The sequence below is a fragment of the Winslowiella toletana genome (assembly GCF_032164335.1).
Taxonomy (GTDB): Bacteria; Pseudomonadota; Gammaproteobacteria; order Enterobacterales; family Enterobacteriaceae; genus Erwinia; species Erwinia toletana_A.
On the sequence record NZ_CP134152.1, the window covers coordinates 3626064 to 3741406 of the forward strand.

At 53.0% G+C, this 115343-nt stretch carries 70 protein-coding genes, 1 other RNA gene and 2 pseudogenes (2 of these 73 cut by a window edge); 29 read left to right on the plus strand and 44 right to left on the minus strand.

The genetic code is table 11. From position 1 onward, the window contains the following. Positions 1–473, minus strand: partial view of an RNA polymerase sigma factor RpoE gene (gene rpoE, locus RIN69_RS16905; protein ID WP_052901323.1) — the 5' portion only. Its footprint begins 103 nt before the window's first position; 473 of the gene's 576 nt are visible here — the first part of the coding sequence; its start codon is at positions 471–473; the stop codon falls past the left edge of the window. Positions 474–940: 467 nt separating this feature from the next. On the opposite strand from rpoE, the gene nadB reads away from it, so the two are divergent. Next, on the plus strand, positions 941–2551 hold the full coding sequence (gene nadB, locus RIN69_RS16910) for an L-aspartate oxidase (protein ID WP_313853228.1): 1611 nt from the start codon (positions 941–943) through the stop codon (positions 2549–2551). Here nadB and trmN read toward each other — a convergent pair. Next, positions 2544–3281: a tRNA(1)(Val) (adenine(37)-N(6))-methyltransferase TrmN gene (gene trmN / locus RIN69_RS16915; RefSeq protein ID WP_313853230.1), complete on the minus strand. Its 738-nt coding sequence runs from the start codon at positions 3279–3281 to the stop codon at positions 2544–2546. The two genes, nadB and trmN, sit on opposite strands and share 8 nt — an antisense overlap. 132 nt (positions 3282–3413) lie before the next feature. Between trmN and srmB the strand changes: the two genes are divergently transcribed. After that, positions 3414–4739: an ATP-dependent RNA helicase SrmB gene (gene srmB, locus RIN69_RS16920; protein WP_313853231.1), complete on the plus strand. Its 1326-nt coding sequence runs from the start codon at positions 3414–3416 to the stop codon at positions 4737–4739. Between the two features lie 244 nt (positions 4740–4983). On the opposite strand, the gene grcA is transcribed toward srmB, so the two are convergent. Next, the gene (grcA, locus tag RIN69_RS16925; RefSeq protein ID WP_313853233.1) at positions 4984–5367 is read right to left on the minus strand and encodes an autonomous glycyl radical cofactor GrcA; all 384 of its coding nucleotides are present in this window, start codon (positions 5365–5367) and stop codon (positions 4984–4986) included. Positions 5368–5671: 304 nt separating this feature from the next. On the opposite strand from grcA, the gene ung reads away from it, so the two are divergent. Continuing rightward, on the plus strand, positions 5672–6352 hold the full coding sequence (ung, locus tag RIN69_RS16930) for a uracil-DNA glycosylase (RefSeq protein WP_313853234.1): 681 nt from the start codon (positions 5672–5674) through the stop codon (positions 6350–6352). Positions 6353–6420: 68 nt separating this feature from the next. Here ung and grpE read toward each other — a convergent pair whose 3' ends face one another. Continuing rightward, the gene (grpE, locus tag RIN69_RS16935) at positions 6421–6999 is read right to left on the minus strand and encodes a nucleotide exchange factor GrpE (protein ID WP_313853235.1); all 579 of its coding nucleotides are present in this window, start codon (positions 6997–6999) and stop codon (positions 6421–6423) included. A 124-nt stretch (positions 7000–7123) separates the two neighbouring features. Here grpE and nadK point away from each other — a divergent pair, with 124 nt between their 5' ends. From nadK to bamE, 3 genes are all read left to right on the plus strand, one after another. Further along, positions 7124–8002, plus strand: a complete 879-nt coding sequence (gene nadK, locus RIN69_RS16940; protein ID WP_313853236.1) for an NAD(+) kinase — start codon at positions 7124–7126, stop codon at positions 8000–8002. Between the two features lie 87 nt (positions 8003–8089). Continuing rightward, entirely contained in the window at positions 8090–9751 is a 1662-nt protein-coding gene (recN, locus tag RIN69_RS16945) for a DNA repair protein RecN (RefSeq protein WP_313853237.1), read from the plus strand. A gap of 177 nt (positions 9752–9928) precedes the next feature. Further along, entirely contained in the window at positions 9929–10276 is a 348-nt protein-coding gene (gene bamE, locus RIN69_RS16950) for an outer membrane protein assembly factor BamE (RefSeq protein WP_313853238.1), read from the plus strand. 29 nt (positions 10277–10305) lie between these two features. Here the strand turns inward: bamE and RIN69_RS16955 are convergent, their stop codons facing one another. Both RIN69_RS16955 and RIN69_RS16960 read right to left on the minus strand, forming a co-directional pair. Next, positions 10306–10605: an RnfH family protein gene (locus RIN69_RS16955; protein ID WP_313853239.1), complete on the minus strand. Its 300-nt coding sequence runs from the start codon at positions 10603–10605 to the stop codon at positions 10306–10308. Beyond that, entirely contained in the window at positions 10598–11032 is a 435-nt protein-coding gene (locus tag RIN69_RS16960) for a type II toxin-antitoxin system RatA family toxin (RefSeq protein WP_313853240.1), read from the minus strand. Before RIN69_RS16960 ends, RIN69_RS16955 begins: the two co-directional genes overlap by 8 nt. 159 nt (positions 11033–11191) lie before the next feature. On the opposite strand from RIN69_RS16960, the gene smpB reads away from it, so the two are divergent. The 5 genes from smpB to RIN69_RS16985 all read left to right on the plus strand — a co-directional run bounded on the left by smpB (position 11192) and on the right by RIN69_RS16985 (position 14661). Further along, the gene (gene smpB, locus RIN69_RS16965; RefSeq protein ID WP_313853241.1) at positions 11192–11674 is read left to right on the plus strand and encodes an SsrA-binding protein SmpB; all 483 of its coding nucleotides are present in this window, start codon (positions 11192–11194) and stop codon (positions 11672–11674) included. 49 nt (positions 11675–11723) lie between these two features. Beyond that, positions 11724–12087, plus strand: a transfer-messenger RNA (tmRNA) gene (gene ssrA / locus RIN69_RS16970). Between the two features lie 204 nt (positions 12088–12291). Continuing rightward, positions 12292–13533, plus strand: a complete 1242-nt coding sequence (locus RIN69_RS16975; protein ID WP_313853242.1) for an integrase — start codon at positions 12292–12294, stop codon at positions 13531–13533. Between the two features lie 237 nt (positions 13534–13770). Next, on the plus strand, positions 13771–14331 hold the full coding sequence (locus tag RIN69_RS16980; protein ID WP_313853243.1) for a hypothetical protein: 561 nt from the start codon (positions 13771–13773) through the stop codon (positions 14329–14331). Between the two features lie 90 nt (positions 14332–14421). Beyond that, positions 14422–14661, plus strand: a complete 240-nt coding sequence (locus RIN69_RS16985; RefSeq protein ID WP_313853244.1) for a hypothetical protein — start codon at positions 14422–14424, stop codon at positions 14659–14661. Between the two features lie 239 nt (positions 14662–14900). Here the strand turns inward: RIN69_RS16985 and RIN69_RS16990 are convergent, their stop codons facing one another. The 4 genes from RIN69_RS16990 to RIN69_RS17005 are packed head-to-tail and all read right to left on the minus strand — an operon-like array spanning position 14901 to position 20327. Beyond that, positions 14901–18752, minus strand: a complete 3852-nt coding sequence (locus RIN69_RS16990) for a P-loop NTPase family protein (RefSeq protein WP_313853246.1) — start codon at positions 18750–18752, stop codon at positions 14901–14903. A gap of 41 nt (positions 18753–18793) precedes the next feature. Then, positions 18794–19765, minus strand: coding sequence for a reverse transcriptase family protein (locus RIN69_RS16995; RefSeq protein WP_313853247.1), 972 nt, complete (start codon positions 19763–19765; stop codon positions 18794–18796). Continuing rightward, positions 19746–20036, minus strand: coding sequence for a helix-turn-helix domain-containing protein (locus tag RIN69_RS17000; RefSeq protein WP_004104673.1), 291 nt, complete (start codon positions 20034–20036; stop codon positions 19746–19748). Before RIN69_RS17000 ends, RIN69_RS16995 begins: the two co-directional genes overlap by 20 nt. A 51-nt stretch (positions 20037–20087) precedes the next feature. Then, entirely contained in the window at positions 20088–20327 is a 240-nt protein-coding gene (locus RIN69_RS17005; RefSeq protein ID WP_126766396.1) for a hypothetical protein, read from the minus strand. Positions 20328–20944: 617 nt separating this feature from the next. On the opposite strand from RIN69_RS17005, the gene RIN69_RS17010 reads away from it, so the two are divergent. Further along, positions 20945–23281: a KAP family P-loop NTPase fold protein gene (locus RIN69_RS17010; RefSeq protein WP_313853248.1), complete on the plus strand. Its 2337-nt coding sequence runs from the start codon at positions 20945–20947 to the stop codon at positions 23279–23281. A gap of 113 nt (positions 23282–23394) precedes the next feature. Here RIN69_RS17010 and RIN69_RS17015 read toward each other — a convergent pair. Beyond that, positions 23395–24273, minus strand: a pseudogene (locus RIN69_RS17015) (IS66 family transposase); the annotation flags it as partial. 219 nt (positions 24274–24492) lie between these two features. On the opposite strand from RIN69_RS17015, the gene RIN69_RS17020 reads away from it, so the two are divergent. Both RIN69_RS17020 and RIN69_RS17025 read left to right on the plus strand, forming a co-directional pair. Further along, entirely contained in the window at positions 24493–24669 is a 177-nt protein-coding gene (locus tag RIN69_RS17020; RefSeq protein ID WP_313853250.1) for a helix-turn-helix domain-containing protein, read from the plus strand. A 138-nt stretch (positions 24670–24807) separates the two neighbouring features. After that, the gene (locus RIN69_RS17025; protein ID WP_313853251.1) at positions 24808–30063 is read left to right on the plus strand and encodes a hypothetical protein; all 5256 of its coding nucleotides are present in this window, start codon (positions 24808–24810) and stop codon (positions 30061–30063) included. Positions 30064–30763: 700 nt separating this feature from the next. Here the strand turns inward: RIN69_RS17025 and RIN69_RS17030 are convergent. The 3 genes from RIN69_RS17030 to RIN69_RS17040 all read right to left on the minus strand — a co-directional run bounded on the left by RIN69_RS17030 (position 30764) and on the right by RIN69_RS17040 (position 34323). Continuing rightward, positions 30764–31348 (minus strand): Slp family lipoprotein, encoded by a 585-nt coding sequence (locus tag RIN69_RS17030; RefSeq protein ID WP_313853252.1) that lies wholly within the window; start codon positions 31346–31348, stop codon positions 30764–30766. A 279-nt stretch (positions 31349–31627) separates the two neighbouring features. Continuing rightward, the gene (locus RIN69_RS17035) at positions 31628–33160 is read right to left on the minus strand and encodes a DHA2 family efflux MFS transporter permease subunit (protein ID WP_313853254.1); all 1533 of its coding nucleotides are present in this window, start codon (positions 33158–33160) and stop codon (positions 31628–31630) included. Then, positions 33160–34323, minus strand: a complete 1164-nt coding sequence (locus RIN69_RS17040) for an EmrA/EmrK family multidrug efflux transporter periplasmic adaptor subunit (RefSeq protein WP_313853256.1) — start codon at positions 34321–34323, stop codon at positions 33160–33162. The genes RIN69_RS17035 and RIN69_RS17040 overlap by 1 nt, the downstream gene beginning before the upstream one ends. A 426-nt stretch (positions 34324–34749) precedes the next feature. On the opposite strand from RIN69_RS17040, the gene evgA reads away from it, so the two are divergent. Continuing rightward, positions 34750–35364 carry an acid-sensing system DNA-binding response regulator EvgA gene (evgA, locus tag RIN69_RS17045; protein ID WP_313853258.1) on the plus strand — a complete coding sequence of 205 codons (615 nt, stop codon included), beginning with the start codon at positions 34750–34752 and terminating at the stop codon, positions 35362–35364. A 4-nt stretch (positions 35365–35368) separates the two neighbouring features. Then, complete coding sequence (locus RIN69_RS17050; protein ID WP_313853260.1) at positions 35369–38962, plus strand: response regulator; 3594 nt, start codon at positions 35369–35371, stop codon at positions 38960–38962. A gap of 39 nt (positions 38963–39001) precedes the next feature. Here the strand turns inward: RIN69_RS17050 and yfdE are convergent, their stop codons facing one another. The 5 genes from yfdE to RIN69_RS17075 form a co-directional block, all read right to left on the minus strand. Then, positions 39002–40144 carry a CoA:oxalate CoA-transferase gene (gene yfdE / locus RIN69_RS17055; protein WP_313853263.1) on the minus strand — a complete coding sequence of 381 codons (1143 nt, stop codon included), beginning with the start codon at positions 40142–40144 and terminating at the stop codon, positions 39002–39004. A 78-nt stretch (positions 40145–40222) separates the two neighbouring features. Beyond that, entirely contained in the window at positions 40223–41167 is a 945-nt protein-coding gene (yfdV, locus tag RIN69_RS17060) for a transporter YfdV (RefSeq protein ID WP_313853265.1), read from the minus strand. Positions 41168–41234: 67 nt separating this feature from the next. Beyond that, on the minus strand, positions 41235–42929 hold the full coding sequence (gene oxc, locus RIN69_RS17065) for an oxalyl-CoA decarboxylase (protein WP_313853267.1): 1695 nt from the start codon (positions 42927–42929) through the stop codon (positions 41235–41237). A 53-nt stretch (positions 42930–42982) separates the two neighbouring features. Further along, complete coding sequence (frc, locus tag RIN69_RS17070; protein ID WP_313853269.1) at positions 42983–44233, minus strand: formyl-CoA transferase; 1251 nt, start codon at positions 44231–44233, stop codon at positions 42983–42985. A gap of 124 nt (positions 44234–44357) precedes the next feature. Beyond that, positions 44358–44984 carry a YfdX family protein gene (locus RIN69_RS17075; RefSeq protein ID WP_313853270.1) on the minus strand — a complete coding sequence of 209 codons (627 nt, stop codon included), beginning with the start codon at positions 44982–44984 and terminating at the stop codon, positions 44358–44360. 242 nt (positions 44985–45226) lie between these two features. Here RIN69_RS17075 and RIN69_RS17080 point away from each other — a divergent pair, with 242 nt between their 5' ends. The 6 genes from RIN69_RS17080 to RIN69_RS17105 all read left to right on the plus strand — a co-directional run bounded on the left by RIN69_RS17080 (position 45227) and on the right by RIN69_RS17105 (position 49931). Next, entirely contained in the window at positions 45227–45823 is a 597-nt protein-coding gene (locus RIN69_RS17080) for a DUF308 domain-containing protein (RefSeq protein ID WP_313853271.1), read from the plus strand. 48 nt (positions 45824–45871) lie between these two features. Then, positions 45872–46174, plus strand: a complete 303-nt coding sequence (hdeB, locus tag RIN69_RS17085) for an acid-activated periplasmic chaperone HdeB (RefSeq protein WP_313853272.1) — start codon at positions 45872–45874, stop codon at positions 46172–46174. A gap of 172 nt (positions 46175–46346) precedes the next feature. Beyond that, entirely contained in the window at positions 46347–46763 is a 417-nt protein-coding gene (locus RIN69_RS17090) for a hypothetical protein (protein ID WP_313853273.1), read from the plus strand. 329 nt (positions 46764–47092) lie between these two features. Continuing rightward, complete coding sequence (locus RIN69_RS17095) at positions 47093–48412, plus strand: sensor histidine kinase (protein WP_313853275.1); 1320 nt, start codon at positions 47093–47095, stop codon at positions 48410–48412. Continuing rightward, positions 48412–49029 carry a response regulator transcription factor gene (locus RIN69_RS17100; RefSeq protein WP_313853278.1) on the plus strand — a complete coding sequence of 206 codons (618 nt, stop codon included), beginning with the start codon at positions 48412–48414 and terminating at the stop codon, positions 49027–49029. Before RIN69_RS17095 ends, RIN69_RS17100 begins: the two co-directional genes overlap by 1 nt. A 218-nt stretch (positions 49030–49247) precedes the next feature. Continuing rightward, entirely contained in the window at positions 49248–49931 is a 684-nt protein-coding gene (locus tag RIN69_RS17105; protein WP_313853280.1) for an outer membrane protein, read from the plus strand. Between the two features lie 269 nt (positions 49932–50200). On the opposite strand, the gene RIN69_RS17110 is transcribed toward RIN69_RS17105, so the two are convergent. From RIN69_RS17110 to RIN69_RS17195, 18 genes are all read right to left on the minus strand, one after another. Continuing rightward, positions 50201–50554: a DUF6277 family protein gene (locus tag RIN69_RS17110; RefSeq protein WP_313853283.1), complete on the minus strand. Its 354-nt coding sequence runs from the start codon at positions 50552–50554 to the stop codon at positions 50201–50203. Positions 50555–50575: 21 nt separating this feature from the next. Continuing rightward, positions 50576–54070 carry a type VI secretion system membrane subunit TssM gene (gene tssM, locus RIN69_RS17115; RefSeq protein ID WP_313853285.1) on the minus strand — a complete coding sequence of 1165 codons (3495 nt, stop codon included), beginning with the start codon at positions 54068–54070 and terminating at the stop codon, positions 50576–50578. 8 nt (positions 54071–54078) lie between these two features. Continuing rightward, positions 54079–55599 carry a type IVB secretion system protein IcmH/DotU gene (icmH, locus tag RIN69_RS17120; RefSeq protein ID WP_313853287.1) on the minus strand — a complete coding sequence of 507 codons (1521 nt, stop codon included), beginning with the start codon at positions 55597–55599 and terminating at the stop codon, positions 54079–54081. Further along, complete coding sequence (gene tssK / locus RIN69_RS17125) at positions 55596–56951, minus strand: type VI secretion system baseplate subunit TssK (protein WP_313853288.1); 1356 nt, start codon at positions 56949–56951, stop codon at positions 55596–55598. The genes icmH and tssK overlap by 4 nt, the downstream gene beginning before the upstream one ends. A 4-nt stretch (positions 56952–56955) precedes the next feature. Continuing rightward, positions 56956–57465, minus strand: coding sequence for a type VI secretion lipoprotein TssJ (locus RIN69_RS17130; RefSeq protein WP_313853289.1), 510 nt, complete (start codon positions 57463–57465; stop codon positions 56956–56958). Beyond that, positions 57458–57823 (minus strand): PAAR-like domain-containing protein, encoded by a 366-nt coding sequence (locus tag RIN69_RS17135; RefSeq protein WP_313853291.1) that lies wholly within the window; start codon positions 57821–57823, stop codon positions 57458–57460. Before RIN69_RS17135 ends, RIN69_RS17130 begins: the two co-directional genes overlap by 8 nt. Before the next feature lie 5 nt (positions 57824–57828). Beyond that, positions 57829–58446, minus strand: coding sequence for a DUF3540 domain-containing protein (locus tag RIN69_RS17140; RefSeq protein WP_313853293.1), 618 nt, complete (start codon positions 58444–58446; stop codon positions 57829–57831). Then, positions 58439–59542, minus strand: coding sequence for a pentapeptide repeat-containing protein (locus RIN69_RS17145; protein WP_313853296.1), 1104 nt, complete (start codon positions 59540–59542; stop codon positions 58439–58441). Before RIN69_RS17145 ends, RIN69_RS17140 begins: the two co-directional genes overlap by 8 nt. A gap of 24 nt (positions 59543–59566) precedes the next feature. Continuing rightward, the gene (locus RIN69_RS17150) at positions 59567–61786 is read right to left on the minus strand and encodes a DUF2169 family type VI secretion system accessory protein (RefSeq protein ID WP_313853298.1); all 2220 of its coding nucleotides are present in this window, start codon (positions 61784–61786) and stop codon (positions 59567–59569) included. A 12-nt stretch (positions 61787–61798) separates the two neighbouring features. Continuing rightward, positions 61799–64147 carry a type VI secretion system tip protein VgrG gene (gene vgrG / locus RIN69_RS17155; RefSeq protein WP_313853300.1) on the minus strand — a complete coding sequence of 783 codons (2349 nt, stop codon included), beginning with the start codon at positions 64145–64147 and terminating at the stop codon, positions 61799–61801. Between the two features lie 37 nt (positions 64148–64184). Further along, entirely contained in the window at positions 64185–66773 is a 2589-nt protein-coding gene (gene tssH / locus RIN69_RS17160) for a type VI secretion system ATPase TssH (RefSeq protein WP_313853302.1), read from the minus strand. Positions 66774–66791: 18 nt separating this feature from the next. Beyond that, positions 66792–67775, minus strand: a complete 984-nt coding sequence (tssG, locus tag RIN69_RS17165) for a type VI secretion system baseplate subunit TssG (RefSeq protein WP_313853305.1) — start codon at positions 67773–67775, stop codon at positions 66792–66794. Next, positions 67768–69612, minus strand: coding sequence for a type VI secretion system baseplate subunit TssF (gene tssF, locus RIN69_RS17170; RefSeq protein ID WP_313853307.1), 1845 nt, complete (start codon positions 69610–69612; stop codon positions 67768–67770). Before tssF ends, tssG begins: the two co-directional genes overlap by 8 nt. A 33-nt stretch (positions 69613–69645) precedes the next feature. After that, entirely contained in the window at positions 69646–70089 is a 444-nt protein-coding gene (locus tag RIN69_RS17175; protein ID WP_313853310.1) for a type VI secretion system baseplate subunit TssE, read from the minus strand. 71 nt (positions 70090–70160) lie between these two features. Beyond that, positions 70161–70679, minus strand: coding sequence for an Hcp family type VI secretion system effector (locus tag RIN69_RS17180; protein ID WP_313853312.1), 519 nt, complete (start codon positions 70677–70679; stop codon positions 70161–70163). A gap of 177 nt (positions 70680–70856) precedes the next feature. After that, a complete protein-coding gene (gene tssC, locus RIN69_RS17185) occupies positions 70857–72365 on the minus strand; it encodes a type VI secretion system contractile sheath large subunit (protein WP_313853314.1) in 1509 nt (502 codons plus the stop codon). 8 nt (positions 72366–72373) lie between these two features. Next, a complete protein-coding gene (gene tssB, locus RIN69_RS17190) occupies positions 72374–72928 on the minus strand; it encodes a type VI secretion system contractile sheath small subunit (protein ID WP_313853316.1) in 555 nt (184 codons plus the stop codon). A 9-nt stretch (positions 72929–72937) separates the two neighbouring features. Continuing rightward, a complete protein-coding gene (locus RIN69_RS17195; RefSeq protein ID WP_313853318.1) occupies positions 72938–73933 on the minus strand; it encodes a type VI secretion system protein TssA in 996 nt (331 codons plus the stop codon). Positions 73934–74113: 180 nt separating this feature from the next. Here RIN69_RS17195 and RIN69_RS17200 point away from each other — a divergent pair, with 180 nt between their 5' ends. Then, complete coding sequence (locus tag RIN69_RS17200) at positions 74114–74857, plus strand: DNA -binding domain-containing protein (protein ID WP_390902397.1); 744 nt, start codon at positions 74114–74116, stop codon at positions 74855–74857. A 345-nt stretch (positions 74858–75202) separates the two neighbouring features. Here the strand turns inward: RIN69_RS17200 and gadC are convergent, their stop codons facing one another. Beyond that, positions 75203–76741 (minus strand): glutamate:gamma-aminobutyrate antiporter, encoded by a 1539-nt coding sequence (gene gadC / locus RIN69_RS17205; RefSeq protein WP_313853320.1) that lies wholly within the window; start codon positions 76739–76741, stop codon positions 75203–75205. A 98-nt stretch (positions 76742–76839) separates the two neighbouring features. Next, positions 76840–78240 (minus strand): glutamate decarboxylase, encoded by a 1401-nt coding sequence (locus RIN69_RS17210; protein WP_313853322.1) that lies wholly within the window; start codon positions 78238–78240, stop codon positions 76840–76842. 675 nt (positions 78241–78915) lie between these two features. Between RIN69_RS17210 and RIN69_RS17215 the strand changes: the two genes are divergently transcribed. The 5 genes from RIN69_RS17215 to RIN69_RS17235 all read left to right on the plus strand — a co-directional run bounded on the left by RIN69_RS17215 (position 78916) and on the right by RIN69_RS17235 (position 85157). Beyond that, positions 78916–80382: a metal-dependent hydrolase family protein gene (locus tag RIN69_RS17215; RefSeq protein ID WP_313853324.1), complete on the plus strand. Its 1467-nt coding sequence runs from the start codon at positions 78916–78918 to the stop codon at positions 80380–80382. Between the two features lie 117 nt (positions 80383–80499). Continuing rightward, positions 80500–80745: a hypothetical protein gene (locus RIN69_RS17220; protein WP_313853326.1), complete on the plus strand. Its 246-nt coding sequence runs from the start codon at positions 80500–80502 to the stop codon at positions 80743–80745. A gap of 5 nt (positions 80746–80750) precedes the next feature. Further along, positions 80751–81800, plus strand: a complete 1050-nt coding sequence (mdtN, locus tag RIN69_RS17225; RefSeq protein ID WP_313853327.1) for a multidrug transporter subunit MdtN — start codon at positions 80751–80753, stop codon at positions 81798–81800. Then, positions 81784–83673, plus strand: a complete 1890-nt coding sequence (locus tag RIN69_RS17230) for an FUSC family protein (protein ID WP_390902398.1) — start codon at positions 81784–81786, stop codon at positions 83671–83673. Before mdtN ends, RIN69_RS17230 begins: the two co-directional genes overlap by 17 nt. 29 nt (positions 83674–83702) lie before the next feature. Further along, complete coding sequence (locus tag RIN69_RS17235; RefSeq protein WP_390902550.1) at positions 83703–85157, plus strand: TolC family protein; 1455 nt, start codon at positions 83703–83705, stop codon at positions 85155–85157. Between the two features lie 8 nt (positions 85158–85165). Here RIN69_RS17235 and RIN69_RS17240 read toward each other — a convergent pair whose 3' ends face one another. Then, positions 85166–86617, minus strand: a complete 1452-nt coding sequence (locus RIN69_RS17240) for an EAL domain-containing protein (protein ID WP_313853329.1) — start codon at positions 86615–86617, stop codon at positions 85166–85168. 580 nt (positions 86618–87197) lie between these two features. On the opposite strand from RIN69_RS17240, the gene RIN69_RS17245 reads away from it, so the two are divergent. Further along, on the plus strand, positions 87198–88049 hold the full coding sequence (locus RIN69_RS17245) for a MarR family transcriptional regulator (protein ID WP_313853330.1): 852 nt from the start codon (positions 87198–87200) through the stop codon (positions 88047–88049). Positions 88050–88143: 94 nt separating this feature from the next. Here RIN69_RS17245 and RIN69_RS17250 read toward each other — a convergent pair whose 3' ends face one another. From RIN69_RS17250 to RIN69_RS17270, 4 genes and pseudogenes are all read right to left on the minus strand, one after another. After that, the gene (locus tag RIN69_RS17250; RefSeq protein ID WP_313853332.1) at positions 88144–89319 is read right to left on the minus strand and encodes an HlyD family type I secretion periplasmic adaptor subunit; all 1176 of its coding nucleotides are present in this window, start codon (positions 89317–89319) and stop codon (positions 88144–88146) included. Further along, the gene (locus RIN69_RS17255; protein ID WP_313853334.1) at positions 89316–91520 is read right to left on the minus strand and encodes a type I secretion system permease/ATPase; all 2205 of its coding nucleotides are present in this window, start codon (positions 91518–91520) and stop codon (positions 89316–89318) included. The genes RIN69_RS17250 and RIN69_RS17255 overlap by 4 nt, the downstream gene beginning before the upstream one ends. A gap of 175 nt (positions 91521–91695) precedes the next feature. Further along, a pseudogene (locus RIN69_RS23055) lies at positions 91696–114695 on the minus strand (Ig-like domain-containing protein). Positions 114696–114817: 122 nt separating this feature from the next. Beyond that, on the minus strand, positions 114818–115343 hold the 3' end of the coding sequence (locus RIN69_RS17270) for a TolC family outer membrane protein (protein ID WP_313853340.1). The gene runs 701 nt beyond the window's last position; only the last 526 of its 1227 coding nucleotides appear in the window; its start codon lies off the right edge, out of view; the stop codon is at positions 114818–114820.

Here is a 115343-nt window from a genome sequence, read left to right on the forward strand (position 1 = left end):
TCTTCATAGCTCAGGCCATCCAACTCACGTAGCGTTATCGCCATACGCAGGTCTTCAGGGAGTGACTCAATGGTACGAAAAACTATCTGTTTCAATTCTTCAGACAACATTAAGTTCTCAGGGTTCGAAATTTCTTTCAACGCACCTGCACTTTCGAAGTTTTCAGCATCGATGGCATCCACGTCACTGGATGGCGGACGACGCCCCTGAGCAACCAAATAGTTCTTCGCTGTATTCACCGCGATGCGGTACAGCCAGGTATAAAATGCGCTATCGCCACGGAATGACTCCAGTGCGCGATACGCTTTGATGAATGATTCTTGCACCACATCAGGCACATCGCCCGATGGAACGTAGCGCGAAACCAGGCTTGCCACTTTATGCTGGTAACGAACAACCAGTAAATTGAATGACTTCTGATCTCCATTCTGCACTCGCTCGACGAGAACCTGATCCGTTAACTGCTCGCTCATCCGAGGTAATGTCTCCCCAAATTTGTCTCCACGCGTAACTGAAATACCAGCAATGACTCAACTTTCTGAGCAAGCACTCGCTTAGAGTAACCATTCTGTCGTAAGTTCATTTACACCATCATATTAGTCGTACCGCCGGGTTTTTTAACACTTCGGATGGTTATTTTGCTTTCTCATGAAGTGTATGCCACCACCATTCCTTTCACATCTCAACCTGATATGAATCCCGACGGACGCCCGCAGAGTAACGCATGAAGCCGCGCTTTTCATCTCTAAAAGCCGTTTATTCGCTAAAGTTCGCAATAATAAACAGAGCACGGCTAAAGCTGAGGTAAAAGCGACGAATCACAAACCTCAGAATAGCAAGCTCATCAGCAGCACGCGTCGAAAGCTCAGAAAAAAGACTTTTTTCCTGCTGAAATTGAGTGTTATGCTCAGCAAACAACCTGTTTAGTAAATTAAACACCATGACCCATTCGACCGACTACAGCTGTGACGTATTGATTATAGGCAGCGGCGCCGCCGGGCTGTCACTGGCATTACGGCTGGCCGCGAAGCATCAGGTTACCGTGCTGAGTAAAGGGCCGGTGAACGAAGGCTCAACGCTGTATGCGCAGGGCGGCATTGCCGCCGTGTTCGACGAAGCCGACAGCATTGAATCGCATATCGAAGATACGCTGATTGCCGGCGATGGCCTGTGCGACCGCGAGGCGGTGTCGTTTATCGCCACTAATGCGCGCCACTGCGTACAGTGGCTGATAGACAATGGCGTCGCCTTCGATACCGAAACCCGCGCCAATGGCGAGCAGCACTATCATCTGACGCGTGAAGGCGGCCACAGTCATCGCCGCATTCTGCACAGCGCCGACGCCACCGGCAGAGCGGTCGAAACCACGCTGGTCAGCCAGGCACTCAGTCACCCGAATATTCATATTATCGAACGCAGCAATGCGGTCGATCTGATCGTCTCAGATAAAATCGGCATCGCCGGTCCGCGCCGGGTCGTCGGTGCTTATATCTGGAACCGTAATCGCGAAAAAGTGGAAACCCTGCGCGCCGGTTCAGTGGTGCTGGCGACCGGCGGTGCCGCCAAGGTGTATCAGTACACGACCAACCCGGACGTCGCCTCCGGAGACGGAATCGCCATGGCCTGGCGTGCCGGCTGTCGGGTCGCCAATCTTGAGTTTAATCAGTTCCACCCTACCTGCCTGTTCCATCCGCAGGCACGCAACTTTTTGCTGACCGAAGCGCTGCGTGGCGAAGGCGCCTGGCTAAAACGCCCGGACGGTACGCGTTTTATGCCGGATTTTGATCCCCGTGGGGAACTGGCGCCGCGTGATATCGTCGCGCGTGCCATCGATCATGAAATGAAACGCCTCGGCGCTGACTGTATGTATCTTGACATCAGCCACCAGCCGGCCGATTTTGTCCGCGCCCACTTCCCGACCATCTATGAAAAACTGCTGACGCTGGGCTTTGACCTGACCAGCCAGCCGATTCCCATCGTCCCTGCCGCCCACTATACCTGTGGCGGCGTAATGGTCGACCAACATGGCCGCACCGATGTCGACGGGCTGTATGCCATTGGTGAAGTGAGTTACACCGGCCTGCATGGCGCAAATCGCATGGCATCCAACTCGCTGCTGGAGTGTCTGGTGTACGGCTGGTCAGCGGCAGAAGATATCATGCAACGCCTGCCGCAAATCGCAACGGTAAACGAATTACCGGCATGGGATGAAAGTCGGGTGGATGATTCTGACGAACGGGTAGTGATTCAGCATAACTGGCATGAGCTACGGCTGTTTATGTGGGACTATGTGGGCATTGTCCGCACCAGCAAACGGCTGGAGCGAGCGCTGCGCCGCATTACCACCCTGCAACAGGAAATCGACGAGTATTACGCCAATTTCCGCATTTCCAACAATCTGCTGGAACTGCGTAATCTGGTACAGGTGGCAGAGCTGATGGTGCGCTGCGCAATGGCGCGTAAAGAGAGCCGGGGCCTGCATTTCACCCTCGACTACCCCAACCAGCTGGCGCAAGCGCTACCGACCATATTACAACCTGAGGCTATCTGAACAGGTAAAAATCCCGGGTCAGACTGCAATGCGCTTCTGAATAGCGCTGGTCTGGCCCACGAATCACCATGCTGTCGTAAAATTGTTCACCCGACTTCGGCGACAATGCCAGCATGACCCGATTCGGCGGCCGGGTTTCATTATCCGCGATATCGGTGCGATAGCGTAAAAACCAGCCGCGCTCGCAGGCCATCTCTACAAAGCGGTTGCCGACATCCGCTGGCAGCACCACGCAAAAAAAGCCGTCCTCGTCGATTAACGACTCGGCGCAACTTAATAAAGTCGGGTGATCTAGCGTATCGGTATAGCGCGCGGCGGCCCGCTCGGGTGACGCACAGGCCGATCCTGCCGCAAAATAAGGCGGATTGCTGACGATCAGGGAATAGCGCCACTGACACTGACTGGCCCACTGGCTGATATCCTGCTGATAAATGGACAGCCGCGTGGCCCACGGCGAAGCCGCGCAGTTTTCCTGCGCCTGCGATGCTGCTTCCGCATCCAGCTCGACGCCATCCACCATCACGCTTTGTCCGGTGCGCTGCGCCAGCATCAGCGCAATCAGGCCACTGCCGCAGCCAATATCCAGTACCCGCTTCACACCGGCTACCGGTGCCCAGGCTCCCAGTAAAACGCCGTCAGTGCCGACTTTCATTGCACAACGATCGTGAGCGACAAAAAATTGTTTAAAAGTAAAACCGTTGGCGCGCAAAGTAGCCTTTTGTTGAGACATAACACTGACCTGAAGTGGAAACGGCGCTAGCATAGGACAATATAAGGCTTGAGAAAAGTCATCAACTGAACACAAACAGATGAAGATCGTGTTCAATCTGTCTATAATCAGCGCCCCAAACTGAGGTAGAACATGACTGTAACCACTTTTTCCGAACTCGAACTTGATGAAAGCCTGCTGGGTGCCCTGCAGGAAAAAGGCTTCACTCGCCCAACCGCGATCCAGGCAGCAGCAATTCCGCCCGCGCTGGAGGGCCGTGATGTTTTAGGTTCGGCGCCAACCGGCACCGGAAAAACGGCTGCCTTCTTGCTACCGGCATTGCAGCATCTGCTCGACTTTCCGCGTAAAAAATCCGGCCCGCCGCGTATTCTGGTGCTGACGCCAACGCGCGAACTGGCGATGCAGGTTGCCGAACAGGCACGTGAACTGGCGAAAAATACCCATCTGGATATTGCTACCATCACGGGCGGCGTGGCGTTTATGAACCACGCGGAAGTGTTCAGCGAAAACCAGGATGTGGTGGTCGCCACCACCGGACGCCTGCTGCAATACATTAAAGAAGAGAATTTTGATTGTCGCGCGGTTGAAACGCTGATCCTCGATGAAGCTGACCGCATGCTGGACATGGGCTTCGCGCAGGATATCGAAACCATCGCGGCCGAGACCCGCTGGCGCAAACAGACCATGCTGTTTTCAGCCACGCTGGAAAGCGAAGCGGTCACGGAGTTCGCCAAACGTATTCTGAATGAGCCGGTAGAAGTAGAAGCCGATCCGGCGCGGCGCGAACGCAAAAAAATCCTGCAATGGTACTATCGCGCTGACGACATTAAACATAAAACCGCGCTGCTGATTCATCTGCTGAAGCAACCGGAAGTGACGCGCTCTATTGTCTTCGTGCGTAAACGCGACCGCGTGCATGAACTGTGCGGCTGGCTGCGTGAAGCAGGTATCAATACCAGCTATCTTGAAGGCGAGATGGTTCAGGCGAAGCGCAACGAAGCCTTTAAGCGTCTGAGCGAAGGCCGGGTGAACGTGCTGGTTGCCACCGACATCGCCGCGCGCGGGATTGATATTGATAACATCAGTCACGTATTTAACTTTGATATGCCGCGCACTGCCGATACCTATCTGCACCGTATTGGCCGTACCGGCCGCGCCGGTAAGAAAGGCACGGCGCTGTCGCTGGTTGAAGCCCACGATCACCTGTTGCTGGGCAAAATTGCCCGCTATATCGATGAGCCGCTGAAATCTCGTACCATTGATGAGCTGCGCCCGACCACGCGTGTGCCAAGTGAGAAGCTGAAAGGCAAGCCATCGAAAAAAGTATTAGAGAAGCGTAAAGAGAAAAAAGCCAGCGAAGAGACGAAACCGCGCGTTAAGAATCGTCACCGTGATACTAAAAATATCGGAAAGCGCCGCAAACCAAGCAGCGAAGTCAAAACTGATAATGCCGAATAATCGCACCGCTTAACAAATAAACCGCCTTATAAGGCGGTTTTTCTTTATCGATACGTACTGAATTAAGGGTTTTGCAAGCCTGTAGAGGCCCCGGCAGGGATAAATCTAATTCACAGGATGATACGCAGGATATACTTACTTATATCATAATGATTTATAACATATAAACCTGCCAGCAGACTGATGACAGTTTGTACTACACAATAAAAAAGGAGCCAGAAGGCTCCTTTTTCTGTTGTTACTGTTACAAGCTTTCGGTAAAAGTACGCGCAATCACGTCACGCTGCTGCTCAGGGGTCAGCGAGTTAAAACGCACCGCATAGCCAGAAACACGAATGGTCAGCTGCGGATAGTTTTCCGGATGCTTAACCGCGTCTTCCAGCGTCTCACGGCGCAGCACGTTAACGTTCAGATGTTGCCCACCTTCCACGCGTACTTCCGGCTTAACTTCCAGCGGAACTTCGCGATACTCAATCTGGCCAAGATCGCTCAGCGAAACCAGTTGATCTTCGCTGTAGCCTGCTTTTGCGCACACGCAGCGCGCCTCTGCTTTTTCATCATCCAGCAACCAGAAAGAGTTCAGCAGTGCACTATCGTTAGCTTTAGTGATTTGAATTCCAGTAATCATGTCGTGCCTCCCAGGCGTTTCAGCGCTGGCATCGCGGCCAGCGACGGTTTGATTAAATTGACATTACTAAGGTTTATATCAACTGCGCCGCCATGCAGCCTTGATATAAATCAATCTATAGGCCGAACTTCAGCGGCTGTTTTAGTCAACTTTATGATTTACATCACTATTCAGCCCATAGCGATTTATGATTATTTTTGTAAATTTCAACTAATTTTTAAATTTTTGCCTGCTGTCGATAAACGTTAAACTACGCCATCAAACTGGAGTCAGCCTGTTCAAACAGGCCCTAAGGGAGAATGTTATGGTCAACGCATTAACCTGGCACGATGTGCTGGCAGAAGAAAAGCAAAAGCCCTATTTCATCGAAACGCTTAGCGCAGTAGCCAACGAGCGGGCGGCGGGCAAAACCATCTATCCACCGCAAAAAAATGTGTTTAATGCGTTTCGCCTGACGGAACTGGGCGCAATTAAAGTGGTCATTCTGGGCCAGGATCCCTATCACGGGCCGAACCAGGCGCACGGTTTAGCCTTCTCAGTACTGCCTGGCGTGGCGGTTCCGCCCTCGCTGGTCAATATGTACAAAGAGCTGGTGACTGATATCGAAGGTTTTGAGCGCCCCACTCACGGCTTTCTGGAAAGCTGGGCAACACAAGGTGTGATGTTGCTGAACACCGTGCTGACCGTTGAAGGTGGCAAGGCGCACTCCCATGCACGCTTTGGCTGGGAAACCTTCACGGATAACGTAATTGCGGCCATTAATCAGCATCGTGAAGGCGTGGTGTTTTTGCTGTGGGGTTCACACGCGCAGAAAAAAGGCAGCATTATCGATCGTCAGCGCCATCACGTGTTGCAGGCTCCTCACCCTTCGCCACTGTCGGCACATCGCGGTTTTCTGGGGTGCGGCCACTTCTCAAAAACTAATGCTTATCTTAGCCAGCGGGGTGAAACCCCAATCGACTGGACGCCTTATCTGCCGGCATAAAAAAAAGCACCGATATCGGTGCTTTTTCGTTAAATCATCATGGCCGACAGCATCAGCCACTAAAGCATTCAGGATTTGGCTTTCGCGACGGCAACCATCGCCGGACGTAACAGACGGCCATTAAGCGTGTAACCACGCTGCATCACCATCAGTACGTGATTAGGTGCCACATCTTCAGACTCCATCATTGACATCGCCTGGTGAACTTCCGGGTTGAACGGCACATTGATATCGCCAACCACTTCAACGCCGTATTTACGCACCGCATCAAGCAGTGACTTCAGCGTCAGTTCGATACCTTCGATCATCGCAGCCAGCTCAGGGTTGGCTTTATCCGCCAGCTCCAGCGCACGCTCAAGACTATCGATTACCGGCAGTAATTCGTTAGCAAATTTTTCCAGTGCAAATTTGTGCGCTTTCTCGACGTCCAGCTCGGTGCGACGACGAATATTCTCAATTTCTGCCTGCGCACGCAGCTGTGCTTCACGCACGCCGCCCTGAGAAATCGCCAGTTCAGCTTCAAGCTGAGCGATACGCTCATCACGCGGGTCCACCTCGTTTGCTGTATCCGCCTGATTTTTCATTTGTTCCATCTCAATCTCATCTGAGACTTGCTCGTTTGGTGTGTTCTGTTCTTTACTACTCATGAATTTCTCCGCGTTTTGCACATTCATCTCGCTGGTTCGCTTATTATGGGGATCAGAATCGCGGTTTCAAGGGAAGCCAGTCACATTGTCGGGGCAGAATATCCCCCAGAGGAATACCAGCATAATGAACAATCATTTCAACTGCATTGGAATTGTCGGCCATCCACGCCATCCAACCGCTCTGACGACGCATGAAATGCTCTATCGCTGGCTAACGGCAAAAGGCTATGAAGTGATAATCGAGCAGCAGATTGCCCGTGAACTGGCGCTGGAAAATGTGGAAACCGGCACGCTGGCGGAAATTGGCCAACGCGCCGATCTGGCGGTGGTGGTTGGCGGTGACGGTAATATGCTGGGCGCCGCACGGGTACTGGCGCGTTACGACATCAAAGTGATCGGCATTAACCGGGGTAACTTAGGATTTCTGACCGATCTCGATCCGGATAACGCCCAACAGCAGCTCGCCGATGTACTGGAAGGCCAGTATATCGTTGAAAGCCGCTTTCTGCTGGAAGCACAGGTATGCAGAAAAGATAATGCTCCGCGCATTGGTACTGCCATCAATGAAGTGGTGCTGCATCCGGGTAAAGTAGCGCATATGATTGAATTTGAAGTTTATATTGATGAAAACTTTGCCTTCTCTCAGCGCTCAGACGGCCTGATTATCTCAACGCCAACCGGCTCAACCGCGTATTCGCTGTCGGCAGGCGGGCCGATTCTGACCCCGTCACTGGATGCTATCGCGCTGGTGCCGATGTTTCCGCATACGCTGTCGGCCCGGCCGCTGGTGATTAACAGCAGCAGCACTATTCGCCTGCGTTTTTCCCATATGCGCAACGACCTGGAAATTAGCTGTGATAGCCAGATTGCACTGCCCATTCAGGAAGGTGACGATGTGCTGATCCGCCGCAGCGATTATCGGCTCAACTTGATTCATCCTAAAAACTACAATTATTTCAATACCCTTAGCTCAAAGCTTGGCTGGTCGAAAAAATTGTTTTAAAAATCGTCCCCAGCCACTTTACTGTATATAAAACCAGTTTATACTGTATGAAAACCCATATCTGTGTTTGTATACAGGAAAATAATTATGCTGGCACAACTGACCATCAGTAACTTTGCTATCGTTCGTGAGCTGGAGATTGATTTTCAACGTGGCATGACGGCGATCACCGGCGAGACCGGCGCGGGTAAATCGATTGCTATCGATGCCCTCGGCCTCTGCCTCGGCGGTCGTGCTGAAGCAGATATGGTGCGCCAGCAAGCGGCGCGAGCAGATATCTGTGCGCGCTTCTCACTGAAAGACACGCCATCGGCGCAGCGCTGGCTGGAAGAAAACCAGCTGGATGAAGGCAGTGAATGCTTGCTGCGCCGGGTAATCAGCAGTGATGGTCGCTCGCGTGGCTTTATCAATGGCACCTCTGTGCCGCTCTCTCAGCTGCGTGATCTTGGTCAGTTGCTGATTCAGATTCACGGTCAGCACGCTCATCAGCTGCTGTTAAAACCCGATTATCAGAAACATCTGCTGGATGCTTACGCCGATGAAAGCCTGCTGACGCAAGCCATGGCGGCACGTTATCGCCTCTGGCATCAGAGCTGCCGCGAGCTTGCACGTCATCAGCAACTGGCACAGGAACGCGAAGCACGTCGCGAACTGCTGCAATATCAGCTGAAAGAGCTGAATGAGTTTGCGCCAGTAGCCGGTGAGTATGAAAATATCGACGAAGAGTATAAGCGCTTAGCCAACAGCGGGCAGCTGTTGTCCATCAGCCAGCAAACCCTTCAGTTACTCGCCGACGGCGATGACAGCAATCTGCAAAGTCAGCTGTATAACGCCCGTCAGATGATGGGTGAATTAATCAGCATGGATGACAAACTGAGCGGCGTATTTACTATGCTGGAAGAGGCCGCGATTCAGATCAGTGAAGCCAGCGATGAACTGCGCCATTACTGTGACCGTCTGGATCTCGATCCTAACCGGCTGTATGAACTGGAACAGCGCTTATCACGTCAGATTAACCTGGCGCGTAAACACCATGTGACGCCTGAGGAGCTGCCGGTCTTCCATCAGCAGTTGCTGGCAGAACAGCAGCAGTTATCGCAGCAGGAGAGCGATCAGGAAGAACTCTCCGGCGCAGTAGCCTTACATCACCAGGCGGCACTGGAAACCGCGCAGCAGCTGCATCAGCGCCGCGCACATTATGCCAGCGAACTCAGCCAGCTGATTACTGAAAGTATGCATGCCCTGTCTATGCCGCACGGTAAACTGGCGATCGATGTTCAGTTTAACGCCGAACAACTGACCGCCGATGGCGCCGATCGCATCGATTTTCGCGTCAGCACCAACCCCGGGCAGCCATTGCAGCCTCTGGCGAAAGTGGCGTCTGGCGGTGAACTTTCCCGTATTGCGCTGGCGATTCAGGTAATTACCGCGCAAAAAATGGATACGCCGGCATTGATTTTTGATGAGGTGGATGTCGGAATCAGTGGACCTACCGCTGCGGTTGTGGGCAAGATGCTGCGTCAGCTTGGCGAATCGACTCAGGTAATGTGTGTGACGCATTTGCCGCAGGTAGCCGGTTGCGGCCACCATCACTTCTTTGTCAGTAAAGAAACGGATGGCGCAGTGACAGAAACGCATATGCAGGCGCTGGATAAGCGTGCCCGCCTGCAAGAACTGGCGCGTTTACTGGGTGGAAGCGAGGTTACACGCAACACCCTGGCGAACGCTAAAGAGCTTTTAGCGGCATGACCCAGCACTTTTTTTTATTCCTGTGGTCATAAGCTTGCTCTGTAAAGGTTTCAAACTGCGGTAAGGTTTATTATCATCGGCATCTTATCGATGTGCGAAACCAGAGCTTAAAAAGGCTTAGTGACCCGGGTGAAGTCGCCTCATGCAAGGCGTCGAGCCCCAATAAGGAATCAATTAATGCGCTGTAAAACGCTGACTGCTGCTGCAGTGGTACTTCTGATGATGACCGCTGGCTGTTCCACTCTGGAGCGAGTGGTTTACCGTCCAGACATCAACCAGGGCAATTACCTGGTTGCTAATGATGTATCAAAAATTCATACCGGCATGACGCAACAGCAAGTTGCTTACACGCTGGGTACCCCGATGATGCGCGATCCGTTTGGCAGCAATACCTGGTATTACGTGTTTCGTGAACAGCCGGGCCATGAGCCGGTGAAGCAGCAAACCCTGACGCTGACTTTTGACAGCAACGGTACGCTGGCCAACATTGATAACAAACCTAAGCTGACCACTCCCGAAAACTGATTGTCAGCGGCGAGTAAAAAAAAAGGCGCTCAACCGGCGCCTTTATTTTTTGCTGCTCGTTCCGCTCGCTGGCGCCGTAGCTCTTTCGGATCGGCGATCAATGGACGATAAATCTCAATGCGATCGCCATCCTGTACCTCATCGCCCAGCTTAACGGGCCGGCTAAAAATGCCGACTTTGTTTTCGCTAAGATCAATATCGCGACGCAGCTCAAGGACGCCTGAAGCCTGAATTGCCTGCTCCACCGTGCTACCTTCAGCCAGTTTTACCGCAAGCTGATACTGTTTTTCGGGCAATGCGTACACTACCTCAACCGCGATATCAGGCACGATAAACCTCTTTCGCCCGCAGGGTAAAGGCTTGCACCATACTGCTGGCCAGCTCTTTAAACACACGACCAAAAGCCAGCTCAACCAGCATATTGGTGAATTCAAACTCGAGGTTGAGTTCAACCTTGCAGGCATCTTCGCTGAGTGAGGTGAAGCGCCAGCCACCGGTTAACTTGCGAAATGGCCCATCAACCAGCTGCATATTAATGCTCTGATTATCCGTCAGCGTATTGCGGGTAACAAAGGTCTTACTGATGCCGGCTTTAGAGACATCAACCGCTGCCGTCATCTGATGATCACCGGACTCCAGCACGCGGCTGCCGGTGCAGCCCGGAAGAAACTCGGGATACGCATCGACATCATTCACTAACTGGTACATCTGCTCAGCGCTATAGGGCACAAGTGCTGAACGGCTAATCTGGGCCATAACGATTCCTGTTAATCTCAAAACATGTAAATAATATCATTCCCGGCCATCAAACAAAAATTCTCTACCGCCAATGGCGTGCTAAAATAGCGTATTTCCTCGACTGGTTTTGGTCAGGGGATGCCATTATTCACTGCTTGATGTAGACTAAGCCGCACTATGACAAAGAAAAAAGCAAATAAACCCGGTTCCGCTACCATTGCCATGAACAAACGTGCCCGCCATGAATATTCCATTGAGGAAGAGTTCGAGGCAGGACTTTCGTTACAAGGATGGGAAGTCAAATCACTCCGCGCCGGCAAGGCCAACATCAGCGACAGCTATATTCTGCTGCGCGATGGAGAGGCTTATCTGTTTGGCTCAACATTCCAGGCCCTGAGCGTGGCATCTTCGCACGTGGTCTGTGACCCAACCCGCAGCCGTAAGCTGCTGCTGAAACAGCGCGAGCTGGATTCGCTGTATGGCCGCGTAAATCGCGAAGGCTATACTGTGGTTGCGCTGTCTATGTACTGGAAAAATGCCTGGGCCAAGCTAAAAATCGGCGTGGCTAAAGGTAAAAAAGAGCACGACAAGCGCGATGACATCAAAGATCGCGAATGGAAGTTAGACAAAGCACGTATTATGAAACACGCAAATCGCTAACCCTCTGGTGTAACGACTGCTTTTTCTGATATACTGCTTCACAGTACTTGGGGCTGATTCTGGATTCGACGGGATTTGCGAAGCCCAAGGAGCATGCCGAGGGGCGGTTTGCCTCGTTAAAAGCCGCAAAAAAATAGTCGCAAACGACGAAAACTACGCACTAGCAGCTTAATAACCTGCTCAGAGCCCTCTCTCCCTAGCCTCCGCTCTTAGGACGGGGATCAAGAGAGGTCAAATCCAAAAGAGATCGCGTGAATATCCTGCCTGGGGTTGAAGCGTTAAATCTAATCAGGCTAGTTTGTTAGTGGCGTGTCCATCCGCAGCTGACAGGCGAATGTAAAGATTGGACTAAGCATGTAGTGCCGACGGTGTAGTAATTTCGGACGCGGGTTCAACTCCCGCCAGCTCCACCAAAATTCTCCATCGGTGATTACCAGAGTCATCCGATGAAGTCCTAAGAGCCCGCACGGCGCAAGCCCTGCGGGCTTTTTTGTGCCTTGAATTTGTCCCGCGAAGTCTGATGCCAACTAATTAAATCCGAACCTTTTAGGCACCTTGTTAGGCACCTCATAAAGCTTTATTGTTTTTGAGGTGCCTAAAACTATGGAAACCCGGCAATGGCAAGACAAACCAAACCTCTATCCGTTAAAGAAATCGAATCTGCTAAACCCAAGGAAGCGGACTACGTTCTCTATGATGGCGATGGCCTTGAGCTACTGATCAAATCTAGCGGGAGTAAAATCTGGCAGTTTCGCTACATTCGCCCTGTCACCAAGAAACGTGCGAAGAAGAGCATAGGCCCCTACCCGTCAGTTACGCTTGTCGATGCCAGAAACTATCGCGCAGAGTCTCGTTCTCTTCTGGCGAAAGAAATCGACCCTCAGGAACATCAACAAGAACAACTTCGCAGTTCGCTGGAAGCTAAAACCAATACTTTCCAGCTCGTGGCTGAACGTTGGTGGAATGTGAAGAAAGCCAGCGTGACAGAGGACTATGCCGACGATATCTGGCGCTCTCTTGAGAGAGATGTTTTTCCCGCGATTGGCGACATTAGCGTTACAGATATTAAAGCTCACACACTGGTTCAGGCCGTCCAACCGGTTCAGGCCAGAGGAGCACTGGAAACCGTTCGTCGCCTGTGCCAGCGCATTAATGAGGTCATGATCTATGCCCAAAACACAGGGCTGATTGATGCTGTTCCCAGCGTTAATATCGGTAAAGCCTTCGAGAAGCCTCAGAAAAAGAACATGCCCAGCATTCGACCGGATCAGCTACCTCAACTGATGCAGACAATGCGAACAGCCAGCATCAACCTTTCCACACGCTGCCTGTTCATGTGGCAACTTCTTACAATCACCCGCCCCGCCGAAGCGGCTGAAGCTCGCTGGGAAGAGGTAGACCTGGAAGCACGAGAATGGAAGATTCCTGCCGCACGCATGAAAATGAACCGCGATCATACTGTTCCATTGTCAGATGAAGCAATTGCGATATTGGAGATGATGAAGCCGTTGAGTGAAAATCGAGAATTTATCTTTCCCAGCCGTATCAAGCCAAACCAGCCGATGAACAGCCAAACAGTTAATGCCGCACTCAAGCGCGCCGGTTTAGGAGGCGTACTCGTATCTCACGGCTTGCGTTCTATCGCAAGTACAGCTCTCAATGAGCAAGGGTTTCCGCCTGATGTTATTGAGGCCGCACTTGCTCATGTGGACAAAAATGAGGTACGTCGCGCTTACAACCGCAGTGATTACCTTGAGCAACGTCGTCCTATGATGCAGTGGTGGGCTGATTTTGTTAGTAAGGCCGACAACGGGAGCATTGTTGAAACCGGGAAAACGGGGTTAAAACTTGTGGTCTGAGTTTCTAGCTGGACAAGTGTTTTACCGGCAAAGGTACATTGGCTCAAACCTGACTTGGAGTAATCGTAGATAGATCGCAATCGAATCTGACAGTCTGGTTTGTGCCAGAAGCGGGCGTAGCTGACATCGGAATGACTAATCTGTGGGGGCTGGTCAGCGCAATATGGCAACTACGGTGTTGTCGTGGCATCAGCTTGTAAAGTAGCATGAGTTCTTCTGTCACACTTTGGATGCTCAATGACATTAAAAGCGACCTATCTTGAACAGCCTACGCCCGGTGATGAAACGGAAAGTGTTTCGATCATCGACGTCAATCCTTTTGGCCCTAATGGAGAAATGGATCGGCGACTGCTAATCAGTAAGGATGCTGAGCCCATTCTGATTTTACAGTTGTATGTACGTGCAAATGAGGATGGCTGGCTGATTTCCAGCGCCTTTTCTGAATTTCTCCTGAATGAATCCCACGTGGCAATCATTTGTGGTGATCACTTTTATGTTTTTGACATGGTCACTCGCTCGTTCAGAAACTATCCACTAGATGATAACGTTGGCCATATTTATTCAGTTCCTGACATCCATTCTGACAGGCTACATGATCAGGTTTTGGTCACCACTTACTGCCACGTTTTTTTGATTGATATTTCAGCTGGCATTCTCTGGAAATCGAGTCAGTGCGCTATTGATGGCGTGCTCATTACGTCAATAGATAATGATACGGTGCTTGGTCGGGGAGAGTGGGATCCTCCAGGAGGCTGGGAATCTTTTAAGCTCGATTTCAAAACGGGTATCCCGATTTGATGAAGGGGTTACCCTCACAGTAACTGCTAGAAGCGGATTTTGCTAACATCGCAATATCTAAATTTATGGGAAGCAGTTCATGGAAGCAAAATGATGAAGCATGAGCTATGGACAAACGAAGGTGGTTTAGATTTGTTTTGTCTTGCCGGTCCACGGGGAGACTCTGCTCGTAAAATGCTGGATCCAGACTACAGATTAGTGTGGACATGTGACACAGATTCCCATCTTGAAGCAATGAACAAATATTACGCGTTTCGTAATTGGGGAGAATATCAAACTGATTTTCCTGAACAGGACAGTAAGACCTACAAAGAAATGGGATGGGAGTAAAAGCACAACACCCATAACATAGTCGCTCAGTATTCTAATATTTCCGCGATGTCCGCTCTTCGCTCATAGCAGACCTCGCGACACTGCAGGTAGTCCGCTGTATGCCAGGAGCGGAACCAAATGTGCCAGAGACTATCTAAAAGTTGATGGTTCTTTTTGTAGGGATACTTACACGTTTATCACGTGCAGATTCCATTACTTTCTCCTTATCGCAGAACGTTTGTATAGGCTTCTAGCCTTTATTCAAACCGCTGTTCCCTTTCACTATCTTCCCTTTGTTCCCGTTCTTTTTGGCGTTCGACCCACTGACTCATTTTTTCACAAACTGTTTTGGCAGCCTCGGCGATATCTGGACGCTCGTGTTTACTCAGCGCACCGATGACGCTTAATCTAGCTTGCATTATGTTCGCCAGGCTACCAGTCCAGGAGGATGGAGTGATTCGCTCAGCAAAAGACTCCAGCACAGCTAATGGCTCAGGAGAGGCCTCTAACAGTTCTATAGCAGCTTCGTGTAGGGTTAGTACATTCTGTTCATCATTCTTTGACCAGAGAGTCACACCAGCCGCAATGGCAGCCCAAACACTGGGATCATTTCTGGCACGGCACCATTCAATCAAGACGCTAGTACTTACATCAGCAAGAGGATAACGGCGTAAACTGCCACGACGAATAAAGAACTGTCTTCCCTGCTGCTGTTCCTCGGTGCATTCAAAAATGCAATTGAGAAATGATTCAGGCATTAACGCAACAGTTGTTGCTATAGTCTTCTCGAATCCCAAAAAATATCCATAGTGTTCATCAATGACATTGAAAATTGCGTCCAACCACTCAATTTTTTTTGCCTCATTACCATCGAAGCGCAATGCGGCATCGATAACTCGCTCCATGTAAAAATCAATTGTCCCTCTTTGGCCTCTGTCGCTGTTTTTAATCCTCTGGATTGCAGCAGCAAGACCAATCAACCGAAAGTCTGCGCCAAGCGTATTTGCCGATTTGTCTTTACCATGCAGTCTCATGGAGAGCGCATGCAAAATGACATTATCTCCGCTTGCTTTACTCAGGAGTTGCTCAGCAAGCTCGAGAAGACGAATTCTCGGCAAATTGGCATATTGTTCTCGCCATAGAATAGGCTCATACATGAAAGGGCTAATTTCTGGATCATCCAAATGCTTTATGCAGCGATCCAAATCAGTTACCGTAAATGTCCTCCAAGGATGCAAGCCAACCAATACCTGTCGAAGTTCAGGATGTTGCGCACATAGGTCGAGAAAATTCTGAGCTAATGATGGATCGACAGAGTCAACTTCTTCGATGAACCCCCCAATAACTCCAAAGTCTTTGTTAGCATCTGGCTGTTTTTCAATTTGTTCAACAAGTCGCTGCCAGCCAATACGTAGATCATGTGCCCCTTGAGCAAGTCCTCGACCAAAGGCAGCACGATAAGGCATTCCACCGATGGAGAACAGATCTGTTCCTAACTCCTCAAGCACATGATTTGATAGGGCAAAGTCCTGTCCCAATTGAAGTGCTTTAGCTTCAAGTCGTTTTCCGGCTGCGGTATATTTATCGGAGTCCTCATGATCAAAATCCGCATCAAGTGCCCAATAATCATGATTTGTACTCAACACGTATGTCTTTATTGTTGGAATTAACGCAATGGGCTCCAACTCCTTCTCTAAGGCAGCAAGATTATCCGGCAACGGCTCAACATCATCTCCATCGCCATGCTTGGTATAGTCAAAATAGACCGTTGAACGAACGGCTTTCCAACCTTCCCCCCAAGGACTTAAAGCATTTAATGTACGGGCAGCATCGACGAGTTTGTCTCGCATTGCTTCTTGAAACCAAATTCCCCTGAATTTGTCAGCTAAGATTGTTCTTGCAGGCCTTTCAAGCTCAGGATCTCCGGATGCCGCTAATTGGATAATGACGTCAATAAAGGCGCTGCGCCATTCGACAAGTTCATCATAGTTGGGTTCGTATCCATAGTCTCTTGGTCGAGCTCCAAACTCACTAATCCCAACCCCTGACCACGGTGGGCCATACAGGGCGGTTGACAGCATCTTGAAGCCCAAAGATCTACGCGTAAGAATACTTGATGCAATGCATTCGTTCATTAAAGCAATACGCTGGCTTAGGGAGGCATGAGTACCAGACAGATACGCCTGGAAAAACCTTGGGACCATGTTTCGAGCAGAATCCAGGTCATTATTATCGGCTTCGTCCTCTGCCATTTGAATAAGAAGCTTGGCGCATCGCTCAAAAGCGTTCGGTTCGTATGCCATCAATTGTAAAAGACGCAGAATACTACGTCGCTGCAGATTGTAGCCCAGTTCCATACCTTTAAAATCAGATGATGAGAGTACGACCTCAATTCTGTTTAGCAATGCTTCAGGTGCAACCGGCCCTATATACCCAAGTATTCGTGACGAAATATCATTTAACTCGGCTATTCTTCCTAGCATCCCTTCAGGCTGAAGCCAGGCTTCTACAATTTCTTTCGCAACAGGATGGTCATGCAACAACCCTAGGCGATGGGAAAAAGACATTAATAAACGCTCACAATCCGGAGCTTCAAAAGTCGCCCTAAGTTGATCAACGGGAATACTGTCGAGTGCGGATGCTGCCAATCTATTAGCAATGGCATGAGGTAAGATAGCTCTCCAGTGAGATCTTTTCTGAACGATATGACGTTCCATCAGCTTCGTAACGGCTTTAAATAACTGGGTTCTGGAATACCCAAAGAGCGCCCCTAATATCTCCAGTTCATCGGTAGCAGCATCTGGACTAGATACCGAGAATGAATACACCAGTGACAATATTTCAGCTTGCTCCCGTAAATTACCATCAGGGTGATTACGCTGTTCAAACAAGCGATTAAACAACTGTGCATCAGAAAGTAGAGCCAAACTCTCGCCTTCCTCCCCTCTCTCAGCTATAGCCAAAGCAACTCTTGCATTCCCATCTGCAAACTCAGCAATACGACGGGCATTATTCTTACCAATAGAAGGGAAGCGACGGATGAGAAGTTGCTCTGCCACCTCTGGACCATCTGTCTCAATATGGATGACCTCAGTTGTCTGTGGTTTGTCATCCCTTATGTCGTACTCGATTGTGATGAGGCTTACTTCTTTTCCTGCGGCTGATACCTTGCTGGCAAGCGAAGCATGGAGTTCTGATGGACAATTATCAAGGATCATAATTGCTCGTCGGTCCTCAGCAATCAGCTTATCAAGCATTGCTTTAGCCGACGGTACTGGCTCAGAGCCAGTATCAGCATAAATAGCAACGGTCCGGTCAAGCGCATCTGTTCCAACAGTTTCATCAAAGAGCGCCTGAACGATCCGAGTCTTCCCGACACCAGACAATCCTGTAATGCGAACTGCCTTATTCGTCGAACGAATAAGGGCACGCATTGGGCTAATTGCTTCATCAATTTTAAGTTTTTGCCCCTTTCCCGACGGTAAAGTAATGGTTACGCCTGGGGCTGAGATTAAAGTGTCTGTAACGCCTTGGGGTGGATTGCTCCAGGCTCCGTAGGGTTGCCAACCGGAATACCCTTGTCCAAGCTTCCCTTTTACCCACAGCATGACTGATGAATGTTGGCGCAGCCATTGAATGAGTTTGGAACGGTCGTAAAAATCGAGATGAAGATTGCTTTTGTTAGGATCATCTTTTACTGCATCCCTCATCGCTTTGAGACGATCCGCCTTTCCTGAGGGCGAGCAATCATCACCCAGACTGACAATGATGTAGCTGCCTTGTTTTCTGGCTTGTTCAGATATGATGGGTGAAAGCGTTTGGCCGATGCCCATTTCCTTCTCAATTGTAGCCTTTGGCATTTTATGTTTCTTTGCCTGAAATATCGTATTAGGCCTTACAAGAAAGCTTGGTTTCAGTTGATCAACTGGAACCTGAACATGGATATCAATCCCTCCGTCAGGTGCTGTAATTGAGCCAGACCAATTTACACATGCAGGGCTATGACCATGTATTGCCACTTCAGCTTCTGCTAGCCGAGCTATCAGCTCTTCTAGCTGAGTATCGGAGAGCCGAAGTAATTCATCCTTTTCAATGTCAAAAATTGCCACGCCTTCACCTTGGTTAAAAATTTTTTTCTCTGGTTCTTACACTATGTATACATATTCGTGCGCCCCGCACTCTTAAGAGCAAGCAAGCGCTGTTTAAGTTTTTTTGCTTTGCCAGGATGGAATCTGGCCAATAAATGAACCAGTCCCAATGTTTGTGCATAAAGGCCCTTATCGAACTCGATAATTTCGCCCCTAAGAATGGCTTGCTCCAAATGATGGACTGCCGATCGTATCTGACTTTGCTTAGCGGAAGAGAGACCAGGTTTTGAATTGACCGAAAGCCTGGTAACTTCCATCCGTTGCCCAGATGTTCTGATTTCGTGTTTAGCTCGTTTAGGCTGGTAACCGTGCCTGGAAAGCATGCCATAAATCGAGGCTATCACATTCGTTTTAGCCGGTTTATCAAGAAAGTTTACTGACGAGACGGCGATATCATCAACGTAGCGGGAATAAATTACTCCTCTTGCCCGAAAACTGGCTTGCAGTGCCGGTTCATCTTTCCAAAACGCTAGGTTAGCCAGAAATGAACTAGTGATGGCCCCCTGAGGTAGCTCCCCTTGTCGGGTCGTCAGCTTGGTCAAACATTCAGCTACTTCATTATCGAAGCCAAAGAAATGTTGCCATATGTTATGCACTATTGTGACTGAAGTTGACGGGAAAAAACGCGTAATATCTTCATTAATAACAATCGTAGAACCAGCGTGTAAAGTTGCATTAGTTTTATAATCACAACCTTTCAGACTACCTGTCAAATATGCTGGATAAACAACGTAATCAAGAATATTGCGCCTGATATTGCGTTGTAATTTTTTTAGAGGTGCATATGCATCCCAAGTCTGACGCGTACTTCCGTCAGGCTTAGTGATAGTGCTGGCGAGTCGGTACATATTGTCCGCACGATTGGCTAGATTAAGTAGTTCGATAGGAGAGATGTTCAGCGCTTTTGATAGCGCTGTCATACTGCTGATGCGTCGTTTGCTATAGAAGGGTGAGTCAGACAGAGTGTGAATCATTAAGCAGCTCCAACGCAGTACGCGCAAGTTCTCCTTGGAGTCCCTTATCAATACCGTTAAGATCACCGGCCTCTGCTGCAATAAAGAAAATAATGCTGACAGGAATGTTGAGAGCAGAAGCAATGCTGTTAAGGGTTGAAAGCGTCGGATCTCGCTTATTGTTTTCGAGCATGGAAAGATAAGAAACAGAACATTCTGCCTTCCGAGCTAAATCCGTCTGTGATATTCCCCTTCTGGTTCGGCATAACTTGATAGCCTGTCCGATATTCATAATTAACTCCGCAAATAAATATTGGGCCTGCTGCGTCTTGGCTCTGTTGCATTATTTCATCCAATCATCAATGTTTGTGATCAGACGAACCACAACGTCAATAATACGCAGTGCCCGGAAGACGATATCGTCAAACCGGAACCCGCTTCTTACCGGGCTGTCACGATGTCTGCGTAACTGACGCAATACATCTTCCAGCTCTGCCAGAGCGCCAGCATCGAGTTGGCTGCAGTGAGCATCGCGCAGCTTTTCAAGCGTTGCGATGGTGTTCTTTAAAGTATCGTGATTCATGTTGCTCTCCTTTGAATCGGCAAAACGCCGAAGCCCCGTAACAAGGCGATGGCCGAAAGGAGCCAACCCGATGCGCAAGCCCAACACCAGTCTTCGCGACGATGAAGCCCCGTTAATTCCGATAGTGCAGTTGCCTAGTAGCCGCGTATCGCGACTGGCTACAAATCACTATCATGACGAACGTGCTTCAGACTGACCGATGACGCTAGTCTGCCCGTCAAATCTCCAACACCGGATGAAGGAGCGGCCTGGTAAACAGGCAATTACGCTAGACCTTCGCTGTTACGATGAGAACAATCATTTTAAAGAACACAGCTCAGGCGGAACGCCTGACCTGTGATAAGTAAAGCATTATTTTCGATTTTTGGCAATGAAATTTCACTGACAGTGAAATTTCATTGCCTATTCAGTACACCTTTTATCTGCGGCTTCATGATGAGTAGGCAGAACCGCTATACTGGCTTGCGTTTGCAGCGGGTCCCCTTCAGTTTGCTTACGTAATAAGTTGAACTGGTGCAGACAAGGCTCGAACGGGCATTAACTTGCTCTGTCTGTGAACCAGTGAAGCTTCTAACAATAGGACGATTGATACATGCATTTTTGGGAGATGGTGTGCGATGAGTAAGCTGTTGTTCCGTCTGGCGGCATGGCGTGCTCGCCGTCGCGCGAAGCCTAATGCTGATATGGTAAGGAACGAGCAGCCGGACGGAGGGATTGGGGCTGAAGCGCCGATTCGGACAGCATCCGAAGATCGCCTTAGAAGGTCCGGATTCGCGGCTCGTATAGCCGACGTGCTTTCGGAGCTTAGTTTGCGCGAAGGCCGAGTGTTCGCTATTCGTGGGGGATGGGGCTTCGGGAAATCATCAATGAAAAACCTTATCACCGAACGGCTCGATGCCAAGAGCAGTGGAGCGGACTGGCTCGACTTTAACCCATGGCAATGGGGAGACGGCGATGCAATCTCCCGCGCGCTATTTGGCCAGATAGCAGATCGATTGGGAGGCGAGCATTCGAAGGCTGCGCTCGATCGTGCCGAAGCACTGCGACGCTACGGAGCGATCCTTAACGGGGTCAGTAAGCCTCTTAAAGAGGCTGGGAGTTCAGGTCTTCTAATCTCGACGGTGCTAACAAATGCTTCGGTTATAGCTATCGCGTCGGCTATTGGATATGACCTTCCGACAGTTGCAAAGGTTGCGGCTGTTCTTGCCTTTCTCTCGGTCGGAGTACCTCTTCTCGGACGCGTACTATCGTATCTCGGGCGTGACCATAGCGGCGAGTCTCTCGACAAGGTACGCAAAGCGCTTGAGACTCGTCTTCGCGAACTTGACCGGCCGCTGGTTGTCTTCGTCGACGACATTGACCGGCTCGAGCCTGATCAGATCAGGGTGCTGCTTCGGCAGGTAAAGGCGAATGCTAATCTACCGAATATTGTTTTTGTGCTCCTGTTCCAGCCCAGTATCGTAGAGCGAGCGCTAGATCCGGTTGCAGACAACGACGGTCGAGCCTTCCTTGAAAAGATCGTGCAGGCTAACTTTGATTTACCAGCCGTACCGACATCTTTCGTGCATCGTATGTTCGAGGAAGAACTCTCTGAAATAGCGGGCCCATACGCGACTGAGGCCAACGGGTTCTCTCAGAGACGCTGGGGTAACGCTTGTATTGGCTGCATCCAGCCCCTCCTTCGCAACATGCGTGATGCACGTCGTCTCATTTCTTCCATTGCTGTTCACATGCCACTGCATGTGGTCGGCGACGTGTTCGAGGTGAACATTGTAGACTTCCTGCTTCTGGAAACACTCAGGGTCTTCGAACCTGACCTCCACGATGCACTGTTCCGTGAGAGAGGATTGGTTCTCCAGGAAGGACGCTTCTCCCGTGATGGCCGACGGAAGGTGGACCAAGCAGCGGCTAAGGAGCTGCTTGAGATCGTCTCAGAGGAGCGCCGCAATATCATTTGTGATGCGCTTAAAGACTTATTTCCCCCCCTCGAATGGGCGTATGGGGGGACAAACTATGCAGACGGCTTCCATCGCCGGTGGTTGACGGAGAAACGAGTATGCACTTCGCGCTACTTCCCACGTTACTTTGAACTGCAGACGTCGGTTGGAGAAATATCTGAGCGCCGTTTCGTTGATTTTCTCAATGCAACAGCGACAGAGGACGAGCTCTTTGCTGAAATCGCAGCCATCGAAGCTGACGGGCTGCTGAATTCGCTCGTTGCGAGGCTCGATGAATCCGTCGACCGATTACCAACCGAGAATGCTGCTGTTCTGCTCCCAGGAATGTTCAGAATTGCTGAAAAACTCGCAGGCACGAACAGCGGCTCTTTCGACTCGTTATATGTAGCAGCATGGCGAGCGACAAGTTGGTACTTGAAGCGAATTCCTGAGGATGTTCGAGGCGGTTTAGCTCTTGAAGCACTCCGTAAAACTGAAGCGCTATCCGTTACCTCCATCCTGATCCATCTCAGCGATCCCACCGATCGGAATGAGGGCGAGAGTGGAGCGTTCGAGCCAGCGTTAGATCTCCACACCGTAGTGGCAATGAAGACTGAATGGCTACGGTTGATAAGGATCCGCGCAGCAGACGACGCCCTGATTACTGAACCTGATCTCATATCACAGCTCTATCGCTGGAAAAACTATACAGATTCAATGGACGAACCCAGAGAGTGGGTAAGGAAAGCAATTCAAACCGACTTGGGCTTCGCAACCATGGTCACACGCCTGATGAGCCGAGGTTCGAGCCATACCTACGGTGATCGCGTCTCCACGCAGCACAACAGTTTCAACAAAGAGACAATTGACGACTTTATTGGCATTGATGTGGCGAAGGCCAAGTGTGATGCAATTAATCCCGCCCAGTTCCCTGAGCACGTAGAGGCCCTGCGAACGCTGCTTAGATATCTCGAAAAGTGGCTCGGATTGAGGACAAACGACATTTCCGATTTCTAGAAGTCAGCTGCTGCTGACATCGAAATATCAATTTGAGTATTAACCGAAACGTAAGCATCCGGTGAACTCGAGTTGCTGTGCAACGCGAGTTGTGATCGGTTTTTGAAGGGGGATTACTGCTGAGGTTTCCGGGCATAAGGCAGCAACTCATCCAGCCGGTTGTTGGGCCATGGCGGCAGTTTTTCCAGTACATCACGCAGCCATGCCCACGGCTCCAGTCCGTTCAGCCGCGCCGTTTCCAACAGGCTCATCAGTCCCGCCATCCGCTCTCCCGCACGCTGCGAACCCGCGAACAGCCATTTACGCCGGCCCTGAGCCACCGGCCGCATCACTCTTTCATACCGGTTATTGTCCACCGGCACACGCCCATCTTCCAGATACGTCTGCAGCGAAGGCCACCGCTTCAGCGCATACGTCACGGCCTTATGCAGCGCGCCGCCCGGCGCACTGCCTGCCTCCTGTTCCACAAGCCACGCTCGGAACGCCTCCAGCTGCGGTTTCGCATACCGCTCTCACCATCGTCGCTTCTGTTCCGCCGGCCGCTGCCGGATACTCTCCTCCAGCCGGTACAGGTATCCGATGCGCGTCAGCGCTTCCTTCACCGGCACCGGCGTGTCGCCTTCCGGCCTGAACAGCGCTTTGTAGCCTCCATAGTCGTCAACCATCAGAGTGCCCGACCAGCCCGCCAGCATGTCGCGGGCATGCTGCCCGTTGCGCCTGGCGCAGCAGTCGTACACCACCACCTGCGCCAGCAACCCGGGGCCGGGCTGGCCTTTTTCGATAAGTGAGGGAGGAAGCGCCGCGCTGTGCACCTTGTCACAGCCCGGGCAGCCTTACTGCGGCCGCACCGTTTTCAGCACCACGAAGTGCGCCGGCAGCTCACTGCGTACCGGCTTTTGTTTCGGGGTATCGCGCTCCGACAACAGCTCACGGAGCTGGCGGCTGATGTCCGCACGGTCGGCTGCGGTGTCTTCTTCTGCGAGCTGGCGCTGCTCACCGGAATACTCTGTATCACCAAGGTTTACCGCAAGATCCTTAACGACCATACGTTCAGCTACGGCAATAAACTCTGTTTTATTGAATCACCGCTCAAGCATTCTATCGCCAATCATAAAATCGAAATCCGAGCAGGAAAAGATAAACAGTTCAGCGCCTATTTTGCAGGCAGACAATTACAGGTATCAGAGGTAACCGAGCCTGTAAAAGCCTCAATGAAAGAGACTGATGTTCAGAAAAAACTCGATGTACTGGGCCTGGCTGACAAGCTGAGTACTGTCGCTGAAGCATCACGCCTGAGCGGTGTGTCTCGCGATACAATTTACCGCCACAGACGACTTCTTAAAGAAGGTGGGAGCCGCCCACTTAAACGGCAGGAAACGCCTATCTGAGGCGTAAAAACTGCACTGATATAAGCATTGAGAATAAGGTTGTGCACAAAACCACAAACTCCCGCCTAAAAACGACAGTTCGCCCCGCCCTGCCATGTCATATTCCCCCATAATTTTATTTTTATGACGGATTTACCCATGCTCAACCCCTCTATGACTAACCTCACCCAGCGCCTCCGGCAGGGGCTCACCCCGCCCCTCCCACAGACGCCTGCAACGCTGCCCGATGCCCGCTTACGGCTGAACAGCGCCATGAGCCAGGCGGGAGAGAGCTGGCGCGACGCCCCCGCCGTCTGCGCGGCGCTCAGGGATATGCTGACCCTGTCGGGTGACTTCCGGCAACAGTTGGAGACCGCCACCGGGTTAGCATTTTCCGCCACGCTGCCGGAGCGTCCCCAAAAAATGGAGGACCTGCTGGACCGCGCCGGCTTTATCCACGATGACGCCCTCAACAAACTCAGCGCCGCGCTCCTCGGCCTGAAGGGCGCTTCACTCTCCGCTCCCGCGCGCTCACCGGCGTTCGCCCCGGCGCCTATTCTCTCCGACGCAGTAAAGGAGGCGGCGCTCGGTATTCTGCTGGAAAGCGGGCTCAAACTGACCGGGATGTCCCGGGACCATGCCCAGGCGGTGCTGCCGCTGATTAAACTCGTCCGCAACGCGCTGGCCGTGGTGAGTGAGAAAGAGACCACCCTGGCCGACCGGCTGAAGAGCATCACGTTTAAGCTGAACACCGCACAGGCCAGCCTGAAGCAGGCCAGCCCGGACTCGGCCGCCTGCCGCTGGGTCAACGCGCTGTGTGACACCGTGGACGTGCTGAGTCAGGGCCTGTCGGTCGGTGCGCTCAAAGACTCGCTGTCAAAACTGCAGACCATCCGCGAGCTGGGGCTGTCAAATATCTGCGCGACGCTCACCCCCCTGCTCGAGCAGGCAGAGATGTTTCAGCAGTGGAAAGAGGGGAAACTGACCAACGACGCGCTGGCCGTCCGGGTGCTGGAGAGCGTGGCACCGCAGCAGGTGCCCCTGATGCTGAACGTCGCCAGGAAGCTCAACACCGCCGCCGCGGAGGGCGGCGCGCTGTCGGCATTAGGCCGTGAGCTCCCGCCCATGCCCGGGAAGGCGTCAGCAGGCGCCTCCCTGCGCTGGATGATGGAGGCTGTGCAGTCTCCTGCCCTGCGTGAAAAGCTGGAGGCAAATGACGGGCAGTGGCTGCGGACCGGCCTGAAGCTGGATGACAACGAGGCCACCTTTGTGCAGGAGGGGCTGCTCAGGCATGCCCAGGCGCTGGCCGATTTCCCGTTCAAAGGCACGCCGGCGGCCCAGCTCAGCGCGCTGGCCCGCATGCCCGGGCTGGCGGGCCTGTTCGGCATGATGAACGTCTCTCTGAATGACACGGTCCCGCTGCTCGGCCCCCTGATGAAGGATGGCCTGCACCTGTCGGACCTCGGCGGGATGGCCAACGCCTCCGGTACCTGGGAACAGGCCCGGGAGCTTGCCGGCCTGATGGACGGCAAAAAGGTCGGCTACGCGACCGGTGAGGCGCTGCTCGGCAGCAGCCTCGCGGTGCTGAAAAAGTGTGGCGGCGCACTGTATGATATCGCCCAGGCGGCCAGCCTGCCCGCCAAAAAAGCCTACGGCTTTTACAAGAGTGAACATGCCCCCGGCAGCACTACCAGCGTCAACACCTTTTACCGCAGCCTTATCCACTATATTCAGGACGATTATAAGAGCCACCCCGCGGACTACACCTTCGACACCCTGAGCACCCTCTCGGCCATCGTCTCCGGGACCCTGAAGTGCGCCAGCGGCGTCAGCGCGCTGATAGGGAAAAATACCGCCGAGCTGCTTGAGGAGTATGCCCGCACCGATCCGGCCACCTTTTCGCGGCTGGAGCATACCCTTATCCATGCGGTGCTGGATACGCGGCTGGCTGTCGAAATCCGCGACGCCCTGCAGAGCGGAGACTACGTTCAGGCCAGAAAACTGCTGGAGCCGCTGGGCCGGGCGCTGGAGAATAGCGCCGGCGATCGCCTGTTCCTGCGCAGGATGGCCTCGCTGGTGACCTTCCTCCCCGCGCTGTGCGATATCCACCAGGCGGTCAGGGACAGCAACACCCCCAAGCGCGAGCTGAGCGGCCGCCTGCAGCAGCGGCAGACCATCATGCTGAAGCATCCTGAGTTGCTGAGCACCCTCCCACCGCTGACGATGCTGCAACGGGACCTGGCCCGCCTGCAACAGCAGAGCGGTATCCGCGTGACGCCGTCAGACCAATTGCTGGCCGACGGTGAGGTGCTGCGGGCCGCCGTCGCCCGCCTCCCCGCCGGGGAGCAACGCAGTCGTCTGCAAAACGAACTGGAGACGCTGGAGCCGGGCCTGGCTGCCCTGAAGGCGCAGGGGGAGGCGTCGGGACTGCTGCCGACCCAGACGCGCCTGCATGACGCCGTGCGCCAGACGCTGGCAGAAGAGGGGGTGCCCGCACAGAACATGGCGCTGGCGCAGGTGGAAAATATGAAAAAAATGCTGAGCCAGGTGCCGGACACGCTCGCCCTGCCGTCGCTCACCTCGTTTTCCTCTCTGTCGTCCCTCCCTGCCCTGGCCATGGATGTTATCGCGCTGCTGCAGGCCAGCAAAAAACCGGGACTGGAGGCCGCGGTGGCGAAGTTGGAGACGCTGCTCACCAACGCCGCGTCAGACGCTATTCACGACGGCGTCCACTGGGTGGCCGGCAAAACCGCCCAGCTGTTCACCAAAGAGGTGGAGCTGACGGCGGAGGAGAAGGCGCAGGGCTGGTTCGTGATGGAAAGAGAGCTGTCGGTGGGGCAGTTGGCGACGGGAGCGGCGGCAGGGGCCGCGTCGGGCGCGCTGCTGTCGGCGATGTTCCTGCTGCTTTCCAGAGAGGGCGAGCCGGGCATAAAAGGGACCGCGGGTGACCGGCCGGTCACCCTGAACAGGACAGTGACGACCTCTGACGGGGAGAGCGGCGCGCAGATCGTGCGGCTGTCGCCGTCGCGTGCGGGGGTGTACGGGCCCACGACCCAGCCTGTCGCTCAGGCGGGCGGCGAGTGGAAGCGGTGGTTGGCGCTGGCGCTGCCGGTTGTGGCGGGGGCTGCGGCGGGGGCCGGGGTTGCCGCGGCGGTGAACCCGGCGATCCGCGAGAAACGGGGCGAGCATGACGTGCCACAGGGGATGAACACGGCGCTGACCGGGCCCGGACGCTTGCACAGGGTGTTGGGTGAGGACGGGGTGACGAAGGGGATTATTCTGGCGGAGGGCGCGAACCCTGCGCAGGAGGATGCCGGGTTGCAACAAAGCAACAGCCGTGTAAAACGATCGAATTTTGTTACCCATACCATGAAGGTAAGAGAAACCAAAATTCAAAAGATCGCTGCAGAAGAAAAGTTACACGAACAGGCACGCATTGCCGGGCAGGTGCGCATTGACAACATCAGAAACAGCTGGTCAGAAGCCTATCTGGAAGGGAAAGTGACAACCTGGCTGCAGGGGGTGCAGGAGGGGGCCGTGATCCGAATGGGCGCAGAGTTCGCCCCTGAACAGTTTATCCGTAAATTTATCCAGGACATTATTGATAAGCACCCTGAGGCGGCGAAGCGCGACGAGCTGACGTCGCCGGACAGTGTCATCATCATGAGAGAGGGCAAAGCACCCGGCAAGGGAAGCACGCCCGTTACGCTGATCGATCTGGCGATGGGGAAATTTAATTATTTAGCGAAATGGCCGGAGTGGAGAGGTGAAAAACAGGCATTCTACACCAGCGCTGAGACGGTGGCGTTTCGTACGGCATTACTGAATGATGCCAGCCCCTATATGAGCAGGGGTGGCTATAACCTGCCAGGAGGAGCAGGGAGGGCCCTACCTGATCGTGTCCAGAGTGCCTTTATCGACCAGCTTGACAGCATCAAATCTGACGGTACAAAAAGAGAGAAGATGGCTAAATTCTACTCGCTCTCTTTTTATAAAACCGCGAAAGCATTAGCGGTTGATCCCGGCCTGGCGGTGTTCAAACCGCAGCTTGAACAATATCTGAAGGGGGAGATAAAGCCACACCAATTAACTTTCCATGATGAGTGCTTAACTGAGGTTGTTGCACTGCGTGCAGGCAACAATGTGCTGGCATGGGACGCCGCTGGCACCATGTTACCTTTTATCGAAACAGAGCAGGGAATGGGTAAGAAGAATGTTCAGGACTGGATCCTGAAACACCTATCGGCTAATACACAATATACCTGTAGAGATCCAGATAAAAGAGCCCAGAATTTTAATTTTCGTAACATTTCAGAAGGTTGGAGTCATCTTGGGCCGCTAGAATATGGCAGTCCATTATCTCTTGAAAAAATAGAAAACATTGGCCAGGATACCGTAGCAAACCTGCTGAAGCGGGCAGAGCAGGACATCAAGAGTACGATATCCACCAGGAGTGAGTTTTTTCTTGATGGTCTGATTGATGGTCTGTTTATCGGCGCAGGGATCGTTTTGTCGTCGGTGGTTCCCGGATCTGGCATCGCGTTACTCTTAAAACAGGTCGCTCTGGCCGCAGGGCTGACGTTGAAGAAAGATCTCGTCAAACTGGCATTCGCTGATAGTAGGGAACAAGCGGAGGGTATTATCTCAACCATACCTGCGAACTTGCTGGCCAGCCTGCTTGTGGACGGCAGCATCACCCTGGGGCTCCCGCTGGCAAAAAAAATACTGGCGAAGGGAAACATCAAAGTCCCGTGGGCCAAAGAGTTAAATACCGTGAAAGACACCATGGTAGGTGTTCCCGGATATAACCTGGCGAACGACGTGGGTTCAAATATAGGTAAGTTTATCAACAAGGATAACGCTGGGAGTACGAATACCCGCACTCAACTATCCGTTCATATCTGGGGCCAGCCGGATAAAAATGGTCATAAAGGAGATCTCTATTTTTGTGAGTCAACAAAAGGCTATTTTACCTTAAAAAAAGATGGGGATTATGGCTACTTCCCGACATCAAAAACAGATAATGAATGGTGGCATTTTACAGATCATTCTGCCCTACCCTTCCATATCTGGGGCCAGCCGGATAAAAATGGTCATAAAGGAGATCTCTATTTTTGTGATACAATAAAAGGATATTTTACCTTAAAAAAAGATGGGGATTATGGCTACTTCCCGACATCAAAAACAGATAATGAATGGTGGCATTTCACAGAACATTCTGGCCCACCCTTCCATACCTGGGGACAGCCGGATAAAAATGGCAATAAAGGAGATCTCTATTATTGCGAGACAACAAAAATGTATTTTACCTTAAAAAAAGATGGGGATTATGGCTACTTCCCGACATCAAAAACAGATAATGAATGGTGGAATTTTATAGGTTATGCTACTGACAATAATATTAAAAATAGATAATTTACCAAGATCGTGAATAGGCTCTTTGTCAGAAATGAAAGACAGGCTCAATATGAGTCATTCTGATTATCTCATTAAATGGGGTGGCGGTGAATATCACACTCCAGTACCAGCTAATATCAAGAGTTATATAGAAAAAGGAGCCTAATTAATATGGTGTAATTGCCTGTTTTTGATATCTTCATTCCGATAACGGAGAGAGGTAATTGTATGGAAAATCAGGATACTTAAAGCACCGTCGCTAAGGATGCCTTTTACTGACCCCCGTGGGGTGAGCCGTCGACCGGGGCGGAGAAAATACATTGATATCTTCTCCTCCCCTGCCCCGGCCAAGGTTGATGGCAGACGATAAAACAGCAAAACTAATCAACATTGGAGCACGCTCAGGTACACCTATTAAAATGAGATTCATAGAAATTTCAGGCATCCCGTTGCTCACTAAACTCAGCTTCCGCCAGCTCTTGATAGCGACAAAAGCTTTAATCTAGTTTATTCAGCATCATCATAATCCAGACTTTCCCGTCAACAGCATCAATATCAACTGCAGATGTGGATTATGTGCATATAAGCCCTCGCGCGGGCGCATACTTCTGTGTTACCCCCCCTACATAATCAGACTAAATCCTTATCTCTTTTTTATCCATCGGATACGAAAAAGCGCCATGTTTAACCATGACGCTTTTGACAATACAAATGAGAATTACGGCTCCAGATAAGTATTCTGGGTCACGACTTCAGGAGCTCCGTAGAAATATCCCGGTGGTGGTGCAATGCCCCACTCCGGAGACCAGGCATAAACCCAGCCACTGGCAGGCATCACAGTCGTATCAAGCTGCCATACCTGATAACCCACAGCAGACATCTTCAGGAACGGGTAAGGACGCTTACCAATCAACTGATTTTCTGTTCCTTCCATTTTTCCGAGCACGGTGACAAAGCGATTACGGAAATTATCAGGATCGAGGAATTTGTCCGTGTAGACTAAAACGCGGCCCTGATATGCCTCGTGAATTTTCGGACGGGCATATTCATTGAGTGGCAATACCGCTAACTCAAGAATCGTTTTGGAGGGAAGATTAATCACATTAATTACTTTACCACCGACACGAACTTCCTGCCCCTGGTATAAACTAGGCGCCATAGCAAGTTGCTGATAGGTCGCAGGATTGACCGCCCCTTCGGCTCCGCTGATGCTTTTCGGTATTGATGAGCAACCGGATAACAGTAGCGCGGATACCACAGCCAGGCCCGCCAGCGTTCTTTGAACATCTTTTTTCTTCAACATAGTTTTCTCATGACGTAAAGTTTTAATTGGCTATGTAATCCATTAAGTTACATAGCGCCGGGAATTAAATTCGTAATAGCATTGACTCTAAAAACCATAGCGCAGCATAGGCACTATTCTATAAAATTATAAAAGTCAGAAATATAGGACCGTGGATAACAGTTTGTCATCACAGTCTTACAAACGTAATCAATACCAGATCAGGTACGCAATCCGAATATTCATACCAACAACTTACTTCACTAAAATAGAGTCATAAAAATAGTTAAGCTGCGTCGGTTATTTTTTCGCAGTAAAAGGAGGTTTAGCAAACCACACCAGAATCGTCAGCATCACAAAGGCTATTGCAGAGAGACGGAAAATTTCGTTGGCAGAAATGAGCATCCCCTGCTGCGTGATCATATTGTTTATTTCATTCAGTTCCTGAGAAAAAGAGATTCCGGAAGATTCGATACGCTGCGAGAATGCGTTATATATCGGGTTAAACGGGTTTATCGCCCCCGTCAACACGCTGTGCTGCCCTGACTCCCAGCGACTCCACAGCGTCATTGTCAGCGCGGTGCCAATCGAGCCTGATAAGGTACGGAAAAAATTGCTGATACTGGAGGCATTGGCAAATTTATTATCCGGCAAACCTGAAAGAGAAATAGTGGTCAGTGGCAGAAAAAAACACGCCACTGCGCAGCCTTGTAACAGCTGAGGAGAGATAATCCCCATAAAATCAATGCCGGTGGTGAAGGTGATCGAACGCCAGTAATAAGATATCGCATAGACGATAAAACTGAACGTCACCAGAACACGCATATCAATTTTATTACCATAGAAGCCGATTATCGGTGACAAAATCAGCGGCGCCAATCCGATTGGCGCATAGGCCAGTCCTGCCCACATGGCATCGTACCCCATGGTTTCCTGAAGCAACTGCGGCATCAGTACGATAGCGCCAGAGTAGAACAGAAAGGCGCAGGTGATGCAGACGATACCAATGGTAAAATTACGCGATTTGAACAAACTGATATCGATAATCGGATTTTCATCGGTTGATTCCCAGATAATCAGGGAAATCAGCGAAACGCCGGACACTATCGCCAGAGTAATAATCGTGGTGGAGTTAAACCAGTCCAGATCCTTACCCTTATCAAGCATCAACTGTAGCGCACCGACGCCCAGCACCAACAGCACCAGACCGACGTAATTCATTTTCACCGACTGCGTTTCTGTCTCTCGGCCTTTCAGCAAAGTTCCGCACAGTGAAACGGCAATTATGCCCATCGGGACATTGATGAAAAATATCCAACCCCAGCTAAAATTGTCGCAAATATACCCACCCAGTATCGGCCCACAAATCGGCGCAATAATCACCGTCATCGACCACATGGATAAGGCGAAGGTGCGTTTTTCCGGTGGATAATTCCTCAGCAGCAGGCTCTGCGACAGCGGAACAAGCGGCCCTGCCATCAGCCCCTGAATCACCCTGAAGAAAATGAGCATATCAAGGCTGGTTGAAAGCCCGCACGCCAGCGATGCCAGAGAAAAACAGACAACTGACAGAAGAAACAAGCGCAACTCGCCGAACCGTTGCGACAGTCGCCCGGTCAGAGGAATTGAGATCGCGTTTGCTACGCCAAACGAGGTGATGACCCATGTCCCCTGATCCGTTGAAGCTCCCAGAAAACCTGAAATCGTCGGGATCGCCACGTTGGAAATGGTGGAGTCCAGCATCTGCATAAATGTCGCCAGCGACAGTGCAAAGGTCATGCAGATCAACATTGCCCCACGTAATGGGGCTGGCAGTGATTTCACGGTTTCCATTAAAGCTGCCCATTACGTTTAATAATGTTGGCGATAATGGTATCTACCGGGGCGGTATCGATGACCAGCGCATCGCTGAGGTATGCCGGTGTGATGGCCGCCTTAGGCGAAAGCTCGTGAAGGGAGGTGCTGTTCACCTCGCCGGTCTCTATGGTGGCATTCATTGACAGGCCGATACGCAGCGGATGCTGGCGGAGTTCGCCCTCTTCCAGTACCACCTTGACGGGTACCCGCTGAACGACTTTGATCCAGTTCCCTGAGGCATTCTGTGCCGGAAGCAGTGCAAATGCATTACCGGTACCCATATTGACGCCTTTGACATAGCCGTGAAAAACGACGTTGTCGCCATACAGGTCGCTGGTCAAAGTGACCTGCTGGCCAATACGAACATTCGTCAACTGGGTTTCTTTAAAATTGGCATTGACCCACATTTCCTGGGCCGGAATCACCGCCATCAGCGCCTGAGCAGGATTAATCGTCTCCCCAACCTGCACGCTACGTTGAGCGACATAGCCGGTAACAGGGCTACGAATATCAGTACGCTGAAGCGAAAGCCATGCCTGTTTCACCTGATCGGCTGCTTGCAGCACCTGCGGCTGATGGTCAAGAGGCGTGTTCATGATCAGCGCCCTATTCGCTTTATAAACCTGGATAGCCGCATCCAGCGAAGCCTGGCTGCTTATTGCAGTGTCTTTTGCATGCTCAAGGTTTTCTCGGGTGATTACGCCCTTACCCACCAGCTCCAGCCGCCGCTGATAATCCTCCGACGCCTGCTTATACTGAATTCGCGCCGCGGTGATATTGGCCTGATACTGAGTATCCAGCACATAGAGTTTGCGCATCTCGCGCACCGTGTTGGCCAGATTGCTTTTTTTCTGATTGAAGGCAATTGTCGAGTCCGTCTTATCCAGCGTGACGACAACATCTCCCTGGTGCACGAAATCCGTATCCGTATTATTAACTGCGGTAACGCTGCCTCCGATCTGTGAGGAGATGCTGTTCATGTTACCCGTTACGTAGGCATCATCAGTGCTGACCTGATGACTGATAATTAAATCCCAGTAAACAGACGCACCAATAAACACGGGAAGTAAAATACTAAAAAAAATAATAAAATACTTCTTTCTTGATTTTTTCTTTGATGCCGTTTCAGACCGTTCCACTGTAATATCTCATGTTAATAGCATGTTTAACAATTCACGATAAAGCTTTACGAAAATGCAATAACTGCATTATCTCTATTACGTGAGTCAAACATCATATGCCCGTTGCGAATGCGAATAGGTTAAAACCTTGGCTGCGATATAACAGGGGATAATCCTGAAATGATTGAGATATTATTCCTACAGCTGTAATTTAACTCTGTCAGAATATTCTTAACACACTGAAAATACTACGAATATACAACACCTTACATTCGTTGATGTTTCATTTAATTTCCACGATTTAATATACATATCAAGAATTACTTTTCCCTGCACTGAAGCTCAGTCCCTGACATTATTCTGGCTCGTCATTTAAACACCCTCTCTGTTACGAGCTGTTTGTGCACTCCAAAGCATAAGATTTAGCTGACAAAGGAATTATAAATGAAAGCAATTATCATTGACGATCATCCACTCGCCATTACAGCTATTCGCAATCTCCTGCGTAAAAATGATATTGAGGTGTTGGCTGAATTGAGCGATGGCGCTAAAGCAGTGCAGAGCATGGAAACGCTAAAGCCGGACATTATGATTATCGATGTGGATATTCCGGTCCATAACGGTATCCAGGTGCTTGAGATGCTGCGCAAGCGCCACTACACCGGCATCGTCATTATTGTGTCAGCCAAGAATGATTACTTCTACGGCCGCTACAGCGCAGAGGCTGGGGCAAATGGTTTTGTCAGCAAAAAAGAAGGCATAAACAATATTATTGCCGCCATTGATGCCGCAAAAAATGGCTACTGCTACTTTCCGTTTTCCATGGATCGCTTCACCGGCCGTCTGACATCCGATCAGCAAAGATTGGATTCTCTCTCCCGACAGGAGATTACGGTGCTAAACTACATACTGGATGGTAATGATAACAACACCATAGCAGAGAAAATGTTTATCAGTAACAAAACGGTCAGCACTTATAAAGGTCGGTTAATGGAGAAACTTGAGTGCAAATCATTAATGAACCTGTTTACTTTCGCTCAGAACAATAAAATCTGGTAACAGAATGAATTTTCTTACTTGTTTTTTGGTCTCTGTTGTTCTTTTTTTTTCTGTACAGGCCAATGCAGCCCCTTCCTATACTGACTATGACGTCAAGTTTACCAACGGCAGCATCGAGCTTGATGATTTACGCTTAACCAGTCATGAACTTCGTTGGCTGAACAGTAAAAAGCATTTTATCGTCGCAGTCGATAGCTCCATGCACTCCGCACTCCTGCAGACCGAACCGGGTTTGCGGGCCAAGGGAATTAATGCTGATTACCTCGGGTTGCTGCAACAGAATTTGAAAGTAAAAGTGATTCTGCGGAAATATCCCCGCGCGGAGGATGCAGTCAGGGCCCTGAAGGAAGGGGAAGTGGACGTTATGCTGACAGATCTGATGAACTCGCGTCCGCAAGAACCCACCCTCAATTTGTCTCAGCCGCTGATAACCACCTTTCCTGTGTTGGTGACAACGGTTAATAACACCATGAGCCCGCTCAGCACCATCAAACCCGTCAAAATTGCACGGGTAAACGATTACCCCGCTAAGGCGATGATTGCCCGCTCCTTTCCCAATGCCGCGGTCATCGATTATCCTGACTACTACGAGGCACTGGCCTCAGTTTCCTCCGGCGATAATCAGTACTTTATTGGCAGTAATATTATTACCAGCACGCTTATCTCCCGCTACTTTGCGCATTCACTGAATGCCATCAAATATTACGACTGCCCCTGCCAGCTCAATTACTTTTTTACCCGTAAAGAAATGACCATGCTGCCGGACATTCTGAATCGATTTGTTGACAGTCTCAGCAATGAAATAAGAAGGGATGTGATCCAGAACCGGCTTAACTCCGGTAACCTGGGGTTTATCAATCAACCGCTGAAGTTGACCTCGCAGGAAAAAAAATGGATCAAGAATCATCCGGCGGTCAACGTGCTGGTCTCATCTTTTCATCCGCCATTTTCAATGACGGACGAAAATGGCGATCCGCGCGGCATGATGGGCGATCTGCTGAATATTATTGAGCTGCAAACCGGGATGAAGTTCGTTCCGGTCTTTACGCCAATTACTCCTCCGGGAGACGTACTGCGCCCGGAAGGAAAGTGGGATATTTTCCCTGGTGCGATATATTCAGAAGAGCGTGAACACCAGGTCGCCTTTTCCAACACGCTGATCATGTCTCCTTATGTGTATGTGATGCAAAAAGCCCGGATGAAAGAACATACGCTCAAGCCAGGCATGAAGGTTGGACTGCCCGCTTATTACGGGTTAGATGACACACTTAAAAAGCGCCACCCGAAGGTGCAGTGGGTGTCCGTTGCCAATGCCAGTGCGGCGTTTCATCAGATACAGGAAGGGAAGCTGGATGCGCTGGTCGCCACGCAGTCGACGGCACGCTATATGGTCGATCACTATTATCCGGACACTCAGGATTTCTTTCGCATTAAGAATGTGCCCCACGCAGCGATCACTTTTGCCTATCCCAGAGGTGAACCTGAGCTCAAGAGCATCATCGATAAAGCGCTGAACAATCTGCCGCCAAGTGAAATACTTCGCCTGACCGAAAAATGGACACAGATGCCCAACGTAACCATTGATACGTGGGATCTCTACAGCCAGCAGTTTTATATCGTTACCGCACTTGCCGTGTCACTGATATTGAGCAGCCTGCTGTGGGGGTTTTATCTGTTACGAGAAGTGCAGCGACGCAAAGCGATACAAGGCCATCTTGAAAATCAGATCTCCTTTCGCAAAGCGCTTTCAGACTCGCTGCCTACTCCAAGCTATGTCGTCAATTCTCAGGGTCAAATCGTGAGTCACAACAGCGCATTTTCACAATATTTTACTGAGGATTACTACGCAAATGCCTCGCTGCCGCTGACCAATCCTGATTCGCCATTCTCTGTCATGATGCCCGAATTCGCCCACATCCAGCTTGACGAGCACGGTAACCGGCCGATCAACACCTGCGAGCTGGAAATCAGCAATGGCCGTGAGACGCGCTACGTCCAACACTGGCTGACGTTGTGTGATATGCCCGCCAGTGACGACAGAATATTTATTTGCGGCTGGGAAGATATCACTGAAACGCGTTCGCTTATCAGCGCGCTGGAAATTGAGAAAAACAAAGCCATTAATGCCACCGTTGCCAAAAGTCAGTTTCTGGCAAATATGAGCCACGAAATCAGAACGCCGGTCAGCTCAATTATGGGATTCCTGGAACTGTTAACCAACCAACAGCAGACGGAAGAGCAAAAAGCGGAAGCGGTAAAACTGGCTTATTCGACCGGGCAATCCCTGCTCGGGCTGATCGGTGAAATTCTGGATGTCGACAAAATAGAATCCGGCAAATATCAGCTTAAGCCAGAATGGCTGGATATGGCTGAACACCTCACGGTGATTTATCGCGCCTTTCACGCGCTGGCCGCCAGAAAAAATATCCAGCTGCTGATCGACAATCCACTCAGCCATCACTGCTTAATTATGATTGACCCGCAGGCCATCAAACAGGTGCTGACCAATCTGCTGAGCAATGCGTTGAAGTTTACCGATAAAGGATGCGTCAGGCTGAATGCCAGGCTGATTGAACATCATCACGAGACGGCCAAACTGGTTATCGACGTGGTGGATTCCGGCAGTGGAATCAGCGAAGAAGAGCAAAAGCTGCTGTTCAAACCCTACAGCCAGACTCATTCAGGGCGTCAGCAAACCGGTTCTGGCCTCGGGCTGATGATCTGTAAACAGTTAGTGGGCAAAATGCAGGGGGAACTCAGCGTGAAAAGTCGTCCGGGCGTCGGATCAACCTTCAGCGTATCTATTCCGGTAGCCGTATCAACGCACCAGTGTGTCATTGCTGAAGAGCGCCACGAATCTCTAACGCTGCCCGCTAACCTGCGTATCCTGGTGGCGGACGATCACCCGACCAACCGGCTGCTGCTCAAGCGACAGTTAAGCACGCTTGGCTATGATGTCAGCGAAGCCTGCGATGGCGAAGACGCGCTTAAAAAAATCAGTCAGCATCACTTTGATTTACTGATCACCGACATCAACATGCCTCATCTCGACGGATTTGAATTAACGCAGGTATTACGCCAGGAAAAAAATCCCATAACCATCTGGGGGTTAACCGCCAATGCACAAACTCTCGAACGCGATCGCGGACTTGGCTTCGGCATGGATCTCTGTCTTTTTAAACCGCTGACGATTGATGTGCTGAAAAGACACTTAAGCCAGCTCTCTCCGGCGGCGCCGTCAGCCAGCGCCACCCAATATCTGGATATCAACTTCTTACAGGAGAATACCGATAACGATCCTGAGCTGATGCGCGAAATCGTACTGACTTTCAGCCAGGAATCACGGGATGATTTAGCGCATGCCCGACAGGCGCTGAATGAGGGAGACTGGCGCACGTTTAAAAAGCACATCCACCGTATTCACGGCTCTGCCGGCATACTTAATTTGACGCGTTTAAGGGATATCTGTTTCCAGCTGGAATCCCGGCCCTTCACCGGCAGCGACTCACCGGACCACGCTGAATTAATGCAGACGCTGGCGGAACATCTTGCTGAGCTGGATCAGGAGATCGCGCTTTTCCTCGGGCAGCCGCTGTAATACGTTTTTCGCTCCGGTTGCTTACCGGAGCGATCCCTGTTACGCAAATTCAAAGCGCAATTGTTCCCCATGCTGATCGAGGGTCGCGGCGCCGGGACGAATGTGCGGATCGGGATATCCACTGATTTTTATTGGATTCCCCGGCATTCTCACTCCACCCGCTTCAATCATCATATTCCTCGCCGCGGTCTGCGGCAGTGCTATGGCTTCATCAACGCTTAACAGCGGTGCCACCGGTACTCCCGCCTCGCCGATACGCGCCAACCAGATTTCTGAGGTCTGGGTATTCAGCACCGCTTCTATCGCCTGTTTCAAAACCGCCTGATTTTCTACCCGCAGCACATTGCTGGCAAATCGCGGGTCGACAGCCAGCTCAGGGCGCTGTAATGCCCCACATAGCGCAGCAAAGAGGTGGTCATTGCCGCAGCAGATGGTGATCGGTTTATCCGCCGTAGTAAACACGTCGAAAGGCGCCATATAAGGATGGCGGTTACCAAGGCGTTTCGGCGTCTGATGGGTGGCGATATAGCTCATCATGCCGTGTTCAAGGAAAGTGAGCGTCGAATCGAACATCGCGATATCCACATGCGCGCCGCGCCCGGTTTTTTCCCGGCCATACAGCGCACTGGCTATGCCGCAAAACAGATAAACCCCCGCGCAGAGGTCGGAAATCGACGTGCCGACGCGAACCGGCGGCCCATCAGGAAAGCCGGTCTCCATCATAATACCGCTCATGCCCTGAATAATGGTGTCGTAGGCGGGTGCATCTTTCATTGGGCCGGTGTGTCCAAAACCGGAAGAAGAGGCATAGATCAGACGAGGATTAATCGCCTGTAGCTGTTCCCATGAAAAACCGAGTTTCTCAAGCGTTCCGGGGCGAAAGTTTTCCGCCAGCACATCGGCCTGCTTCAGCATATTGGTAAAGATATGCCGATCGGATTCGTCTTTCAGATTGAGCACTACGCTCTCTTTACCCCGATTCACAAAGCTGTAATACAGGGACTGGCCATCGAGATAGGGGCCATACGTCCGGGTATCATCGCCGTGTCCTGGCGGCTCAACTTTGATAACGCGCGCGCCTAAATCACACAATATTTGTGTGCCAAACGGACCATTCAGCACATGAGTCAGATCGATAACCAGCAGCCCGTCGAACGGCCCGGCTTTTTTATCTTCATTCATTACTTTGTACTCGGAAACAGCTCCAGAATACAAGCGTATTGTATTCTGGATGACTGATTGATTTATTAATATAGGCGCTTATGAAACCAGACGGCTGATATAGATCCACATCGGCGCGGTAACGATAAAGCCAAGCACACTGACGGCCAGAGAGGCGGTGCCGGTACGGGTATAAACATTGAAACGGCTGGCGATAATAATTCCTGAGAATGCCGGAGGCAGCGCACCAATCAGCACGGTCATCTGCAGCTGTTCCGCATCGAGGTGGAATAACATTCCGACGATAAGCAGTACCAGTGGCATCAGGATCAGTTTAAGGAAGGTGTTCCAGGCAATTTCCTTACTGAATTCGAATTTATGTGCAGCCAGCGTCAAACCTGCCGCAAATACCGCCACGCCGGAGTTCGCTTTAGCGATTAAATTAAAGCTCGGGTCCCATACCGCCGGAATTTTAATACCTGCCATCACAATCAGCGTTGCCAGCACCGGTACCCATACCACTGGCTCTTTCGCCGCGGAAATCAGCGCAGCAAAGTTGCTGCTTTTCTTACCATCCTTGCCAGCAGAAGGATTGAGTAAATACAGACCGATAGGAATGGTAATCGCATTAACAATAATTGAAATGATGGCGACTACCAGTCCGGTCGAAACATTGGCTCCATAGATCGGGTCCAGCACGGCAAAGCCCAAAAAACCCACCGTTGGTGACCCTGCAATCAGCGCGCAAACCGCCGCTTCGGCATGTGTGCGTTTAAAAAACTTATAGCATGTGAACCAGGAAAAAAGGAAACAGCCAACAATCACCACCAGAGAGACAATCGTCAGACGAGCATCCGCAAAAATCATGTCACGGTTAGCACGCACAATAGAAACAAACAGTGCCGCAGGTAATGCGTAATTCAGTACAAGTTTATTAAGCGCCCGAGCCTGCTCTTCATCAAAAGCCTGACGCTTACCGCTGACATATCCCAGCAGCATAATAACGATAATCGGCAGCAAATCGCCGGTGAAGAAAGTAAACATTATGGTTTATCCATTCAGACATCCCCTCAGCGGAGAGCTGAGGGAAAACAGGTTGCAGTTTGCAGCATCAATTTTTAGCGATTTGCTTAGGATTAAGCTGGGTGATATGTCCACTTTCCGTACCGGCGGCAGGATCGATGACCACATTAATGATTGACGGCTTTCTCGCCTGAATACTGGCAACCAGGGCCTGGCGAATATCATCTTCAGTAGTGGCGTGATAGCCAATACCGCCAAAGGCATCCATCAACTTGTCATAGCGCGCGTGGTGTAACAGATCCGTCGGCGAAGGGTCGCCTTTACCGCTGAGATCCTCGCCGTCGCCGCGATAAATGCCGCCGTTGTTGAAGATAATCACCGTGACGGGCAGGTTATAGCGACAGACAGTTTCAATCTCCATGCCGCTGAAGCCAAACGCGCTATCGCCCTGAATAGTCACGACCGGCAGATCGGCGGTGGTCGCCGCGCCGATGGCATATCCCATTCCAATGCCCATGACTCCCCAGGTGCCGCAATCCAGACGACGACGAGGTTTGTACATATCGATAATATTGCGCGCGTTATCGAGGGTATTTGCCCCTTCATTAACGAGGTAAATATCATGATATTCCGTCAGTACATCGCGAATCACCCGCAGCGCATTGAAGTAGTTAAGCGGTGACGTTGTGGTGGTTAACTTCAGCTGCATTTTGTCGATATTTTTCTGCTTATGAAGTTCAAGCATATCTCGCCACATCAGCGGAGCCGTGACAGGGCGTGTTGCCAGTGCATCCAGCATTAACGTCATGCCTGAATCGATATCCCCCACTACCGGAGCAGCGATCGGGCGATTGCTGTCAATTTCCTGTGGCTCAATATCCAGCTGAATAAACTGAACATCCTCAGCCCAGCCTTTTTTGCCGTGTCCCAGCAGCCAGTTGAGGCGAGCGCCGACCAGCATGACAACATCGGCATTCTTCAGCGCAAACGAGCGCGCGGCCGCGGCAGAAAGCGGATGGGTATCTTCCAGCAGGCCTTTCGCCATCGACATTGGCAGATAAGGAATATGGGTACTTTCAATAAAGTCGCGGATCTTTTTGTCGGCCTGAGAATAAGCGGCCCCTTTGCCCAAAATGATCAACGGGCGTTCAGCTTTCGCCAGCAGCGCCATCGCGCTCTCAATCGACTCAGCGTCTGGCAACTGTTTCAATGCAGGATGTTCAACTTTAACAATGGTTTTCGCCGCTTCGGTTTCCAGCATGGTGGCAGCCAGCACATCGGCGGTTAAATCAAGATAAACACCGCCCGGACGACCTGATGCCGCTACCCGAATGGCGCGAGCCAGCGCAATACCCAGATCTTCAGGTCGGTTCACCCGATACGCCGCTTTCGCATAGGGCTTCGCTGCATTCATCTGGTCCAGCTCTTCATAATCGCCCTGTTGAAGATCTACTTTGGCGCGATCGCTGGATCCGCTGATCAGGATCATCGGAAAACCGTTCACCGTCGCATTCGCGAGTGCAGTCAGCCCGTTCATAAAACCGGGAGCGGAAACAGTCAGGCAAACGCCAGGAATTTGCGTGATAAATCCACGAATCGCTGCGGCATAGCCGGCCGATTGTTCATGACGAAAACCGATAAAGCGAATCCCTTCCGCCTGAGCATGTCGCGCCATATCGGTAACAGGAATACCTGCGACGCCATAAATACACTCAATATTATTTTGTTTCAGTGCTTCGACGATGATATGCATACCATCTGTCAGTGCTTGTTCATCCGACATAATCAGTTGCCTCAATATTAAATAAGTACGAGGAGCCAAAGGCTCCTCTGAGATCAGATCGCGTTATTCTGTTTCAGCGCTGTAATTTCTTCTTCGCTATAGTTCAGCTCTTTCAGAATCTCTACGGTATGTTCACCCAGCAGAGGGGCAGATTTAATTTCAGGGGTGAAGCCTGAAAATTTCATCGGGCAACCGACAGTCAGATATTTACCACGCAGAGGTTGTTCAACTTCAACAATGCTATCGCTCTCTCTTAGGGAAGGATCGTGGGCGATCTCTTTCATGCTCAGCACCGGCGCGCAAGGAATATCAAAGGTGGTGAGATATGCCACCGCTTCATGCTTATCCATGGTCAGGGTGTATTTTTCGATCACGGCAAAAATATCGAAAATATGAGGCTGACGCGCTTTTGCCGTGTTGTAAGCGCTGTCTTCAATCCATTCAGGCTTGCCAATGGCTTTACAGGTATTTTCCCAGTTCTGTTCCTGAATAGTGAAATAGATATAGGCATTAGGATCGGTTTCCCATCCTTTGCATTTCAGGATCCAGCCTGGCTGACCGCCGCCGCCAGCATTGCCGCCGCGCGGTACTGCGTCACCAAAGGTGCCGTTAGGGTATTGTGGATACTCTTCCAGATAACCGACTTTTTCCAGGCGCTGCTGATCGCGCAGTTTTACGCGGCACAGGTTGAGCACCGCATCCTGCATCGACATTGTCACACGCTGGCCGCGGCCGGTTTTTTCCCTGTGCAGCAGCGCCGCAAGCAGGCCAATCAGCAGATGCATCCCGGTGTTGCTGTCGCCTAACGCAGCGGCACTGACCAGCGGTGGGCCGTCCCAGAAACCGGTAGTGGATGCTGCGCCACCGGCAGCCTGGGCGACGTTTTCATAGGCCTTCACGTTCACATAAGGTGAACACTCATTAAAACCTTTAATCGAGCCGAAAATCAGTCGCGGATTAATTTCCTGAATGCGTTCCCAGGTAAAGCCCATATGATCGATGGCGCCCGGGTGAAAGTTTTCCACCAGAACATCGGCTTCACGAATGAGTTTTTCCATCACCTCTTTGCCTTCGGCCGTTTTGGTATTTAACTCAATCGAACGTTTATTGCTGTTCAGCATGGTAAAATACAATGCATCAATATCTGGAATATCGCGCAGCTGGTGACGAGTTACATCCCCAACGCCCGGACGTTCAATTTTAATTACGTCAGCACCAAACCATGCCAGCATCTGGGTGCAGGAAGGACCGGACTGAACACCGGTAAAGTCGAGAATTTTAATGCCCTGAAGTGGAGTAGACATTGCAGTACCTTTTATCAATAAATGTGACTCTACAACGCCATATGCCGTTTATGCATATGGCCTTGTGATATCAATAGGGTTATTTCAGCTGCTCGCTAATACGTTCAGCCAAATGGATGAGTGATCAATTTGCGAAAAGCGCGGTGCTGTCCATGATCACGCCGTCTTCAGCGCCTTTCAGCGCCAGGTTGGCTTCATAATATTTATGCTCGCCCATCAGCTTCTGCGCCTGCGCTACCGCATTACGCGTTTGTTTCAGTGGCATTAAGTAAACATTTTCCATCACGCCAATACCGGCCAGACGCAGCTCCTCAACGGCACCTTTTTTATCGCCTTTTTCCAGTTTGCTATTGGCACGCTTGATGGCCTCCTGTTTTTCTGGCGAAACGACATAATCTTCAGAAATACCCATCGCGGCATCAACGGCGACATAGTTGTCATCGTTTAAATTGGCTTTCTTGTCCGAGCGGAAGAATTTTGACCAGTCCAGGCTGTCATTTGCTAATAAGGTAGCAGCGTGATTCGTCAGCGCTTCTGCTTTTTGCGGGTTTCCCTGGAACAACGCCATACGGGCAAACTGGACATCTCGCAGGGCGTTCAGGCCCTGCACAGCAATTTGGTCAGCGGCTTTAACCTGCTGTGCAGTAACATGCGGGGTTGCATCAGAAGTATCTGGGGTTGCGGTTGCTGCCATTACCGGAGCCGCAGCTACCATTGCAGCAAAAGCTGTTGCGAGTGCAAAACGTTTCATAATTACTTTCCTTTAAATTAATTTGGTTTGAAGACTCAGTGAAGATGCGAGCATATTAATCGACAAGGAAATGTATTGGCATGGGAGGGCGGATATAGATTTGAACGACCAGGATGACAGCTGTAAGAATGAGATGATAACCCTCACCCGTTTATCCGATATACAGCGTTAACAGAACAGAATATCCTTTCCATCATAATTATTTCGCAACCAAATTCAACCGATACATTTAAGGTAAGATAATGCTACTCATTGATAGAAACCTCATAAGTAAGCTAAACCATCGGGTTTTGGCAAATTACAAAAGAAGCGCATTCAGCCTTGCACTGATGCTTTCTGTATGCGGCATTTTATGTTTATTCTTTCCGATCTATGCCGGGATGGTTCTGAGCTACCTGACCGGTGTTCTGCTGACCTTTTGCGGCATTTATTCGCTAGTCTGTGCTTATAATTTTAAAAAAATTGGCAAGGGCGCAACACTTTCCTTAATTATTTTCGGGGTCATCTACGCGGTTATGGGGATGGGCGTGTTCCTCAGTCCGATGCTGGGGATGAATATTCTCTCTATCTTTATCTGCTTTTTATTTATCCTTGCCGGTGTCAGCCGCTTATCTGCGGCGATTAAAAGCGCCCATATGGTTGGACGTTACTGGTGCATGTTCATCGGGATCCTTGATCTGATCATTGCGTTCCTCTGGATGAGCGCGAATCAAGACACAACCTATATTCTGGTCTCAGTATTTATTGGGCTGGAGATGATATTCAGCGCGTGTATTTACTTTACCCTGAGCAATAAAATTGAGCATCTGAAAAAAAAAACATCTGATGTTGAGCCGTAACTCTGCATCATCAACCACGAATCGCGATCTAAAACCCAGGAAAACACTATGAAAACGTTAGTAAAATCACTTATTGCCATCGCTGCACTCTCTGCTTCTGTTAATATCGCCAGCGCGGAGACGCTTAATGAAAACATTCCAGAAAATATGACCTGCAAAGAGTTTGTGGATATGAATCCAAAGGCAATGATGCCGGTCGCATTCTGGGTGATCAACAAGGATACGGATTTTAAAGGCGGGGATTATGTTGACTGGCATGAAGTGGGCACAACGTCGGTGCCGCTGCTGATAAAAATTTGCAAAGAAAACCCGGAAAGCAAACTCAAGCAATGGATCAACGACATCAAATAGTTTTTTATCAGATGCCAACCTTGAGTGCAGATGTCATAACTCATCCGGCTTCAGAATGATGTCATCGGCCTGGCGTTAGGCGATCACGCCGGGTCGATTGCTGAATCTTAAGTTAATTACATCCTCTGCGTGATTAGATTATTACGCTTGCCTGTGTGTCATCAGAAAACCAATGAAATTTTTACTCGTCTTTTCATTTTCGTGTGCAATTATTTTGGCTTACTTAGGGAGCGACACCAATAATTTTAAAAATGAGAGTCATGCCTTAATAAACACCAGAGTTCAGTCAGATAATTTAATAGAATCCTGGACTAAAAAAATTGAAAACTTTGCGTTTTTTTCAGATGGTAAGTTTAGAGAGATCATCGTTTCAGGCATCACGCGCCTTGAGAAGAAGAGTGATTTTATTCCTGACGCGCATCAAACCAAGAAATCATTGAAAGTTCTGGATTTTGAGGCAGAAGAAAATAAACACTACACGACCAAACATAATACGTTAAAAGAGGCAGCTAAAGAAATTGTTACGGTTATCAGAGCGTCACGACACAGCCATTCTGCAACGCCAGTCGCAAATGCCTCAACCCAGTGAGCATAACTGGCTTTCTCTCGCCTGATTTTACAGGAATATATTGAGGTCTTAAGGCAGGTTTTTATTTTTGTCGGAAGCGAAATTGATAACAACGGGTATCGGCAAAATGAACCGGAAAGCGCCAGTCAGACTCAGCCAGCGGTCGTCGTTTTATTTTTAATATATTGAATTTATTATTTTTATCTGATTATTAATCGCCTGTGAAGCTTTCACTGTTGCGAGATTTCTTTACCACCTGAAACGGACGCCTAAGCGTCCGCTTTTTTTTGCCTGAAACTTACTCCATACTGATGCCCTGTTTTTTCCCGGCAGGATGAAAAGGACTTTGCATGTTGAGGATAGTCAGCTGGCTACTGCTAACGCTGCTTAGCTGCGCGGCAATGGGTGCCTGGTATTTACAACAGCAGTACGAAGAAAAGTCCGCTGACTTTCGCATACTTTATCGCGAAATAACGGTGAAACTGTCTCAACATGACGCCATCATCCCGCTACTGCCCGCCAGCCAAAACGCCACCGAAGTGCAGCATATTCTGCCGCAGATCGTGGAGTGGCGGCGGCACGATACGCCTGAGCCCCGCCAGCTGATTGTTCCTGAAGGCAACGGCCGCTACTGGCTAAACCGCCCTAACCTCTCGCTGTTAATTGATTTAAACGTTCTGCTCGACACTCTCGCAGAGAAAAAGACCTTTACCTATCTCGCCATCACCCGGGATTCAACCACGCTCTACGAAAGGGGTCTTGCCAGCGTCACAAGCTGGTGGCGCTGGGATAAAATCGTCGCCAGTCCGACTCAGCCGTTTATTGTTTCGGCGGGCGACAACCCGGAGTGGGCAAAGCTGCCGTGGTGGCTGATGGTTTCTCCGGCGCTGTTCTGGGCGCTGGCGCTTTATCTGCTGGCTCAGTATCAGGCGAATAAACGTCGCCGGGATATTGCCGCTCTGCGCGCCCGCTACACCGAACTCACCCGGCTGAATACCATGGGCGAGCTGGCGGCAGGGATGATGCACGAGCTTAACCAACCCCTGACCGCCATCATGAGCTATAACCAGGCGGCGGTACGCCTGCTCAAACAGCACAAATCGGATCAGGTTGCCAGCCTGCTGGACGCGTCGGTGGCGCAAATAAAGCGCATTGATGCTCTGCTTGGTCAGTTTCGGCAGAAGCTAAGCAGTGAACGCGCCGACTATCAGCCAATTGAACTGCAGGCGCTGTGGCTTCGGGTTTGCCAACTGCTGGATAACGAATTGCAGGCGGGAAAAGTGCGCGTTAGCAGCCATTTCAGCGACGGTTTGCCGCCGCTAATGGCGCCACCGCTGTGGATTGAGCAAATCCTGCATAATATTGCCAGCAATGCGATTCAGGCGCAGGCCGGGAATGCGCCAGGTTCGAGCTGGATCCACCTTGAAATCCGCGAGGAAAAGCGCGGTATCGTGCTGAAACTAACCGACGGTGGCCCGGGGCTATCGCCAGAGGCGCTGAAGCATGTCTTTATCCCGTTTTTTACCACCCGTGCCGAAGGCGTCGGCCTGGGAATGGCGCTGACCGACACTCTGGTGCAGCGTCTTAACGGCACCATTGAGGCAAGTAATATTGCAGGGCGTGGTGCCTGCTTCAGACTTTGGTTCCCTCTGCCTGACGAGGAGAAGTAATGAAACAGCGTATCTGGCTTATTGATGATGATGCGGCAATCCGTGACTCCCTCAGCCTGCTGCTGTCAACCGTCGGCTGGCAGACCCATGCTTTTGACAGCGCCCACGCCTTTCAGCAGCAGGCCGGAAACCTTTGCGAGCTGGCAGGCTGCATGCTGCTGGATATCCGCATGCCGGGAAAAACCGGGTTAACCCTGCTGGACGAATGGATCCAACAGGGGCTTACCCTGCCGGTGATCATTATGACCGGGCATGGAAATATTGATTTGTGCCGCCGCGCGTTTAAAAACGGAGCCTGGGAGTTTCTGACCAAACCCATCGATGCCGACCTGCTGTTTGAGGTCGTCGGCGCCGCGATGGCGCAGCAGAAAATACGCCAGGAAGAGCAGCGGCGGCTGTTGCCATTACAGCAAAAACTTTCGACCCTGACCGCCCGTGAAAAAGAGATGTTCGGGCAGATCGTGCAGGGCTATTCCAGCAAGGAAATAGCCCTGCGGTGCTCGCTCTCTCCGCGAACCGTGGAGGCGCATCGCGCCAATATTTTCAGCAAGCTTGAAGTCAACTCGCTGCCCAGGCTGCTGAAAGTTTATGGTGATGTTGCCAAACAGACTAAGTAAAAACACCTGGAAAGTTAGGTGTTCGCGTTAATTCCCCTTCTGTTAAGCGTTTCATAGTATTGGCCCATGACGAACAAAGGGAGCCAGGCGATGAAGCGTATCCTTATAAACGCCCTGCCGCTGGCCGGCGGCCACCTGCGCCAGGCACGCGCGCCGGAAGCGCTGAAGAGCATTGAAAACGAATTGAATGCCGGATAACACAATAAGGAGCATTAACAATGAAATATTTATCAGGACTGATGGCGTTTCCTCTTATTCTGAGTGCTGGCCATGCACTGGCAGCAAACAGCGATGAAGGTTATTACGGCTCGGCCAAATACCTGTATAGCGAACAACGTGCCAGCGATCAGGATACCAGCAGCCGTCCGGGTGTCGGACAGTTTGTTGACGGCAAGGAAAAAGATCGCCGGAGCGGTGCCTCACTGGCGGCGGGTTATCAGTACGGCAACGGCTGGCGCACTGAAGGCGAGTATACTTTCCGCCAGAAAAGCGAATTTACCAGCGGCTCCACCGCTTTCCCGAGCAGCTACAACCACCTGAAGCTGAAAACCAAACGACTGATGATGAACGTCTATCGCGACTATGATCTCGGCTATGGCGTATCACTGTTCGGCACGGCTGGATTGGGGATTGCGAAGGTTAAAGCCGACGGCTGGCAGGGCAACACTTCACGCGAATATGCATCCAGCACCCAGAATAATCTTGCCTGGTCACTGGGTGCAGGCGTCAGCTACTCGCCGCTGGAGCGTCTGAGCATTGATGTGGGCTATCGCTATATCGACATGGGGAAAGTTGAAAGTGGCTACAATACCTTTGGCAACGTGCGCGGCCTGAAGGACGAGCAAATGAAAGCTCGCCTGGCCTCCAGCGAATTTACTGTCGGTACGCGTTATCTTTTCTGACGATGAACCCATCGCCAGCCCGGTAGTAATCAGTTAAAGCTGACCTCGGTTTTATCAGCCGCCCGCAATAACGATCTGTTTGCTTTTCGGTACGAGCACCACAGTAATCTTGTTATCCGTGGTGGGAGCGAAAAAGAGCGGAGAATATCTGACGACACTCTCCGCTCTTTTAACACCAACAGCGCCGGATGCTGTCATGCACCACTTCACTGACACTTAGCGAAATAGCATGGTGATTTATTATCAACCGGCTAATTTAAGATATTACATTAAATTTTTGGCAGCTTATCAAACATACTTTTCATCTCTTCCGGAAAACCATTGGAGAGCGTATTACGCAGGTCATTCATTGCGGTCTCAAAATCCTTCGGACGTTCTTCACTTTGCATTTTTTGATGTGCATCGACATTATCCTGCACGCCGGCTAATACCTTATTCATATCACTCATCATGGTCTGACAAGATTGATTAACGGATTGCATAATGGTGCGTGCCGCATCAGCCCCTGACATTTCCATATTTTGCATGCCCTTCACAAAGGGTTTTTGCAAATCAGATTGAGATTGCTGACCAAGCTCAGCTGCTGATTTCAATACATTTTGCATATTTTTAGGATCAAGCATCGGTATTTCCTTATTTTGCAGTTAGAGATTTTTAGGGCATGAGAACTGGGTCAATGCTTTTGACCACAGCGGGTAATCTTTCATGGTGGAACTCAGTTCAAGGTTGAAAAAACCGCTGACATTATTCATTGCCATCGTCAGTTCGCGGCTATTTGGCCCCAGTGGCACTGCGTTACTGGCGTCATACATGCGGAAAATAGCCCACGGACCATTGAAACTGACCGTTTCCACATTGCCATCGCGGGTTTTAAACGTCAGACGGATGTAGACCCCGCCCTTCGGACCCGGCCATTCAACCCGCATTGGCTGACTGGCACCATGGCTGTAAGTCAGTATCTGACCATCAACATCAAGCACGGCCTCCAGAATTGAGGGCGTCAGTGAAACGGGTCGTATAATCATCGACATCGCCATTCTGTCGCCGGCATCAAAAAAGGTGTCACGGATTCGGGCTGCGTTCTCAAACGCCCGCAACGTTTTTTCCGTTACCACGCCGTTACTGTTGGATTTCACCTTCCAGCGGCTGCCATTGATATCGACATAAGGCGCCAGATTCTGATCAAAGAAACTTTGCATCGCACCGGTACGGCCAAACATTCGACTGAAATCGCCAATGCCGATTTCTTCAGTCGACCGGCGATTAAACGGATAGCGACCGTTAACTGTGGTGTTACATAAATCGGATGCGATTGAAGCCACACCTTTACTGAGATTGGCCTTACTTTGCTGCAAGCTTTGTGACTGACCGACCTCAAGCAGATCCCGCATCACGCTGCGTATCGGCTCTGGCTGACGGGCCATATCGATTTGCAACCGATTGAAATCATTGCTTTGCGGCAGAATCTGCCCCGCTCGTAGTGAAGTTGAAAGCGTGATCAGCTGGTTATAAATTTGCTCAAAGGTTTTAGCCAGCGGATCGGAATTACTGGTCGAGGTGCTTTCCAGAGCAACACCCAGCCGTCGTAACATCTCAAAGCGATCTTCTACGGCCTTTTCCGGCGTCAAACGAAAACGTGAACGCTCACCCGATATTTCGTCAATAATGCTGCGGCGTGCATTGGTGAGCTTATTGCGTTGAGTATCAAACCAGCCAGAGGACATTCCTCCTTTGGTTGAGCTATCAATACTCAGGGTGGTTTCACGTGAGGCGAACCGCACCAGATTGGCTAAAGGAGACGAAGGATCGGAGAACTGCCGGGCTAATAATGCGGCATCATCCAGTCCGTTGATCGGGCGCACCCGAATATCCTGCAGGAAAGCATCCCAGTGGTTGGCATATTCCGTCAGATAATACTTACGGGCTTCGTCGGATAATTTTTGTGCCGCTGCGAGTAGGCTGACTTTACTGACCGATGATTTACCGTCGCTCAGCACCCACTTCTCCTCATCAATCATCGCTTCTGATGCGGCCTGAAGTTGTGAATTCACCACGTCATAGTAACTGGCACGCGTGTAAAACGCCGGGATCGCCATATCTGTCACGGTCTTCGGGCTTTTACGCCTGAGCATCAGCGTAACACTGGAACCGGCGGCATCTGCCAGGCTGATATTTTCAATCCGTGGGGGCAGCGGCGCATCTTCAATGCGATGGATCACCCGAATATGTATTGGCGTTTTCATCGCCTTAATACGCGACTCGCGAATTAATTCATTATTCAGTTTAGCGGCAGGCGCCGCTGTGGATGAGCCATTGAACAACTGACTCAGATGGTAACTGAACAGTTTTCGGTCGTCCGGGGTATAACCTTGCGGAGCAAAATTTTCCCAACGCGCCATAAACCATTGCACCAAAGCCTTCGTTGAACGATTGTCAGGCTGGCCAAGCATCAGGTAGATTTTTAACGTGTCATAGCTATCGACATCAAAAGACTGAGTATCTTTTTTGAGCTCATTAGCCACGTAATTCTCGACCGCCGGCCAGAACACTTTATTCAGATGACGATGATAAGTGTCGAACATTGCCTGATTAAGTAAGCGATGTTCGAAATAAGGGGTTAATAATGGCGGAGAGCTCTCCAGATAGTGGGTGTTGATATATCCCAACTGCTCGTAGGCGGCGACTAAATTATCATTCACCTGATTAGTCAGTGGAATATCGCGCACGATGCGCCGCGTTTCCTCAAAGCGGGCGGTGGCGTAGCCAATATAGTCATATTCCCAGAAGTAACGCCCCGCCAGTAGCAGCAGTATAATTCCGAGCGCCAGCGTCACACCAACATATTTGCCTGTCGCCAGCAGTCGGTTACGCAAAGGCATTGGCCCGCTGCCGTGTAACACTCCCCGTTCGCTAATCGCCTGGCTCAGCGCCGGAAAATACATCGGCCCCGCAGGCCGGTCTTCAACAATATTGGTTGATGACGGGTAATACATCGCCTCCCAGGAAGTGAGATTCTGGGTGCTGCCTAACCAGCATTGCCGCAGACAACCGCTATAGCCCACTGGCGTTGCCGGGAATATTTGTTCCAGTAGACCAAACAGGGGTTTTTGAATTGCCCCAAGGCTTTCGGTGAACAGTAATAATTGATGGCGCATTTCCATATTGAGCGAGTCATGCATGATTTCCAGCACATAGCGGCTGATGCCTGACAGGAAATCCCGGTAACGCTGCGCGTCAGCTGAAAAATTATTCGCCCCCTGCTCATTAAAGGACATGCTAATACCCAGTCCTTCAGCCAGCAGATCGTCACTCATCAGGCAGAGGAAAGTTTCGCCACCAGGCAATTTATCGATATTATTGAGCAACAGATATACGGCAATATCAGCCTGAAAGGTTGAGGCCACTTCCATCACCCGCAGACGCAATGTATCAGCCAGTGACTTACGTTCCGTCAGTGACGCCTGCAGTAATACATCAACATCAAGGCAAAGAATAATTCCGTCAATTCCCGGATAGTGGCGATGCTTACGGATCATCGAAAACAGTTTATGCCGGGCGTTACCCGCCTCCTCACTCTGTCCATGCAGTAAAATCCACTCGCCCGCCGTATCAATATAAACTGCACGATCGGTCAGCCACCAATTGCAGTCCTGAGTGGGACCGATATCAGTGGTCTGCGCCAGACCATACTGTTCTGACATCAGGAATTTTTCACCGCTCTCATAAATAATCGAGGTTTTACCGCAGCCCTGTGGCCCCATGACCAAAAACCACGGTTTAGCATCAATATATTGCCTTTTACGCTGTTGCCGCCAACGCTGCCAGCGGGTTTTATAATGCGATAAATAAGCCTGTTTCAGCGTTAACATCGCATCATGAAAACGGGCAGAAACACGATCAAGCTGAACCGTTTTTTTCTTGCGCCGGGGTAGCGGTGCGCGGGCATAACGAAAAATCCAACCAAAGAAGATGGCGACAAAAGGCCATAGTGCCCAGCATAACACCAGCGCAATAATAACCTGGCGAACCCAGGCACTTCCCAGCGGAAAATAAGGGCCAATGGCGATCAGCGGACCTATCCACCACACGGCATAGCACAATAACAGCGCAATAAATAAAATCAGCATTCTGCGTATCATAACAATTCCTATTGTTGAGTATCTGTTCCCTGAGATTCGGTACGAGGCGATTCCAGATATTGCTGCATAGCCTGATTGGCATCACGCTGACCAATCTTCCATAAGATATCGACACGGCGGTTACGACGGCGGCCTTCTTCCGTGGCGTTGTCTGCCAGAGGCTCACTTTCTCCGCGGCCAATTGCACTGATTTCACGCTGATGGGTTTCGTTAAGCTGCGTGGATTCCCGTAGCTTTTCAGCTACCACGGCGGCTCTGGCGGCGGAAAGCTTAAGATTATTGTTGCCAGATGTACTGCGAAACGGTTTGTTATCCGTATGCCCAATCACTTCCATATCACCCGGCCACGGAGCCAGTGCTTTGCCAAGACGCTCAATATTTTGTTTTTTGATAAACTCTTCGGAAAGAGTCGCTTCTCCGGTGCGAAACGCTCCATCGGAAGTAAAGATAAGTAGCCATCCGCGTGGATCCTTGCGCACCTCGAGCCAACCTTCATTGAGAATATTAGATAAAGGATTCGGCAAGGTTTCCATGATGTTTATTTTCCGTGGTTCAGGCAGAACCCAGGTCAAAATATTGCTGCGAATTTGCTGAGATTGCTGATGTAAATACCAGGCGGTAATTCCATAAGCACATAAACAGCATGCGAAGCCATAAATAAAGATTTTTCGCGCTTTAATATATTGGCGGCGTGCTGAACCCTGAATGGTCTGCACGATAGCTAAAGACTGGGTGAACTCCTGGCCATAAAGTTGCGTATGGAGCCGGTTGCGTAAATCCATCAGCAATACCGACCCATGTTCTAACATTTGATATTTACCTTCAAAACCCAGGCACATAATCAAATCATAGAATTCCAGCACTTCCCGGTACTCTTTCGGGGAGTTCATATAAACGCGTAAATGCTCGAAGCAGTTCTCACCCCCCCAGGCATCACGGTGAAACTCGACCAACAAACTTTGGTTGTAGGATTCTGCCGTCTGAAGCCCATTGAAAATGCCATCTATATAGGTACAAAGCAGATAAGAGAGATGACCGACATCCTCCTGCGGGCAATTCTTCTTTTGCAGGCTCTGCTGGAAGAATTGTAATTCCCGGACGATCGGCGGCCTGACTTCAGCGGCAACACGGCTCGGCCAGCGGCGAATATTCTCCACCAACAGTAATAACGGCATCGCTGCTGCAATGTAAGTATTATCCCAAAGCCCTTGCAGTAAGCCCGGGCGCTCATAGAGCCCCCGGGATGGCGTTATTCGCGGCGTATTGGTGTCATGCGTAAGCGGTAGCGGCTGATTTGTCGCGAGTGCATGCTCATTGGCCGGAGTCGCCAGAGTATCAACCACTGCCTTATCCTGCTGCTCTGCTGAGGATGCATCAGGCTGGCGGCTTCCTTTTACCATCATACCGCCCAAAGAGGCCACTGCACTTTTGGCCTGCCACATTGGATCGGTTAATGACTGTTCCGCTTGTCTGGCACCATTCCGGGCGGTGGAAATGGCTTCGAGAATCTGGCGTTCGAAATCTTTCATCCGAGTCTTCCTTGCCGCAGACCCCAAACTTCAAAATGCAGTTCAGGGAAATCTCCCACAATACTGAGTGCGATAGCCGAACCCGACATCATTTCCTTATACATAGGATCGGTATGATCCACTTCGAAATAGACACTGTTCGGGTAATAAGGGATATATCTTGGTGGTGAGGACATGGGGATCATCCTCGCTCCCGGTAACTGTAAATCGATCAGCTGGACAATTTTCTCCACCGGGCCAAGTTTGCTTTGGGTTGGGAAATACGAGCGGATAGTTTCGGCAGGCAATTTGGAGCTGACAGTAAAAATCAGTTTTTCCAGACGCAGTTGTGCATCGTTCTGGCACAGGTAAATATTGTCGCCGCGTTCAACAAACGGCAAGGCGACCGCCGGAGCTTCAATCACCAGTGACAGCGCGCGGCGTAAAGCCGCAAACAGGGCAAAATATCCCTTATGCGGTTCATGATGCGCATAGACCAAATCTTGCCTGGCCCAGGGTTTGTCTCCACCGGGGATGGTGCTCAGTTGCCCAAGCAGCCCCAGTAACAATTGAAATAACTGTTCAGGATGCACCTGTTTTTGCATCAGAATATGCGAGAGTTTAAGATTATACTCGCTGAGTGTTTGCAGTAATAACAGCTCCAGTAGCTCGGACAACCCGCCGATTGACAGCAGCACATCAGGACGATAAACCGCCTCAAGTCGTTGAACGATTAGACCCAATAACTCGGTTACCGCATTTTCCAACCAGCCGATAGCGCGAAAATCCAACATCGGCGGCAAAAAATTGTCATCCAGAATTAAGCGTCCGTCACGGGTGCGTTCTTTAATATACGCGATGGGCAGCATCGACTCTGCATCACTGATACTGCCGCGCAAATTGAGCCTGGACTGCAATTGTCCCAGCTGAAGCGTGGCAATTGACGGCGTTCCTTCTGCTGCAATGCCGTGATTACGATCTTTCACTTCCGCATCCAGAGCAATAAAACGGCTACCGTGGCGGCTTTGTGTTAAATCAATATAGGTATTGCCGGGAATATCCATCAGGATCGAGAGGCATACGATACTCCCCTGACAGTTTTCACCGGGATCAAATGGCAAGGGTAATGCTTCATTCTCGCCCATATTAAAAGGTGTGCCGTCTGGAAAAATACCGCCCGCGTAATTCAGCGCAATTTTTCCCTGATCGAGTAAGCCCTGATTAATACCTAATGTGTGGAATCCCCACGCCAGCGCACTGAGGCTTCGCGCTCGCATTTCAGTGAGATGTTCTAAATAACGTTCCTGTTGTTGAAAATGCTGAGGCTCCATGAGCATTCCTTCAACCCATGCAACACGTTGTTTTGGCAGCATATTACTAGTCCTCTAAAACTTTTGTCTCAGTTGTGGCTTTTAATGACAGGTTCTTACCCTCAACGGAAATAACCTGGCTTAAATTGTGACGAGCAGCAGACTTGAACGTTAACAGCCCTTTGCCGTTATTCATGTCCTGAAACTCAGCAGCAATTGCCCACCAGCGATCTTGTTCATAAGGAACCTCGCGGAAATATCGACGTTCCTCTGCTGGGGCAAGCATATATTCCGTTACGCTGACCACCTCGGCGCTGGTATTAATACCGCTGCACAGCGTGCCCTGATATAAACCCGGAGGCGACCATCCTTCGCTGTTCAGTTCAACGATGCATAATTTCAACGGCTGTGCTTGTCCGCTGGCACCCGGATTGATCCAGGGATCAGTAACAATCCGCAGCTCAATCCGGCGTTGCTGTGGCGGTATTTCCGGCGCTGAAGAAAACCAGCTGCAGCCATTTAGCAGTGTGCTTCCCACCAGCACCAGCCCGGGAATTAATCTGAATAAACTAGGCATTGATAAAATACTTCGTCTGACTGGGGGCAATTTGCGTCGATGACGCGTTGTTGTTGTTGGTCATACTCATGTCTCCCAGACGGGTTGCCGGGCTTCCCTGAATAAAGTACTTACCTGAACCTTGCATCGGGTCCATCTTGGCCGAATGCGTTCCGGAAGCGGCTCCGGTAAATCCCCCGCTATCAATGGTGGACGGACGAATAGTGTTGAGATTTTGTTCATTACCTCCGCAACAAAAGTAATTGCTCACATTCGGTATACCATTGGCGTTTGGCGCAATATTCGGTGCAGAGATCGGCACCATCGGGTCACAACCGGTAAAACTGTTGCCACCTGCTCGGGTATTAGCTGCTGTCATCGTGATTACCCCATATGAACCTGTCCGCCATCGATTTTAAGAACCGCGGAGGCATTTAATGATCCAATCCGGCTATTAATAATTAAGCTCTGATCGGCCTGTTGATTAATGTGGCGGGCATGAGTCGTGTCGGTATTCTCCACCTCTTTACTCGCCTGCTTCGCTCTGACAAATAGCGAGTCAGCAACCTGGTGCAGGGTTTTCGCCACCCACAACGAAGTGCGTGCCATTAATGAAAAATGTCTGGTATGGATCTCAACTTTCTCCGGGCTGTGAATTTCCAGCGCGGGGGTAATAAAGTGCAAAGGCATCTCCCCACTGTTCATTACCAGTGGCGAGTCAGGAGCCGCGCGTAATAAGATGGCAGTGATGTAAACCTGCTGCTGTTCAATAATCGCACTGACCCAATCGCCGGTTTCAGGCATTACCAGGCAGCTGGCGGCTTGAGCTACCGGCAATGTTTCATACCCATGCAGTAACACACTGCCGTTATCCGTACTGCGAACCTCAGCAGTGATTACTTGCGGCCGATCGGTTCTTCGCGCTACGGCTTTATTCGCTGAGCAGGCGGGATGGTCAGTTAAATCGCGTTGGAATTTCAGTAAAGTGGCTAATTCAGACATAACGGCTGGCTCCTGAAGGGACAGAGGGAAATTGGGCGGTGTCTTTTGGGCCTGGCTTATGCAGGCTGTACCAGTTATCAATCTGGCTCAGTAACGGATCTGGCATTTGCAAAGTCGCGTCCAGCAGCGGTATTTGTGCGCCGTGAAGTCGTGTTTTACTGAGTTGACTGGCCTGTAATGACGAAGCGTTCAGCATGCAACTGCGCATATCCGCCTGCGCCAGATTGGTTTGCGTCAGATTGCAGCGCGTCAGGTTTGCCCGTAATAAACAGGCTTTTGGCAATTGGGCCGCCTGAAGATTGCAGTCAGTCAATCTGGCGTCGGCAAACCGTGCCGCGGCCAGTTGTGCCTGACTTAAATCGCAAGCGCTGATCTGCGCTTCATCGAACAGCGCTGCCGTAAGGTTGGCTTTATTAAACCAGCACTGTGTCAGCTGGGTTTTATGAAAATTACTGTTTGCCAGCGGCTGATTACGGAAATCAACCTGTTCCAGTTGGCACTGGCTCCAGACCAAAATATCGCAGCCGGTCAGCTGATACTCACACGCTTTTAAAATACAGCTGCTCATCACCTGACGGATAAGTTCGCACTCTTTCCATACTGACTGCTGAATAACACACCCATGTATGTTGGCATCCTGCATTTTACTGTTGCTTATCGTCAGGCTGTTTATTGGCGTATCTTGTACCGTCCAGTAATGCAGCTGAATATTGTCTAATTGAACATCATCAAGCTGACAGAGCGTTAATACCCAGCGTTCAATTAAGCAGTTGCTGAAATACCCACCCTGCCACCGAAGCTCAATAAATAACGCATTGATGACTGCAACGTCCTCTATTGAAATATCATCGAACTGACAATAACGAAACGTGCTGTTTTCTGCCCTGCCACGATTCAGACGCAGGCGGGTAAAATGGCAATGCTCAAAATGAATATTGCACAGCTCGATGTCCGTCAGGGTTATATCCGTGAAAGTACATTGTATAAAGTGAACATCAGACAATATTAACGTCTGTAATTCACGCTCGGTAAATTGCTGACCCACTATCTGACGCGGTCCATCAGGAGGCAGCATCGTGCCATCGTAAGGTATCATTCCATTTTCCTTTTAAAGCGACGTCTATGCTGAAGCGTGATAACGACGCGGTATCCAGTGCGTCTTTTCCGTCAGGCAATGTTCAAAGCACGTGGTCAGATTTTGATTAATCATCGCCAAATTGGCACCAGCCAGGTTACAACGCAGGAAACTGGCGTCGCGCAGATCTGCGTTGTATAGCAAGCTCTGTTGCAGACTGGTGCTCTGCCAGTGACTGTGCGTCAGTTGGGCGTCTTTCAGGCGCACCGCGGCCATATCACAGGCGATCAGCGTCGCCTGCGATAAATTGGCTTTGTCGCAGCAGCTCTCCAGCATCGAACAATAGCTAAAGGTACTGGAGTGCAAATTAGCGCTGAGAAAACCCATTTTATTCATGCTGCAATGCTCAAAATGCGTATCAGAAAGATCGGTATTTAACCCGGTGGTTACACTGTTGAAATAACAGTGGCTAAAGCGCACAGAGGCCCACTGGCTGGTGATAATCGACGTTTTCTCGATAGTGCTCTCCGTGAAACGCGCTCGCGATACGTTACACTCATCAAATACGCACGACAGGATGTTGCTCTGGTTAAATACGGTCTGCTGACACTGCGATTCAGACAGGAAACAGCTCTGTAAGGTACTGTGTTCAAACTGCCCAAGGCCAAAATCACTGCTGTTAATCAAACAATTATCGAAAGAATTGCCGATAAAGTGGCTTTGCTGAAACCTGACGTGTTCAAAGGTGATTTTTTCCCATTTGCAATGGTTAAAATGGGCCTTCTGCCACTCCGTTTGCCTGAATAAACAGTCGGTAAAAGAGACGGTATTCCAGCATGAATCGGCAAAATCACCCTGAATAAATTGGCAATGTTCAAACGTGCAGTTATTCAGTGTGGCGTTATCGAAATGGCTGTTATTAAAGGTGCAATGCCGAAAATGTTTATTGTCCAGCCTCATGCCGGACAGAGCGCTGGCTGAAAACAAAATATTGGTAGCCGTCTCTTCGCCGCTGGCTAACCACTGGGTCGCCAGCTCATCCGAATCGGAAGATGGGATCTTCAGATTACGCAACGTATCCTGCCCTTCCGCTTCCTGCCGTTCCTGTGCCTCAATAGCTTTCTGGATATCCTGATAAAAAGATTCGACATCGATTTCAGGCATAGCTGTGGCGTTATAGCGTAATGAATCAGGATGATCGGCCAAATCCCGAATAACATTTAATGGCATACCGGTTGGCATTAACTCAGTATCTTTAAGAAATTCAAATGTTGGAGCGTCGGTCACACTGCGTTTCTTATAGATTTGCTGGTAATACTCCGGGCTACGCAACTCGTCGGCGTGATCCATGCCGACCAACAGGGTCTCAACCGGCTCATCAAAAAGATGCGTCAGTGGCAGGCTGCCGGTAAACACCATCAGGCCAATGTCATTATCCGGTAGCAGCCACAGCGTTTTACGCTGTAATGTTAATTCACTTGGCGACTGTGCGTTTTTATTCCAGATGAAAGCTCTGGCACGGACGGACGGAAATACCCCTGAGATAACCGCATCCTGTGGGCGGAATCCCGTCAGTCTGAAAGGCACATTGTCTGGCCACTCGGCTTTTTTCAGCCATTGTTCAGGGGGTGCCATCTGAAAATAACGACGATTAATATTCGGTGGCAAGCCCGGGAAAAAGGTCTCCAGATATTTAGGGTCTGTCATACCAGAGGCGACGGCATCCAGATGTGCCTTGCGTAACTGAAAACCATAAGGAACCGGAGTCGGGGCCGCCAGCGGCGAACGAACCGTCGCAGCACCATCCGCCCCGATCGCCATGACTGTCGGTTTACGATCGTCATCATAACCGCGGCCCAAAGGATTTTCTTTGCAGCCTTTCCCTCCCCAGCTCTGGGTATGATCCATCGGAATACGCAGGAAGGGTTTGATACCCAGCCCTGTTTTGCTGCCTTCCCCTTCAATACACCAGCGCCGGTTAATCGCCCCGACGTCTACTTCGGGATACAGCGATGTCACTTCTTCGCCAATACCGGCATGGCCTGCCAGTAAAAACTCGGCAAACGGCTTTGGTTCAGCACTGTCGAGCATTTGCAGCGAAAGCGGGGCTGATTTCCATGCCTGCCAGATTTGTGGTTCAGTTACCAGATGCTCAGGTTTAGACAGGTAGCATCCGGCTACCACGCTGATCCCCATATGACTTTCATAGCCTATCTGATAACAGTTTTTCAGCACCACCAGCTGCTGTGGACGAATAATGCGCATCACGACTCCTTATCAGTTTTTGCTCTGCATACCGACGGTTTTAAGGTCAACGCCGGTTTGCGAATAGCCAACGCCGGTATACGAGAGGGAAAAGCCGGTGTTGCTGATACTGCTGGCGGTGGTGCTGATGCTGCTGCCGGTGGTGCTGATACTGCTGCCGGTGGTGCTGATGCTGCTGCCGGTAGCAGAAACCGAACTGCCGGTGGTGGAGATGCTGCTCACCGTCGTGCTGAGGCTGCTGCCGGTCATGCTGACAGAACTTCCGGTGGTGCTGATGCTGCTCCCGGTCATGCTGGTACTGCTGCCGGTGGTGCTATGACTCACGCCGGTGGTGCTGGTACTGCTTCCGGTGAAGCCAACACTGCTGCCGGTAAAGGACTGGCTGTTGCCGGTAATGCTATGGCTGGATCCCGTCTGACTCATACTCTGGCCGGTGATACTGGAACTTAAGCCGGTGATACTATGACTGCTGCCGGTGATGCCATTACTGGTGCCGGTAAAGGAAGAGCTGCATCCGGTCATACTGCTGCTGACTCCGGTTGCGCTGGTGCTGGCACCGGTAAAAGAAGTACTCACGCCGGTAAAGGAGCAGCCAACGCCGGTAAATGAGGTACTCAGCAACGTGCCACTCACACTCACGCCGGTCGCACTGACGGACATGCCGGTTAGAGACAGGCTGGCCCCGGTACTGGAGATCCCCAGTCCTTTGGCAGAAACATCCATGCCGGTGACCGAAAAACTGACGTCTTTATAAGAGACATGGTTACTGATCCACTCGGTAGCGGTGCGTTCTACCGTGGCATAACTATCCTGCCCTACCGCCGTGGAACTGTTGCGTTCAATGGTGTTTTGCAGGTCACGCTCAGCGTGCAGCATGATGCGTTCATTACCACGATTGTCATCAAAAGTGAGCTGACTGGCATGCTGTGGCTGGCCAAAGCGCAGGGATCGGGAGACAAATCCCGAATAGTTAATATTCTCCGGTAAGCGATAAGGCGGTGGATTTTCACCGTTATAAACGATCCCGGTCACCATCGGGCGATCCAGATCGCCATCGACGTAGCTGATCAATACCTCCTGGCCGACGCGCGGCATCGCCAGCACGCCCCAGCCTTTCCCGGCCCATGCCTGCACTACGCGGATCCAGCAGGAACTGTCATCTTCGGTGGTTTTATAGCGATCCCAGTGAAAGTGCACGCGAATACGGCCAAACTTGTCGGTATGCACTTCTGACTCTTTTGCTCCCACCACCGTCGCGCTTTGCAAACCTGAAACCTGTGGATGCGGCGTCACACATTGCGGACGGAAAATAATGTCATCGTTTAAGGCTTTAAACCGACAAACAATATTCCGCCCCTGGCTGTCGCTGTCCGGCCCGTCCTGGACAAAACTGTAGTCACAGCCGATCAGCTTAAATCCACGATTACGATTACTGTCAGGATGCTGTACCAAAGAGAAAGAGCGACCCGCTGACAATCCTGTGGCATTACTTTCACCCGACAACATTTGCCCATGGCTCTGAATAGCCTCAAGGCGTAAACGGGCAATATCTTCACCATGTTGCGTGTCGGTGTATCCCGCAGCATAGTCGTACCATTCCAGCGGCACGTCTTGCAGATACTGGCGGCTTTCTTCTATATGCGTTTGCAATGTATTGCGCGGATTACGGAAATCAAAATCGCGCAGTACCACCTCACTGGAGTGGATACGCTGTGAGCGCTGAATGCGCTGAACGCCCTCACGAATCGCCCGCATCTCTTCACTATCCGGCAGGAAAGTAAGTTCGGCATACGGCGCTTCCAGTGCCGGAAACTGCTGCTGGTCAGTAATAACTAAAGTGTGTTTATCGTCGTGATGTTCGAAGTAGTACCAGACTCCCTCATCCTCCATCAGACGATTAACAAACGCGAAGTCTGTCTCTTCAAACTGTACGCAATACTCACGCGAGGGATAGCTGCTGACAATATCGAACCGGTAGTCAGCAAAGTTATAGCGCGAGAATACCTGCTCAATAATATCGATAATGCTCAGATTCTGGAAAATCCGGCAGTTACGGTTTTGCTGTAAAAACCACAGCCAGGTACTCAGTTCAAGGCGATAAATAAATTGATTTTGTCGCTGTCCTTCATCATTTCCCGCCACCACATAGGTAAAAAAGGTTCGGTAACCGGCAGAATCCGGTAATTCAATTTTTACCTTGATGACTTCCCCTAATAAACCGATCAGATTAATATCCGCATCCGCAGCCTGAAACTCCAGTTTATAAGCCGGGTTATCCGAGAGCCGTTCTTCCGTAGTGAAACTAAGAGGAAAGGCATTCAGACCTGATAACACTTCATTCTCTATCTCAATTAATGGCATAACGACTCCGTTTAAAATTAATCTGCGCTGATATCAGTTATGCGAATTCAATACCCAGTTCGGTTTCTTCAACGATCAGGCGTATCTCTTTCAACGGTTCAGCCTCGTGACGACGCTGCAAAACTTCATTGCCAACAACGGGAAGAATTGTCTGGCGCAACAGCTCTTCAACCGCTCGGCCATGATTGGGATGACTACTGACTCTGCTGGCGATCCATCCAGGAATATCGCCTTCGATAATCAAACCGGCGCCGATTTCATCCGCTAAACGCTGCTGCAAACGTGAAAGATGATAAGAGGCTATTTGCGCCAGCGCGGCTTGATCCAATGGGATATAGGGAATGATATGAACTCTGGCTAACAGCGCGGGAGCAAAGCGGCGCAGCAAGGCGTCGTATACCAGAGGTTTCAGCGCCGCAGGTTTAATATCGCTTTCAGCCAGGTAAGCCTGTTCGATCTCTTCGGCGCCCTGATTGCAGGTCAGCAGAATAAAACATTGGCGGAAACTGACTAAACGCCCTTCGGCATCCTCCATCCAGCCTTTATCGAACACCTGATAAAAAGCGTCCTGAATATCGGGATGCGCTTTATCAAACTCATCCAGCAGAATAACCGAATAGGGTTTGCGCCTTACCGCTTCGGTTAATTTCCCACCTTTGCCATAACCGACATAGCCCGGAGGCGCGCCTTTCAGCGTCGATAACGTGTGTGCTTCCTGAAACTCGCTCATATTAAAGGTAATAAGGTTATGAGCACCGCCGTAGAGTGTTTCGACCAGTACATTGGCGGTTTCCGTTTTTCCGGTTCCGGTGGAGCCGGCCAACAGAAAGATTCCCAGCGGACGGTCCTGCGACTGAATGCCTGCCCGGGCGATGCGTATCGCCTGAGAGATCTCTTTGATGCCGTGCTGTTGCCCAAAGATACGCTCACCAAGCCGCTGTTCGAGATTCAATACATTCTCAATATCGTCCTGCAACATCTTGCCGGAAGGGATACCGGTCCAGTCGGAAAGCACCGCCGCAATGCTCTGCTCATCGACCCATGGGTATACCAACGGCGTGCCTTCCTGTAGCGCCAGCAGCTCAGACCAGCGCGCATGTCCGGCCAGCGTATCGTGACTTTTGGCATCGGGAATCACCTCATTAACCAGCTGTTTTTCCTGATAATCACGAATTTTCAGCGCCGTCAGTTCGCTTTCTGACCTCTCAATCTGCGTCACGACTTCAGCCAGTCGCAGTTCGACGTTCGCCCCGAGCTGTTGCTCGCGAATCAAATAGTGATGCTCAGTTTTCAGTACATCCAGCTGGGCTGATAATTGCTCGATCGCTTGTGGCTCGGCGTGCTGGCTAAGCGCGACGCGTGCGCAAGCGGTATCCAGCAGGCTGATGGCTTTATCGGGCAGCTGTCGGGAAGGCAAATTGCGCAGTGACAAACGGACGGCAGCAGCAATGGCACCGTCACGGATAGTGACGTTATGGTGCTGAGCAAAGTGTGGCGCAATCGCCCGCAGCATATCGATGGCGACAGACTCGTTCGGCTCACCTATCAATACCCGCTGGAAGCGGCGAGTCAGAGCGGCATCCGGTTCAATAAACTGCTTATATTCTGACCAGGTGGTGGCAGCGATCATCCGCAGCGCCCCTCTGGCGAGCATTGGTTTAAGCAGGTTCACCGCATCCCCGGTGCCTGCTTGTCCACCGGCACCGACCAGCGTATGAGCCTCATCACAAAACAGGATAATCGGCGTATCGGACTGGCTGATGCCGTCAATCAGCGATTTAAGCCGCGATTCAAACTCACCACGCATACTGGCACCCGCCTGCATCCGCCCCAGATCCAGAGAGAGCAGACGCGCCCCTTTTAACAACGGAGGCACATCGCCGCTGGCTAATTTGCGCGCCAGCGCCTCAACCACTGCGGTTTTACCAACGCCCGCTTCCCCGACCAGAATCGGGTTGTTCTGACGGCGACGCAGCAAAATATCGACAACCTGCCGCAGTTCAGCATCGCGACCAATCACCGGATCGATATCACCAGCCTGCGCTTGTTGGGTAAGATCGTTACACCACTTATTTAGCGCAGCCTGAGCTTCGCTTGACGAACTACCCGGAGTTTCCGTCGCCAGCGCATCGCCTTTCGGCACATCTTCTGCATACTCAACAGAGTTACGCAGCAGATCCTCATACTCTTCTGCGACCTGAGGAATCGGCAGCTTTTTAAACTCACCACACAGGCGATACAACCAACGCTGATGCTGCGTGTCTTGCAGTAACGCCAGCAAAATGTGCGAGGTACGAATAGGAGAAGGTGAGCCCATTAACTGGCTCATCACCAGCCCGCCTTCAACCGCGGCTTCAAGCCTGGATGACAAATCTTGTACCGAGACTTTAGTCACCGGCATATGCTGAATAATATGATCAAGCTGAGCTGAGATAATTTCCTGATTCAGGTCGTAATGCGCCAACAGCAGAGGAATATCACCACGTTGTTGATCCATCAGCACTTTCAACCAATGCTCCAGCTCCACATACTCATGTCGATAACTGCGGCAAAGTCGGGTTGCCTCAACAAAAGTTTTATAGGCAAAGGCACCCAATCGATTAAAAAGACGTTCACGTTGATACACCGTTATCGCTCCCATAAGTTAGGTAACTGTTCTGTAAATTGGCTGTATGCGCAGTGCTGAGTCTGGCTTTAACCAGCAATGGCGGCTAAGGGTTCCCCCTCCCAGGCGACAGGCCATGTCGGGGGAGGTTTTGATGATCAATTGCACGTCCAGCACCATGCGGTAGCGGACAAAGTCATGACAGATGCGCACCAGCGTGTTGATGCGTTCACTATTGCGCTGAAAATACAGATATTGCGGATCGGAGACCGGACCAATTGACAGCTGCAGGCTATGCTGCACATCGAAAAAGCGACGCCCGACACGCGTGCTGCCCAAGCGGCCCATTCGCTGGTTTTGTTGGTTGCGGGAATCATCAATCCACAACCCTTTATGCGCCTCAAGACGGACAGGGACAGCAAAGTATTGGCTGAGAATGTCCTGTAGCTTGCGCAGCGAGCCTCTGCCCGGCAGATAGGCGCCAGGGAAGCAGCGCCTGATCCGCTCCAGGTGGGGATTCTGTGCCTGCTGAGGCGTCAGCCCGGCCAGCTGGCATAAATGTTGTTGAAAGGCATTATCCGATGGCCGATCGTGGCCAACAGCGACATGCGTTTGCGCCCATGCCCGATAATGCAAAATCGCCATTCGTTGGCTGAGGATGCCGGCAAACTGCTCAAAGGCCGCGTTGCGTTTGGACAGCGCCTCATTGCGGGCATGCTCGGTGACATGAATCGGCAGGGGTCCATACGGCGCGAACAAGCCAAAGTGACGGCAGAAAATCGTAATCTCCGACAACCGATGTCGGGTATTCAGCGTTTGTCGAACATCGCTCACTTCACGCGGCGCAAAAGACATATCAGCAGGTTGAATAATCCGCAGCCGAATATGACTTTTATCCCCCAAAGTGCCGAGGCGTCTTTGTTCCGGCGTGGCGCGCTCAATGCGTCGCAGTAATTCAAAAAAGTCCTGGCTGGCCGAAAGGCCAGGCAAAAAAGCACTGTCCCGGGGCTGAAGATTAGTCATAACGCACAGGCCCCCACTCTGCGAAGGTTTCGCCATCAAGCTGCATCTGCATTCTCAGGGTTTGCCCTAATTCACAATATTCTGATAAGGCGTGATGCAGGATACGGGCGAACAGAAAGGCACCTTTATCACTGTGGTGGCTACTGCTGAAATTCAGGGTGGCTTCAACCCCTCGCGACCAGGCAATAGGCCCTGCTACTGCATGGCGCTCAAATTTATGCGCCATGCTGGCATGAATAAGACTGGTGATCCTTTTGTACTGATTCACCTCTTCAGGCTGACAAAACAGAGATAGCCAGTCTTTCAGCAGCGGTGAGCAATCGGTAATTTCCGGTAGCGCGTAGCGCAGTGGATTATTAGCAATCAGCTGCAATGCCTGCCAGGCTTGCGCCATATCAGGCACTCCCTGCGGTTTGCTCGGTTGGCGTAGCATCTCTATCTGGCCAACCGGCAGAGCAATTTCCAGCTGAAATTCCGGCTGTTGTAACTGACTGGGGACTAAGTGGCGTTCGCAGACCATTGCCTCGATGGACAACGATTTGACGTGATCGATATCGACGCCACTGGCGCCGGGGGAAATGGCGATAAACAGACTGTCATGGGGTAACGGGGAGTTTTTAGCCCGATGTTTATCGGTAAACTCGCGGCGGCGGCGGATACTGTAACCCGCGACTTTATCGTCATCATCAAAGCGAGCATGTCCATGCAGCGAAGAGAACGGCACGCTGCCTCCCTCGGTCAGCAAACCGTTAACCGCCGTGACATGATGAATCTCATACAGCGCCGGATTCAACGGATCAACCACCACCGGATATTCTGTATGTTCCCCATTAATCAGTACCGGACTGCAGCGACGTTTAAACAGATTAATTATTGGTGTCGCAAACAGGCGGAAGTCGTCGCGACCGACTCGGCCAATTAAATGTAACGGTCGTTGATCGAGTACAAACAGTATTTCGAAGCTGTGAATGCCCTCTCCCTGCTGCAGAAAATCATTGATTCCCTGTAATTCGAGATCGAAAAACCGTGAAGGTGCAGCGAAATATTCCCGCAGCAAACGGCTGCCGGGCAGTTCACTGATTCCCACCGGCAGCAGCGCTTCTTGCTCACTCAATCCTCCCTGGCAAAGGTGTTCTTTGGTCAGAACCTTAACCAAAGGTTCTCCTTCTGTGCTGGCCCATAAAACTATACGCAGCGTGTTATTCAGCAGTGTGGTGAGTAACTGATTTGCATGAATCGTTCCCGCAGCCAGCGTCAGATTCATCGGGGAAAAATCCAGTTCGGATAGCGAAGCCACGCCCTGCGTGGTAAAACGCAGCCGTAAATGGGCCTGCCCGGCCTGCAATTGCTGGGCAACCGTCTGTGGCAAATAGGCCGGCGGCGTGCTGGCACACTCAGCATTTTCAATGATGAGCGGCTGTATATTCAGATTTCGGCCGGTTGAAAAATTGGCCCGCCGATTATTAAGCGAACTGTCACTCAGCGTTACCCGGCTGCCTTTAGGCAATACCACATGCGAATGCCATTGCGGTGAGGTGAGATCCGGGATCAACGCAATCGTGGCAATAGAAGGTAACGGCGTATACCAAAGTGGTGCCAGCCGCCCGAGCATTTGCAGTGCGAATTCGGGATGTTCGTTATTCAGCCGCTGCTGAATACGCGAGCTGAGAAAGGCAGTGCCTTCAAGCAGCCGCTCTACAAAAGGATCGAGCACACCGTCTGCGTGTAATCCAAGATGTTGAGCCACTTGCGGATGCATATGCGCAAAGCGCTGCCCATCCTCGCGCAAATAACGCAACTCTTCATTATATAAAGTCAGAAAACTTTCGTTTAGCATGACGGCTGTCCCTGTTTTATTGCTACGCGTTATTCAAACAACGCGAACCATTCCGTAGGAGTAATCAAGTGCGATACGTAAATTCACTAAATGCCCTTCACCGGGCAAATTACACAGGGCATGGATGTCGAACAGAATAGCGAGCACCCAGGTCTGGTCTTTATTAATCAGTGGTACGACTTTGATCGAACGCGGGTCCAGACGTGATTCAAAGGTGGCGATAATGCGCTGTATACGCCTGGCCAATTCCATCAAATCGGTGTGTACCGGAACTTGCTGACTGAGTGAAGGCAAGCCGAAATTCAGCACTGAAGTTTCGCAATAGGGATAGCCCTTCAACTTCAGTTCAGCACTGTGCGCCGAATCATTTAATAACGTCTCGATGTCACGCAAAATAACCTCACGCCAGTGTGGTAAGCGTGCGTGTTCGTGACGAAGACTTAATTTGTCGAAAAGCATCGGCGCTGAAATATCCATAATTGGCCCTTACTCATCCTGTTGTTAAGACTGCTCTCCTGAACCGAGAGCAGTCTTGATGCATTACGGTGTTAAATACGGGCGTTCAGTTTCAGGTCGTAGCCTGATTTAATTACAGCGCCCATCGAGCCATCATTTTTCTGCTCTTTGTATTCAACTTCGATACGGGCAAAGTTAAGGCTGATAGCATCTGTTGGCAGCACAGTGCCGTTTTCTTCCTGATCGCTGTTGCCAAGAGGCATATTGCCGACCGTCTTGAAAGAAGACACCAGACAGTTACTGAACGTCACCGTCAGGAAGTCTTGCTGACCACTGCCTGATTTACGGCACACCAATTTAGCCTGAGGAATATGCTCACCAGTAGCACACATCAGGAACAGCTTTGGTGATGCCTTATTGCTGACCATGCGGAATTCGAAGTCCTTCATTTCGACTTTTCCGGAGCCACCGCCACTGCCAAAACCCCAACGCCCTGCGTTTTCCTCTGCCCATTGCCAGGCCTGTAACTGAATCCATCCAGCATAATTCTGGTCAGGGGATTCGCCTTCTACACCCTCGATTTTTAGAAAGTAATCGACTAAAGCTGCCATTTTTTCACTCCTGAATTAATGTCATTAAAGTTGGGTTAAATAACTATTCCGCAATAAAATATTGCCTCAATAAATTCTTAAATCCTTCTGTTCGCTTATTACCTCCTTGAAAAATACATTGATATTCCTACTACTATGTTTATCTATATTTGGACTAATAATGAATCGGATTAAAAATTACTTTGTTTCACTTTCTTTGCTGGAAGGAAGTTTAGAAACCAGTCGCAGAGAAACGGTCATACCTTCCAGCTGATAGTGAGGGCGCAAATAGAAGTGGGCACGATAAAAACCCGGATCGTCTTCCACATCCTCCACCTGCACTTCAGCCGCAGCTAATGGGCGTTTAGCTTTGGTCGCTTCGGTAGAAATTGAAGGGTCACCATCGACATAGTTCATCAACCAGTCGTTAAGCCACACTTGCATATCATCCCGTGAGCGGAATGAACCAATCTTGTCGCGCACAATGCATTTCAGGTAGTGAGCGAAACGACAGGTCGCAAAAATATAAGGCAAACGGGCGGATAATTTGGCATTTGCCGTGGCGTCCGGATCGTCATAATTGGCAGGTGAATGCAAAGTACAGGAGCCAATAAATGCCGCGAAGTCCGAGTTTTTTCGGTAAACCAGCGGTAAGAAGCCAGCGCTGGATAACTCGTTCTCACGACGGTCGGAAATAGCTAACTCTGTCGGACAAGTGAGTTCATATCCTCCTTCATCAGAGGGGAAAGCATAGGCCGGGAGCTCCTCTACTGAACCACCAGATTCAATGCCACGGATGCGCGAGCACCAGCCATATTCATTAAAAGCACGGTTGATATTAACGCCCATCGCATAGGCGGCATTGGCCCAGGTAAAGTCCTCTGTCGCATACGGGCTGACCACTTCTTCGAAAGCGAAATCGTCAATCGGGTCGCCTTTCGAACCGTACGGCAGGCGAGAAAGAAAGCGTGGCAGCGTCAGTACCAGATAACGGGAGTCATTGCTTTCACGCAAACGACGCCATGGCGCATATTCCGGGGTGGTGAAAATTTTGCCAATATCGCGCGGATTACCCAGCTCCTTCCAGCTGTTCATTTGCATGATGCTGGGAGAAGAAGAGGCAATAAAAGGACAGTGCGCCGCTGCCGCAACTTTGGCTAACTCAGTCAACAGAGCCACGCTTTGTGGACTGTGATCGAACTCATAATCGCCAATCATGCAACCAAAGGGCTCACCACCAAATTGCCCATATTCATGTTCATAGATCTGTTTGAATATCGGGCTTTGATCCCATGCTGAACCGCGATAACGGCGCAGGGTTTTTGCCAGCTCATCCTGGCTTATATTAAGCACGCGGATTTTTAACGTCTCATTGACTTCAGTGTTATCTACAAGATAAGCAAGGCCGCGCCAAGCAGATTCCAGTTTTTGAAACTCTTTGTGATGCAAAATATGGTTCATTTGCTCGGAGAGCTTTTCATCAATTTCAGCCACCAAAGATTCAATGGTCAGTACCACATCACGGCTGACTTTTACCTGGCCTTTGTTGGCGTAAGCAGCAAGCGTGCCGATAGCTCTGCGCACGGTGGCGCTGGCTTCATCAGTTCTCGGGCGAAAAGAGCGTTTTAAAATATCGTCTAACTCGTTCTCGACAATATCGACACCGACATCGACATCGAGTGTGTTATTGAGCTGGGACTGCGCCATGTTCTCCACTATTTTTCTCCGTCTTCCACTAAAGCATCGTTATCTTCACCGAGCTTCGAAACCGTTCCCTGTGCATCGGTCGCCAGACTTTGTAAAAAGTCAGGTTGTTCAAGCAGCTGTTTTACCACCTCTTCCGCGCTGGTTTTCCCGTCCATATAGGTAATCAGCTCAGCCAAATGCGTCCGCGCCTCAAGTAATTTTTCCATTTGCGGAATACGCCTGGCTAATGCGCCAGGAGAAAAGTCATCCATTGACTCAAATTCAAGTTCAACATTGAGCAACTCATCATCTTCACTCAAAGTGTTATCTACGTTGAATTTCAGGCGCGGTTTGATTGCTCTCATTCGCGCATCGAAGTTATCCTGGTCAAAAGTCAGAAATTTACGTTCTTCAACAGCCGGCAGCGGTTTTTCCCGATGGCCAGACAGGTCGGCCATAACACCAGTAACAAAAGGCAACTCAACTTTCTTGTTCGAGCCATAAATTTCGACGTCGTATTCAATTTGCACGCGCGGTGCATTATTCCTGCCAATAAATTTTTGTGAGCCAGAATCTTTAGCCATTATCTGTCCTTATTGAAACGTTGGGTTGTTTTTCCCGGCCAGCTGCTTCAATGTAACAACAGCTTCCGGTAGAATTTCTTCAACAATGGAATAGAAATCCATACCTATCATCTCCTTGGTTCGGTAAATGAACATGGGTGCTGGATGACTTGGTTCGTAACATTGGAAATACTCCAAAATACGGTCCAGCATCATAATGACCTCTTGCCTGGAGCTAATTCTTTTGTCACTTAAATTTGAATTCACGTTGTCATAACCGTCACTGCCCCTCTCCTCTGAATCGGAAAGTTCTGAGTCATCACGTGGCGGTTCGTTGAGTCGTGAAAGCTGGTTAAGCTGTGAAAGACTGGTCTTAAAAAAATTATGTAATAAATCACAATTTAGTTGATACCCTTCACTGCATTGATTTGCGTAGCGCGAAATTTCTTCGAGAAATTTATCAATCCCTGAGAGTTGTTCCGTGAGTTCTGGCAGGCCATTTTTCTGAAAATAATTATTTACCGCTATCACTAACGCAGAAGATGAAACAGCGTGCCGTTCCTGACCACCGGAAGTGGATTCATTAACAATCAGGTTTTGTAAAGTGAAAGAATGCTCCGGCGTGATGCGCATCGCTTTAATTTCCGCAATACATTGTGCCGTCGCTAACCAGCCGAGGGCAGCAGCGTGACCACTATTCACTGGCGCTTCTTCTGAACGCGGATAGATAACAGCAGAATCGTCCTGGATGCGATTATGCAAACTCATCAGGCTCTCATAAAGCGCAAAAACACCTTTAATCTGAACATTTGCCCTTATAAACCAAACCATTACGCGCAAGTCAAAACACTGTTCCAGTAATTTTTCAGCCATTTCACTAATATGATGCCAGTTAATTTTTGGCGGCTCAGATGAGCGAGAGAGAGGATCGGCAGACTCATCCAATTGAGATAAAATAGACTCAATCTCACCATATTCTGGCTCGTATTCGACACCGAATAATGTTTCAGAAGATATATCACTCATATTTTTTCCGTCCCTTTTAACGTTGTCCTTCCATGTACATTAATAATAACTTAACTCATAATTAGCCATAGGGATAAAGTTATTGCGCATTTTTTCACCCTTCATAAACTCATAGAATTCATAAAGTTATTGTGTAGTCGAATGACGTGGATGAATCGTCCCAAGGGAAGGATACTGAGTATGGAAAACAAGATATATAATGACTTCGCGTGGGAATGCTTGCGCAGAAATCCGAAATATATTAAAGATTGGGAGTTTGCCATGGGCAAAAACCATACAGAAATTGTGGCCATTCAAGATAAATCCGAACTGACTCAGTCAGAATTAGACCTGAACGCAGAAGACAAATGGGGGCTATTAAAATACATTCCTCCCTCCGATCCCAACCCAACAAATGTTTTTTGGTCGCCAAAATTAAGCAATCGTTCTGTCAGAGTTACCCTAAGCAATAGCGAAAAAATTAAAGGAGGATATACCTGGGGTGATATGTCTAACCTGCCGGGAATTAAACATCAATTTCTCCGCATGCATGATAATACGCTGTGCGTAAAAATATTTAATCAAAATGCATATTTTCAACTATTTCTTGAAAGTACAACGGTATTAACCGAGGATTCAGGGATTTATATTAACATCCCCCTACATCTGGAACTTGATGCTATTTCAAAAAACATTGAGATATTACAGAGCATTGTTAACCCCAAGATTGATGTTGAAGCCAAAGAGGATCAGTATCTGAGCCTGCTGAAAACCATAGACTACATAAAAAAAGGCTTTTCACATCGGGATATAGCATCAAAATTATTTGGTAATGAGCTGGTCAACAGTGAATGGTCAGCGGACAGTTGGGTAAGAGCAAAAATTCGCTATCGCATAAAAAAAGCGAATGAACTGATAAATCACGGTTATCTTAATTTTCTCTGAAGATCAGCCTCGCTGTTCTTAACATTACTGCATGCCAACGATGACTAACGTGGTCAATAAAAATTGGCCACAGATTTTTGATTTCCCTCACCGCGATGTAGGATTTAAATTCGACATCTGCAAAAAAACCGCCTTAACCCTCGATTAATAAAGAGACACCCTACCAGAATCATTAATTATCGAGAACTTTCTCATTACCTCTGCAAAAACACCTCCGGTCTGAAATTGAAAATGTTAGGGTAATCTTCTGTTGCAATTCCCTCTCTAAACTGGGAAGCCGATCGCATCGAATTGCGGATAATTTGAGTGGATGCCGTTAGCGAACATCCACTCAATAATCAAACGTCAGTGAAGTTTTTTACCATCAACAATAATGTGATGGGTACTGCGTGCTTTCGGGTGGATAAAGAAATGCCCTTCCGGCGCGGTATGCGCCTTGATATGCACCAGCGTAAGGTTTTTAGCTCCCGCTTTCTTGTTGTGTAACGCGTAAATCGCAAAAGGAATCGCCAGCACAACCAGGAAGCAGACCACCAGTAAACCGGCATAGATATCGTTAGCCTCCGCGCCTGGTAAGCCTGAAGGCGGAAAGAAAGAGACAATAAATGCCACCAGCGAAGTCAGCAGCCCCACCACCGCAACCGAGATTTTGACCTTGTTACCACCAGGGATATTAAAGGTGCGTTTGTTGTTCGGTTGCTTGCGAATCAGAGTGATATAAGCGAGGAACAACATGAAATAGCTGCAAAGATAAATCACCACCGTCAATGCCAGCGCAATCAGGAAGGACATATTATTGCCGCCTCCGGTGTTGGTCAGGATAATCAGCGCCACCGAGGTAATAATCAGCTGAGAGATCACCAACACTACCGGCACGCCATTCTTATTCATTTTGGCGAACTGCGCAGGCAGAATCCCTTTTTGCGCCGTCACCAGCATTCCACGGGAAGGGCCGACAATCCAGGCGGCTATCTCCGCCAGCACGCCCAACAGCAATAGCGCAGCGATAATGCGAATCGCCCACTCAAAACCGCTGCCAAAGTGATTGATAAGCACGCTAAAAGTCTGCATTACTCCGGCAGAGAGATTGATCTGTTCGTGTGGTATCACCGCCGCAATCGAAAGGCCACCGAGAGAACTCAGGCAAATCGCAGCAAACATCAAAAGCAGCATGGCAAGAGGATAATCGCGGCCAGGGTTTTTCATTTCGTTGACGTGCGTCGCCGAAGCTTCAACACCCATATAGCTAAGGATAAAGGCAACAAACACCACTAAGGTACTCATGCTGCTGAAGTTCGGGAAGAACGTGTCAGCACTCATTTCAATCGCAACCGGTGCGCCTGAACGCAGGTAACTGACCGCCAGGATCACCAGAATTGCCGCAGGTAAAAGAATACCGGCAAAAAAACCAATCTTGGCGATACGCGCGGTATTTTTGGTGCCACCAAACTGGGTTAACGCCAGCCCCCACAAAATAATCAGTGCGGCGACAGTTTTCACTATCGGATCGTTATTCAGCTCCGGCCAGTTGAGAATGTAGGAAAATGCTCCCAACACAAAATAGAGCATGGGAATAAAGCCGACGGCAATCTGCAAATAACCAAAGGAAATGGCGGCAAATCCCCATCTTTCACCTAAGGTTTTCGAAACCCAGGTGAACACCCCGCCCTCTTCCCAACCCTCAACCGTCGCCATTTCAGCGGCGCAAAGTCCGACCGGAATAAACCACAGAATCCCGCCCAATATCAGGAAAAAGATCAGTGCAAAACCGGATGTGGCAAAGGTAGGATATTCATATACGGCCATCACCATTGATGCCGTTATGGCGAAAAAGCCCAACAGCGTTAATTGTTTTGGCGCGGCTATAGTTTGTGTGCTAGCCATGACGTTTCTCCGCAATAAGCGAAATCGCTTTTCGGTTAATCTTTATCATTAAAAAGAGTGGCGAGTGAAAGCCACTCCATTAACAGGCCGGATTCAGATTAGCTGTGGTTAAAACCACTCGCTTCATCTTCAGACAGCGGATTAATGACCGGATGCTGTTCGAAATGCTGCAGCGCACGTTTCATATCTTCAATTAACAGGCAGCCGAGATCATAACTGACCCCATGCCGCACCAGTATGCGCTGAATGACCAGATCTTCCCGATTAGCCGGCATCGAGTAAGCCGGTACCTGCCAGCCGCGCGACCGCAATTTGTCTGCAAGGTCATACAGGGTATAACCACCGATATTTGCCCCCTCTTTCAGTTTCCATGCCAGCGCCGGAATACCTTTGTTGCTGTCGCCATCAAACAGAATTTCAAACGGCCCTAACTTGCCGATTTCATCAGAGAGATGCTGCGCCGTGGCGTAGCAGGCATTATGAATTTTGGAGTAGCCTTCACGACCGAGGCGTAAGAAGTTGTAGTATTGAGCGATTATCTGGCCACCCGGGCGCGAGAAGTTCAGCGCAAACGTCGGCATATTGCCGCCAAGATAATTGACGTTAAAAATAAGTTCTTCAGGCAAATCCGTCGCTTCACGCCATACCACCCAGCCTGCTCCCAACGGCGCCAGGCCAAATTTATGACCCGAGGTATTAATTGATTTTACGCGCGGCAGGCGAAAATCCCATTCCAGGTCTGGCGCGCAGAACGGGGCCAGAAAGCCGCCGCTGGCACCATCTACATGCATTGGAATATCCTGTCCGGTATCTTGTTGCAATTTGTCGAGCGCGTCACTCACCGCTTTTACCGGCTCATACTGGCAGGTGAAGGTCACACCCAGAGTCGGCACCACACCAATGGTATTTTCATCTACGCGCTTGAGTACTTCTTCAGGACTCATAATCAATCGCTCGCCTTCCAGCGGGATTTCACGCAGCTCGACATCAAAATAACGGGCAAATTTATGCCAGCAAATCTGCACGGGTCCACAAATCAGGTTGGGTTTATCGGTAGAAAGCCCCTGCGCGGCGCGTTTTTTACGCCACTGCCATTTCAATGCCAGGCCACCCAACATGGCCGCTTCTGAAGAGCCAATCGTGGAGCAACCCAGCGTAGTTTCAGATGAAGGTGAGTGCCACAGGTCAGCCAGCATACGCACACAGCGTGCTTCAATTTCCGCAGTTTGTGGATATTCGTCTTTATCGATCATATTTTTATCGATTGACAGTTCCATCAGTTCACGAATTTCATCATCCACCCAGGTTTGGCAAAATGTCGCCAGATTTTGACGTGAATTTCCATCCAGCATTAATTCATCACGGATGGCGCTAAATACGTTACGGGGATTACGCTCCTCATCAGGAAATTGGGATTTTGGCAACGAGGCGGCTAAATCGACTGAAGCATATACGTCATCATTATCATTGTGGTTACTAAATTCATTATTTTTGATCATAACAACCCTCATAATATTTACATAAAATACATTCGGCGAGCTCACCAGAAAGTGCAAAATCCGACCGCCATCCGGCGATCGAAAATTGCTATCAGATTTACTTTTTGAGTCTAGGACAATTCCTGGTAAAAATATCAACAGTTAAACAATGAAAAGCTAATTGTCGTCTAAAATCCCGGCCGTGATTGGTTATGTCACTGAAATGAATAAATATAAAATTATTTAATAATTTTCTGCAATCGGCCATATCGTGCAATCCATCCCCCGATCAGCCATCGCCTGTCAACCGGGCAAAGGATGAGAACACTCGTATCTCCCCCTCACTCAGGAAAAACATCAATCATAAATTAAAGTTAACTATTTAGCCGGTTAGCACCTTGCTTGTGACAAGGTTTGCAGGGCAGGGATTAAGCCAGTTCAGATCATAATTTGTGAATAAAATAGCTGGCATATATGCAGGTAAAACCTGAGTTAAGCGCCACTTATATTAATAGGGTTAATTAAACAATTCGTCACTAAAAGTGATTATTAGGGCAATGCCAAATACCCTCTATTGACTTTACTATCCGCAGTTATAAAAATTACCTCAGAATAAAGCATTATCGAAATTAGCTTCTACAATTACGACAAACATACCCCAACAACCCAATAAATAAGCTTGCCAGGAGCGGTGTTATGCAGCAACCCCCTTTGATTCAGCCTGACCATGAACATTCTGAAGCTTGCTTATGTCATAGCCCGGCATTTAAACGTATTAACACCGTATTAACCCGGCAAGCGGCAAAAGCGCAGCCTATTAGCGCTGCAACCGTCGCGGCGGCTATCCCTGAAGGGCAATTGCAGCATGCCAATACCGCCCATAATGCTGCGCAATTAAAAGCCATTATCAATGTTCGCATTTTTGACGGTGTTTCTGACCAGCTGCGCGAAGGAATGCAGGTGATTGTCGAAGGCAATAAAATCAGATCGGTTGAACCAGAAAACACCGCAATCCCTCCTGAGGCAGAAATTATCAACGGTGGGGGTGGCGTGCTGATGCCAGGCCTGATTGATGCCCACTGGCATGCCATCATGGCCAGACCTTCAATGATGACGGCAATGACCGCTGACTTTAACTATATTCAGGTACTGGCAATTGCCGAAGCACAGGCAACGCTGCTGCGTGGATTTACCACGGTACGCGATATGGGTGGGCCGGTATTTGGCCTGAAGCGTGCGATTGACGAACAGATCACGGTTGGACCGCGAATTTATCCTTCCGGCGCCTTTATCTCGCAGACTGGCGGTCATGGTGATTTTCGTATGCTCAGCGAAGTGCCGCGCGCCTCAGCCGATCCTCTGAGTTATATCGAACGAGTGGGAATAACGGCGATAGCCGATGGTGCCGATCAAGTGCTGCTACGCGCCAGAGAACAGCTGATGCGAGGCGCTTCGCAGGTCAAATTTATGGCCGGCGGCGGCGTAGCATCACTGTATGACGGTATTGATGTCACTGAAGGTTCAGTCCCTGAAATCCAGGCAGCGGTAACTGCCGCAGAGAACTGGGGAACTTACGTTACCGTTCACGCCTACACGGCGCGGGCCGTCACCATGGCGATTAAAGGCGGGGTGAAATGTATTGAACACGGTCAGTTGGTGGATGAAGAAACCGTCCAGTTGATGGCGCAAGAAAACATGTGGTGGTGTCTTCAACCTTTCCTTGATGATGAAGATGCGGTTCCGATGGCGACTGCGGCCTCACGCGCTAAACAGCTGGTGATGTCCGCAGGAACCGATAACGCCTATCAGCTAGCCAAAAAGCACAAAATTAAAACGGCCTGGGGTACCGATACGCTGTTCGATGCCCGGCTCGCTACCCGTCAGGGTGCTCAGTTGGCTAAGCTGATTCGCTGGTATACGCCTTACGAAATTCTCAAGATGGCGACCAGTGTAAATGCAGAGCTGTGTGCCCTTTCCGGGCCGCGCAATCCTTATCCCGAAAAGCTGGGGGTGATTGAGGCGAATGCTCTGGCAGATATGATTATTGTTGATGGCGATCCGCTAACCGATATCCAGCTTATTGCACAACCCGAACAAGCTTTCCGGGTGATCATGAAAAATGGACATATTTATAAAAACACCCTGGAACACCGTGCAGCTTAGTAAAGCGTCATAATCAGGTTAATGAGAGATTAAATGGAAAATACGGACTCCTTACGCCAACGTCGCTGGCCTCTGTTATTTCGTTCCGGGCATTTACGTTTCAGGCCGTTGGCTTTAATGCTGATAAGTACCTTTTTTCTTATCGGATGCCGCGACGCGGGTGCGCCAACATTTTCCCTGTTTGGTTCCTGGTTTCCACTCTGGTTAGCCTGTGCAGGCGTTGGCATCATCGCGGCGATCTTAGCTCGCGTGCTGCTGATTTTTGCCGGTATTGACGATGTGCTTCCCTGCCGATTACTTGTTTATGTATGCGTGGCACTTGCCGGCGCATTTTTGTCACTGCTGCTGTTTAATCTGCGTTAAAAAAAATGAATACGGTGAAGGTGAAAGTGAATAAACGTCGGATAGCGGTAATTATCGCCGTGATTATCGTGATTATTGCCGCTATTTTGGGCTGGCTGACGCTGCGTCAAAGTACCTTAAATCCCTCCTCTCAGGATACGATAATCGGTGCCAGCGTGGTGAACGTCAGCAGCTCTGTCCCGGGGCGCATCCAGACCATTAATGTGAAGGAGAACGGCAAAGTCAAACGGGGTGATGTAATGTTTACCATCGATCCCTGGCTCTATCGTTTGCAGGTCGAGCAGGCAAAAGCGGAAGTGCAAATGGCGCAAGCCGCCTGGGACACTCAGCACCGCACGATGGTCGCAGAACAATCCAACGCGGCAATAACTGATGAGCAGGTTATCCGTGCGCGTGCCAACCTGCAGCTTGCCACGCAAACGCTGGCACGCCTGCAGCCAATGCTGGCAAAAGGTTACGTCACCGCGCAGCAGATTGACGATGCGCGCACAGCAAAAAAAGATGCTGAGATCAGCCTGCGACAGGCACTGAAGCAAACTGTTGCTTCCGCAGCGTTGGTAACCAGTGCTGAAGAGTCTGAGGCGTTGCTTAAAGCGCGCCGTGCGGTTCTCGCCATCGCTGAACGAGAGCTGGAAAATACCGAAATACGTGCGCCACACGATGGTTTAGTGGTGGGGCTTAATGTCTCAGCGGGAGAATACGTGGTGCCCGATCAGTCGATTTTTACGCTGATCAACAGTGAGCACTGGCACGCATCGGCTTACTTTCGCGAATCAGAACTCGCACACATTAAAGTGGGAGACTGCGCGACGGTCTACGTACTGGCCGATCGTCAACGGGCGCTACAGGGCAAAGTTGAAGGTATTGGCTGGGGGATAAGTTCAGAAGATCAAATTAACATCCCGCGTAATTTGCCTTATGTACCCAAGTCACTGAACTGGGTACGCGTTGAGCAACGTTTCCCGGTGCGGATTAATCTGCAGGACCCGCCGGCAGAATTGATGCGAATAGGTGCCAGTGCGGTAGCGATTGTACGAAATGAAGATGGTTGTTGACGGCTTCTGGAGCAAAATGCTTCGCCAGGTAAAGCGCGACCTGGCCCCCTTCCCCGGGCGATTCGCCACGGCGTGGCGCGTCGGCGCACTCTGCGCGCTGATGGCGCTGGTTGCTATGTTGTATGGCATCCCCGAATCAGCCATTAGCTGTTACCTTATTTTGTTCGTGATGAAGCCGGACGCCGTCGAAAGCATGGTGATGGCAATTGCGGTAACGCTATTGGTCTCTTTGGTGGTTGGATTAATTCTGCTGATTCTTCCTTTCACTCTTGAATCTGCGCCATTACGGATGGCAGTGCTGGCCGCCAGCTCTTTTTTCTTTCTCTGGCTGGGCTCGGCCAGCAAACTGGGACCGGTAGGCAGCATTATCGCTCTGGTGATCGCTTTTATTATGAGCCTGCTTGGCGATGCTCCAAATGGTGAGTTAGCGGTTCGCGCAGTGCTGTACGCCTGGCTTATGGCGGCATCACCGATGCTGTTGTTAGTGGCTTTTAATCTTTTTATCGGCCGTCCACCGTGGAAATTGTTACGTGTAACGCTGGCTGAACGCTTACAGCTTGCCGCTGAAGCATTACAACAGCCAGACGCCAGCAATCTGCGTAAAGTGAAAGAACTGCTTCAGGAAGGGCAAAGTGAACATCAGCAGCGCGTAATGCTGGTGCGGATTTTTCATCTGCGGCCTGCCGCCGAGGTCACCTGGCTTTCGGCCGCCGTAGCCAACAGCTATCAGCTGCTGTTGGCTACGTCTGCCCTCAGCAGAACACTGCCGGAGTCGACTCGTGCAGAACTGGCCGCCTGCTGCCGTTCCGCCGCGCAGGCTGTTGCCGCTGGCCGGACAATTGAACCGCCATCGTTTACCCAGCCTGGCAACGCTGACGAAATACATACCGCGCTGGTGAAGCTCGCCACGCCAGATACCACAGCCGATACCGGTGTGGCTTCAACCCCCTTTTTAGCCAAAGACGCATTGACCAATCCGGTGCACCAGTACTTTGCCTTAAAGACCACGGCGGCCAGCATTATTTGTTACCTGGTTTATACCGCACTGGACTGGCAGGATATTCATACCGCAATGATCACCTGTTATGTCGCAGCACTCGGAACGACCGGAGAGACCGTACATAAGCTAACGCTTCGCATTATCGGCTGCCTTATTGGCGCATTGATGGGGGTGCTGTCGCTTATTTTTATCGTTCCTTATATGAGTGATATTGGCCAGTTGATGTTACTGGTTTTCGTCGCATTGCTGCTGGCTGCATGGGTATCGAGTGGTAATGAACGGATCGCTTATGGGGGAATCCAGATCGGGCTGGCGTTTTTACTTACCGTATTACATAACTTTGCCCCGAGCAGCGATTTGTCGGTTGCGCTCGACAGAATACTCGGGATTCTGTTAGGCAACCTGGTGGTGTATTTAGTCTTTACTTATCTGTGGCCGGTCGCCATTGCCGATTCTGTTCGCAAGCACATCCGTAATCTGCTCAGCAGTTTACGCGACCAGGCGGCCTTGCCATCTGCCGCTCGCCTGGCAGCGATAAGACAAGCGGCCAGTATTGAGGAAGAGCTCACCAGCGCCCGCGAGTCAATGAAATTAATCTCTTTTGAACCCTCTTCGCTGCGCCCGTCGCAAGAAGAGTACCAACGCCTGAAAGATATCCTTAAAGAAATGGAAAAACTGTGTCCGGCACTATTTTTATCTTCAGAAACATCATCCTCAGATGTGGAACGGCTCAGTCGGCTTTGCAACGGCGAAACGGTTATCCGTTCAGCAGCAGTAAAAAGCAGCAGTCACGATGCGCCGCAGCCAGCAGAACAATCGGTTGAACATAAGATTCAACGCAGTATCAAGCGACTTGAGGAACTTCTGGGATGATAAAGCGCTTAGTATTTGTCGCTCATTTAATGAAAATACCGGTTTTCGCGACAGCAGCCACAGTATGTCTGCTGGCCGGATGTGCCACGGAAAGTCTGGATCTGGCACCTGCCAGCCCGGTTTCCCCCTGGGCGCCTGACGGCATCAACCAAAATAATTTTGCTGTTCCGGCAAACTCTGCAGTGGCTGACCTCTCTCCACCTCCGGCGATAAATCAGCAGCACGTTTATCCATTATCTGAACTGATCAATATTGCCCAGATGCAAAATCCGGATACCCGCATCGCCTGGCAACAGGCGCGCCAGGCGGCGCTGGCGGTTGGTATGGTTGAAGCCACTTTTTTACCGATGATCTCAGCAAGTGTTATCGGTGGATATCAAAGCACGCGCACGCCCTTGCCCTATGCAATCGGCGATCAACACGATCTGGATACCAGCGCCAGCGCCGTGGTTCCTGCACTGGCATTACAGTGGTTAATCTTCGATTTTGGCCAGCGTAGTGCCTTGCAGGAGGCGGCAAAACACACCTCCTGGGCCGCCAATGTGGCTTTCAACGGGATGCATCAAAAGATTATCTATGATGTCACTCGCACCTATTATCAATACGGTGCCGCGCAGTCACGACGAAAAATAGCCGAAGAGACACTACTGAATAGCCAGAAAATTCTTGATGCTGCTCAGGCGCGTAACAAAAATGGCGTTGCGACCACGATAGAAGTGGCGCAGGCTCGTCAGCAGGTCGCGCAGTCGAAATTGAATCGTGTGATGGCGCAGGGAACAGAACGTGACGCGTTGCAGGCATTACTGGCAGCGATGGGCATTTCTGCCTCATCGCAAATCAAGGTAGCAGATGCGGGGGATAAACCTCTGCCGCAAACAGCCAGCGTTCCGACCCAGCAAATGATAAAACTGGCACTTTCCCGCCGTCCGGATGTGCTGGCAAGCTATGCTGCCCTTCAGGCCGCGACGGCAGGTATCAAAGCAAGCGAGGCGGATTTTTTGCCCAAAGTTTACCTTGCCAGCGCGGTCGCCGGCGGGCACGGGCGCTTTGATATTCAGGGGCTGCCCTCGATTGGTCAGCAAACCTCTTCCTCAAGTATTTTGTTGGGCGTTAGCGTACCGCTTTATGATGGAGGATTACGCGCAGCCCGGGTAAAAGAGGCTGAATCTCGCGCCGCGGCGGCAAACGAAACATTCCAGAAGATTCAGGAGGATGCGGTGCGGGAAATTGTGGTGGCTGCCGATACGCTACGATCCGCGCTTGAAGCCGATAAGGCGGCATCTGAATTGGTAGAAACGGCATTTATTACTTTCGATGCCGCACTGGATTCCTGGCGAAACGGCGTAGGGACCATCACCTTTGCCAATGAGGCCTCGAATGGCCTGCTGTATGCGAAACAGATGAGCAGTGATGCCCATGCCGCCGCATTAATCGCGGCGGCTAATCTCGCCTTTGTTATGGGTCAAATGACGTCGGCAGACTAAACGGAATATCAGCTGAACTGCCGCACCATGCGATCCATCTCGGCTTCTTTGACCGGTTCGGAGAGATAGAATCCCTGGAAGCTATTCACTCCCATTGCGATCAGCGTTTCAAATTTATCCTCACTGTCGACACCTTCGGCAGTGCAGAGGGTTTCTGTCATTTCGCTGTAATACAAGATAGCTTTTATCAGGCTGCAATCACTCTCATTACTGCCAAATTTATCCACCAGATCTTTATCGAGCTTAAGACCATCAAAATGAACATGCCGTACCGGGAACATAACATGGTCGTTGGAGAAGCAGTCATCAAGCACCAGGCGACAACCGATCTGACGGATACGGTTCATGGTAACCGGAATTCTTGGATCTTTGGTTACGTCGATGCTTTCAGCAAACTCAAACACCAGTCTGTCAGCCCATTCTGGCTGATGCAGCAGTTCAACGGCTTTCTTTGCCATGCCCGGCAAGGCATCTCCTGAAGAGAGCTCGGGTGGTATATTTACTGAGAAAAAGTATTTGCCGTTATATTTATTGATTCCACGTACCGCAGCATCCAGTACCAATGCTGTAAGTTTCAGCCAGGTATTTTTGTTATTCAGATGCGTCAGGAATTCTGCCGGTTTCTGAATGCGCCCGTTTCGACGCCAGCGCAACAAAATTTCAAAACCGGTGGCCTGTTTTTTTCTGTTTGTTATCACCTGATAGACAGGAAAAATTCCTTTACTTTCAATGTCATCATTAAAAACACTTTCAACATTCTGTATTTTTGATAGCTGAGAATCCCGGATATTACGCGATAAATCCCTGGTCATTTTTGCATCATTGAGCCAGCGCTGAATAAATTGCATTTTGCGCAGACCTTCATGCCGATGGGTATAGATGGTTTTATCGGCAAGCCCCAACCGGCGCGATTGTACTTTCACCGGCACGCCGCGATAAAAACTCAGTACCGCGTCCAGCTCCCGGCTGCTTAATCCGTTATAAACGCTGCCGGTCAGGCGCTCTTCCATTCTTGCCGCCACTTCCAGCAGGTGGAAATCATCCTGAACAATCTCATGGCACGTCAGCGATGAGCCCGCCACGCGAATCGCTGATATTTTATCTTTATCATAAACCAGCGATAACAACATGCGGTATAACCAACTTAAGGGCAGGCTACAGAGGATCAGCACCGAAACCGGCTTATGAGAATAATTCAGCAGGAAAACCAGTTTTTTAAGCGTACTGAGAACCGAGCTAACATCCCCCTGCAAAAACACGGAAATGCGAATTTCACTGGCTCTGAAAATAACGTCAAGCTCATCTTTTTTAACATGATCAGCATCGTATACAACGCGTGAAGCGTCGATACCTTTACCTGCCAGAAGGCGCGAAAGGCCTTCATAGGCAAAGCTACACGCTGAGATTATATAAGCGTTTGTATAGGGGTTCTGAGCGTTACCATCAGCAATCCTGGCCATGACCCTCTCCTTTAAGTAATATCCTAAAAAAAATAAGCAACATCTAAAATAAAAGTGAACTTATCTTAAAACTGGTGAAAGAAAAAATAAGGAATTAAATGTCACTGCCTCTTTGCATAGCAAATTTATAATCACAGACAGAAGTTAATATACTGTTAAAAACCAAAGCAAACCATTGATCAATGGTCTTCACTCTATTGTCAACAGCCAGAATGATAACAAATGAAAAACATTACCACCATAATTAAATTACCACAAAAAAACGGCGCCAACTGCTCTGATTATCCTGCCTGTTTAAAAACATTATAAAAATCATTGTTATTATGACCACGGTGTACATATCTGAACTAATTACCATAGTAAGTTAACGCAAAGATTTTCATTGAAATAGAGCATTAACATCTGCTTTACATCACAGATGCTAAAAACTGGATAACGCACAAATCGGCACATCAAACTGCCGTTCTTTGCAAATATAAAAAGTAATATGCATTCACTGCATGTATAATATAGATGTCGACTCATATAAGAGAGAGATACAAATCAACAATCATTGATACGATTTGACACAGGAAAATATATGGAAATACATATTTCCTCAAAGGCATTGCTGTGCCGAAGTAACATTATAAAAAATAACCCGCGATTTAACGAAGCCATCAGAGAACACTTTCGCATCAATGATGAAATTTATAAGAAACAACCGCTTTTTTATAAAACAATGCTACAGGAATCGAGATTTAATATAATACTTTCAATGTGTTGCTTCGTTTTTGGCAACCAGGCCTCGTCCGTTTCAGATATAAAAACCTTATGCTCACGCTATAAAATTGCCAGCCCTAACAGTGTTATCGCGATTATTACATTACTGAAAACCACCCATCGCATTAAGACCTGGCGTAGCGAGGAGGATCGGCGCAAAGTTTTAATCCAGCCAACGCAAAAGGGTCTGGATGAGCTTAAAAGATATATGTCAGGTGCATTTTTACCGGTAAACATACTGTTTCCCGCGTACAACACAAATGTTGATATGCTGGATAATGACACTTTACGCCATAATTTTTTTCGTCGCGCTGCTGAATATCTTTTTCGCGGAGTGACATTTAAAAAAATACTGCCAGAAGTCGGCCTGTTTATAGAAAAAGATGGCGGGCGCATGATCATGCTGTATCTTTATCTGCAGGCGACCAAAAACATGAATGGTCGAGGAGCAGTGATTGATTATTCTGCCAGCATACTGGCAAAAGAGTTCTGTGTATCACGCATCCATGTCAACAGGTTGATCAAAGCAGCACAAAATGCCGGATACTTGAAAGAGCGTGAAAATGGCTCAATTGAAATTTATCCCAGCTTTATTCAGCTGGTAGAAAATTACGCCGGGTTATACTTTGCTTACATTACCCATTATCTTAACATTCACCCGACTGAATAAACTCACCTTTCAGCCGATGCTCATAAGATGACGACTGATTGTAACTTGCCGGCATAAATGTAAATGGCGACCGCTATTAGCGATCGCCATTTTTTTATCTTTCGCGCAGCGCTTCCTTCGCTTTATTTAACGGTTTCAGCAAGTAATCGAGGATGGTTTTACTGCCGGTTTTAATATCAACGGTCGCAATCATGCCAGGAAAGATCGGGAATTCCTTACCTTGTTTATTGACCAGATGATTGCTGGAAGTACGAATGTATACCCGATAGTAGTACACATCTCGCTTAACTTCATCCTGAATGGTATCCGGTGAAATCAACGTAACTTCACCTTCCAGCCCACCGTAAATCGAATAGTCGTAAGCAGTAATTTTTACCAGCGCTTTTTGTCCGGGATGGATAAAGGCGACATCGCGTGGTGAAATTTTAGCCTCAATTAACATCTGATCGTCCAGCGGCACCAGACTCATTAATTTTCCGTTGGGTGGAATAACCCCCCCGACGGTAGTAACGTCGATATCTTTTACTATGCCACGAACCGGCGCATTAAAGGTCAGCCGGGTCAGGGAATCTTCACGCCCGCGCATTACCGAGCGCTGAGCTTCAATTTCCGCATTCGCTTTGGCTAACTCTTCACGCGCGCGCACATAATACTGATTTTGCATTTCGGTGATTTTATTCTCCAGCTCGTTTTTCTGACGCTGAAGACGAAGCACTTCAACACTACTTGCCGCCCCCTGCTTGACTAACGGCTGGGTCAGCGAAAGTTCGCGCTGCACCAGCGCTACACCCTGACGTAAACCTTCTAATCCCTTTTCCAGGCTTTCGCGGCGTGATTGATAAAGTGCCGTCTCCTGCCTGACCAAATCGGTATCGTCGTCCAGCTCGGCGGGAAACACCAGTTCTCGCGAGTTAACTTCAGCGTTAAGGCGTGCCGCGGTGGCTAAAGCAGCGTTAAGACGCGACCCGCTCTCCAGCACGCCCGACTCGGTTTTTGTCCGGTCCAGCTGCGCCAGCTGCTGGCCACGTTCAACAATATCGCCCTCATGAACAAACAATTTATGGATAATGCCGCCTTCCAGCGACTGAATCACTTGTTCATGCGAGGACGGTACCACTTTGCCACTGCCGGTCGTTACCTCATCCAGATTAAACAGGCTCGCCCAGATAACAAATACCGCCAGTAGCGCAAACAGGCTCCATGCAACCAGCGTGGAGCGCGGCAGGCGCGGCTCACGCAGGCCGCGATTAAAACGGCTAAAATCATTCATACCGTTCCTCGCTCTGAAGTGGTTTTCGCCGGCGGCTCTTTCTTCATTGTCACGGTACGCTGCGGCGCTTTCGGCGCGGGTTTCTGCGGCGTCATACCGTGCTCACGTAAAATGGCATCACGCGGCCCGTCCATGACTATGCGGCCGTTATCCAGCACGATGATGCGGTCTACCAGTTCGAGAATCGGCAGGCGATGGGTTGCCACCACCAGTGTGCGCTGCTTACCGAGCCAGTTATTCAGATGATGGATAAACTGCTTCTCACTGACCTCATCCAGCCAGGCCGTCGGTTCGTCAAGCAGCAGAATATTCGGCGAGGTCAATAGCGCACGGGCCAGCAACAGTGCCTGACGCTGCCCGCCAGACAATCCGGCACCGCCTTCACTAATGACATAGTTAAGCCCCATTTTCTGCTTACGCACAAAATCCAGCGCACCGCTGATAGTCAGCGCATGATGAATCTCTTCATCGGTTGCCAGTGGGTTGCCCAACATAATGTTGTCCCGCACCGAACCAAAGAACAGCCGCGCCTGCTGGCTGAGTAACTGCATATCACGGCGTACGTCCGCCGGGTCAAGATGACTGAGAGAAATATCATCCAGCAGAATGCTGCCCTGCTGCGGCTCCTGCATACCGGCCAGCAGCTGTAACAAGGTACTTTTTCCTGAACCGTTGCGGCCCAGCAGCGCAATTTTTTCACCGGCCTTGATTTGCAGGCGTGAGATATTCAGTACATTCAGCTTCTCTTCTTCATCGTAATAAAACCCGAGATCTTCAAGCTGATAATTACCGCGCAGATGCGCTTTATGGACTTTTTTGCCGCGTTGCGGCTCATCGATTGGCCGCTGCATCAAATCATCCAGCCCTTTACGCGCTACTTTCGCCGACTGCCAACGTGACAGCACGCCGGAAATTTGCGCCAGCGGCGCAATGGTGCGTGAGGCAAGGATCGAGGTGCCCACCAGTGCGCCGGTGGTCATATCACCGGCAATCACCAGATAGCAGCCAACAAGCAGCACCACCGCATAGACGATGGACTGAACTTCCTGCGTCCAGGTAAGCAGTAATCCGGTCAGCCAGCGCTGTTTCATTCCCACACTGGCCGCTACGTCACTGGTATTATTCCATTGATTCTGAAAACGTTGCTCTGCACGCATCAGTTTGATGTCTTCAAGGCCCTGCACCGCCTCAACCAGCGTGGCGTTACGGATTGCCGATTCGCGCATTCCTTCACTTGAGAGCCTGCCCAGCGGCCGCTGAACCAACAGTCCGGGGATAAGCAGCAGCGGCACCGCCAGCAGAACCACCAATACCAGCGGCCCACCGATCATCCACAGAATAAACACAAACAGCAGGAAGAACGGCAGGTCCGATATCGCCGCGATGGTGGTGGACGTGATCAGTTCACGCACCGATTCCAGTTCGCGGATCTGGGCGATAAACGAACCGGTGGATTTCGAACGCGCACCGTTTTTAATGCGCATGGCATGAGCGAAGACGCGTTCAGAGATACGCAGATCGGCACGTTTACCGATTACATCAGAAATATGCACGCGCAGCATGCGCATAATAAATTCAAAAAAAATCGCCAGCATTACGCCGCCGAACAATACCCACAATGTTGCTTCAGACTGCGATGGCACCACGCGGTCATACACCTGCATGGAGAAAACCATTCCTGACAGCGCCAGTACGTTAGCCGCCAGCGCGACCAGCATAATATCGCTGTACCGACGCCAGTCTTTCAGCGCCAGTTGCCAGAACCAGTTTTTCTCATACGGTTTAATATAGTCATCAACGCGTGCATCCGGAGTGGACTCCAATGGGCGCAGCACCACCAACATTTTGAGTCGCGTGCCCAGCTCTTCACGTGTTAATACGGTTTCAAGGCCGCCGTCGCCGCTGAATTGCAGGCAAACGTTGCCGTCTTTATCCATGCGGTTGATGACCGCGATTTGTCCGCCGGTAAATTCCGCCAACAGCGGTAAACGCCAGGGATCGAGCAGTGCGCTATCCGCCGGTACGATGCGTAATCCGAGGCCGAGTTGACGCGCCATATCTTCCAGTACCAACTGACGAGGCGACTGACTTTCATGACTGATAGTGACCCGAACATGTTCCTGAGAAAAGTCGAGGCGATAGTGTTTAGCAACGATGAGCATGGCCTGAAGCCAGGGTTCAAACTGCGGATGAGTCTTCATAATGTTACTTCCTGTCAGCGCGATCGTTACAAACTTAAATGATTTCTAAAACAATTGGTTAGAAATCGAATAATTGCCAACTGGATCGAAAATACCATGTTTTTATTATGGTTACTGATAGTGTTGTAAAGAACAGCAAAATGCCGCGGAGATTCACTCTCCGCGGCCCGTTTAACTACACAACTAACAACTGATGGTTTGCCAGCAAGGTGGCAAGATCGGTTTGTACGCCATTCAGCGTTACCACCGTGGTCGGATCGAATTGACCTCCGCTGCCATCACGATCGATCTGGATCTCGGTGTTACTGCCGTTCTGTACTACGCGAATGTAATCGGTGAGGTTGCCCGCTCCGGCATCGAGAGCCGCCACGCCGTTTACATAACTCGCCGATCCGCTACCGGTATAACCGCTGCCGGTAAGCAGTTCACGCAGATCAATCCGGTCAGTGTCCGCCGTTCCTTCCCAGGTTCCGACGGTGAAGCCGTTCACCACATCGCTGCCGTTACCGCCGGTAGCATCTGCTGCGTTGATCAGCTTGTACAACAGCGTATCGTGACCGCCGCTACCGATATTAAAGGTGTCATTGCCGCCGCGTCCTTCGAACAGGTTATCGCCGCTGTTGCCGGTGATAACGTCATCGAAATCGGAGCCGGTAATACCTTCAATATTCACCAGTCGTGAGGTGTTAAAACCGGTGTCCTGCGCGGTGGAAATGCTCAGGTCAACCGTCACACCAGACGTTGCGTTACGATAATCCACCACGTCCATACCACCGGTGCTGCTCCAGGTATCATGATCGGATGTCGTATTCCAGCCGCCGGAACCGTTATAGGTATAGGTTCCCTCTTCAGCAATAAACGTGTCGTTATAGCCAGTACCGGTGATAGTACCGCTATTGCCTCCGTTGGCCGCTTCCGCCGTCAGAACATAGCTTTCCTTACCGTTGCCCGCTTCCAGTCCATCCCAGGTGACATTGTCAGAGACCCCGTTAGTGATCTTCACAATTTCAGCACTGTAGGTTTCATTCGGATTCAGGCCATAGAAACTCACCAGCGCCGAGCTGTCGTTTACCCCAATCCCCGACTGGGCATTGATAATCTGCGAGGCCACCAGTGCGCCAGCAGCGTTATACAGATTAACGGTGTTACCGTAGTAAACGTTGATCCCCTCGCTGTCGACGATACGCAGATGCATTGCGGTGCCGTCAGCAATTGCCTGGTTGTTCTGCACGTAAACGACCTGACCATTACGCTGGGAAATCAGCAGGTCTTGCGTGCCGTCCCAGTTGTAATCCAGCGCAGCGATACCGGTCACGTTCACCAGGCTGGACGCCAACTGAGTGGTCGTCCAGGAACTGCCATGATTGTTATTAGTAAACAAAGTGGCAGTCTGTGATGCGCTATAGGTGCTGAGCTTAATCACATCCATCTGGCCATCGCCGTTCCAGTCCACCGCTACCGACAAGTAACCTGCCGTGGCGTTCGAGGCTTCTACCGCGCTTTTGGCTGCCGAGAGCTGACCGTTACCGTCGTTGTAATAGATCACGCCGCCGGTATTGTTCAGGCTGCTGCCGATGTAGAGATCCATATAGCCGTCGCCATTAAAATCTGCCCAGGTCATCGACGCTGCGTTGGTGGTATTAGCGGCGTTAGCCACAAACACCCCCGTCAGGTTCTGCCCAATGGACAGCGTGCCGTTACCGTTGTTGTTAATAACGGTCATCGAGTTTGCACCGCTGAGATTGGTATGCTGAACAATATCCACCGTACCATCGTTATTAATATCGACGCCGGAGATCTCGCGACCGGTGACGAATTGACCAGCAAATCCTCCATTCCCATTGGTGCCATCCGCCACCAGTGTGCCGTTGTTGTTCACCACATAGGTTTTGGAGTCAAAACCCGCATCGCCGTAGGCAAGATCGACATAGCCGTCACCGGTCTTATCGTAGGCCATGACGCCGCCGTACCAGATGGTAGTACCCACTGCCAGCTGGCTGGCGGTATAGCTGGAGCCGTTGTAGGTCCACATCACCTGCGTGGATCCAGCATAGGAGGTCTCGGTACCAAACACATCCGCGGTACCGTTTCGGTCAAAGTCAGCCGATGTCTGACTCACCACATTTGCCCCACGGGTGTTAGTCAGCGCGGTATCAGAATAGCTTGATATTGCGCTGCTGGAGTATGACTGCCCATTGGCAATGATATTCCACAGGCCGCTGCTGTTCAGACCAAGGGTCATCGTCGAGTTATCGGCGACACCGGCTGAGCTGGCCCAACTGGTATTGATCGATTCAGTGCCTACCGTCAGGCTACCGTTAGCAATACCGGTGGTATTGCCGTTGCCCGCACTGCTTTTCACCTGCGCCGTCACATCGTAGCTGTTAATGCCCAGTGCAGCGCTGTCCGGGATCTGCAAATACCAGGTGCTGTTATTCGGATCGACAACCACGGCACCACCGGTTTCTGAGGTGTAGGTTTTACCGTCAACGGTAACCACCAGATACTCGCCATTAGCCAGCGCCGCCGATACGGTGCCGCTGATAATCGGCGTGGTATCGGTGGTAGTCTGTGCAGTTATCACAGCGGTAGTGGTGGGTACGCTGGTATCCACCTTCAGCACAAAGTCGTCCGAATCGGTATAGTTCCCTGCCGTATCGGTAATGCGCATCACGTAGGTGTGATTACCGTCCCGCAAAGAACTGTCCTGGAAGTACCAGCTGGTGGCACCATTCATCGTTACCTGACCCAACAGCACACCATCACGGTACAGCTCGGCGATTTCACCGTCTGCCAGCGCCTGATTCAGCGAGCCGTTAATGACCGGCGAGGTGTCATCGGTAGCGACAGAAGCACCGAAATCACCCTGACGCTCTCCGGTTTCATCGGTGTAGCTGACCACCGTCCCCTGGGTCGATGGCGGCGTGGTATCTACCGTCACTACCTGCTGGGCGGTTGATCCGACGTTTCCTGCCTGATCAATAATCCGCACCTGATAGGTGTAGTCGCCGTCAGTCAGTTCACGGGTATCGGTATAGCTCCAGCTTCGATTGGTTACCGTAGCATCAACCCAGGTGGTGCCGCCGTCGAGGCTAATCTGCACACGTTCATCGCTGGCCAGCGTACTGCCAATCGAACCGCTAACGGTTAACGAGGTGTCGTTAGTGATAAAGTCACTGTCAGACTGTCCGGTATCTTCACTGATAGCATCAACTGTGATGCCATACTGCGGTGCCTCGGTATCAACCGTCACTCTCTGCGAAGTAGTTGCGCCAACGTTACCCGCCACATCCACCACGCGTACCTGATAGTTATACGCACCGTCAGTCAGCGTGCGTGCATCGGTGTAGCTCCAGCTGGTGCCATCTACCGTCGCATACACCCATGTCGTGCCGCCATCCATACTAACCTGAACAAACTCGTTCGCACCGAGACCTGCGCCAAGCGTGCCGTGCAGCGTGTACGAGGTTGCGCTGGTCAGGAAGTCGTTATTATCAAAGCCGGTGTCAACCGTGATGTTGTCCACCGATACGGTGATAGCCGCATCAGGCGCAATGGTATCGACCGTCACCTGTTGCTGTGCCGTCGCACCGACGTTACCTGCGGTGTCGACCACCCGAACCCAATAATTGTAGGTCTGGTTTTCCAGCGTACGACCATCGGTGAAGTTCCAGTTAGTACCGATCACCGTGACGTTCTGCCAGCTGTTACCCCCATCCAGGCTGATCTGGACAAATTCGTCAGCGGCCAGCGTTGCGCCCAGTGAGCCGTGCAGCGTCAGCGAGGTATCATTGGTGATAAAGTCACTGTTGCTCAGCCCGGTATCGTCGCTGATGCTGTCGATGCTGACGGTTTTACTGGCAGCCGGGCCTGTGGTATCAATCGTCACCACCTGGTTGGTGGTGGCGCTGATATTACCCGCATCATCGATAACACGAAGCTGGTAGTTATAATCACCATCCTGCAACGTCCGACCATCTACATAAGTCCACTTCAGACCACTGACGTTAACATCCGTCCAGGTTACACCGCCGTCGATACTGATCTGCGCATGGTCACCATTACCCAGTCCTGCACCCAGCGTTCCGCTCAGGGTTATCTGATTATCACTGGTGATAAAGTCGCTGTCTGACAGGCCAGTATCCTGAGTGATAGCATCCACTGTAATGGTAGGTGCTACTGGCGCAGTCAAATCTACGACCACGATCTGGCTGTCCGTCGCGCCGACATTCCCGGCGTTATCGACTACCCGCACCTGATAGGTGTACGAGCCATCGGTCAGGGTCCGACTGTCGCTATAGCTCCAGTTGGTTGCGGTAACGGTCAGATCGATCCAGCTTACGCCGCCGTCAAGGCTGATTTGCGCCTTCTCATTATTACCAAGTTGCGCCGTCAGCGATCCCTGCACGACCACCTGACTATCATTGGTGATGAAGTCGGTGGCGCTCAGCCCGGTGTCGTTTTGCAGCGAATCAATGCTGATACCCATCGATGGCGCGGCCAGTTCAACGGTTACGGTGCGATCGTCGCTGGCGCTATTGCCAATGGCATTGCTGACCTGGGCGTTAATCACATAGGCTCCGCCATCGGCGAGAGCCGTCACATCTGCACTGCCTACGGTATAGCTCCAGCGGCCTCCTTCCTGCACGGTTGTGGTATAGGTTTTGTCGTTCAGCGTAATGGTTACCCTTTCGCCAACCGGTGCCGTAGTCGTTCCGCTAATTACCAGCGGCGTACCGTGCTCGGCCGCGCTGACAATGTCATCACCGGCAAAGGTATCGACGGTAATTGTCGGCACCTCACCACTCAGCGTGACATCACGACTGGTGCTGCCCGGGTTACCCGCTTTATCGCTAACGGAGGCCGTAATTTCATAGCCACCATCGCTCAGGCCGAGGAAATCTCGTCCCGGAATAAACACCGACCAGTTTCCGTCGGCATCCACTGTCGTCTGCCAGTTGCGATCGCCAAACGTCACGATTACCGTCTGGCCTTGTTCAGCCGTGCTGGTGCCGCTGACGGTTTGTCCCGCCAGTTGCTCGCTGTTATTGACGATATCATCGCCTGCCACGGTATTGATGGTGACAGTAGGTGCCACGGTATCGACCGTCAGTGGATGCGTCGCCTGACCGTTGTTGCCCGCTTTATCATTAACTGATGCTGTTACCGTCAGCGCGCCCTCATCGAGCTCAGCGAGGTCGCTGGCCGGAACATTGAGCGTCCAGGTGCCATCGCTCGACACGGTGGTTTCATAGGTTTTCTCGCCCAGCGTTACCCTGACGGTTTGTCCCGCTTCCGCACTGGTGGAGCCGTTAATGGTCAGTGGCTGCTGTTGCTCAGCAGCATTAAGTACATTATCCCCGGCCAGAGTGGCGATGCTGATCACTGGCGCAGTGGTGTCGACACTGATGCTATCCGTCGCGGCAGCGCTGTTGCCTGCGCTACTTTGCGCCGAGGCGCTCAGTGAATAGCTGCCGCCATCCACCAGATTCGCGACGTCAGTGGCCGGAACCGTCAGGGTCCAGCTGCCGTTCGCGGTGGTGCTCGCCTCATAGTTTTTACCGTTCAGCGTCACAGTCACGGTGGTATTTTCCGCCAGACCGCTGCTGGTGCCGCTGACGGTCAGATCCTGACCTTTTTCCACAGCGTTCAACACGTTATCACCGCTGATGGCATCGAAGCCCAACGATGGCACACCGGTTTCCACGGTCACGTTGTGCGTGTCGCCGCCGGTGTTGCCCGCCGCGTCGGTTACCGATACGCCGATCGTCACGGTGCCGTCCTGCAGGGCAGAGATAGCCGCTGCCGGAATCCCGACGCTCCAGTTACCCGCCGCATTCAGAGTTGTCGTCCAGGAGTTGTCACCGATGGTGACCGTCACCACATCTCCCGCTGCTGCGCCGCTCGCCGATCCGCTGATAATCTGCGCCTGGCCATGCTCCACCGCGTTGATCACATCGTCGCCCGCCACGGTATTAATGGTCACCACCGGCACGGTCACATCCACCGTCAGGTTATGGCTCGCCGATGCCGGGTTGCCAGACTGATTTGCCACGGAAGCCGTCACGATAGCGGTGCCATCAGCAATCTCTGCCATGTCCGCCGCCGGCACGTCCAGCGTCCAGCTGCCGTTTGCCAGCACCTCGGTGCTGTAATCCTTGCCGTTAAAGGTCACGGTGACAATTTGTCCCGCTTCAGCGCTACTGGTGCCGGACAGCGTCAGATCCTGACCCGCTTCGGCAGCATTCAGCATGTTGTCGCCGCTGATGGTATCGATGGTCAGCGTAGGCGTGCTGGCATCCACGGTATATCCGCGCTCTGCCGTGACGCCATTGCCGCTAACGTTGCTGACGCTGGCCTGCACTACCGCGTCGCCGTTCTTCAGGCCCGCCAGGTCGGCGGCCGGCACGGTGTAACTCCAGCTGCCATTAGTACCTACCTCAGCGCTGTAAGTTTTTCCGCCGAAGGTCAGCGTCACTTGCTGCCCCGCCTCAACGTTCGTGGTGGTACCAGACAGCACCAGGTCAGCACCTTTTTCCGCCGCGTTGATCACATCATCGATAGCGATGGCGTTAATCGTCAGCTCAGGTGAAGACAGCGTTACATTCACCGTGTGTTGTGCACTGTTGCTATTGCCTGCCTTGTCCGTCAGCGCCGCCGTGATGGTGTAAGCGCCTGCATTCAGTGCGCTCACGTCCGCCGCCGACACGCCCACGCTCCAATTACCTGACGCGTCCAGCGTGGTGGTGTACGACTTGTCACCGAGGGTGACCGTCACCACGTCACCGGTCTGCGCGCCCGTTACTGAGCCGCTGATGATCTGCGCCTGGCCGTGCTCCGCCGCGTTGATCACGTCGTCGCCCGCCACAGTGTTGATGGTCAGCACCGGGACGGTAGTGTCTACAAACAGGGTGCTGCCGGTACTCGCCGGGTTGCCCGCCTTGTCCGCTACGGAGGCCGTCACGCTGGCGCTGCCGTTGGCGATGCCCGCCAGGTCCGCCGCCGGCACGTCCAGCGTCCAGCTGCCGTCCGCCTGCACCCCGGTGCTGTACTCACGCCCGTTAAAGGTCACGGTGACGGTCTGCCCCGCCTCCGCCGTGCTGGTGCCGCTCAGGGTCAGGTCGCGCCCCGCCTCCGCCGCGTTAAGCACGTTGTTTTCACTGATAACGCCGATGGTCAGCGACGGCGCCGTGGCGTCCACGCTGTACTCGCGCCCCGCCGTCGCCGCGTTGCCGCTGACGCTGCTGACGCCCGCCTGCACCACCGCGTCGCCGTCCTTCAGCCCCGCAAGGTCCGCGGCCGGCACCGTCAGGCTCCAGTTGCCGTCGGCGTCCACCTCGGTGCGGTACGTCCTGCCGCCGAACGTCACGGTCACCGGCTGACCGGCCTCCACGTTCGCCGTCGCGCCCGACAGCACCAGGTCCTGGCCCTTCTCCGCCGCGTTAAGCACGTTGTCCGCCGTCACGCTGCCGACGGTGATCGCCACCGCCGCCAGGTCCACGGTCACGCCGTGGCTGATGCTCACTGGGTTGCCGGCGGCGCTTTCGCCCGCCGCCGTCACGGTCAGGCTGCCCGCCGGCCAGCCGCCGACGTCCGCCGCCGGCACCGCCGCGCTCCAGCTGCCGTCCGCCAGCACCGTCGCCGGGTACTCCGCCCCGTTGATGGTCACGGTCAGGCTGCTGCCCGCCGCCAGCCCGCTGCTGCTGCCGGTGACGATCAGGTTCTGGCCGTGCTCGATGACGTTGATCACGTCGTCGCCCGCCACCGTGTCGATGCGCAGCCCCGGCAGGTTGGCGTCGACGGTGACGTCGCGCGTGCCGCTGCCGCTGTTGCCCACGCCGTTGGTGACGCTGGCGCCGATCGTCAGCGCGCCGTTGCCCAGCGCCGTCAGCACGTCGCTGCCCAGCTCAAGGCTCCAGCTCAGGTCGGCGTTGACGGTGGTGGTGTACTCGCGGCCGCCGACGGTCACGGTCACCGTGTCGCCCTCCGCCGCGTTGGTTACCCGACCGCTCAGGGTCTGGCCCGCCGCCAGCTCGGCGGCGTTAATCACGTCGTCACCGGCCACCGCGTTGATGAACACGCCCGGCAGGGCGGTATTCACCTGCAGCCCCGCGCCCGCGCTGACGCTGTTGCCCACGCCGCTGCTGGCGGTGGCGCTCAGGGTGTAGTTCGCCTCGCCCAGCGCCGCCAGGTCCGCCGCCGGCACCGTCAGGCTCCAGCTGCCGTCCGCCGCGGTGGTCGCGTCGTAGGTTTTGCCGTTCAGCGTCACCGTCACCGCGGTGTTTTCCGCCAGCCCGCTGCTGGTGCCGCTGACGGTCAGGTCCTGACCCTTTTCAGCCGCGTTCAGCACGTTGTCGCCGCTGATGGCGTCGAAGCCCAGCGACGGCAGCCCTGTGTCGACCGACACGTCGCGCGTGCCGCCGCCGGTGTTGCCGGCCGCGTCGGTCACCGACACGGCGATGGTCTCCGTGCCGTCCTGCAGGGCGGAGACCGCCGCCGCAGGCAGCCCGACGCTCCAGTTGCCCGCCGCGTCCAGCACCGTGGTGTACGACTGCCCGCCGACGGTGACCGTCACCCGGTCACCCGCCGCCGCGCCGCTCGCCGAGCCGCTGATAACCTGCGCCTGGCCGTGCTCCGCCAGGTTGATCACGTCGTCGCCCGCCACGGTGTTGATGGTCACCACCGGCACGGTCACGTCGACGGTCAGGTTGTGGCTGGCCGACGCCGGGTTCCCCGCCTTGTCCGCCACGCTCGCCGTCACGCCGGCAACACCGTCGGCGATGCCCGCCAGGTCCGCCGCCGGCACGTCCAGCGTCCAGCTGCCGTTTGCCAGCACCTCAGTGCTGTACTCACGGCCGTTAAAGGTCACGGTGACGGTCTGCCCCGCCTCCGCCGTGCTGGTGCCGCTCAGGGTCAGGTCGCGCCCCGCCTCCGCCGCGTTCAGCACGTTGTTTTCACTGATAACGCCGATGGTCAGCGACGGCGCCGTGGCGTCCACGCTGTACTCGCGCCCCGCCGTCGCCGCGTTGCCGCTGACGCTGCTGACGCCCGCCTGCACCACCGCGTCGCCGTCCTTCAGCCCCGCAAGGTCCGCGGCCGGCACCGTCAGGCTCCAGTTGCCGTCGGCGTCAACCTCGGTGCGGTACGTCCTGCCGCCGAACGTCACGGTTACCGGCTGACCGGCCTCCACGTTCGCCGTCGCGCCCGACAGCACCAGGTCCTGGCCCTTCTCCGCCGCGTTAAGCACGTTGTCCGCCGTCACGCTGCCGACGGTGATCGCCACCGCCGCCAGGTCCACGGTCACGCCGTGGCTGATGCTCACCGGGTTGCCGGCGGCGCTTTCGCCCGCCGCCGTCACGGTCAGGCTGCCCGCCGGCCAGCCGCCAACGTCCGCCGCCGGCACCGCCGCGCTCCAGCTGCCGTCCGCCAGCACCGTCGCCGGGTACTCCGCCCCGTTGATGGTCACGGTCAGGTTGCTGCCCGCCGCCAGCCCGCTGCTGCTGCCGGTGACGATCAGGTTCTGGCCGTGCTCGATGACGTTGATCACGTCGTCGCCCGCCACCGTGTCGATGCGCAGCCCCGGCAGGTTGGCGTCGACGGTGACGTCGCGCGTGCCGCTGCCGCTGTTGCCCACGCCGTTGGTGACGCTGGCGCCGATCGTCAGCCCGCCGTTGCCCAGCGCCGTCAGCACGTCGCTGCCCAGCTCAAGGCTCCAGCTCAGGTCGGCGTTGACGGTGGTGGTGTACTCGCGGCCGCCGACGGTCACGGTCACCGTGTCGCCCTCCGCCGCGTTGGTTACCCGACCGCTCAGGGTCTGGCCCGCCGCCAGCTCGGCGGCGTTAATCACGTCGTCACCGGCCACCGCGTTGATGAACACGCCCGGCAGGGCGGTATTCACCTGCAGCCCCGCGCCCGCGCTGACGCTGTTGCCCACGCCGCTGCTGGCGGTGGCGCTCAGGGTGTAGTTCGCCTCGCCCAGCGCCGCCAGGTCCGCCGCCGGCACCGTCAGGCTCCAGCTGCCGTCCGCCGCGGTGGTCGCGTCGTAGGTTTTGCCGTTCAGCGTCACCGTCACCGCGGTGTTTTCCGCCAGCCCGCTGCTGGTGCCGCTGACGGTCAGGTCCTGACCCTTTTCAGCCGCGTTCAGCACGTTGTCGCCGCTGATGGCGTCGAAGCCCAGCGACGGCAGCCCGGTGTCGACCGACACGTCGCGCGTGCCGCCGCCGGTGTTGCCGGCCGCGTCGGTCACCGACACGGCGATGGTCTCCGTGCCGTCCTGCAGGGCGGAGACCGCCGCCGCAGGCAGCCCGACGCTCCAGTTGCCCGCCGCGTCGAGCACCGTGGTGTACGACTGCCCGCCGACGGTGACCGTCACCCGGTCACCCGCCGCCGCGCCGCTCGCCGAGCCGCTGATAACCTGCGCCTGGCCGTGCTCCGCCAGGTTGATCACGTCGTCGCCCGCCACGGTGTTGATGGTCACCACCGGCACGGTCACGTCGACGGTCAGGTTGTGGCTGGCCGACGCCGGGTTCCCCGCCTTGTCCGCCACGCTCGCCGTCACGCCGGCAACACCGTCGGCGATGCCCGCCAGGTCCGCCGCCGGCACGTCCAGCGTCCAGCTGCCGTTTGCCAGCACCTCAGTGCTGTACTCCCGCCCGTTAAAGGTCACGGTGACGGTCTGCCCCGCCTCCGCCGTGCTGGTGCCGCTCAGGGTCAGGTCGCGCCCCGCCTCCGCCGCGTTCAGCACGTTGTTTTCACTGATAACGCCGATGGTCAGCGACGGCGCCGTGGCGTCCACGCTGTACTCGCGCCCCGCCGTCGCCGCGTTGCCGCTGACGCTGCTGACGCCCGCCTGCACCACCGCGTCGCCGTCCTTCAGCCCCGCCAGGTCCGCGGCCGGCACCGTCAGGCTCCAGTTGCCGTCGGCGTCAACCTCGGTGCGGTACGTCCTGCCGCCGAACGTCACGGTTACCGGCTGACCGGCCTCCACGTTCGCCGTCGCGCCCGACAGCACCAGGTCCTGGCCCTTCTCCGCCGCGTTAAGCACGTTGTCCGCCGTCACGCTGCCGACGGTGATCGCCACCGCCGCCAGGTCCACGGTCACGCCGTGGCTGATGCTCACCGGGTTGCCGGCGGCGCTTTCGCCCGCCGCCGTCACGGTCAGGCTGCCCGCCGGCCAGCCGCCAACGTCCGCCGCCGGCACCGCCGCGCTCCAGCTGCCGTCCGCCAGCACCGTCGCCGGGTACTCCGCCCCGTTGATGGTCACGGTCAGGTTGCTGCCCGCCGCCAGCCCGCTGCTGCTGCCGGTGACGATCAGGTTCTGGCCGTGCTCGATGACGTTGATCACGTCGTCGCCCGCCACCGTGTCGATGCGCAGCCCCGGCAGGTTGGCGTCGACGGTGACGTCGCGCGTGCCGCTGCCGCTGTTGCCCACGCCGTTGGTGACGCTGGCGCCGATCGTCAGCCCGCCGTTGCCCAGCGCCGTCAGCACGTCGCTGCCCAGCTCAAGGCTCCAGTCAGGTCGGCGTTGACGGTGGTGGTGTACTCGCGGCCGCCGACGGTCACGGTCACCGTGTCGCCCTCCGCCGCGTTGGTTACCCGACCGCTCAGGGTCTGGCCCGCCGCCAGCTCGCGGCGTCACGGTCACCGGCCACCGCGTTGATGCCCGCCGGCCAGCCGCCAACGTCCGCCCGCCGGCCAGGTCCGCCGCCGGCACCGCGCTCCAGCTGCCGTCCGCCAGCACCGTCGCCGGGTACTCCGCCCCGATGGTCACGGTCAGGTTGCTGCCCGCCGCCAGCCCGCTGCTGCTGCCGGTGACGATCAGGTTCTGGCCGTGCTCGATGACGTTGATCACGTCGTCGCCCGCCACCGTGTCGATGCGCAGCCCCGGCAGGTTGGCGTCGACGGTGACGTCGCGCGTGCCGCTGCCGCTGTTGCCCACGCCGTTGGTGACGCTGGCGCCGATCGTCAGCCCGCCGTTGCCCAGCGCCGTCAGCACGTCGCTGCCCAGCTCAAGGCTCCAGCTCAGGTCGGCGTTGACGGTGGTGGTGTACTCGCGGCCGCCGACGGTCACGGTCACCGTGTCCCCTCCGCCGCGTTGGTTACCCGACCGCTCAGGGTCTGGCCCGCCGCCAGCTCGGCGGCGTTAATCACGTCGTCACCGGCCACCGCGTTGATGAACACGCCCGGCAGGGCGGTATTCACCTGCAGCCCCGCGCCCGCGCTGACGCTGTTGCCCACGCCGCTGCTGGCGGTGGCGCTCAGGGTGTAGTTCGCCTCGCCCAGCGCCGCCAGGTCCGCCGCCGGCACCGTCAGGCTCCAGCTGCCGTCCGCCGCGGTGGTCGCGTCGTAGGTTTTGCCGTTCAGCGTCACCGTCACCGCGGTATTTTCCGCCAGCCCGCTGCTGGTGCCGCTGACGGTCAGGTCCTGACCCTTTTCAGCCGCGTTCAGCACGTTGTCGCCGCTGATGGCGTCGAAGCCCAGCGACGGCAGCCCGGTGTCGACCGACACGTCGCGCGTGCCGCCGCCGGTGTTGCCGGCCGCGTCGGTCACCGACACGGCGATGGTCTCCGTGCCGTCCTGCAGGGCGGAGACCGCCGCCGCAGGCAGCCCGACGCTCCAGTTGCCCGCCGCGTCGAGCACCGTGGTGTACGACTGCCCGCCGACGGTGACCGTCACCCGGTCACCCGCCGCCGCGCCGCTCGCCGAGCCGCTGATAACCTGCGCCTGGCCGTGCTCCGCCAGGTTGATCACGTCGTCGCCCGCCACGGTGTTGATGGTCACCACCGGCACGGTCACGTCGACGGTCAGGTTGTGGCTGGCCGACGCCGGGTTCCCCGCCTTGTCCGCCACGCTCGCCGTCACGCCGGCAACACCGTCGGCGATGCCCGCCAGGTCCGCCGCCGGCACGTCCAGCGTCCAGCTGCCGTTTGCCAGCACCTCAGTGCTGTACTCCCGCCCGTTAAAGGTCACGGTGACGGTCTGCCCCGCCTCCGCCGTGCTGGTGCCGCTCAGGGTCAGGTCGCGCCCCGCCTCCGCCGCGTTCAGCACGTTATTTTCACTGATAACGCCGATGGTCAGCGACGGCGCCGTGGCGTCCACGCTGTACTCGCGCCCCGCCGTCGCCGCGTTGCCGCTGACGCTGCTGACGCCCGCCTGCACCACCGCGTCGCCGTCCTTCAGCCCCGCCAGGTCCGCGGCCGGCACCGTCAGGCTCCAGTTGCCGTCGGCGTCAACCTCGGTGCGGTACGTCCTGCCGCCGAACGTCACGGTCACCGGCTGACCGGCCTCCACGTTCGCCGTCGCGCCCGACAGCACCAGGTCCTGGCCCTTCTCCGCCGCGTTCAGCACGTTGTCCGCCGTCACGCTGCCGACGGTGATCGCCACCGCCGCCAGGTCCACGGTCACGCCGTGGCTGATGCTCACCGGGTTGCCGGCGGCGCTTTCGCCCGCCGCCGTCACGGTGACGCTGCCCGCGGCCCAGCCGCCGACGTCCGCCGCCGGCACCGCCGCGCTCCAGCTGCCGTCCGCCAGCACCGTCGCCGGGTACTCCGCCCCGTTGATGGTCACGGTCAGGCTGCTGCCCGCCGCCAGCCCGCTGCTGCTGCCGGTGACGATCAGGTTCTGGCCGTGCTCGATGACGTTGATCACGTCGTCGCCCGCCACCGTGTCGATGCGCAGCCCCGGAAGGTTGGCGTCGACGGTGACGTCGCGCGTTGCGCTACCGCTGTTGCCCGCGACATTGGTGACGCTGGCGCCGATCGTCAGCGCGCCGTTGCCCAGCGCCGTCAGCACGTCGCTGCCCAGCTCAAGGCTCCAGCTCAGGTCGGCGTTGACGGTGGTGGTGTACTCGCGGCCGCCGACGGTCACGGTCACCGTGTCGCCCTCCGCCGCGTTGGTTACCCGCCCGCTCAGGGTCTGGCCCGCCGCCAGCTCGGCGGCGTTAATCACGTCGTCACCGGCCACGGCATTGATGATCACGCCCGGCAGGACGGATTCGACATTGATGGTGTGCGTCGTACTGGCACTGTTACCTACACTATTGGTGGCCGATGCGCTGACGTCATACAACGCTTCGCCCAGCGAGCTAACCTGATCTGCAGGAACAGTGGTGCTCCAGTTACCTTCGGCATCCACCTCAGCGCTGTAAGCTTTGCCATTCAGTACCACTGTAACGACAGTCCCGCTAACCAGCCCGGTGGCGCTACCACTGATGACCAGATCCTGGGTTTTTTCAGCGTTATTGATCAGATCGTCGCCGGAAATAGTATCGATAGTCAGCACTGGCGTGCTCAGGTTGACCGCCACGTCGTGCGTGGTGCTGCCGCTGTTGCCCGCCTTGTCCGTCAGCGCCGCCGTGATGGTGTAAGCGCCTGCATTCAGTGCGCCCACGTCCGCCGCCGGCACGCCCACGCTCCAGTTGCCCGCCGCGTCCAGCACCGTGGTGTACGACTTCTCGCCGACCGTCACCGTCACCACGTCACCCGCCGCCGCCCCGCTCACCGAGCCGGAGACGATCAGCGCCTGCCCGTGCTCCGCCGCGTTGATCACGTCGTCGCCCGCCACGGTGTTGATGCGCAGCTCCGGCACGGTGGTGTCCACCAGCACGCTGCTGCCCGCGCCAGCCGGGTTCCCCGCCTTGTCCGCCACGCTCGCCGTCACGCCGGCAACACCGTCGGCGATGCCCGCCAGGTCCGCCGCCGGCACGTCCAGCGTCCAGCTGCCGTCCGCCAGCACCTCAGTGCTGTACTCCCGCCCGTTAAAGGTCACGGTGACGGTCTGCCCCGCCTCCGCCGTGCTGGTGCCGCTCAGGGTCAGGTCGCGCCCCGCCTCCGCCGCGTTCAGCACGTTGTTTTCACTGATAACGCCGATGGTCAGCGACGGCGCCGTGGCGTCCACGCTGTAGCCCTGCTGCGCCGCCGCGGCGTTGCCGCTGACGCTGCTGACGCTCGCCTGCACCACCGCGTCGCCGTCCTTCAGCCCCGCAAGGTCCGCGGCCGGCACCGTCAGGCTCCAGTTGCCGTCGGCGTCAACCTCGGTGCGGTACGTCCTGCCGCCGAACGTCACGGTCACCGGCTGACCGGCCTCCACGTTCGCCGTCGCGCCCGACAGCACCAGGTCCTGGCCCTTCTCCGCCGCGTTAAGCACGTTGTCCGCCGTCACGCTGCCGACGGTGATCGCCACCGCCGCCAGGTCCACGGTCACGCCGTGGCTGATGCTCACCGGGTTGCCGGCGCTGCTTTCGCCCGCCACAGTCACGGTGACGCTGCCCGCGGCCCAGCCGCCGACGTCCGCCGCCGGCACCGCCGCGCTCCAGCTGCCGTCCGCCAGCACCGTCGCCGGGTACTCCGCCCCGTTGATGGTCACGGTCAGGTTGCTGCCCGCCGCCAGCCCGGTGCTGCTGCCGGTGACGATCAGGTTCTGGCCGTGCTCGATGACGTTGATCACGTCGTCGCCCGCCACCGTGTCAACGCGCAGCCCCGGCAGGTTGGCGTCAATCACAAAATCAAGCGACGCCGAGCCGCTGTTGCCCACGCCGTTGGTCACGCTGACGCCCGCGGTCAGCGCGCCGTTGCCCAGCGCCGTCAGCACTCCGGCAGGCAGCTCAACCGACCAGCTCAGGTCGTCGTTGACGGTGGTGGTGTACTCCCGGCCGCCGACGGTCACGGTCACGTTGTCGCCCGCGGCCGCGTTGGTTACCCGCCCGCTCAGGGTCTGGCCGGACGCCACTTCCGCGGCGTTAACCACGTTGTCGCCCGCCAGCGTGTTGATGGTGACCACCGGCAGCGCGCTGTCGACGCGCACGTCGTGCGTGGCGCTGGCGCTGTTGCCAATCGCGTCGGTGACGGCGGCGCTGACGGTGTAGTTGGCCTCGCCCAGCGCGCCCACCGCCGATGCCGGCACGGTCACGCTCCAGCTGCCGTCCGCGCCGGTGGTGGTGTTGTAGTTAATGCCGTTCAGGGTCACCGTGACCTGGGTGCCCTCCGGCTGGTTGCTGCTGCCGAAAAGCTGCAGGTCGGCCCCTTTCTCGGTGGCGTTGATCACGTCGTCGCCAGAAATGGTGTCGACAGCCAGCTCCGGCGCGCTCAGGTTGACCTCCACGCCGTGCGTGGTGCTGCCGCTGTTGCCCGCCTTATCCGTCAGCGCCGCCGTGATGGTGTAATTACCGGCATTCAGTGCGCCCACGTCCGCCGCCGGCACGCCCACGCTCCAGTTGCCCGCCGCGTCCAGCGTGGTGGTGTACGACTTCTCGCCGACCGTCACCGTCACCACGTCACCCGCCGCCGCCCCGCTCACCGAGCCGGAGACGATCAGCGCCTGCCCGTGCTCCGCCGCGTTGATCACGTCGTCGCCCGCCACGGTGTTGATGCGCAGCTCCGGCACGGTGGTGTCCACCAGCACGCTGCTGCCCGCGCCAGCCGGGTTCCCCGCCTTGTCCGCCACGCTCGCCGTCACGCCGGCAACACCGTCGGCGATGCCCGCCAGGTCCGCCGCCGGCACGTCCAGCGTCCAGCTGCCGTCCGCCAGCACCTCAGTGCTGTACTCCCGCCCGTTAAAGGTCACGGTGACGGTCTGCCCCGCCTCCGCCGTGCTGGTGCCGCTCAGGGTCAGGTCGCGCCCCGCCTCCGCCGCGTTCAGCACGTTGTTTTCACTGATAACGCCGATGGTCAGCGACGGCGCCGTGGCGTCCACGCTGTAGCCCTGCTGCGCCGCCGCGGCGTTGCCGCTGACGCTGCTGACGCTCGCCTGCACCACCGCGTCGCCGTCCTTCAGCCCCGCAAGGTCCGCGGCCGGCACCGTCAGGCTCCAGTTGCCGTCGGCGTCAACCTCGGTGCGGTACGTCCTGCCGCCGAACGTCACGGTCACCGGCTGACCGGCCTCCACGTTCGCCGTCGCGCCCGACAGCACCAGGTCCTGGCCCTTCTCCGCCGCGTTCAGCACGTTGTCCGCCGTCACGCTGCCGACGGTGATCGCCACCGCCGCCAGGTCCACGGTCACGCCGTGGCTGATGCTCACCGGGTTGCCGGCGGCGCTTTCGCCCGCCACCGTCACGGTGACGCTGCCCGCCGCCCAGCCGCCGACGTCCGCCGCCGGCACCGCCGCGCTCCAGCTGCCGTCCGCCAGCACCGTCGCCGGGTACTCCGCCCCGTTGATGGTCACGGTCAGGTTGCTGCCCGCCGCCAGCCCGCTGCTGCTGCCGGTGACGATCAGGTTCTGGCCGTGCTCGATGACGTTGATCACGTCGTCGCCCGCCACCGTGTCGACGCGCAGCCCCGGCAGGTTGGCGTCAATCACAAAATCAAGCGACGCCGAGCCGCTGTTGCCCACGCCGTTGGTCACGCTGACGCCCGCGGTCAGCGCGCCGTTGCCCAGCGCCGTCAGCACCCCGGCCGGCAGCTCAACCGACCAGCTCAGGTCGTCGTTGACGGTGGTGGTGTACTCCCGGCCGCCGACGGTCACGGTCACGTTGTCGCCCGCGGCGGCGTTGGTTACCCGCCCGCTCAGGGTCTGGCCGGACGCCACTTCCGCGGCGTTAACCACGTTGTCGCCCGCCAGCGTGTTGATGGTGACGGCCGGCAGCGCGCTGTCGACGCGCACGTCGTGCGTGGCGCTGGCGCTGTTGCCGATGGCGTCGGTGACGGCGGCGCTGACGGTGTAGTTGGCCTCGCCCAGCGCGCCCACCGCCGATGCCGGCACGGTCACGCTCCAGCTGCCGTCCGCGCCGGTGGTGGTGTTGTAGTTAATGCCGTTCAGGGTCACCGTGACCTGGGTGCCCTCCGGCTGGTTGCTGCTGCCGGAAAGCTGCAGGTCGGCCCCTTTCTCGGTGGCGTTGATCACGTCGTCGCCGGAAATAGTATCGACAGCCAGCTCCGGCGCGCTCAGGTTGACCGCCACGTCGTGCGTGGTGCTGCCGCTGTTGCCCGCCTTATCCGTCAGCGCCGCCGTGATGGTGTAATTACCGGCATTAAGTGCGCTCACGTCCGCCGCCGGCACGCCCACGCTCCAGTTGCCCGCCGCGTCCAGCACCGTGGTGTACGACTTCTCGCCGACCGTCACCGTCACCACGTCACCCGCCGCCGCCCCGCTCACCGAGCCGGAGACGATCAGCGCCTGCCCGTGCTCCGCCGCGTTGATCACGTCGTCGCCCGCCACGGTGTTGATGCGCAGCTCCGGCACGGTGGTGTCCACCAGCACGCTGCTGCCCGCGCCTGCCGGGTTGCCCGCCTTGTCCGCCACGCTCGCCGTCACGCCGGCAACACCGTCGGCGATGCCCGCCAGGTCCGCCGCCGGCACGTCCAGCGTCCAGCTGCCGTCCGCCAGCACCTCAGTGCTGTACTCCCGCCCGTTAAAGGTCACGGTGACGGTCTGCCCCGCCTCCGCCGTGCTGGTCCCGCTCAGGGTCAGGTCACGCCCCGCCTCCGCCGCGTTCAGAATGTTGTTTTCACTGATAACGCCGATGGTCAGCGACGGCGCCGTGGCGTCCACGCTGTAGCCCTGCTGCGCCGCCGCCGCGTTGCCGCTGACGCTGCTGACGCTCGCCTGCACCACCGCGTCGCCGTCCTTCAGCCCCGCCAGGTCCGCGGCCGGCACCGTCAGGCTCCAGTTGCCGTCGGCGTCAACCTCGGTGCGGTACGTCCTGCCGCCGAACGTCACGGTTACCGGCTGACCGGCCTCCACGTTCGCCGTCGCGCCCGACAGCACCAGGTCCTGGCCCTTCTCCGCCGCGTTCAGCACGTTGTCCGCCGTCACGCTGCCGACGGTGATCGCCACCGCCGCCAGGTCCACGGTCACGCCGTGGCTGATGCTCACCGGGTTGCCGGCGGCGCTTTCGCCCGCCACCGTCACGGTGACGCTGCCCGCGGCCCAGCCGCCGACGTCCGCCGCCGGCACCGCCGCGCTCCAGCTGCCGTCCGCCAGCACCGTCGCCGGGTACTCCGCCCCGTTGATGGTCACGGTCAGGCTGCTGCCCGCCGCCAGCCCGGTGCTGCTGCCGGTGACGATCAGGTTCTGGCCGTGCTCGATGACGTTGATCACGTCGTCGCCCGCCACCGTGTCGACGCGCAGCCCCGGCAGGTTGGCGTCAATCACAAAATCAAGCGACGCCGAGCCGCTGTTGCCCACGCCGTTGGTCACGCTGACGCCCGCGGTCAGCGCGCCGTTGCCCAGCGCCGTCAGCACGTCGCTGCCCAGCTCAAGGCTCCAGCTCAGGTCGTCGTTGACGGTGGTGGTGTACTCCCGGCCGCCGACGGTCACGGTCACCGTGTCGCCCGCGGCCGCGTTGGTTACCCGCCCGCTCAGGGTCTGGCCGGACGCCACTTCCGCGGCGTTAACCACGTTGTCGCCCGCCAGCGTGTTGATGGTGACCACCGGCAGCGCGCTGTCGACGCGCACGTCGTGCGTATCTGAAGCGCTATTGCCAATCGCGTCGGTGACGGCGGCGCTGACGGTGTAGTTGGCCTCGCCCAGCGCGCCTACCGCAGCTGGAGGTACGATCAGGCTCCAGCTGCCGTCCGCCGCGGTGGTGGTGGTGTAATTAATGCCGTTCAGGGTCACCGTTACCTGGGTACCCTCCGGCTGGTTGCTGCTGCCGGAAAGCTGCAGGCCAGACACTTTTTCGACGGCGTTGATCACATCGTCGACAGCCAGCGTATTGATGCTAATTTCCGGCGTTGCCGTATTGACTGTCACATCCAGCACATTGCTTCCGGTGTTACCAGCCTGATCAGTAACAGAAACGCTAATGCTCAAGCTGCCGTCTGCCAGCCCCTGAATAACCGATGCAGGAAGCCCCAGACTCCAGTTACCGTTGGCATCAACCACAGTGGTGTATTGCTGATTATTGAGGGTAACGGTGACAATATCGCCCGCTGCTGCGCCGGTCACGGAGCCGGTCAGTACCTGCGCCTGGCCGTGTGCAGCCTGGTTAATAGTATTGGTGCTGGTGACAAAATCATTGATTGTGACCTGAGGAATGGTTGCATCAACCAGCCCGGCACGATCGGCACTGCTGTTATTGCCGGCGACATCGCTAACGCTGGCAGTAACAGTAACGATACCGTCATTCAGCTCAGCGACATCCGCAGCCGGAACACTCAGCTGCCAGGTGCCGTCATTCTGCACGGTGGTTTCATACTGTTTACCGTTAAGCATAACGGTTACAGGCTGACCGGCCTCGGCATTAGATGTTCCGCTAAGGACCAGATCCTGTTGCGCTTCAGCAGCATTGATGACGTTGTCTGAGGCGATACTATCAATCGTCAGGGTCGGTGCCTGAGTATCCACCGTCACTACGCGTGAAGTATCAGCGCTATTGCCGTTAACATTGGTCACACTGACGTCAATCTGTGCGCGTCCATCGGTCAGATTTTCCATTGCACTGGCCGGCAGCGTAAGGCTCCATGAGCCATCTTCTTCTACCTGAGCCGTAAAGGTCTGACCGGCAAATTTCACCACCACCGTCTGTCCGGCTTCAACACCTTGTGTCTGTCCAGAGAGCGTCAGATCGCTGCCTTTTTCTGCAGCATTAAGCATGTCGTCGCTGGATACGGTATCGAGAGTGACGGCGACAGCGTTAAGATCAAGCACAACAGGATGCTCAACGCTCACCGTATTGCCCCAGTTATCTTCTGCGCTGGCGGTCACAACAATTTGACCTTCCGGCCAGTTTTGCAAGTCTGCCGCAGGCACCCCAATCTGCCAGCTGCCATTGCTGGTCACTACCGTTTGGTAGTCAATACCGTTAATCGATACAGTAACCTGCGAGCCCGCTGCCAGATGGCTGCTGGAGCCGGTAACGGTGAGGTCCTGGCGCTGCTCAATGGCGTTAATGACGTCATCACCAGAAATGGTGTTTACACGCAGCCCTGGCAGCTCCGCGTTGATGTTGATGTCGCGCTCACCGCTTCCGGTATTGCCATTAGTATTGGTTACCGAAGCGCTGAAGGTCAGGTTACCATCACCGAATGACTGTAGGTCACTCGCCGGAATCGTCACGCTCCAGGTCAGATCACTGCCAACCTCTGCGCTGTAGTTTTTGCCCCCGACAATAATCGAGACGATATCGCCGGCGCTGGCGCCTGTTACACGGCCACTTAACGTCTGGTCAACCGCGACTTCGGCGTTGTTCACCAGGTTATCGCCGGCAAATGTGTTAATGAATACCTGTGGTAACGCGGTATCCACCAGCAGATTTCCCTCTGCGGAACCTGAATTACCCACGCTGTCTGTACCGCTGACGGTGACCTTGTATATGGTGTTCGCAAGGTTCAGCACGTCGGTAACCGGAACCTGTAAAGACCAGACGCCACCTTCTACCGTGGTCTGATAAGTCACATTATTCAGGGTGACAGTGACATTACTGCCGTCAGCCAGATTACTGGTGCCGCTCAGCGTCAGAGGTTGCAACGCTTCCTGAGCATTGAGTACGTTATCCTGGCTTATCGTATCCAGGGTGAATTCAGGAGGTGCACCACTCAAGGTGACGTTGTGAGTAGCATTACCGGTGTTGCCGGCTGCATCGGTAACCGATACCGACAGGGTGTGATTGCCTTCACCTAACGCGCTGATGGCAGAAGCCGGTACGCCTACGCTCCAGCTACCATTAGCCTGCACAACGCCAGTGTAGGTTTGTCCATTAAGCGTAACCGTAACGACATCACCCGCCGCCGCGCCAGCAGCCTGGCCGGAAATGATCTGTGCCTGACCCTGCTCGCTGGTATTAAGCACATCATCGCCCGCCACGGTATTCACGGTGACGACAGGTGCTGCGGTATCCACCGCGAAATTGGCCGTGCTGGAACTGGTGTTGCCGGCTTTATCGCTGACGCTGGCCGTCAGGGTGTGATCGCCTTCAGCCAGGTTTTTTACCTCGCTGGCACTGAGGGTGAGTGACCAGGTGCCATCACTGCCTACGGTCGCCGTGTGGGTCTGACCGTTCAACGTTACGGTTACCGTCTGGCCGGCTTCAGCATTGGTTTTTCCGCTGAGGACCACCGGCTGACCCTGCTCAGCCGCATTGATAATATTATCCTGCGCAACAGTGTCTACTGAGAGCGTTGGCGCACGGGTATCGACATTCAGCGTCTGATTAGCGGTGACGTTATTGCCCGCAGCATCTTTACCGCTTACCGTCACCGTCCAGGTGCCATCAGTCAGCGCAGCTGCATCGGCCACCGGTACATTCACGCTCCACGCACCGTTAGCCCCCACTTCCGCAGAGTAGGTTTTACCGTTCAGCGTTACGCTAAGTGCGGTGCCCTGTGCCAGGTTGGTACTGGCGCCAGAAAGGGTGAAGCCAGCCGATTGCTCGCTGGCATTGATCACGTTATCACCGGCAATCGTACCAGGCGTCACCGTCGCCTCAGCAGTTGAGACGGTTAACGTGATATTGCCCGCAGAAGTGGTTTTGCTGCCATCGATCTGCACTACCGACCAGCTATGCTCACCGTCGGTTTGCACCGGCAGTTTGACTGTCCAGCTGCCGTTGCTGCCTACCATAGTGCTGGCAATGGTGTTACCGCTGCTGTCTTTAATCTGAATCGTTGCGCCGGGCTGGCCGGTACCGTTGAAAGTCGGGGTGCTGTCATCAGTCACATCCCCCGCGCTCAGTAAGCCTTGCTTATCGCCCTGCTTATCGCTCACCAAAAAGGTCGGCGTCGCGCTTTCGACTTCCTGAGTATTGTCGATAACTTCGGTTCTGGTGTCGCCACTGCCGCCATTCGCCAGCAGCGCGCCAATGGCTCCGCCGCCGAGGGCTGCACCGGCAATCCATCCCCATGGCGCATCACTCAGCAGGCTGCCCTGCTCAAGCAATGGCTCAATGCTGCTAATGGGCGTGGCCTGTGCGGTTAACTCTGTAGCAGCCAGTCCGGCGCTTTCACCGGTGTCGGCAAACGTGATATGCGTCAGTTCTTGCTGATCATTGAAAACCAGCTCAGAGTGGGTTTTCCCCTCAGCATCTTCAACGAAGTAATTATTACAACGGATGACGCTGCCATCCTTCATGTAGATCAGCAGGTCTTTACCCTGGCGGACGTAGCGTGCGACATCCTGGGCTGATCCGTTGATTTCGATTACGCTGGGTGCTGAAACGGCAACGGATAAATTTCCTTCGCCGGTAATTACCGTTTTTTCGGCTGAATTACGAATAATTACATTAATATTCTTTACTGAACTCATATTGTTTTCCTTCCAGGTGTGAAGTGCCTGTGAGTATTCCGCTAAAAAGGATGTAGCGATCCCTGAGAAAATTTCCCATCGTTACAAGAATTATTTCAGCAGCCGCAGCCGCTATGTGTTTCCTAACTAAGATTGGGTAGTTTTGCTGCTGCGTTTTTTTCAATTCCTAACGCTGGCAGTAAGTTATCTATTGCTGTTGCATAATTAATTGCTGCGCTCCAGCTGTCATATTCAGCCATTATTTTTGATAATGTTGCTTGCCATACGTCCTGTTCGACGCTCAGCAGGTCATTGATGCTTCTTTTGCTAAGTGTATATTCATTTTTATAAACCTCACGGGTGCGTAAGGCGTTTTCCAGCTGCATCTTGCCGGCATCCATTCTGCCGCGCGCGCCTGACCAGTCGGCCATTGCAACCGATGCTTTTTGCAGCACGTCAAAGCGAGCCTGGTCAACCTGAGAAGAAGCCATCGCCCTTGCGCCTTCGGCCTGCCGAACCCGGGCAGAAACCGCACCGCCCTGATACAGCGGAGCATCAATATTGAGCTGGATCTGGTCATCCCAGTAGGCCCGGTTATCAGATTCATAACGCGTGCGTCCACCTCTGAGACTTAGCGTCGGCCAGTGCTCAGATCGGGCTTTATCAACG

What these genes read in the sequence shown, in the direction of transcription:
- nadB (WP_313853228.1), top strand. Translation starts at nt 941, where the DNA reads ATGACCCATTCGACCGACTACAGCTGTGACGTATTGATTATAGGCAGC.
- trmN (WP_313853230.1), bottom strand. Translation starts at nt 3,281, where the DNA reads ATGTCTCAACAAAAGGCTACTTTGCGCGCCAACGGTTTTACTTTTAAA.
- srmB (WP_313853231.1), top strand. Translation starts at nt 3,414, where the DNA reads ATGACTGTAACCACTTTTTCCGAACTCGAACTTGATGAAAGCCTGCTG.
- grcA (WP_313853233.1), bottom strand. Translation starts at nt 5,367, where the DNA reads ATGATTACTGGAATTCAAATCACTAAAGCTAACGATAGTGCACTGCTG.
- ung (WP_313853234.1), top strand. Translation starts at nt 5,672, where the DNA reads ATGGTCAACGCATTAACCTGGCACGATGTGCTGGCAGAAGAAAAGCAA.
- grpE (WP_313853235.1), bottom strand. Translation starts at nt 6,999, where the DNA reads ATGAGTAGTAAAGAACAGAACACACCAAACGAGCAAGTCTCAGATGAG.
- nadK (WP_313853236.1), top strand. Translation starts at nt 7,124, where the DNA reads ATGAACAATCATTTCAACTGCATTGGAATTGTCGGCCATCCACGCCAT.
- recN (WP_313853237.1), top strand. Translation starts at nt 8,090, where the DNA reads ATGCTGGCACAACTGACCATCAGTAACTTTGCTATCGTTCGTGAGCTG.
- bamE (WP_313853238.1), top strand. Translation starts at nt 9,929, where the DNA reads ATGCGCTGTAAAACGCTGACTGCTGCTGCAGTGGTACTTCTGATGATG.
- RIN69_RS16960 (WP_313853240.1), bottom strand. Translation starts at nt 11,032, where the DNA reads ATGGCCCAGATTAGCCGTTCAGCACTTGTGCCCTATAGCGCTGAGCAG.
- smpB (WP_313853241.1), top strand. Translation starts at nt 11,192, where the DNA reads ATGACAAAGAAAAAAGCAAATAAACCCGGTTCCGCTACCATTGCCATG.
- RIN69_RS16975 (WP_313853242.1), top strand. Translation starts at nt 12,292, where the DNA reads ATGGCAAGACAAACCAAACCTCTATCCGTTAAAGAAATCGAATCTGCT.
- RIN69_RS16980 (WP_313853243.1), top strand. Translation starts at nt 13,771, where the DNA reads ATGACATTAAAAGCGACCTATCTTGAACAGCCTACGCCCGGTGATGAA.
- RIN69_RS16985 (WP_313853244.1), top strand. Translation starts at nt 14,422, where the DNA reads ATGATGAAGCATGAGCTATGGACAAACGAAGGTGGTTTAGATTTGTTT.
- RIN69_RS16995 (WP_313853247.1), bottom strand. Translation starts at nt 19,765, where the DNA reads ATGATTCACACTCTGTCTGACTCACCCTTCTATAGCAAACGACGCATC.
- RIN69_RS17000 (WP_004104673.1), bottom strand. Translation starts at nt 20,036, where the DNA reads ATGAATATCGGACAGGCTATCAAGTTATGCCGAACCAGAAGGGGAATA.
- RIN69_RS17005 (WP_126766396.1), bottom strand. Translation starts at nt 20,327, where the DNA reads ATGAATCACGATACTTTAAAGAACACCATCGCAACGCTTGAAAAGCTG.
- RIN69_RS17010 (WP_313853248.1), top strand. Translation starts at nt 20,945, where the DNA reads ATGAGTAAGCTGTTGTTCCGTCTGGCGGCATGGCGTGCTCGCCGTCGC.
- RIN69_RS17020 (WP_313853250.1), top strand. Translation starts at nt 24,493, where the DNA reads ATGAAAGAGACTGATGTTCAGAAAAAACTCGATGTACTGGGCCTGGCT.
- RIN69_RS17025 (WP_313853251.1), top strand. Translation starts at nt 24,808, where the DNA reads ATGCTCAACCCCTCTATGACTAACCTCACCCAGCGCCTCCGGCAGGGG.
- RIN69_RS17030 (WP_313853252.1), bottom strand. Translation starts at nt 31,348, where the DNA reads ATGTTGAAGAAAAAAGATGTTCAAAGAACGCTGGCGGGCCTGGCTGTG.
- RIN69_RS17035 (WP_313853254.1), bottom strand. Translation starts at nt 33,160, where the DNA reads ATGGAAACCGTGAAATCACTGCCAGCCCCATTACGTGGGGCAATGTTG.
- evgA (WP_313853258.1), top strand. Translation starts at nt 34,750, where the DNA reads ATGAAAGCAATTATCATTGACGATCATCCACTCGCCATTACAGCTATT.
- RIN69_RS17050 (WP_313853260.1), top strand. Translation starts at nt 35,369, where the DNA reads ATGAATTTTCTTACTTGTTTTTTGGTCTCTGTTGTTCTTTTTTTTTCT.
- yfdE (WP_313853263.1), bottom strand. Translation starts at nt 40,144, where the DNA reads ATGAATGAAGATAAAAAAGCCGGGCCGTTCGACGGGCTGCTGGTTATC.
- yfdV (WP_313853265.1), bottom strand. Translation starts at nt 41,167, where the DNA reads ATGTTTACTTTCTTCACCGGCGATTTGCTGCCGATTATCGTTATTATG.
- oxc (WP_313853267.1), bottom strand. Translation starts at nt 42,929, where the DNA reads ATGTCGGATGAACAAGCACTGACAGATGGTATGCATATCATCGTCGAA.
- frc (WP_313853269.1), bottom strand. Translation starts at nt 44,233, where the DNA reads ATGTCTACTCCACTTCAGGGCATTAAAATTCTCGACTTTACCGGTGTT.
- RIN69_RS17075 (WP_313853270.1), bottom strand. Translation starts at nt 44,984, where the DNA reads ATGAAACGTTTTGCACTCGCAACAGCTTTTGCTGCAATGGTAGCTGCG.
- RIN69_RS17080 (WP_313853271.1), top strand. Translation starts at nt 45,227, where the DNA reads ATGCTACTCATTGATAGAAACCTCATAAGTAAGCTAAACCATCGGGTT.
- hdeB (WP_313853272.1), top strand. Translation starts at nt 45,872, where the DNA reads ATGAAAACGTTAGTAAAATCACTTATTGCCATCGCTGCACTCTCTGCT.
- RIN69_RS17090 (WP_313853273.1), top strand. Translation starts at nt 46,347, where the DNA reads ATGAAATTTTTACTCGTCTTTTCATTTTCGTGTGCAATTATTTTGGCT.
- RIN69_RS17095 (WP_313853275.1), top strand. Translation starts at nt 47,093, where the DNA reads ATGTTGAGGATAGTCAGCTGGCTACTGCTAACGCTGCTTAGCTGCGCG.
- RIN69_RS17100 (WP_313853278.1), top strand. Translation starts at nt 48,412, where the DNA reads ATGAAACAGCGTATCTGGCTTATTGATGATGATGCGGCAATCCGTGAC.
- RIN69_RS17105 (WP_313853280.1), top strand. Translation starts at nt 49,248, where the DNA reads ATGAAATATTTATCAGGACTGATGGCGTTTCCTCTTATTCTGAGTGCT.
- RIN69_RS17110 (WP_313853283.1), bottom strand. Translation starts at nt 50,554, where the DNA reads ATGCTTGATCCTAAAAATATGCAAAATGTATTGAAATCAGCAGCTGAG.
- tssM (WP_313853285.1), bottom strand. Translation starts at nt 54,070, where the DNA reads ATGATACGCAGAATGCTGATTTTATTTATTGCGCTGTTATTGTGCTAT.
- icmH (WP_313853287.1), bottom strand. Translation starts at nt 55,599, where the DNA reads ATGAAAGATTTCGAACGCCAGATTCTCGAAGCCATTTCCACCGCCCGG.
- tssK (WP_313853288.1), bottom strand. Translation starts at nt 56,951, where the DNA reads ATGCTGCCAAAACAACGTGTTGCATGGGTTGAAGGAATGCTCATGGAG.
- RIN69_RS17130 (WP_313853289.1), bottom strand. Translation starts at nt 57,465, where the DNA reads ATGCCTAGTTTATTCAGATTAATTCCCGGGCTGGTGCTGGTGGGAAGC.
- RIN69_RS17135 (WP_313853291.1), bottom strand. Translation starts at nt 57,823, where the DNA reads ATGACAGCAGCTAATACCCGAGCAGGTGGCAACAGTTTTACCGGTTGT.
- RIN69_RS17140 (WP_313853293.1), bottom strand. Translation starts at nt 58,446, where the DNA reads ATGTCTGAATTAGCCACTTTACTGAAATTCCAACGCGATTTAACTGAC.
- RIN69_RS17145 (WP_313853296.1), bottom strand. Translation starts at nt 59,542, where the DNA reads ATGATACCTTACGATGGCACGATGCTGCCTCCTGATGGACCGCGTCAG.
- RIN69_RS17150 (WP_313853298.1), bottom strand. Translation starts at nt 61,786, where the DNA reads ATGCGCATTATTCGTCCACAGCAGCTGGTGGTGCTGAAAAACTGTTAT.
- vgrG (WP_313853300.1), bottom strand. Translation starts at nt 64,147, where the DNA reads ATGCCATTAATTGAGATAGAGAATGAAGTGTTATCAGGTCTGAATGCC.
- tssG (WP_313853305.1), bottom strand. Translation starts at nt 67,775, where the DNA reads ATGACTAATCTTCAGCCCCGGGACAGTGCTTTTTTGCCTGGCCTTTCG.
- tssF (WP_313853307.1), bottom strand. Translation starts at nt 69,612, where the DNA reads ATGCTAAACGAAAGTTTTCTGACTTTATATAATGAAGAGTTGCGTTAT.
- RIN69_RS17175 (WP_313853310.1), bottom strand. Translation starts at nt 70,089, where the DNA reads ATGGATATTTCAGCGCCGATGCTTTTCGACAAATTAAGTCTTCGTCAC.
- RIN69_RS17180 (WP_313853312.1), bottom strand. Translation starts at nt 70,679, where the DNA reads ATGGCAGCTTTAGTCGATTACTTTCTAAAAATCGAGGGTGTAGAAGGC.
- tssC (WP_313853314.1), bottom strand. Translation starts at nt 72,365, where the DNA reads ATGGCGCAGTCCCAGCTCAATAACACACTCGATGTCGATGTCGGTGTC.
- tssB (WP_313853316.1), bottom strand. Translation starts at nt 72,928, where the DNA reads ATGGCTAAAGATTCTGGCTCACAAAAATTTATTGGCAGGAATAATGCA.
- RIN69_RS17195 (WP_313853318.1), bottom strand. Translation starts at nt 73,933, where the DNA reads ATGAGTGATATATCTTCTGAAACATTATTCGGTGTCGAATACGAGCCA.
- RIN69_RS17200 (WP_390902397.1), top strand. Translation starts at nt 74,114, where the DNA reads ATGGAAAACAAGATATATAATGACTTCGCGTGGGAATGCTTGCGCAGA.
- gadC (WP_313853320.1), bottom strand. Translation starts at nt 76,741, where the DNA reads ATGGCTAGCACACAAACTATAGCCGCGCCAAAACAATTAACGCTGTTG.
- RIN69_RS17210 (WP_313853322.1), bottom strand. Translation starts at nt 78,240, where the DNA reads ATGATCAAAAATAATGAATTTAGTAACCACAATGATAATGATGACGTA.
- RIN69_RS17215 (WP_313853324.1), top strand. Translation starts at nt 78,916, where the DNA reads ATGCAGCAACCCCCTTTGATTCAGCCTGACCATGAACATTCTGAAGCT.
- RIN69_RS17220 (WP_313853326.1), top strand. Translation starts at nt 80,500, where the DNA reads ATGCTGATAAGTACCTTTTTTCTTATCGGATGCCGCGACGCGGGTGCG.
- mdtN (WP_313853327.1), top strand. Translation starts at nt 80,751, where the DNA reads ATGAATACGGTGAAGGTGAAAGTGAATAAACGTCGGATAGCGGTAATT.
- RIN69_RS17230 (WP_390902398.1), top strand. Translation starts at nt 81,784, where the DNA reads ATGAAGATGGTTGTTGACGGCTTCTGGAGCAAAATGCTTCGCCAGGTA.
- RIN69_RS17235 (WP_390902550.1), top strand. Translation starts at nt 83,703, where the DNA reads ATGAAAATACCGGTTTTCGCGACAGCAGCCACAGTATGTCTGCTGGCC.
- RIN69_RS17240 (WP_313853329.1), bottom strand. Translation starts at nt 86,617, where the DNA reads ATGGCCAGGATTGCTGATGGTAACGCTCAGAACCCCTATACAAACGCT.
- RIN69_RS17245 (WP_313853330.1), top strand. Translation starts at nt 87,198, where the DNA reads ATGGAAATACATATTTCCTCAAAGGCATTGCTGTGCCGAAGTAACATT.
- RIN69_RS17250 (WP_313853332.1), bottom strand. Translation starts at nt 89,319, where the DNA reads ATGAATGATTTTAGCCGTTTTAATCGCGGCCTGCGTGAGCCGCGCCTG.
- RIN69_RS17255 (WP_313853334.1), bottom strand. Translation starts at nt 91,520, where the DNA reads ATGAAGACTCATCCGCAGTTTGAACCCTGGCTTCAGGCCATGCTCATC.